The 113,244-nt window shown below is 58.4% G+C and carries 100 protein-coding genes and 5 tRNA genes (2 of these 105 cut by a window edge); 52 read left to right on the top strand and 53 right to left on the bottom strand.

The window, feature by feature from the left end:
• A protein-coding gene (locus ACFQY0_RS08850) for a coiled-coil domain-containing protein (protein ID WP_379711420.1) crosses the window boundary here: on the top strand, positions 1-669 show its 3' end. The gene continues 1,149 nt to the left of window position 1, outside the view; 669 of the gene's 1,818 nt are visible here — the last part of the coding sequence; its start codon lies off the left edge, out of view; it ends in the stop codon at positions 667-669.
• Between the two features lie 381 nt (positions 670-1,050).
• Here ACFQY0_RS08850 and ACFQY0_RS08845 read toward each other — a convergent pair.
• Together ACFQY0_RS08845 and ACFQY0_RS08840 are read right to left on the bottom strand one after the other, a co-directional pair.
• Positions 1,051-1,123: transfer RNA gene (locus tag ACFQY0_RS08845), tRNA-Lys, on the bottom strand.
• Between the two features lie 62 nt (positions 1,124-1,185).
• On the bottom strand, positions 1,186-1,857 hold the full coding sequence (locus tag ACFQY0_RS08840; protein WP_379711418.1) for an HAD-IA family hydrolase: 672 nt from the start codon (positions 1,855-1,857) through the stop codon (positions 1,186-1,188).
• Positions 1,858-2,109: 252 nt separating this feature from the next.
• Between ACFQY0_RS08840 and nusA the strand changes: the two genes are divergently transcribed.
• The 6 genes from nusA to ACFQY0_RS08810 all read left to right on the top strand — a co-directional run bounded on the left by nusA (position 2,110) and on the right by ACFQY0_RS08810 (position 8,506).
• On the top strand, positions 2,110-3,462 hold the full coding sequence (nusA, locus tag ACFQY0_RS08835) for a transcription termination factor NusA (protein WP_379711416.1): 1,353 nt from the start codon (positions 2,110-2,112) through the stop codon (positions 3,460-3,462).
• A gap of 54 nt (positions 3,463-3,516) precedes the next feature.
• Complete coding sequence (infB, locus tag ACFQY0_RS08830) at positions 3,517-5,625, top strand: translation initiation factor IF-2 (protein WP_379711414.1); 2,109 nt, start codon at positions 3,517-3,519, stop codon at positions 5,623-5,625.
• Positions 5,626-5,736: 111 nt separating this feature from the next.
• On the top strand, positions 5,737-6,105 hold the full coding sequence (rbfA, locus tag ACFQY0_RS08825; RefSeq protein ID WP_379711412.1) for a 30S ribosome-binding factor RbfA: 369 nt from the start codon (positions 5,737-5,739) through the stop codon (positions 6,103-6,105).
• A gap of 54 nt (positions 6,106-6,159) precedes the next feature.
• Complete coding sequence (locus ACFQY0_RS08820) at positions 6,160-6,561, top strand: hypothetical protein (protein ID WP_379711411.1); 402 nt, start codon at positions 6,160-6,162, stop codon at positions 6,559-6,561.
• On the top strand, positions 6,561-7,553 hold the full coding sequence (locus tag ACFQY0_RS08815; RefSeq protein ID WP_379711500.1) for a chorismate-binding protein: 993 nt from the start codon (positions 6,561-6,563) through the stop codon (positions 7,551-7,553). Before ACFQY0_RS08820 ends, ACFQY0_RS08815 begins: the two co-directional genes overlap by 1 nt.
• Before the next feature lie 53 nt (positions 7,554-7,606).
• Positions 7,607-8,506 carry a DUF808 domain-containing protein gene (locus ACFQY0_RS08810; protein WP_379711409.1) on the top strand — a complete coding sequence of 300 codons (900 nt, stop codon included), beginning with the start codon at positions 7,607-7,609 and terminating at the stop codon, positions 8,504-8,506.
• Positions 8,507-8,525: 19 nt separating this feature from the next.
• Here ACFQY0_RS08810 and ACFQY0_RS08805 read toward each other — a convergent pair whose 3' ends face one another.
• Entirely contained in the window at positions 8,526-8,942 is a 417-nt protein-coding gene (locus ACFQY0_RS08805; protein ID WP_379711408.1) for a SufE family protein, read from the bottom strand.
• A gap of 127 nt (positions 8,943-9,069) precedes the next feature.
• Positions 9,070-9,843 carry a 3-keto-disaccharide hydrolase gene (locus ACFQY0_RS08800; protein WP_379711406.1) on the bottom strand — a complete coding sequence of 258 codons (774 nt, stop codon included), beginning with the start codon at positions 9,841-9,843 and terminating at the stop codon, positions 9,070-9,072.
• Between the two features lie 120 nt (positions 9,844-9,963).
• Here ACFQY0_RS08800 and ACFQY0_RS08795 point away from each other — a divergent pair, with 120 nt between their 5' ends.
• A complete protein-coding gene (locus ACFQY0_RS08795; RefSeq protein WP_379711405.1) occupies positions 9,964-12,435 on the top strand; it encodes a c-type cytochrome in 2,472 nt (823 codons plus the stop codon).
• Between the two features lie 106 nt (positions 12,436-12,541).
• Positions 12,542-13,795 (top strand): Gfo/Idh/MocA family protein, encoded by a 1,254-nt coding sequence (locus ACFQY0_RS08790; protein WP_379711403.1) that lies wholly within the window; start codon positions 12,542-12,544, stop codon positions 13,793-13,795.
• A gap of 120 nt (positions 13,796-13,915) precedes the next feature.
• Here ACFQY0_RS08790 and ACFQY0_RS08785 read toward each other — a convergent pair.
• Positions 13,916-13,989 (bottom strand) — tRNA-Arg (locus ACFQY0_RS08785).
• An 86-nt stretch (positions 13,990-14,075) separates the two neighbouring features.
• On the opposite strand from ACFQY0_RS08785, the gene ACFQY0_RS08780 reads away from it, so the two are divergent.
• Positions 14,076-14,573 (top strand): hypothetical protein, encoded by a 498-nt coding sequence (locus ACFQY0_RS08780; RefSeq protein WP_379711401.1) that lies wholly within the window; start codon positions 14,076-14,078, stop codon positions 14,571-14,573.
• Here the strand turns inward: ACFQY0_RS08780 and ACFQY0_RS08775 are convergent.
• Together ACFQY0_RS08775 and ACFQY0_RS08770 are read right to left on the bottom strand one after the other, a co-directional pair.
• Positions 14,558-15,316: a L,D-transpeptidase family protein gene (locus tag ACFQY0_RS08775; RefSeq protein ID WP_379711400.1), complete on the bottom strand. Its 759-nt coding sequence runs from the start codon at positions 15,314-15,316 to the stop codon at positions 14,558-14,560. The genes ACFQY0_RS08780 and ACFQY0_RS08775 overlap by 16 nt on opposite strands.
• A 227-nt stretch (positions 15,317-15,543) precedes the next feature.
• Positions 15,544-17,361, bottom strand: coding sequence for a VanW family protein (locus ACFQY0_RS08770; protein WP_379711398.1), 1,818 nt, complete (start codon positions 17,359-17,361; stop codon positions 15,544-15,546).
• Between the two features lie 112 nt (positions 17,362-17,473).
• Between ACFQY0_RS08770 and mtnP the strand changes: the two genes are divergently transcribed.
• The 3 genes from mtnP (at position 17,474) to ACFQY0_RS08755 (ending at position 21,013) form a co-directional block, all read left to right on the top strand.
• Entirely contained in the window at positions 17,474-18,334 is an 861-nt protein-coding gene (gene mtnP, locus ACFQY0_RS08765) for an S-methyl-5'-thioadenosine phosphorylase (protein WP_379711396.1), read from the top strand.
• Between the two features lie 64 nt (positions 18,335-18,398).
• On the top strand, positions 18,399-19,277 hold the full coding sequence (locus ACFQY0_RS08760; RefSeq protein ID WP_379711394.1) for a polysaccharide deacetylase family protein: 879 nt from the start codon (positions 18,399-18,401) through the stop codon (positions 19,275-19,277).
• Between the two features lie 26 nt (positions 19,278-19,303).
• Positions 19,304-21,013, top strand: a complete 1,710-nt coding sequence (locus tag ACFQY0_RS08755; protein WP_379711392.1) for a dynamin family protein — start codon at positions 19,304-19,306, stop codon at positions 21,011-21,013.
• A 63-nt stretch (positions 21,014-21,076) separates the two neighbouring features.
• Here the strand turns inward: ACFQY0_RS08755 and ACFQY0_RS08750 are convergent, their stop codons facing one another.
• The 3 genes from ACFQY0_RS08750 to ACFQY0_RS08740 all read right to left on the bottom strand — a co-directional run bounded on the left by ACFQY0_RS08750 (position 21,077) and on the right by ACFQY0_RS08740 (position 22,944).
• Positions 21,077-21,592, bottom strand: a complete 516-nt coding sequence (locus tag ACFQY0_RS08750) for an EF-hand domain-containing protein (RefSeq protein ID WP_379711390.1) — start codon at positions 21,590-21,592, stop codon at positions 21,077-21,079.
• A 369-nt stretch (positions 21,593-21,961) separates the two neighbouring features.
• On the bottom strand, positions 21,962-22,783 hold the full coding sequence (locus ACFQY0_RS08745) for an LOG family protein (RefSeq protein WP_379711389.1): 822 nt from the start codon (positions 22,781-22,783) through the stop codon (positions 21,962-21,964).
• 86 nt (positions 22,784-22,869) lie between these two features.
• Positions 22,870-22,944, bottom strand: a tRNA-Val gene (locus ACFQY0_RS08740).
• A gap of 164 nt (positions 22,945-23,108) precedes the next feature.
• Between ACFQY0_RS08740 and ACFQY0_RS08735 the strand changes: the two genes are divergently transcribed.
• Positions 23,109-23,573 (top strand): hypothetical protein, encoded by a 465-nt coding sequence (locus tag ACFQY0_RS08735; RefSeq protein ID WP_379711387.1) that lies wholly within the window; start codon positions 23,109-23,111, stop codon positions 23,571-23,573.
• An 85-nt stretch (positions 23,574-23,658) separates the two neighbouring features.
• On the opposite strand, the gene ACFQY0_RS08730 is transcribed toward ACFQY0_RS08735, so the two are convergent.
• A complete protein-coding gene (locus ACFQY0_RS08730; RefSeq protein ID WP_379711386.1) occupies positions 23,659-25,356 on the bottom strand; it encodes an MFS transporter in 1,698 nt (565 codons plus the stop codon).
• Positions 25,357-25,648: 292 nt separating this feature from the next.
• Entirely contained in the window at positions 25,649-26,695 is a 1,047-nt protein-coding gene (ilvC, locus tag ACFQY0_RS08725; RefSeq protein ID WP_379711384.1) for a ketol-acid reductoisomerase, read from the bottom strand.
• Between the two features lie 115 nt (positions 26,696-26,810).
• Here ilvC and mnmM point away from each other — a divergent pair, with 115 nt between their 5' ends.
• On the top strand, positions 26,811-27,401 hold the full coding sequence (gene mnmM / locus ACFQY0_RS08720) for a tRNA 5-(aminomethyl)-2-thiouridylate-methyltransferase MnmM (RefSeq protein WP_379711383.1): 591 nt from the start codon (positions 26,811-26,813) through the stop codon (positions 27,399-27,401).
• Between the two features lie 59 nt (positions 27,402-27,460).
• Here the strand turns inward: mnmM and ndk are convergent, their stop codons facing one another.
• The 5 genes from ndk to ACFQY0_RS08695 form a co-directional block, all read right to left on the bottom strand.
• Positions 27,461-27,892, bottom strand: a complete 432-nt coding sequence (gene ndk, locus ACFQY0_RS08715) for a nucleoside-diphosphate kinase (RefSeq protein ID WP_379711381.1) — start codon at positions 27,890-27,892, stop codon at positions 27,461-27,463.
• Positions 27,893-27,960: 68 nt separating this feature from the next.
• On the bottom strand, positions 27,961-28,533 hold the full coding sequence (locus ACFQY0_RS08710; RefSeq protein WP_379711380.1) for a PqiC family protein: 573 nt from the start codon (positions 28,531-28,533) through the stop codon (positions 27,961-27,963).
• 15 nt (positions 28,534-28,548) lie between these two features.
• A complete protein-coding gene (pqiB, locus tag ACFQY0_RS08705) occupies positions 28,549-30,195 on the bottom strand; it encodes an intermembrane transport protein PqiB (protein WP_379711378.1) in 1,647 nt (548 codons plus the stop codon).
• Positions 30,192-30,839 carry a paraquat-inducible protein A gene (locus ACFQY0_RS08700; protein WP_379711376.1) on the bottom strand — a complete coding sequence of 216 codons (648 nt, stop codon included), beginning with the start codon at positions 30,837-30,839 and terminating at the stop codon, positions 30,192-30,194. The genes pqiB and ACFQY0_RS08700 overlap by 4 nt, the downstream gene beginning before the upstream one ends.
• Complete coding sequence (locus tag ACFQY0_RS08695; RefSeq protein WP_379711374.1) at positions 30,836-31,537, bottom strand: paraquat-inducible protein A; 702 nt, start codon at positions 31,535-31,537, stop codon at positions 30,836-30,838. Before ACFQY0_RS08695 ends, ACFQY0_RS08700 begins: the two co-directional genes overlap by 4 nt.
• 224 nt (positions 31,538-31,761) lie before the next feature.
• Here ACFQY0_RS08695 and mgtE point away from each other — a divergent pair, with 224 nt between their 5' ends.
• Positions 31,762-33,150, top strand: coding sequence for a magnesium transporter (gene mgtE, locus ACFQY0_RS08690; protein ID WP_379711372.1), 1,389 nt, complete (start codon positions 31,762-31,764; stop codon positions 33,148-33,150).
• A gap of 103 nt (positions 33,151-33,253) precedes the next feature.
• Here the strand turns inward: mgtE and ACFQY0_RS08685 are convergent, their stop codons facing one another.
• A complete protein-coding gene (locus ACFQY0_RS08685) occupies positions 33,254-34,072 on the bottom strand; it encodes a hypothetical protein (RefSeq protein ID WP_379711370.1) in 819 nt (272 codons plus the stop codon).
• Between ACFQY0_RS08685 and ACFQY0_RS08680 the strand changes: the two genes are divergently transcribed.
• The 3 genes from ACFQY0_RS08680 (at position 34,071) to smpB (ending at position 35,370) form a co-directional block, all read left to right on the top strand.
• A complete protein-coding gene (locus ACFQY0_RS08680; protein WP_379711369.1) occupies positions 34,071-34,511 on the top strand; it encodes a DUF3147 family protein in 441 nt (146 codons plus the stop codon). The two genes, ACFQY0_RS08685 and ACFQY0_RS08680, sit on opposite strands and share 2 nt — an antisense overlap.
• An 85-nt stretch (positions 34,512-34,596) precedes the next feature.
• A complete protein-coding gene (locus ACFQY0_RS08675; protein ID WP_379711367.1) occupies positions 34,597-34,869 on the top strand; it encodes a DNA-directed RNA polymerase subunit omega in 273 nt (90 codons plus the stop codon).
• 42 nt (positions 34,870-34,911) lie between these two features.
• The gene (gene smpB / locus ACFQY0_RS08670) at positions 34,912-35,370 is read left to right on the top strand and encodes an SsrA-binding protein SmpB (RefSeq protein ID WP_379711365.1); all 459 of its coding nucleotides are present in this window, start codon (positions 34,912-34,914) and stop codon (positions 35,368-35,370) included.
• 15 nt (positions 35,371-35,385) lie between these two features.
• Here the strand turns inward: smpB and ACFQY0_RS08665 are convergent, their stop codons facing one another.
• Positions 35,386-36,618, bottom strand: a complete 1,233-nt coding sequence (locus ACFQY0_RS08665) for a zinc-dependent metalloprotease family protein (protein ID WP_379711364.1) — start codon at positions 36,616-36,618, stop codon at positions 35,386-35,388.
• A 637-nt stretch (positions 36,619-37,255) separates the two neighbouring features.
• Here ACFQY0_RS08665 and rpsO point away from each other — a divergent pair.
• Positions 37,256-37,513, top strand: a complete 258-nt coding sequence (gene rpsO, locus ACFQY0_RS08660) for a 30S ribosomal protein S15 (RefSeq protein WP_379711362.1) — start codon at positions 37,256-37,258, stop codon at positions 37,511-37,513.
• A gap of 177 nt (positions 37,514-37,690) precedes the next feature.
• Complete coding sequence (locus ACFQY0_RS08655) at positions 37,691-39,847, top strand: polyribonucleotide nucleotidyltransferase (RefSeq protein WP_379711360.1); 2,157 nt, start codon at positions 37,691-37,693, stop codon at positions 39,845-39,847.
• Between the two features lie 373 nt (positions 39,848-40,220).
• Here ACFQY0_RS08655 and ACFQY0_RS08650 read toward each other — a convergent pair whose 3' ends face one another.
• The 8 genes from ACFQY0_RS08650 to ACFQY0_RS08615 form a co-directional block, all read right to left on the bottom strand.
• Positions 40,221-40,937 carry a hypothetical protein gene (locus tag ACFQY0_RS08650; RefSeq protein ID WP_379711358.1) on the bottom strand — a complete coding sequence of 239 codons (717 nt, stop codon included), beginning with the start codon at positions 40,935-40,937 and terminating at the stop codon, positions 40,221-40,223.
• A gap of 46 nt (positions 40,938-40,983) precedes the next feature.
• The gene (locus tag ACFQY0_RS08645) at positions 40,984-44,442 is read right to left on the bottom strand and encodes a hypothetical protein (RefSeq protein ID WP_379711356.1); all 3,459 of its coding nucleotides are present in this window, start codon (positions 44,440-44,442) and stop codon (positions 40,984-40,986) included.
• Positions 44,443-44,928: 486 nt separating this feature from the next.
• Entirely contained in the window at positions 44,929-45,054 is a 126-nt protein-coding gene (locus tag ACFQY0_RS08640; RefSeq protein ID WP_379711354.1) for a hypothetical protein, read from the bottom strand.
• A gap of 19 nt (positions 45,055-45,073) precedes the next feature.
• Positions 45,074-46,303, bottom strand: a complete 1,230-nt coding sequence (locus ACFQY0_RS08635) for an RsmB/NOP family class I SAM-dependent RNA methyltransferase (protein ID WP_379711353.1) — start codon at positions 46,301-46,303, stop codon at positions 45,074-45,076.
• 74 nt (positions 46,304-46,377) lie between these two features.
• A complete protein-coding gene (locus tag ACFQY0_RS08630) occupies positions 46,378-46,530 on the bottom strand; it encodes an entericidin A/B family lipoprotein (RefSeq protein WP_379711351.1) in 153 nt (50 codons plus the stop codon).
• A gap of 109 nt (positions 46,531-46,639) precedes the next feature.
• On the bottom strand, positions 46,640-47,965 hold the full coding sequence (locus ACFQY0_RS08625; protein WP_379711350.1) for a UDP-glucose dehydrogenase family protein: 1,326 nt from the start codon (positions 47,963-47,965) through the stop codon (positions 46,640-46,642).
• A gap of 118 nt (positions 47,966-48,083) precedes the next feature.
• Entirely contained in the window at positions 48,084-48,473 is a 390-nt protein-coding gene (locus tag ACFQY0_RS08620) for a hypothetical protein (RefSeq protein WP_379711348.1), read from the bottom strand.
• 69 nt (positions 48,474-48,542) lie between these two features.
• The gene (locus ACFQY0_RS08615; RefSeq protein ID WP_379711347.1) at positions 48,543-49,295 is read right to left on the bottom strand and encodes a 7-carboxy-7-deazaguanine synthase QueE; all 753 of its coding nucleotides are present in this window, start codon (positions 49,293-49,295) and stop codon (positions 48,543-48,545) included.
• Between the two features lie 113 nt (positions 49,296-49,408).
• On the opposite strand from ACFQY0_RS08615, the gene ACFQY0_RS08610 reads away from it, so the two are divergent.
• Positions 49,409-49,942: a cob(I)yrinic acid a,c-diamide adenosyltransferase gene (locus ACFQY0_RS08610; RefSeq protein ID WP_379711345.1), complete on the top strand. Its 534-nt coding sequence runs from the start codon at positions 49,409-49,411 to the stop codon at positions 49,940-49,942.
• Here the strand turns inward: ACFQY0_RS08610 and ACFQY0_RS08605 are convergent.
• Positions 49,887-50,228, bottom strand: coding sequence for a Smr/MutS family protein (locus ACFQY0_RS08605; protein WP_379711499.1), 342 nt, complete (start codon positions 50,226-50,228; stop codon positions 49,887-49,889). The genes ACFQY0_RS08610 and ACFQY0_RS08605 overlap by 56 nt on opposite strands.
• A gap of 57 nt (positions 50,229-50,285) precedes the next feature.
• On the opposite strand from ACFQY0_RS08605, the gene ACFQY0_RS08600 reads away from it, so the two are divergent.
• Both ACFQY0_RS08600 and rnc read left to right on the top strand, forming a co-directional pair.
• Positions 50,286-50,361 (top strand) — tRNA-His (locus ACFQY0_RS08600).
• Positions 50,362-50,425: 64 nt separating this feature from the next.
• Positions 50,426-51,133, top strand: a complete 708-nt coding sequence (rnc, locus tag ACFQY0_RS08595; protein ID WP_379711343.1) for a ribonuclease III — start codon at positions 50,426-50,428, stop codon at positions 51,131-51,133.
• A gap of 406 nt (positions 51,134-51,539) precedes the next feature.
• Here the strand turns inward: rnc and ACFQY0_RS08590 are convergent.
• Positions 51,540-51,630 (bottom strand) — tRNA-Ser (locus ACFQY0_RS08590).
• Between the two features lie 126 nt (positions 51,631-51,756).
• Between ACFQY0_RS08590 and ACFQY0_RS08585 the strand changes: the two genes are divergently transcribed.
• From ACFQY0_RS08585 to ACFQY0_RS08575, 3 genes are all read left to right on the top strand, one after another.
• Entirely contained in the window at positions 51,757-52,197 is a 441-nt protein-coding gene (locus ACFQY0_RS08585; RefSeq protein ID WP_379711341.1) for a hypothetical protein, read from the top strand.
• Between the two features lie 148 nt (positions 52,198-52,345).
• Positions 52,346-52,807 (top strand): MarR family winged helix-turn-helix transcriptional regulator, encoded by a 462-nt coding sequence (locus tag ACFQY0_RS08580; RefSeq protein WP_379711339.1) that lies wholly within the window; start codon positions 52,346-52,348, stop codon positions 52,805-52,807.
• Between the two features lie 94 nt (positions 52,808-52,901).
• Entirely contained in the window at positions 52,902-53,525 is a 624-nt protein-coding gene (locus ACFQY0_RS08575) for a laccase domain-containing protein (RefSeq protein ID WP_379711338.1), read from the top strand.
• A gap of 9 nt (positions 53,526-53,534) precedes the next feature.
• On the opposite strand, the gene ACFQY0_RS08570 is transcribed toward ACFQY0_RS08575, so the two are convergent.
• A complete protein-coding gene (locus ACFQY0_RS08570; protein WP_379711337.1) occupies positions 53,535-55,229 on the bottom strand; it encodes a maltoporin in 1,695 nt (564 codons plus the stop codon).
• Positions 55,230-55,360: 131 nt separating this feature from the next.
• Between ACFQY0_RS08570 and ispE the strand changes: the two genes are divergently transcribed.
• Positions 55,361-56,203 carry a 4-(cytidine 5'-diphospho)-2-C-methyl-D-erythritol kinase gene (gene ispE / locus ACFQY0_RS08565; RefSeq protein WP_379711335.1) on the top strand — a complete coding sequence of 281 codons (843 nt, stop codon included), beginning with the start codon at positions 55,361-55,363 and terminating at the stop codon, positions 56,201-56,203.
• Positions 56,204-56,234: 31 nt separating this feature from the next.
• Complete coding sequence (locus tag ACFQY0_RS08560; protein WP_379711333.1) at positions 56,235-57,905, top strand: hypothetical protein; 1,671 nt, start codon at positions 56,235-56,237, stop codon at positions 57,903-57,905.
• Between the two features lie 64 nt (positions 57,906-57,969).
• On the opposite strand, the gene pyk is transcribed toward ACFQY0_RS08560, so the two are convergent.
• From pyk to rpoN, 3 genes are read right to left on the bottom strand one after another with little or no spacing between them, the layout of a single operon-like run.
• Complete coding sequence (gene pyk, locus ACFQY0_RS08555; RefSeq protein WP_379711331.1) at positions 57,970-59,373, bottom strand: pyruvate kinase; 1,404 nt, start codon at positions 59,371-59,373, stop codon at positions 57,970-57,972.
• Positions 59,374-59,431: 58 nt separating this feature from the next.
• Positions 59,432-60,472, bottom strand: coding sequence for an Mrp/NBP35 family ATP-binding protein (locus tag ACFQY0_RS08550; RefSeq protein ID WP_379711330.1), 1,041 nt, complete (start codon positions 60,470-60,472; stop codon positions 59,432-59,434).
• A 54-nt stretch (positions 60,473-60,526) separates the two neighbouring features.
• Positions 60,527-61,927, bottom strand: a complete 1,401-nt coding sequence (rpoN, locus tag ACFQY0_RS08545) for an RNA polymerase factor sigma-54 (RefSeq protein ID WP_379711329.1) — start codon at positions 61,925-61,927, stop codon at positions 60,527-60,529.
• 181 nt (positions 61,928-62,108) lie between these two features.
• Here rpoN and ACFQY0_RS08540 point away from each other — a divergent pair, with 181 nt between their 5' ends.
• From ACFQY0_RS08540 to ybeY, 4 genes are all read left to right on the top strand, one after another.
• Positions 62,109-63,476, top strand: a complete 1,368-nt coding sequence (locus tag ACFQY0_RS08540) for a UTP--glucose-1-phosphate uridylyltransferase (protein WP_379711327.1) — start codon at positions 62,109-62,111, stop codon at positions 63,474-63,476.
• Between the two features lie 90 nt (positions 63,477-63,566).
• The gene (locus ACFQY0_RS08535) at positions 63,567-64,184 is read left to right on the top strand and encodes an HAD family hydrolase (RefSeq protein ID WP_379711325.1); all 618 of its coding nucleotides are present in this window, start codon (positions 63,567-63,569) and stop codon (positions 64,182-64,184) included.
• A gap of 288 nt (positions 64,185-64,472) precedes the next feature.
• Complete coding sequence (locus ACFQY0_RS08530) at positions 64,473-66,134, top strand: HD family phosphohydrolase (RefSeq protein ID WP_379711324.1); 1,662 nt, start codon at positions 64,473-64,475, stop codon at positions 66,132-66,134.
• Complete coding sequence (ybeY, locus tag ACFQY0_RS08525; protein ID WP_379711322.1) at positions 66,134-66,589, top strand: rRNA maturation RNase YbeY; 456 nt, start codon at positions 66,134-66,136, stop codon at positions 66,587-66,589. Before ACFQY0_RS08530 ends, ybeY begins: the two co-directional genes overlap by 1 nt.
• Before the next feature lie 22 nt (positions 66,590-66,611).
• Here the strand turns inward: ybeY and ACFQY0_RS08520 are convergent, their stop codons facing one another.
• The 4 genes from ACFQY0_RS08520 to ACFQY0_RS08505 all read right to left on the bottom strand — a co-directional run bounded on the left by ACFQY0_RS08520 (position 66,612) and on the right by ACFQY0_RS08505 (position 71,852).
• On the bottom strand, positions 66,612-68,480 hold the full coding sequence (locus ACFQY0_RS08520; protein WP_379711320.1) for a SulP family inorganic anion transporter: 1,869 nt from the start codon (positions 68,478-68,480) through the stop codon (positions 66,612-66,614).
• Positions 68,481-68,490: 10 nt separating this feature from the next.
• The gene (locus ACFQY0_RS08515) at positions 68,491-69,642 is read right to left on the bottom strand and encodes an LptF/LptG family permease (protein ID WP_379711318.1); all 1,152 of its coding nucleotides are present in this window, start codon (positions 69,640-69,642) and stop codon (positions 68,491-68,493) included.
• Positions 69,643-69,689: 47 nt separating this feature from the next.
• Positions 69,690-71,180, bottom strand: a complete 1,491-nt coding sequence (locus ACFQY0_RS08510) for a Na+/H+ antiporter NhaC family protein (protein ID WP_379711317.1) — start codon at positions 71,178-71,180, stop codon at positions 69,690-69,692.
• Between the two features lie 177 nt (positions 71,181-71,357).
• Positions 71,358-71,852 (bottom strand): hypothetical protein, encoded by a 495-nt coding sequence (locus tag ACFQY0_RS08505; protein WP_379711315.1) that lies wholly within the window; start codon positions 71,850-71,852, stop codon positions 71,358-71,360.
• Between the two features lie 120 nt (positions 71,853-71,972).
• On the opposite strand from ACFQY0_RS08505, the gene ACFQY0_RS08500 reads away from it, so the two are divergent.
• Positions 71,973-73,175, top strand: coding sequence for an FtsW/RodA/SpoVE family cell cycle protein (locus ACFQY0_RS08500; RefSeq protein WP_379711314.1), 1,203 nt, complete (start codon positions 71,973-71,975; stop codon positions 73,173-73,175).
• Here ACFQY0_RS08500 and ACFQY0_RS08495 read toward each other — a convergent pair.
• From ACFQY0_RS08495 to ACFQY0_RS08455, 9 genes are all read right to left on the bottom strand, one after another.
• Entirely contained in the window at positions 73,136-73,399 is a 264-nt protein-coding gene (locus ACFQY0_RS08495) for a hypothetical protein (protein WP_379711312.1), read from the bottom strand. The genes ACFQY0_RS08500 and ACFQY0_RS08495 overlap by 40 nt on opposite strands.
• Before the next feature lie 237 nt (positions 73,400-73,636).
• Positions 73,637-74,590: a D-2-hydroxyacid dehydrogenase gene (locus ACFQY0_RS08490; protein WP_379711310.1), complete on the bottom strand. Its 954-nt coding sequence runs from the start codon at positions 74,588-74,590 to the stop codon at positions 73,637-73,639.
• The gene (locus ACFQY0_RS08485; RefSeq protein ID WP_379711309.1) at positions 74,587-75,510 is read right to left on the bottom strand and encodes an RluA family pseudouridine synthase; all 924 of its coding nucleotides are present in this window, start codon (positions 75,508-75,510) and stop codon (positions 74,587-74,589) included. Before ACFQY0_RS08485 ends, ACFQY0_RS08490 begins: the two co-directional genes overlap by 4 nt.
• 174 nt (positions 75,511-75,684) lie before the next feature.
• Entirely contained in the window at positions 75,685-76,122 is a 438-nt protein-coding gene (locus ACFQY0_RS08480; RefSeq protein ID WP_379711307.1) for a tetratricopeptide repeat protein, read from the bottom strand.
• Positions 76,092-76,436 carry an SEL1-like repeat protein gene (locus ACFQY0_RS08475; protein ID WP_379711305.1) on the bottom strand — a complete coding sequence of 115 codons (345 nt, stop codon included), beginning with the start codon at positions 76,434-76,436 and terminating at the stop codon, positions 76,092-76,094. The genes ACFQY0_RS08480 and ACFQY0_RS08475 overlap by 31 nt, the downstream gene beginning before the upstream one ends.
• Before the next feature lie 59 nt (positions 76,437-76,495).
• A complete protein-coding gene (locus tag ACFQY0_RS08470) occupies positions 76,496-76,768 on the bottom strand; it encodes a hypothetical protein (RefSeq protein WP_379711303.1) in 273 nt (90 codons plus the stop codon).
• A gap of 75 nt (positions 76,769-76,843) precedes the next feature.
• Positions 76,844-77,956 (bottom strand): hypothetical protein, encoded by a 1,113-nt coding sequence (locus tag ACFQY0_RS08465; RefSeq protein WP_379711302.1) that lies wholly within the window; start codon positions 77,954-77,956, stop codon positions 76,844-76,846.
• A gap of 302 nt (positions 77,957-78,258) precedes the next feature.
• The gene (locus ACFQY0_RS08460) at positions 78,259-78,954 is read right to left on the bottom strand and encodes a hypothetical protein (RefSeq protein ID WP_379711300.1); all 696 of its coding nucleotides are present in this window, start codon (positions 78,952-78,954) and stop codon (positions 78,259-78,261) included.
• Positions 78,955-78,959: 5 nt separating this feature from the next.
• Positions 78,960-82,499, bottom strand: a complete 3,540-nt coding sequence (locus ACFQY0_RS08455) for a hypothetical protein (protein ID WP_379711298.1) — start codon at positions 82,497-82,499, stop codon at positions 78,960-78,962.
• A gap of 426 nt (positions 82,500-82,925) precedes the next feature.
• Between ACFQY0_RS08455 and ACFQY0_RS08450 the strand changes: the two genes are divergently transcribed.
• From ACFQY0_RS08450 to ACFQY0_RS08415, 8 genes are all read left to right on the top strand, one after another.
• Positions 82,926-85,175 carry a serine/threonine protein kinase gene (locus ACFQY0_RS08450; protein ID WP_379711297.1) on the top strand — a complete coding sequence of 750 codons (2,250 nt, stop codon included), beginning with the start codon at positions 82,926-82,928 and terminating at the stop codon, positions 85,173-85,175.
• A gap of 80 nt (positions 85,176-85,255) precedes the next feature.
• Entirely contained in the window at positions 85,256-87,112 is a 1,857-nt protein-coding gene (locus tag ACFQY0_RS08445) for a DNA topoisomerase IV subunit B (protein WP_379711295.1), read from the top strand.
• Positions 87,113-87,179: 67 nt separating this feature from the next.
• Positions 87,180-87,647: a GNAT family N-acetyltransferase gene (locus ACFQY0_RS08440; RefSeq protein WP_379711293.1), complete on the top strand. Its 468-nt coding sequence runs from the start codon at positions 87,180-87,182 to the stop codon at positions 87,645-87,647.
• A gap of 237 nt (positions 87,648-87,884) precedes the next feature.
• The gene (gene thrS / locus ACFQY0_RS08435; RefSeq protein WP_379711292.1) at positions 87,885-89,759 is read left to right on the top strand and encodes a threonine--tRNA ligase; all 1,875 of its coding nucleotides are present in this window, start codon (positions 87,885-87,887) and stop codon (positions 89,757-89,759) included.
• A gap of 110 nt (positions 89,760-89,869) precedes the next feature.
• Complete coding sequence (infC, locus tag ACFQY0_RS08430; protein ID WP_379711290.1) at positions 89,870-90,592, top strand: translation initiation factor IF-3; 723 nt, start codon at positions 89,870-89,872, stop codon at positions 90,590-90,592.
• Positions 90,592-91,257 (top strand): HAD family hydrolase, encoded by a 666-nt coding sequence (locus ACFQY0_RS08425; RefSeq protein WP_379711497.1) that lies wholly within the window; start codon positions 90,592-90,594, stop codon positions 91,255-91,257. Before infC ends, ACFQY0_RS08425 begins: the two co-directional genes overlap by 1 nt.
• Before the next feature lie 103 nt (positions 91,258-91,360).
• The gene (locus tag ACFQY0_RS08420; protein WP_379711288.1) at positions 91,361-92,899 is read left to right on the top strand and encodes a sulfatase family protein; all 1,539 of its coding nucleotides are present in this window, start codon (positions 91,361-91,363) and stop codon (positions 92,897-92,899) included.
• Positions 92,900-93,049: 150 nt separating this feature from the next.
• A complete protein-coding gene (locus ACFQY0_RS08415; RefSeq protein ID WP_379711286.1) occupies positions 93,050-93,661 on the top strand; it encodes a trimeric intracellular cation channel family protein in 612 nt (203 codons plus the stop codon).
• Positions 93,662-93,747: 86 nt separating this feature from the next.
• Here the strand turns inward: ACFQY0_RS08415 and ACFQY0_RS08410 are convergent, their stop codons facing one another.
• The 4 genes from ACFQY0_RS08410 to dnaG form a co-directional block, all read right to left on the bottom strand.
• Entirely contained in the window at positions 93,748-94,962 is a 1,215-nt protein-coding gene (locus ACFQY0_RS08410; protein WP_379711284.1) for an aminotransferase class V-fold PLP-dependent enzyme, read from the bottom strand.
• Between the two features lie 45 nt (positions 94,963-95,007).
• Entirely contained in the window at positions 95,008-96,198 is a 1,191-nt protein-coding gene (locus tag ACFQY0_RS08405) for an AraC family transcriptional regulator (protein WP_379711282.1), read from the bottom strand.
• 496 nt (positions 96,199-96,694) lie between these two features.
• The gene (gene rpoD, locus ACFQY0_RS08400; protein ID WP_379711280.1) at positions 96,695-98,572 is read right to left on the bottom strand and encodes an RNA polymerase sigma factor RpoD; all 1,878 of its coding nucleotides are present in this window, start codon (positions 98,570-98,572) and stop codon (positions 96,695-96,697) included.
• A 133-nt stretch (positions 98,573-98,705) separates the two neighbouring features.
• The gene (gene dnaG, locus ACFQY0_RS08395; RefSeq protein ID WP_379711496.1) at positions 98,706-100,544 is read right to left on the bottom strand and encodes a DNA primase; all 1,839 of its coding nucleotides are present in this window, start codon (positions 100,542-100,544) and stop codon (positions 98,706-98,708) included.
• A 202-nt stretch (positions 100,545-100,746) separates the two neighbouring features.
• Between dnaG and ACFQY0_RS08390 the strand changes: the two genes are divergently transcribed.
• From ACFQY0_RS08390 to ACFQY0_RS08380, 3 genes are all read left to right on the top strand, one after another.
• The gene (locus ACFQY0_RS08390; RefSeq protein ID WP_379711278.1) at positions 100,747-100,932 is read left to right on the top strand and encodes a hypothetical protein; all 186 of its coding nucleotides are present in this window, start codon (positions 100,747-100,749) and stop codon (positions 100,930-100,932) included.
• 54 nt (positions 100,933-100,986) lie between these two features.
• Positions 100,987-101,445 carry a tetratricopeptide repeat protein gene (locus tag ACFQY0_RS08385; protein ID WP_379711277.1) on the top strand — a complete coding sequence of 153 codons (459 nt, stop codon included), beginning with the start codon at positions 100,987-100,989 and terminating at the stop codon, positions 101,443-101,445.
• A 214-nt stretch (positions 101,446-101,659) separates the two neighbouring features.
• Complete coding sequence (locus ACFQY0_RS08380; protein ID WP_379711275.1) at positions 101,660-103,537, top strand: alpha-amylase family glycosyl hydrolase; 1,878 nt, start codon at positions 101,660-101,662, stop codon at positions 103,535-103,537.
• Positions 103,538-103,761: 224 nt separating this feature from the next.
• On the opposite strand, the gene ACFQY0_RS08375 is transcribed toward ACFQY0_RS08380, so the two are convergent.
• Positions 103,762-105,039, bottom strand: a complete 1,278-nt coding sequence (locus tag ACFQY0_RS08375) for an O-acetylhomoserine aminocarboxypropyltransferase/cysteine synthase family protein (protein ID WP_379711274.1) — start codon at positions 105,037-105,039, stop codon at positions 103,762-103,764.
• A gap of 78 nt (positions 105,040-105,117) precedes the next feature.
• On the opposite strand from ACFQY0_RS08375, the gene ACFQY0_RS08370 reads away from it, so the two are divergent.
• From ACFQY0_RS08370 to folP, 4 genes are read left to right on the top strand one after another with little or no spacing between them, the layout of a single operon-like run.
• The gene (locus tag ACFQY0_RS08370; protein ID WP_379711494.1) at positions 105,118-106,008 is read left to right on the top strand and encodes an NAD(P)-dependent oxidoreductase; all 891 of its coding nucleotides are present in this window, start codon (positions 105,118-105,120) and stop codon (positions 106,006-106,008) included.
• Positions 106,009-106,011: 3 nt separating this feature from the next.
• Positions 106,012-106,752, top strand: coding sequence for an alpha/beta hydrolase (locus tag ACFQY0_RS08365; protein ID WP_379711272.1), 741 nt, complete (start codon positions 106,012-106,014; stop codon positions 106,750-106,752).
• Between the two features lie 30 nt (positions 106,753-106,782).
• Entirely contained in the window at positions 106,783-107,766 is a 984-nt protein-coding gene (locus ACFQY0_RS08360; protein ID WP_379711271.1) for a ThuA domain-containing protein, read from the top strand.
• Positions 107,763-108,632 (top strand): dihydropteroate synthase, encoded by an 870-nt coding sequence (folP, locus tag ACFQY0_RS08355; RefSeq protein ID WP_379711269.1) that lies wholly within the window; start codon positions 107,763-107,765, stop codon positions 108,630-108,632. The genes ACFQY0_RS08360 and folP overlap by 4 nt, the downstream gene beginning before the upstream one ends.
• Before the next feature lie 289 nt (positions 108,633-108,921).
• Here folP and ACFQY0_RS08350 read toward each other — a convergent pair whose 3' ends face one another.
• Positions 108,922-110,478, bottom strand: a complete 1,557-nt coding sequence (locus ACFQY0_RS08350; RefSeq protein WP_379711267.1) for a xylulokinase — start codon at positions 110,476-110,478, stop codon at positions 108,922-108,924.
• A 79-nt stretch (positions 110,479-110,557) separates the two neighbouring features.
• Positions 110,558-111,139 (bottom strand): DUF4136 domain-containing protein, encoded by a 582-nt coding sequence (locus ACFQY0_RS08345; RefSeq protein ID WP_379711266.1) that lies wholly within the window; start codon positions 111,137-111,139, stop codon positions 110,558-110,560.
• 215 nt (positions 111,140-111,354) lie between these two features.
• On the opposite strand from ACFQY0_RS08345, the gene ACFQY0_RS08340 reads away from it, so the two are divergent.
• The 3 genes in view from ACFQY0_RS08340 to ACFQY0_RS08330 are tightly spaced (at most 57 nt apart) and all read left to right on the top strand, a layout consistent with a single transcriptional unit that may run on beyond the window.
• Positions 111,355-112,338, top strand: coding sequence for a DHH family phosphoesterase (locus ACFQY0_RS08340; protein ID WP_379711265.1), 984 nt, complete (start codon positions 111,355-111,357; stop codon positions 112,336-112,338).
• 14 nt (positions 112,339-112,352) lie between these two features.
• The gene (gene truB, locus ACFQY0_RS08335; protein WP_379711264.1) at positions 112,353-113,087 is read left to right on the top strand and encodes a tRNA pseudouridine(55) synthase TruB; all 735 of its coding nucleotides are present in this window, start codon (positions 112,353-112,355) and stop codon (positions 113,085-113,087) included.
• A 57-nt stretch (positions 113,088-113,144) separates the two neighbouring features.
• Positions 113,145-113,244: the 5' portion of a hypothetical protein gene (locus tag ACFQY0_RS08330; protein ID WP_379711263.1), read on the top strand. It continues 467 nt past the right edge of the window; only the first 100 of its 567 coding nucleotides appear in the window; it begins with the start codon at positions 113,145-113,147; its stop codon lies beyond the right edge, outside the window.

The raw sequence follows: 113,244 nt of genomic DNA, 5'->3' as shown, positions 1-113,244 counted from the left end.
ATGCGGCTGCTCGATGAGGAACTGAGCAACCTTTACCGATCGACGGACGAGAAACGCCGGGCTCTTAAACTCGAAACAGCAGCCCTCGAAGTGCTCCGTGAACGGGAAGCCCTGGCAGCGAAGCTGGCATCCAAAGATGAAAAAGCGCGAGCGGCTGCGGAGGAAATCCGCGAAGCCGAGGAGGCGCGCCAGAAAGCGAAGGAAGAGTCTGAACGGCGGATGGCTCGTGATCAACGCCGGGGAGATTTCGCTGGTGAAATGCGCGTTTCAGAACTCGAGCATCAAGGCCGAACCGAGGAGGCGAATGCCCTCCGGGAGGAGTTGCGATTGCGGCGGGATGCTGTGCGCCTGGCCAAGGATCTGGAGATCAGTGAGGACAAAGCCCTGGAGATGCTCCGCCGGAAGCTCAGGCTTGAGCATGAGGGCAATGCCGCAAGGAATGAAGGCGGCAGCAAGATCCGCCAATACGCCGGAAGCGTCGGCCTGCGGAGTGGTGCCACTCTGAACTCAGGTGGTGCCTACCTTCGAAGCGAACTCCAGCGCCGTGGGCGGGAACGAAGTCAACGTCCCCGCGATGCCGCTCCAGGGAAAGAAGAGGACTACCTCGCGAAGATGACGGATCTTCAGGAGCGGCAGCTTGCAGTCTGGGAACGGCTCCAGGCGCGATGAAAATTTGACACCACCGCAGGAGCGGATATCTCGTAATACACACCCAAAAACAGGTCGGTAACGACCATCTCGTGTTCTCCCGGCGTAGTTCATCGAGCTACGCCGGGTTTTTTCTGACTATGAGGCTGCTTTGACACTAGCCCAAAGTTAGGTTCGAAAGAGCTTCACACGAAACCGATTGTCTGCGGTTCCAAGAGCCCTCGGGATACGTCCTGAGGGCTTTATCGTATCCCGAGCCCGGCCACGCCGTCGTAAAAATATTGAGGAGATCTGTCCGAAGGGGGACTGGGTCCCATAAAAAGCCGTTCCAAACGCAGGGTTTTGTCCAAAAACCTTGTCCAAGACGAAGGTGAGGAGTTTGTAACTCCTTAAGCGAGAAAGTACGCGGACTGGGATTCGAACCCAGGACCGATCGGTTAAAAGCCGAGTGCTCTACCAACTGAGCTATCCGCGCGTCTTTCGCCGTGGGGCGGGGAGGGGGTAGGGGGGGGCTGAACTTTTGGCAAGATAAAATTCCTATCCTTTTGGAAGAGATTGTCGGACCCACTCAAGAAAGTCTCGAAGATCCGTCCTGGGCCGCTCGATCAGGAAGGCACGAATTCCGGCTTCCTGTGCCCCGATGAGGTCGGCCCCTTTGGAGTCACCCACATGAAGCACTTCTTCAGGGCGGAGCCGCATCAGCTGCAGGGCATGCTCAAAGATGACGGGCGAGGGCTTGCGCGCCCGGGCATCCGCGGAGCTCACCACCTGTTCGAATTCCAGGCCGAAACTTTTCAGGAGGGGATGGAGTCGGAGATCGAAGTTGGAGACCACGGCCGCGCGCAGACCAAGTTGCCGAATTTCCGATAGGCATTCAGCGACTTCGGGAAAAATCCTCCAGGCCTGAGGCTGGGCGTAGTGCTCGAAAAGATGGTGAAAGACGGGGTCGGCGACGGGCTTCCCGACGGTGAGCTCGACGATGTCGCGCCACCACTGGCGCTCGGCCTGGTCGCCATCCGGGTGGCCATCCGGGTGGCCTTCGTATTGCGGAATTCCTGCGGATCTGATGGCTGATCGGAACGAGTGGGCCAGTTCGGCGGGCGTGAGGGTGCCTAAATGAGGGGAAAGCAGCTGGGCGTAGGTTTCGGCGACGGGTTCGGCAGGCTCGATCAGAGTGCCGGCAGCATCAAGGAAGAGGGCTTGGATCACGGAAGGAGCTTGAAGAAGAACAAGTCGCGGGTCGAGTCGGGCGAGGTCAAATCATGGGCTCGTGCTGGTGGGACCTTTCAGGCCGCTGAGAAAAGCGTCTCCTTGCCCCTTGGTATCAGGAGATTGGGCTTGCAACTCAAGGCGTTCCGCAATAGAGCCTCCGGCGATCAAACTTCCGGCGCAAAAGCGGAGTGGGCGAAAACCCACTCTTTTGCGTCTCTAGACATCTCCTTTTCTGCCTCAAGCCAAGCTATGACCAACGACATCGTCGCTCTCATCGATTATTACGAGAAAGAGAAAGGCATCGACCGTGACAAGGTCGTTGCCGCGCTCGAGTACGCCTTCATTTCCGCCTACCGCAAGATGGTTCCAGGCGCTGATGCGATCGAAGTGTTGCGCGCTGAGGTGGATACGAAGCGAGGCGAAACCCGGATTCACGCCACGCTGCGGGTGGTGGCGGACGACGACTATGTCGACAAGTTCAACGAGGTGCCGATGAAGCTGGCTTCAAAGCGTGACCCGGAGGCTCAGCTCGATGGTGAGATGGAGTTCGACGTGACACCGAAGGACTTCGGCCGCATCGCCGTTCAGACCGCCAAGCAGACGATGATGCAGCGTTTGCGTCAGGCTGAGAAGGAAATGATTTACGAGGAGTTCAAGGATCGCGCCGGTGACGTCGTATCCGGAACTGTCCGCCGCTTTGACCGCAGTGATGTGATGCTCGACCTCGGCAAGTTCGAGGGCGTGATGCCATCCCGTGAGCGCGTTCAGACGGAAGAGTACAACATCGGTGACCGCATCCGTGCCTACGTCGTCGCAGTTGAAAACGAAGGCCGCGGACCTGAGATCATTCTTTCCCGCAGTCACCCGAACTTTGTGCGTCGCTTGTTCGAAGCCGAAGTGAATGAGATTTCCGATCACACCGTGGAAATCCGCGGCATCGCCCGTGAGGCCGGCTACCGGACGAAGGTAGCGGTGTGGAGCAACGACCCCAAGGTTGACCCCGTCGGTGCCTGTGTCGGCATGAAGGGCGCGCGGGTGAAGAACATCGTCCGCGAGCTCAACAACGAGAAGGTCGACATCATTCGCTGGAGTGAGGACCCTGAGGAATTCGTTCGCGAAGCCCTCAAGCCTGCGACTCTGCGCAGCATCACCGTTGATGAAGACAAGCGAGTGGTGCTTGTTACCGTCGACGAAGAAGACCTGAGCAAGGCGATTGGTCGTCGTGGTCAGAATGCCCGACTTTCCTCCCGCCTGATGGGCTGGGATGTGCAGGTTCGCAAAGACGAAAGCAAGAAGGAGCAGTTTGAAGCAAAGATTGCCGATGCCGCCCATTCAGTGGCCGAGCAGCTCGGAATCGACGACGAACTGGCTGCCAAACTTTTCGCGGCAGGTGGGATGAGCCCCGAAATGGTGGTCGACATGCCCGTCGAATACATTTGCACCGTTCTGGAAGTTCCAGAAGAGCGCTCGAAAGACATCCTGACACGAGCGCACGGAGTGGTCGGCCGCGAACTGCCTGATTACCTCACTGGTGACGCTCCAGCGGCAACGGAGGAAACTGCCGAAGCCGATGAGCCAGCTGCCGAAAGCAAGGAGGGCTAAAGCCTCTTTGAAATTCTCAAGAAATCCCTTAGTAAGAACGCAATAATACGCCTGATGCCCGAAGATAGCGACAAGAAGCCCGTAAAACGCAAAGCTCTCGATTTGATCGGAGAGAAGAAAGCGCCGTCACGTCGTGAACGGCAGCGTCAGGAGGCATCTCAGGTAAAAACGGTAGAAGATGCCAAGAAGGCCGCCTACGACCCCTTCGCTGAGGAGAAGAAGCCCAAGGTCAGGAAAACCGGCCAGTCGGGTAAGAAGGTTCTTCCCTCAATTTCAAAGTTGCTGGAACCCGACGAGCCCGTCGTGGAGCCGGCACCGGTAGCGGCAAGCCCGGCACCAAGCGCTCCGAAAGCGGATGAAGCGAGCAGCGGAGTCAGCGATGGCAATGTCATCAGCATCAAGCCTCCCATCATTGTCGCCGATCTGGCGGGACTGATGAATCTGAAGCCATTCCAGCTCCTTGCGGATCTGATCAAGCTGCAGGTTTTCGTGGCCCCTCATCAAGCGATCGAGCCGGATATTGCCGCTCAGGTTTGTGAGATTCACGGCTTCGTCTTTGAGCGCGAAAAACGCGAAAAGGGTGGCGGTGTCCACAAGCAGGAGGAGGTCGTCGCCGAGCCGGAAGCTCCGGAAGACGAACCGGAAGAAGTCCTTCATCTCCGTCCGCCCATCATCACCATCATGGGTCACGTCGATCACGGCAAGACGACCCTGCTCGACCGCATTCGTGACTCGCGGATCACTGCGGGTGAAGCCGGCGGCATCACGCAGCACATCGGTGCCTACAAGGTGGAGTATGACGGCAAGCCGATTACTTTCATTGATACGCCAGGCCACGCCATTTTCTCCGGGATGCGTGCCCGCGGTGCCGATATCACGGACATCGTGGTGCTGGTGGTTGCTGCGGACGATGGATTGATGCCCCAGACGATCGAGGCCATCGAGCACGCCAAGCGTGCGAAGAAGACCATCATCGTTGCGATCAACAAGATCGATGTGCCGGGTGCCAATCCGATGAACGTCAAGTCGCAGCTTGCCGAGAAAGGTCTGCAAACGGTCGACTTCGGTGGAGACACCGAGTGCCTGGAAATCTCCGCCCTCAAGGGAACAGGCGTGAACGACCTGCTCGAGCTGCTGGCCCTCCAGGCGGAAGTCCTCGAACTGAAGGCCAATCCGAAGGGCAATGCCCGCGCGGCCATCATCGAAGCCAAGCTTCAGCAAGGTCGTGGTGCGGTGGCATCCGCGATCGTCGAAACCGGCACGCTCAAGACGGGCAAGCCATTCATTTGCGGTCCCTACAGCGGCAAGGTCAAAGCGCTGATCAACGACCGTGGCGAATCGATCAAGTCGGCAACCCCGGGAACTCCAGTCGAGATCATCGGTTTCGAAGAATTGCCACGTGTGGGCGACGAGCTTGTCGAAATGGACTCGGATCGCGCTGCCAAAAAGCTTTCGGCCGAGCGTCAGGAGGAGCATCGCTCCGAACGACTCACGATTCCGAAGAAGAGCCGCATGGAGGACCTCTTCAGCCACGTCACCGACGGTGGTTCGAAGGCTCAGCTCAAGCTGATTCTCAAGACCGACGTGCAGGGTTCGATCGAAGCGATCAAGAACGCCATTCTCGACATCAAGTCCGACAAGGTCACCGCGAACTTCCTCACGGGAGCCGCCGGTCCGATCAGCGAAGGCGATGTGCAGATGGCCAGCTCGTCCGATGCGATCGTCATCGGATTCAACACCAAGGTGGAAGCGAAGGCTGCCCGCCTCGCCAAATCCGAAGGCGTGCAGATCAAACTTTACTCGGTCGTTTACGAACTGATCGATCAGGTTCGTGAAGCGATGCTCGGCTTGCTCGAGCCTCTCACCCGCGAGAAGATTCTCGGACACGCCGAGGTCAAGCAGGTCTTCAAGGTGCTCAAGGGCAAGGCTGGTGGCTGCTACATCAAGGACGGCAAGGTTCAGCGCAAGGCGCACGCCCGCGTCATCCGCGATGGCGTTCCGGTCTACGATGGCAAGATGTCGACCCTGCGTCGCTTCACCGAAGAGGTCGAGGAGGTCAAGGTGGGTATCGAATGCGGTATCCGACTTGGTGACTTCAACGACTATCAGGAAGGTGACATCATCGAGTGCTACGCCCTCGAGAAAATCCCGCAGACGCTTTAAGAGACGGAAGACTGCGAGACATAAGACGGAAGACTAGACCTAGCCTTCCGTGTTGATTCGCAGAACTTCCAGCCTTGCTTCTTTTGTCTTCAAGTCTTTTGTCCTTTTCCCATGTCACTCCGCCTTACCCGAGTCAACGAACTGCTGAAGCGTGAAATCGGCACCGTGGTCCAACGTGACTATGAGTGGAATGGTGCGCTGGTGACGGTAAATGCCGTCGAGACGACCCAGGACCTGAAGGAGGCTGCGGTCTGGGTGGGCGTGCTCGCCGGGGATGTGAAGAAGGTGGTCGAGAAATTGAATCGTGAGCACGGTTCGATTCAGACGAAAGTGATGAAGCGGGTTGTCTTGAAGTCGACGCCGGTTCTGAGATTTCGCCATGACGGATCGGCCGAGCGCGGTGTCGAGATCGTCAACCTCCTCGACGAAGTGGAGAAGATCCCCAAGGCTCTCGATTCCGAGGAAGAGGAAGGAAGCTGAGCCTCTGGAGGCTTCCGTTGACCCCTCGAAATCCTGTGGGTAGGGTTTTCCCGAATGAGTTCGATGTTTGACGCCGGATTTGGGTTTCTGTTTGCCTTGCCGGTTTTGATCGCGCAATGGGTTGGTGTCGTTGCTTTGGCAAAAGGTGGCCGCAATCCCGCATGGTGGTGCATGGCGGCGGGAACGGCTCTAACAACGATTGGATCGGTTCTCAGCTTGCTGATCATGGTGATGATGATCACCAACCTGAGCGAGGTGGGGGGAATGACATCGATCATCTCCATCTATCAGATCGTGGCGGGTTTCTCTGGTCTGGGCTCGCTTGTGTTTGTGATTGGGTTTGCGATGCATGGGATCAGGTCCAAAAAGATTCTGGATCGGGTTGAGGAGTTGGAGAGTTTGATCGCCGCCCAGGGAGAGCAGCTGAATCGACAAAACCCAGGAGAGCCGTCTTGATGGATTCACAGGCGGCATATCTTGGCTGGTCGGATGGCCGGGTGCTGGTGGGTGAGGGACCGTTTGAGGCATTTCCTGCTCCGCCGGAAAGTGGCGTGGCTTTCTATCGGAATGGCTATGGTCTGAGTAATCCAAAGCCATGGTTGGTCCCTTCAAATTGGAAATGGGTTTCGCGTGAAGAGTTTTTCACGGAGCACTCGACGACGATCGATTGGCAATCGCTGGAAGCTTCCGATTTCGCCGGAGTGTTTCAGGAAATTTCGGATTCGATTCGTCGCGGGACCTTTGAAAAGACGGTGCCAGTTGTGGTCGAGAAGGGAAGGGTGCTGGAAGGTGACTCAGGTTCTCTCTTCGGAGCGGGTGATTGTCCTGAGCCCCTGGTTTCCTACGGTTTCAAGGACGGAGCCAATGGCTTTGCAGGTCAGTCTCCGGAGTATTTACTGCGCGTATCAGGCACCCGCGTGCTGACCATGGCCCTTGCCGGAACGGCGCGTGCTGAAGAGCGCGAGGTGCTGGAAGTGGATGAAAAGGAGATCCGTGAGCACGAAATTGTCGCTCAGGCGCTGGTTTCAAAGCTCGGCGACCTCGGCGAACTGCATCGGGGACCACGAGGTATCATGGGGCTGGGATCCATCGTCCATTTTCACACGCCGATCGAAGTGGAGCTGGAGCAGGCCGTCAGCATTCCTTCGCTGGTTCGGCGGCTTCACCCGACACCGGCACTGGGTCCCTTGCCCCGAACCGAGGAAACCATGTCACGCTTGATCGAGTGGCGGAATCGTCTGGGAGCCCCGGATGAGTTTGGTGCGCCCTTCGGTGCTGTGGTCGATGGAGACTTCCAGGCAATCGTCGCGATCCGGGGTGTCTGGTGGAATGACAACGACCTGCGCCTTCCCGCGGGATGCGGGGTGATCGAAGCGAGCCGTCTGGTCAACGAGTGGCGGGAACTCCGGCTGAAACGTGAAGCAGTCAAGGCCCGCTTCGGACTGTGAATTAGCCAAGATCATCCTTGCCTGAGTGCCGGGACATCGGTGCATGATCCCGCATGGCCGGTGCTAGTTTGTTCGCCCTTCTCGATGACATTGCGACGATCCTTGATGACGTCGCGCTGATGACCAAGAAGGCGGCTTCAAAGACTGCGGGGGTCCTCGGTGACGACCTTGCCCTCAATGCCCAGCAGGTGAGCGGGGTGGTGGCAAATCGGGAGCTGCCGGTGGTCTGGTCGGTGGCGAAGGGTTCTTTCGTCAACAAGTTGATTCTGGTGCCGGCGGCACTGGCCCTGAACAAGTTTGCCCCGGTCGCGGTGACTCCATTGCTGATGCTGGGAGGCGCGTATCTATGCTACGAAGGTGTCGAAAAACTGGTGCACCACTTTCTCCACCGCTCGAAAAAAAGCGTCGAGGAAGCGGAGCAAAAGATCGAGAAACTGGCGGCTGGAGAGCTTGATGAAAAAGCCAAAGTCAAAGGTGCGATCCGCACGGACTTTGTGCTTTCCGCTGAAATCATTGTGATCTCACTCGGTGTGGTGGCGGCGAAGCCCTTCGCAACTCAAGCCATGGTCCTTTCCGCGATCGCCCTGATCATGACGCTCGGCGTGTATGGTCTGGTGGCCTGCATTGTGAAACTCGATGACCTCGGACTTTTCCTGAGTCAGAAGACAGGAGCGGTGCAGAAACTCGGGCGTGGGATTCTCTGGGCGGCACCGTTCCTGATGAAGACACTTTCGATCCTCGGAACGATCGCGATGTTTCTCGTTGGTGGGCAGATCCTCGTTCACGGGATTCCGGTGCTTCACCATTGGATCGAACATCTCACTCACGGGATGGAACCGCTGTTAGGAACGCTCCTGCCAATGCTCTTCAACGGAGGATTCGGCATCCTGGCGGGAGCCGTCGTGCTGGCGGTGGTCCACCCGATCACCAAGCTCATGGGCAAGGCCCACTGAAACGGCAAAGCCCGGTGCCTCAGGATTGGGCGAACTCGAGCGCGCGCTGCTTCATCTGAGTAGCCATCAGATTGAGGGCGTTGGCGCGGGTCGGAGCGAGATGCTCCTTGAGACCGGTCTTGTCGATGAAGGAGAGGTCGGCCGTGAGCACCTCATCGACCGGTTCGCCATCAAGCACTCGGACGAAAAGGGCGATCATGCCTTTGGTGATGACCGAGTCGGAATCCGCGAGGAAGTGGATGTTTCCCTCCGAGCTGCTCGCTTCGAGCCAAACCTGGGACTGGCAGCCCTTAATGAGCCGATCCGGAGTGTGGAGGCTTTCGTCCATCGGCGGGAGCTGTTTGCCCAGTCCGATGACGTATTCGTAGCGTTCCTGCCAGTCTTGGAAGAGATCGAGCTCTTCGAGAACCTGCTGCTGTTTGTCCGCAATGCTCATGCCGGGGGGATGGGAAGGCCGGATGGCGGAAAATGCACGCGGAAACTGAAAATTGGCGATCTGTCCGAGGTCGATGCTTTGAGGAGAGTCAGGCTTTCGCGGAACATCGAGCCGATGCCTCGAGCCCTTACTCTGTGAGGGGCAGCAACTCGATGCTCTTGAACTCACAGGGCGCGGTTTCCGCCTGGATGGAGATGTAGCCACCGCTCAGCGGGGTGCCGTCGTCGAGTTGGGGTCTGGCATACTCGCAGACGATCGTATCTCCCGCGATGTGTTTGATCGATCGGTCACCATGAACCTCGATTTCGACGCTGACCCATTGGTCGCCATCAAACGTGGGTCCACCCGTTTCAATCACGTGCTTTTTGGTGAGCTCGCCATCCCAGAATAGCTGGGTGCCGGGTGTGCAGATGTTGAGGGTGCCGCGATCGCCTTTGCCCAGACCACCGAGGAGTTGGACTTCAATGCTGTTAGGAAATTCCTGATCCCTGGCGATCGTTTTGGGATCCTGGCAATGGATCATGAAGCCATTGTTGCGGATCGCCCACGCCGGGCCTCCTTCGACCTGATCGCCGACGAATCGATAGGTCGCGCGGAGGCGGTAGTTCGAATAGGGGGTCTTGTAGAACAGATGGCCGAACTCGCCGTCGAACTTGTCCCATTTGGAGTAATCGATTTTCAGCAGGCCATCTTCCACCTTGAAGGTGTCGCGGAAATTGACGCCGAGATCATGCTTGGTGAATTTCGGGGTCCAGCCTTCGAGATCCTTGCCGTTGAACAACTGAATCCACTCGGATTTGTCCGCCGTGGGATGGCTCGGCTCGTCCGCAGCAGAGATCTGGCAGCCGAAGGCGAAAAGAATGGGTAAAAGGCGGAACAGAATCGGGGAATGAATCGACATGGGCTTTGAATTTCAAAAGAAGCTACTGTCGTTTGCGCGAGCCAACAGGGAAATTTTCGTAAAGTAACGTTTCTTGTGAGATTGCCAATTTCTGCAGAGTAGGTAGGGAAACACCAAGCCATGCGACACGTTTCACGATTGACCCTTTCGTCCCTTCTTTTGATTGGAACCGTCTTTTCAGCGGATCCGGAGGCTCCCTCGACTGCTCAGAAAACTCTTGAGAAAACCGACCAGTTCGAAGTTCCGGAGGGATTCATCGTCGAGCAGATGTATCAGGTTCCTGAGGAATTCGGGAGCTGGGTGGCACTTACGAAGATGGCCAACGGTGACCTGGCCGCAGCGGATCAGTATGGAGGGATTTACCGGGTGATTCACGAGGAGGGGGCGACGCGTGCCGAGCGGCTTGAAATCGCCTTGGAGGGAGCTCATGCGATTCTTTGGCATGGCGATTCGCTCTACGTCACGGTTTCCGAAGGGGATCGCGACAAGAAAGGCATCTATCGGGCCCGCGATCTGGATGGAAACGGTAGCTTTGAAAAAATCGACAAGCTGCGGGCTCACCAAGGCGGTGGCGAGCATAGTGCGCACTCGCTTGTGCCTTCTCCGGATGGGAAGTGGATCTACCTGATCGCAGGAAACATGACCCCTCTTCTGGAGTTTGATCAATCCCTGATGCCTCGCGTGTGGGCTGAGGATCAATTGCTCCCGCGCAATCCCGATGGAAGGGGGCACGCCCGGAACATCATGGCCCCGGGTGGCTGGATCGCGCGTTTCCAGCCTGATGGGTCCCAATGGGAACTGGTCGCCGCAGGCTTCCGCAATCCCTTCGATATGGCTTTCAATGAGGATGGTGAGCTATTCGCTTACGATGCGGATATGGAGTGGGATCTCGGGATGCCCTGGTATCGGCCGACGCGCCTCAATCATGTGATTCCCGGCGCCGAATTCGGCTGGCGGAATGGCACAGGCAAGTGGCCGAAGTACTATGAAGATAGTTTGGGCGCGGTTGTCGAGTTTGGTCCGGGATCGCCGACCGGAGTGGTCAGTGGCAAGGGAACCGCCTTTCCTGCGAAATACCAGCGCGCGATCTTTTGCTTCGATTGGACCTTCGCGACGATTTACGCCGCCCATTTGACGCCAGATGGAGCCAGCTATCGAGGGGAACGCGAGGAGTTCTTCACCGCCAGTGGATTTCCTCTAACGGATGCCGTGGTTGGCGACGATGGGGCCATGTATTTCGCGACGGGAGGCCGGAGGACCGCATCTGCCCTGTGGCGGATCCGCTACGCTGGTGCGGAAGATGTTTCACCCGTCGCACCACCGACACGAAAGCACGTGATTGCGAGTGATTCGGAAAAGCTGGGCTCGAAGGATCGGGTAGAGCGCTTTGCATCGAGAACCGCATTGGAGAATGCAGGGGCCGATGCGGTACGCGCGGCGAAGGCCGGGACGGCAATGGCTAAGATCAATCGGGCCATCGCGCTGAGCCGGGTGGGAGGAAAGGAAGATCGAAGTGAAATCTTCCATGCCCTGATAGATCTCAATTGGGCACAACTCAATGTCGTCGAGAAGCTCGCATGGCTGCGCGCCTGCGACCTCATGTTCATCCGTCTCGGCGAGCCCAGTGCGGAGGAGCGAAGCAGGATCCTGACGAAAATTGACGCATCCTTTCCTACGGAGGAATCAAGGGTGAATGCCGAGCTTTGCCGGCTTCTATGTTATCTGCAGGCACCGAAGATCGTCGAGCGAACGCTTCAACAGATGGCGGAACCGGATTCGACTCAGCTGCCTGACTGGGCACGTCTGGTAACCCGCAACAAAGGGTATGGGTCGACATTGGCCAAAACCCTGCGTGATGCCCCGCCGGTCGAAGATCTTCATTTTGCCTACTGCCTGAGGGTGGTGAAGGGACCATGGACGAAGGGGCAGCGCCGTCAGTTGATGGAGTGGTATGCGATGGTCGAAGGGAAGGAAGGCGGCAAAAGTTATGCCCTGTTTCTCGAGCGCATGAGAACGGACACACTGGATAATGCCACGGAAGATGAAAGGAAGATGATCGAATCGTGGGGACTGAAGGTGGTTCGGAGCCCTTTCGCCAATCTGCCGGTGGCCCAGGGGCCGGGACGGGACTGGACAATCGAAGAAGTGGTCGAGGTCGCGGACAATCTGGAGGGGGCCGACAAGAAGAATGGCAAAAAGATGTTTCAGGCGGCGCTCTGCATGGCCTGTCACCGGGTTGGTTCCGAAGGCGGATCCGCTGGTCCGGATCTGACAACGGTTTCAGGAAGGTTTTCCGCGGAAGACCTCGCCACCGCAATCATCGAACCGAGCAAGGAGGTTTCTGACCAGTATGAGTTTTCGCTGATCACCAGGAAGGATGGATCGACGGTCTACGGACAGGTTCTCGATGAAAAGGATCTGGTTCTCATTGTGGCGACCAGCGCCCTGGATCTGACTCAAACGATCGAGATCGAGCGTGGCGAGGTCGCAAAGATCGAGCCTTCGGCCATTTCGCCCATGCCACCCGGCTTGATCACATCGCTGAACAAAAAGGAACTGCGGGACATGCTCGCGTGGCTGCTCCAGAAATGAGTCCCCTCACCAGCCTGCGTCTGATGAGGGCGCTTTAGTCGTGCTTTAGTCGTGCTGACACTGCGGGTGGCGGACCTGCGATGGATCGCCTGATAGATTTTTCATCATGTCCAAGCTCAATGCACTCATTATTGGAACTGGTGAATACAGCACCGGCTACGTTCACGGCTCCGCGTCGACTTCGGATAAGGGCGCGGGGGTGATTGCCCTTTCACTTTTCGAGCTGAGGAGGCAGGGGATGCTCGATGTGATTTCGATGGCGGGAACGAATGGCACCAAGTTTCCGGGAATTCGCGAGCACTTGGAGAACGGTATCGGAAAGAGGTATCAGGGTTTTGATACGACGCTCGTGACTTATCCGAGCGATGAAACGTCGCGTGATACCGAGGCTTATCTGGTAGCCCTGGATGCCACAAAGCCGGGAGATATGGTTTTCGTCTTCACTCCGGACGACACGCATTTCACCATCGCGATGGAAGCGGTCCAGCGTGGCTGCCACGTGCTGATCGCCAAGCCGATCGTCAAGACGATTGAGGAGCACATCGCACTGAGGGAGGCTGCCAGGGAAAACGGTGTGCTGGTGGCGATGGAGGTGCACAAGCGCTGGGACCCGATCTATGCCGACGCTCGCGATCGGATCAGCCAACTTGGTGATTTCAGCTATTTCAGCGCCTACATGAGTCAGCCGAAGTCGCAATTGAAGACCTTTGCGGCCTGGGCTGGCAAGGCGAGTGACATCAGCTACTACCTCAACGCCCACCACGTGGATTTCAATGTCTGGGCAGCAGGTGCCTTCGCACGACCCGTAGGCGTGCACGCGATGGCTTCCACAGGCGTGGCAAAGGCCCAGGGTATCCCGACCGAGGATACGATCACCCTATCGGTAACCTGGGAAAACATGGCCAGCGGCAACAAGGGCACGGCGATCTACACTTCATCCTGGATCGCGGCAAAGTCGGACGTGCATTCGCAGCAGCGCTTTTTCTACATGGGCCACGACGGTGAGGTGACGGTCGACCAGGCGCACCGCGGTTTTACGACGGCGACGGATGAGGCCGGCTTTGCGTCGCCGAATCCCTTGTTCATGAAGTATGCGCCCGATGGGCATGGCCGCTTCGCCGGGCAGGGAGGCTACGGATTCAAGTCGATCGAAGAGTTTGCGAAAGCGGTTGAAAAAATCGTCGCCGGCCAGGCGGAGCCCGCAGACTTCGATGGGCAACTCGCGACGATTGATGATACCTTGCTCACCACGGCAGTCCTTCACGCCGGCCGCAAAAGTCTCGACGAAGGAGGTGCGATTCAAACGCTGATCTATGATGCTGGCGGTGGATTTGCCGGCTTGGAATCCAGACCAAAGTAGGCGGTGCGCTTGGACCGGGGTTCTAAGAGCTAAGCTTTGTGCGAAGGATGCCCGAGAGGATCGACTCCGACGTCCATCCTGGCTTGCGTCTTGCGGAGCGCTTTGTAATGGCTGCGTAAGCATGCCCGAGTGGATTCGAACCACTGACCGTCCGCTTAGAAGGCGGATGCTCTATCCAGCTGAGCTACGGGCACTTTGTGACGCGGGCGAAGAAATAGCCGGGTCTGAAGCCGGAGACAAGGCTGGATGATGACGGATTGTGATGATTGGATCCGATCAGATGCAAGGATTGCCCCAGCCGCCGGCTTTGGTGCCGCAATACAGCCAGCAAGCGCAGGATGCGGAGCACATCAAGCTTCTGGTCATTTTTCACTATGTGATGGCGGGACTGACCGCGCTCGGGGGCTGTTTTCCGCTGATTTACCTGGCGATGGGGATGTTCTTCGTCAGCGGGTCGATTCTCATGCCGCCGCCAAGTGCCGGTTCGGGACCGACTCCTCCGGACATGGCTTTCATAGGCTGGATGTTCATCGGCTTCGGTGCGCTGTTCAGCCTCCTGATCTGGACCTGTGCGGTGCTTTTTTTCATGGCGGGCAAACGACTTTCCGAGCGTCGCTCGTGGACCTTCGTTTTCGTGGTGGCCTGCATTCTGTGTCTTGCCGCGCCCCTGGGGACGGCCTTGGGGATCTTTACGATCATCGTGCTGCAGCGACCGAGTGTCAGGGCCCTCTTCGGCGGCATGGAGCGACAGGGGATCTCCCTTTATTCGAATACGTAGCGCCCATTTTTGACGCTGACGTCGGGCGGAACCCGCTTTTCTTCGAAGTAGTCGTAACCTTCCTTGAGGTTCGACCAGAAGTCGTGCCACTCGCTGTCGCTGGTGCGGGCGAGGCGTTCGTCGCTCATGCGAAAGGGGAAGAAGTGGACACGGAAATATTTCTGGCCGTTTGTTAGAGCGGCATCGCAGAGGGTGTAGATTTCTTCGATCTTGCTGTCGGTCATGGCCAGGCAGCCGATGGAAACCCGGTTGCCGTGGATCATGATGAAGCTGCCGTCCCGGCCATGATGGCGGTCGTAGGCATTCGGGTAGCCGATGTTGAAGGCGAGATGAAAGGTGGAGTCAGGCTTCATGCCGTCGCGCGGGACGAAATAGAAACCTTCGGGGACCTGAAGGTCGCCTTCGGCCAGTTTCGGGCCGAGCTTTCCGGAGCTGGCGGCGACGGGGTAGCTGCGAAAGAGGACGAATTTGCCGGACTTTCGGTGCTGGATCCAAAGCTCTAACAGTTTCTCCTCCTTGAAGGCTCGGAGGTAGACGGGGTCGCCAAAGTGGAGATCTTTGGCGGTGAGATCGCGTTCGAGATCGGGGCGGACGCGCTTGGCGGCATCGGCGGCGCGGGCGGGTCCGGGGAGTTTCGCTCTGGCGGACTGTGGGGCTTCGGGTTCCACGTTGTTAGAGGGTTCCCCGTCCTGGCCGCGACAGGAGACAAGGGTGAGGCAGGCGATGACGAGGATGCGGCGCATGAGTAGGTTTATGAAACGCCAAGACGCCAATGACGCAAAGTTTTGAATCCTAATAGATGGGAGTCCAACCACCCTCCTTCGCTAAAGCTACGGAAGGGCAGGCGGAATACAGGAATACACGGAGAACGAAGAGCTTGGGAACTTGTTTTTAGGCCGCGAATGGATGCGAGCAGAGAAAGGAATTTGGAGGTTCTGAATTTGGAGAGAGGCACTCTTTCCCTGCTTTTTCATTCCGTGTATGCTGTGTGTTCCGTGGTTCTCGATTGTTTCAACAGGGAGTCGATGGCTTTTAAGATTTCACTCGGGTTGGGGTTTGGGATTTGGGTGAGGAGGGGGTGATTGGGGAGGCCGCAGGCTTTGGTGGCGATGACGGGGATGTTCATGGCGAGGGCGCGCAGGGCAAGGCGTGGTTGGTGCTCGATCCAGGCGGGGAGAATGAGAGCGGTGGCGCGGCTGAGGTCGGCGAGGGTGGCGGGTTGGTGGTCGGTGTCGGCGAGCGGGTCGTGGTCGCCACCTTCGCGGGCGCAGCCAAGAACAAGAAGTTGGATGTCCTTTCCTGTTAGGGCGGCAGCGAGTTCGTGGATGCCCTTGCGGCCGAGTGCGGAGCAGGGGAGAAAGAGTTGTGGGCGACGGCCTGGGGGTGTTTTGCGGGCTTCGACTTCCGGAATTTTCCAATCAAGGAGCCAGGCGCGATCACCAAAGTGGGCGGCGATGGCCTGGTGCGGGGTGATGAGTCGCGCGGCGGCGGCGAGAGCGGCACGTTCCTCGCGGAGGAGTTGAGGGTCGGCGCGGAAGTCACCAAGGGTGGGAGACCTCGGGTTGGCGGCTGCGGCTCGGTCAAGGATGCCCTGGAGTTCGGCGAGCGGCCAACGGTCGGCGAGGACGTCGAAGGTTCTGCCACCAAGGACGCCAAGTCGCCAGAGGTGGGGGAGCAGGTTCATCGAGACAACGAGGTGCCGGCATTCGGGCGAAATACGCCGGGCATAGTAGTTGGCGAGTTGGGCGTCGGCATTGAGGAGGGCTTTCTGGCGGATGGCTCCCTGGGCGGGGAGGCTGCGTTGGCGGAGGGATCGCAGCAGGGTGACGGAGGTCGCGTGGTGAAGTTTGGTTGCCTGCGGTGGCGACCAGGCGTAGTTGGCTTTCTTCCAGCGGGCGGCGTCGAGGGGAAGGAACCAGTGGTCATTTTCCCGCGAGTGTCCGGCGCACCATTCGTCGAACTCCGGCCAGCGCGTATCGAGAAGAAAGGCGGAGTGACCGAGACCGGGTGCGTGGGAGGCGGTGGCACCGGGGTGACGGAAGCAGGAGGTCTGGTTGCAGGTCAGGCAGTCGCCGGTGGTGTGAAGGCGGGGAGATGCGGGTGATTGAAGCCGTTGGTCCTTGGGAGGAAGGGTTGATGCTAGCGACTGAAGTCGCGGCTCCTCGCGGTGGGCGCGAATGCGGACGATGAGGTCGGTGGCGTCGAGCTGGACTTCGAGTCGCCAATCGAATGAGCCTCGGAAGCGGAGGTCGACGTAGTTCCAGAAGACGGTGGCATCGAGGTCTTGCTCGGCGGTGGAGCCGGGGACGATGCGGGAGTGGGCATGTCGTTCGACGATCTCGAGCTGGGCTTTCAGGGCCGTCTGATAGAGCAGCCCGGAGATTTGGCAGAGTCCGCCGCCGATGCTGGGAACGAGGCAGCCTTCTCGGAGTTCGCGGCCGGTGGTGAATCCTTTGGCGCGGCTAGTGCGGCCGAGCTGTCGCCAGAAGCTGAAAGTGGCATCGGCGGGGACTTCGAGTCCGTGGAGGGCGCGTGCGGCGAGACGGAGATTCTCCACTTTTCCGGCGGTGAGGGGGAATTCTGCGGGGCTGAGCTGCGACCACAGCGGCATGCGGAGCTCGGCGGCGATCGGAGCATCGAGGAGTTTGCTGTCGCGTGGATGGAGCGCGGGCCGGGCCTGGAGCTCGATGAGATGGCGCCGGGCCTGGAGAGCGTGGGTTTTCAGAAAGAACGAAAGGGCCTGCCAGCGGCTGGGAAGGTGACGTTCAGCTGGTGGTGCGCTCGGCATTGGTTCAGGAGCTTAGCGGTGCCCGCATGAAGTTGTTTTCAAGTGATGGTGAAAAAGGTGTGAATCGAGTGATGGCTGGACGATCGGGGGCGTGGCGCGTAGTTCCATGACCATGTCAGCAGCGATCGGAATCATCGGCGGGAGTGGTCTTTATGAGATCGAGGGCTTTGAGAAGGCAGAGGAGCGGAAAATCGAGACGCCGTTTGGTGAGCCATCGGATGTGCTGGTAGGAGGGACGCTGGCGGGGCGTCAGGTGTGGTTCTTGCCGCGCCATGGTCGCGGGCACCGGATCATGCCGCATGAGATCAATCACCGTGCGAACCTGTGGGCGCTGCGGAGTCTGGATGTGAGGTTCCTCATCTGCGTGACGGCCGTAGGCAGCTTGCGCGAGCAGTATGCGCCGCGCGACGTGGTATTGCCCGACCAGTATTTCGATCGCACCAGCCGCCGTGAGCACCACACCTTTTTCGGGAAGGGGATCGTAGGGCATGTTTCCTTTGGTGATCCGGTGAGTGCCGGGATGCGGGCGATTTTGAAGGACGCGGCGACGGCGGAAGGGGCGAAGGTTCACGATGGGGGGACCTATGTGAACATGGACGGGCCGGCCTTTTCGACGCGGGCGGAGAGCGAGGCAAACCGTCAGCTGGGCTTTGATGTGATCGGCATGACCAACCTGCCGGAGGCGAAACTGGCCCGCGAGGCGGAGATCGCCTCGGCGACGCTGGCAATGATCACTGACTATGATTGCTGGAAGGTCGAGGAGGAGGCAGTGACGGCGGAGGCAGTGATGGAACACCTGACGGCAAATGTTTCCCTTGCGAAACGGGTGCTGGCGCGGGCGGTGGCTGAGATTCCAGAGGACGCGAAGTGGCCGGAACATCGCTCGCTGGACGGAGCGATCATGACCTCCAAGGAATTCTGGCCGGAAGAGACCGTGGCGGCCCTGAAGCCAATACTTTCCCGCTTTTTGTGAGCTCGTCGGCGCAAATGCGGGCGTGACAATCCCGCCCGCGCCCGCATAGTGCCGGGACCACATCATGCGCACCATTACGGGTTTCCTAATGAAAATTGCTCCTCATATCTTCGTCTTCACGCTTCTCAGCGCTTCTCTAGGAAGCTGCTCGAATGCCGACAAGACGGCCGACGCTGGCATTCCTGAGGGAGCTGCGCCGGTCAAAACCGAGGCGAATACGGCCTACCGGACACCATCGATCAAGGGTCCGGTTCCGCGGAACCCCGACATGAAGCTTTCGGCGAACTTTTCGCCCAATGCCGGCGTCACGATCTCCCGCGTCGCGGTCAGTCAGAACTACGTGGCGATGACCTTTGACGATGGTCCCCACCCGCAGAATACACCGAAGCTTCTCGACATCCTGCGTGAGCGGAACATCAAGGCCACCTTCTACGTGATCGGTCGCAATGTGGATCTCTACCCGGCGATCACCCGCCGGATCGTGGCGGAGGGCCATGAGATTGGAAATCACACTTACACTCATGGCAACATGACCAAAATGAGTGATTCGAAGGTGCGCGAGGAACTCGACAAGTGCCGTGAAGCGATTGCTCGTGCTGCTGGTGTGAAGCCTCGCACCCTGCGCCCTCCCTACGGTGCGCTTCTTCAAAACCAACGTTCATGGATCCACAGTGAATACGGGTATCCGACGATCATGTGGGCCGTCGATCCGAGGGACTGGCAGCGCCCGGGGCCATCGGTGGTGACCTCGAGAATCCTTTCCGCAACCACTCCGGGTGCGATCGTTCTGGCGCACGACCTCCACGCTCCCACGGTGACGGCGATGCCGGCGACGCTCGATGGTCTTCTCAGGAAGGGCTACAAATTCGTGACGGTCTCCCAGCTTTTGGCGATGAAGCCTAAAGAAACGCCTGCGCAAGCGGCGTCCACTCCGGCACCCTGATCTTATAGACACACGGTTTTTTCCCGATGCCAGGTGACCGGTATTTTTCGGGACGGGACAGGCTGCTGGACTGCTTCAAGCGGATCGAGCAACTTGCTGCGGCAAGCGGCATTGACCCTCGAGCTGACCCTGATGATGCGCGGAGACGACTGGCTTCGCCATTACGCATCGTTGCGCTCGGTGAGGTCAATGCGGGGAAGTCGACATTGCTGAATGCCCTGGCGGGTGTGGGGATCTGCCCGGCGGCGCCGTTGCCAACGACTCGCAAATCGATCTTCTATGTGTATGGAGAGCGAGAGCGTGATCTTGAGATCGAGGACGGCTGGGTCCGAGCGGAGAGGCCCTTGGAATACCTGAAGCGTTTCGAGATGATCGATACGCCCGGGTCGAATTCGGGCTGGCGGGATGCCGTGGTGGCTTCGATGCCAAAGTATGAGGAAGCCGATCTGATTTTGATCGTGTTTCCTGCGGCGAATACCTGGACGGCAGCGACCTGGGATCTCGTCTCGATGATGAGTGATGAGGCGTTGCCGAGAGTGGCGCTGATCGTTCAGCAGGCGGACACCAAATCCATTGAGGACCTTCGGGTGATCAAGGGGCACATGCGTGACTTGTGTCTGAAAAAGGTCGGCCGCGAACTTCCGATCCATGCCGTAGCGGCGCAGCTGGCTTACGATGCGAAGGTGTCCTCTCAGACGGCGCGCAAGGGATGGTCGGCGAGTGGCTTTTCGGTCTTCGAGGAATTTGTTTCAGAAGACGTCTGCAACTCGGATCTCCGCAATTTCCTTCTTCAGAGGACCAGTCAGGAGGCGGCTCGACGTCTGCGCGAAGTTGAGGATGGCCTGGACAAGCAGCGGCGGGGGATGGACGACGACGGATGGTTTCTTGCCGGCCTGGAGCGCGAGGCGGATCAGCTCCGCGAAATGGTGCTCGATGCTTCTGGTGAGACGCTTGGTGGTGCCCGTGGCCGATATGAGGCAGAAGTCGGACACCTGGCAAAGCAGCTCGGCCGCACGCTTGGGGTGTTGCCCACCGTGTTTCGATTGTTTTTTGGCGATGCCACGCCAGCAAAGATCGAGGCGAAATTCGCGGCTCGCCTGCAGTCGGCGATTCGTGATTTTGCCCAACTTGATGTTGCCCGTCTCCTCGACGAGTGCGAGGGCCACTGGAATGAAGTGAGACCGCGGGTGATGGACCGGATGGGCATGGACCCCGGAAGTTCGGCGGTGTCCGGAGAGGCACGGGAAGCGGTCATAGAGAAATTCACCGAACGAGTCGGACAGGGCGTGACGGGAGTGCTGGGTCAACTGCGGGTGCGCGCACTGCTCGACAGCTTGGTCCGCAGCCGGAGTGGCCGTCTTCGATTTCTGATGATCCTTGTGCTGCTTTCGCTGACAGGTGCCGGGACATGTGGTGCGCTTGGCATGACGCAGGTGGCGTGGTTCGTGTTGGGAGTGGCGGGAGTGATCGCTCTGCTGGGTGCACTAATCAGTTGGATCAGTGCGCGCGGTGTGGTGAGGGATACGCGACGTCGCTTGCTTGATTCCGTGGGGCGCTTTGAATCGGCGATGCGCGAGGATTATTCCGATGCCGTGCGTGGATTGTTTCTGGAATACTCGAATGGCCTAACGGGAGTGCGGCGCTTGCTGGCAGATCGCAAGGCGACCCTCGAGCCTCGGGCGAAATACTGGGATGCCTTGTATCTCGAATTGAAGTCGATCGAGCAGGATCTTTAAAACGAAAAACGGCCCGGGAATCCCGGGCCGTTTGGTTTGAGTTATATCTAACGGAATACCATATTATTCCTCAGCTCCGCCTTTGCCGGCAGGAGCGCCTTTGCCACCTGGTCCCCGCCTTCCTTCAGGACCGGGCCGACCTTCACGGTCACCGCGGCCTTGGGGGCGCATCGCTGGGAATTCTTCGCCGGCGGCAACTGCAGCCTTGCGTTCTTCCGGGCTGAGCTTGCCGTCCTTGTCGGCGTCGTATTTGGCGAGCAGTGCTTCGTGACGTGCTTTCATGGCTTCACGAGCTGCATTGCGTTCATCTTCGCTGAGCTTGCCATCGCCGTCCTTGTCGAACTTGGCGAGCACGGCCTTGCGCTGTTCTTCCATTTTGGCCCTGCGGTCGTCCATGGCAGCCTTGCGCTCATCTGCGTCGAGCTTGCCGTCGCCATCGGTATCGAATTTTTTGAGCACTTCAGGTGGAAGTTCGCGCTGAGGGCGTTCACCTCGTGGACGTTCGGCGTCCTGGGCGGAGGCGCTGAAGGAGCTCACGGCGAAAGCGGCGAGGGCGGTGTAGAGAATGCGTGTTTTCATGATTTGTCGTTGTTTGGGTAGTTGTTGATTGGATCAACGGGCGGCCGTCCGTGTCTGATTCATGAAACAGGGGATTTGAAGAAAGGTTGCGCGGCGAAATCAATTCCTGTGTGGAGAGGTCGATATTTTCCACCCAGCTGAGAGCCTGATGAATCGACCGTCCGCTGAAAATGCCGGATTGGCGGATTGGCGGGCGCGCTGTCCTGATATGACAATCGCTAACCTGTTAGATTAGACCGGGGTGCGGAGCGACTTTGTTCCCGGTTTGGGTAATCTGGAATATGAAAGATAGAAGTTAGAAGATCGAGGGGCGACTTTACCAAATCTTAACATTTCCCGTTCGGCACGGTGTTGAGATGCGAAATGCAGTCAGGAGGCCGAAGGCATGGACTTCTCGCCGAGGATGCTATTCGCGGTGGGAAGGTTGCGCTTCTTGAGTCCAAACTGACGAACGGCGTGGCGTTGCAGGTGGGCGATGGCTTCCTTGGGGTCGTCGGTAAAAAAGATCAACTCGGGGTCCTCCGGGCTGATCGTGCCGGCTTCGGCCATTTTGTAAACGAAGTCCATCAGGGGCTGCCAGTAATCCTTACCCATGAGAATGATGGGGAAGTTGCGGAGTTTCCCGCACTGGATGAGGGTCATGGTCTCGAACATCTCATCCATGGTGCCGGCACCACCGGGCAGGACGATGAATGCGTAGGAATACTTCACGAGGATGGTCTTGCGCGTGAAGAAGTAGTGCATGTCGACGGAGCGGTCGACGTAGGGATTGATATGCTGTTCGAAAGGGAGCTCGATATTAACTCCGATGGAACGTCCGCCCGCTTCGTGGGCACCACGATTTCCGGCCTCCATGATGCCGGGTCCGCCGCCCGTGATGACGGTGAAGCCGAGCTTGGCGCATTCCGAGCCCATGGTGCGCGCGAGTTCGTAGTAGGTGGTGCCGGGTTTGGTGCGGGCGGATCCGAAGATGGTGACGGCGGGACCGGCGAAATGAAGGGTGCGGAAGGCTTTTACGAAATCCCAGGAGACGCGAAAAATGGTGGTGAGTTCTTTGAATCGTGACTTGGGCCCGGAGAGCAGGGAGCGGTCAGGAGATTCGAGCTCGAATTCAAGCTGCTCGCGGATCGCGGCTTCGTCGATGTCGTGTGGGGTGGTTTCTGGGAAATCCGGGCAGTCGGGAACGGTCATTTCCTATATTCCTAACACAAGTTGAAGATGCTGCCAGTGCGAGTGTGTGGCTTCGTGCGGACTCTCCAAGTGAGAGCTTTGGCACCTGGTACACGAGGACGGGATCGAACCGCCGACCGCCCCGGTGTAAACGGGATGCTCTACCGCTGAGCTACTCGTGCTTTCAGTCAGGCTGCGGGGGGAAATGAGCCGGATCAGGAGGCTTGGTGCAAGCGCGAAAGTGAGCGTTTTTTAGGAGAACCGGGAGGAAAGGCATGGTGAGCCTCGCTTCCCGGGGTGAGTCGAGCTTGCGGCGGCGGGCGGTCGATGCTTGTTTCCGGGTCTCATGCATTTGCGCTTCACCGATAAGGAACTCACCACTTTGGTGGAAATGGTCAGCCTCGCGGCGAGTGTGGCGATGTGGAACCGCAAGCCAGGTTCCGAAGAGGGAATGGCAGCTTTCGAGTCGCTGGAGCAGAAGATCCTCGGCAAGGTGAAACATTCGGGCCAGGGCGAGATGATCGAGTTTGATGAAAGCAAGCAGATGCACCAGATCACGCTCGAGTACCAGGAAGGTTCGTATTTCCAGGAGTGCTACGATGAGTTCCGGAATGAGCTCTTCTGGGAGGAAATGGTGATCCGACTGGCGGACCGGGATCTCGCAAGGGTGATCGGGAAGGTCGCGTGGGAAAAGCTGAGCGAAGAGCAACGTCGGGAGCGCACTCAGGACATCGAGAAGCGCTATTGGGAGGAGTTCACGAAAAATGGCATCGAACGAGTGGCGGTAATCTTTCCTCCGGAGGAAGGGTAGCACGCGCCGACCGCCACGGCATGGGAATGAAAAAAGCGCGCTCCTGTTAGGGAACGCGCTTTTTTGAATGGAATCCGACTGGTTGTTAGAACTCGGAGGGCCCTGCGGTGCCGCCTGAGGCTTTCTCCGGGGTGATCGTCAGCGGTTTGTAACCGCCGATGGCACGGAAGTAGAGCATCAGCAGGAGGTAGATGACGGCCATGACGGCTGGAATGAACGAGTCAAACTTGAGCACCTTGCGGTTGCCCTGGATGTCGGACTTGGCGATCAGTTCCTGTTCGGCGGTGATGGTTTGTGCTTTGGCGACGACGTCTTCGGCCGCATTTCCGCGTTCCACGGCGACCTTGGCGGCGAAGGCGTCCTTGGCGGGATTGAGAACCTTCGGATCGATCGGCTGGACAGGCTCGAATCCAAGGAACTCGCTCGCAGGTCCGGCGCTCTTTACTTCGGCGTAAAGGGCGGCGTCCGCTTCGCTGAGTTCGCCTGCGGAGAAGCGGTCACGCGCGTAGCCGAGGCCCGGGCCGCCGAGGAGGCCAACGGAGAGCATCCCGATGCCACCCATGAGGCTCATCGCCACAGCGCCGGTTTGCGGGAAGCGGTCACCGATGACGGCAAGCATGGTGGGCCAGAAGAAGGTCTTGCCCAGGGCGTAGACGAGGAGGGCACCAAATGCCGCACCGAAGGAGTCGACCGCGCTGACGAGATTGAGTCCGGCGACGGCGAGAACCGAGCAAATGAAGAGCAGGCCGATGGGTTTCACGCCGGCTTTCTCCTCGATGAAGTGGGCACAGAAGCGCAGTGCAAACATCACCAGTGAGGTGAAGACGAAGAGGATCTTGCCCTGTTCCGGATTGAGGATCGTTCCGGTGATGTTCTGAATCCATCCGTCGGTGCCAAGTTCAACGCTGCCGACGAGCGCGTGGGTGATGAAGAGAACGAAGATCAGCCAGTGGCCGATGGCGAACTTGGTCAAGGTCGCGACCCATGCGAGCAGTGCAAAGGAGACAATCGCAGAGAGGATGTTAGACGGCATGGCCTCCATGCCGATGAGGCCGCCGAAGAAGTCACGACGGAGGAAGAAGAAGAGTAGGACGGAGACGATGAGGGTTCCGAGGATCCCGACGTCCTTGAACATTTCTCCGAGCTTGAGACCTTTCTCGGAAGCTTCCGATTTGGGGTATTTCTGGCCGAAGAACATGATTCCGTAAATGACCGTCGGGACGAGGTAGAGGGCGAGTTGCCACTTCCAGTCCCACGCGTTTTCGCCGGAACCGAGTGTCCATCCGATGAGTCCACCGAACACCATCCCGAGTGGCCAGGAAGCGTGCAGGATGTTCAGGTAGTGGGTGCGGTTCTTCGGATAGAGGGTCGCGACCAGTGGGTTGGCGACGGCTTCAAGGGTGCCGTTGGCCAGACCGAAGAGGAAGGTGCCCCAGTAGAGGAAAAGGTAGGCTGTCTCACTGGACATCCCCGGCTTGGCGGCAAAGGTGACGAAGGCGGAAAGGACGTGGAGGAGGAAGGCGGTGAAGACCAGTTTGCCATAACCGATTTTGTCGACGATCACCCCGCCGATGATGATGCCGAAACAGAAGCTGATGAATCCGGCTCCGAGGCTGATCGCTCCAAGCTGAGCGCCATTGAGATTGAAGGCGGTTTCCCAAGTTCCGAAGAGGCCTCCGCGGACCCCGAACCCGACCCCTGCGGCTAGAATGGCGGTGAAGCCTGCCCAAAGGAGTCGGTTCGCGTTGGGCGCGATGGATTCGTTGCTGAGTTTTTCTGTCATGGATTTGTATGTTGAGAGGGGAGTATCTAGAGTGCTGATCGAATGGTGGCAAGCATCCGTCTTGGCAGTGACGATTTGCGACTTGGGGGCTGACTACGGGAAAGGGACGGGGGATCTAGCAGAGAATTTCCTGGGAATTCACGGGGGTGGACGGCTTGGGCGTTGGGGAGGAAACGGTGGTGGGGGAGGAATGACCCGAAACAAGTCTGTCCCTGCTCACAAAAAAAAGCCCGGGCCTCTGAAGAGGTCCGGGCTTTGGAGATGATAGAGGACAGGGCAATCGCCTTCTTCCTTACTTGGAAGCGGAGACGTAGCTGGCCTGGGCTGCACCCTTGGCGAGCTTCTTCTGCTTGATCCAGCTCATCGTCGAGCGGAGACGCTCACCGACTTTTTCGATCTGGTGCTTGGCTTCCTCCTTACGGATCTGATTGAAGTTTTTGCAACCGCTGTCGGCTTCGGCGATCCACTGCTTGGCGAACTTGCCGGATTCGATTTCCTTGAGTTGCTTGCGCATGCGGTTCTTGACCGACTCGTTGATGATCTTCGGTCCGACGGAGACGTCGCCCCACTCAGCGGTCTCGGAGATCGAGAAGCGCATGCCGGCGATGCCGGACTCGTTCATCAGGTCGACGATGAGCTTCAGTTCGTGAAGGCACTCGAAGTAGGCCATCTCAGGCTGATAGCCGGCTTCGACGAGGGTTTCGAAGCCTGCCTTGACGAGGGCGGATGCACCACCGCAGAGCACGACTTGCTCACCGAAGAGGTCGGTGACGGTCTCTTCCCTGAAGTCGGTTTCGAACACACCGGCACGGGTGCAGCCGACGCCGCGGGCCCATGCGAGGGCGATTTTCTTGGCTTTGCCATCGGCGTCGTTGTGCACGGCGATGAGGCCGGGAACACCCTTGCCATCGACAAACTGCGAACGAACGGTGTGACCAGGGCCTTTCGGTGCGACCATGATGACGTTGACGTCTTCAGGAGTCTCGATGGTCTTGAAGTGAACGGCGAAGCCGTGGGAGAAGAGGAGGGTCTTGCCTTTGACAAGGTGAGGCGCGATGTCCTTGTTGTAGACTTCAGCGATCTTGGTGTCGGGAACGGCGACGAAGATGACGTCGGCAGCCTGAACGGCTTCAGCCGTGTCCATGACCTTGAAGCCGAGCTTCTTGGCGACTTCGCGTGATTTGGATTTGGCGTAGAGGCCAATGATGACATTCATGCCGCTATCCTTCAGGTTGAGGGCGTGGGCGTGTCCTTGGGAACCAAAGCCGATGACGGCGAGGGTTTTTTTCTTAAGCGTCACAAGAGAGGCATCCTTGTTGGTGTAGATCTTCGCGGCCATGATGGTCTTGATATTTGATTCGTTTTTCCCCCGCATTTCGGCGCGGCGGGGCGGCAAACTGGAGAAATTGGGCGGAGTTTCAAGTGTCAAGTTTAAGGTTCCCTGATTGGGCCTGATGCGAGAGTTTGTGGAAGTGATGATTGAGAGACCGACAGCGGCGGCTCACCGGATGGTGGCGGAGGTGGTGAAGGAGGGGGATTTGGCGGTGGATGCGACCGCTGGAAACGGGCACGACACCTTGTTTTTAGCGGGTTTGGTTGGTGAGTCCGGGCGGGTTCTGGCATTCGATGTGCAGGAGGCGGCGATCCTTTCCACGCGGAAAAGAGTGAGCGATGCGGGGGTCGAATCGCGAGTCGAGTTGCGCCATGAGTCGCATGGGAAATTGCTGGAACGGGTGGGACGCGGGGGGGCGTCGGCCGTGATGTTCAATCTCGGATACCTACCCGGTGGCGATCACGCGGTGACCACGGAGGTGGGCGAGAGCAGCAAGGCAGTGGTGCAAGGATTGTTTGCGCTGAAGCCGGGTGGGGTGATGACGATTGTTTGCTACACCGGGCATCCGGGTGGGGCGGAAGAGGCGGCCGTGGTGGTCATGGGACTGGAAAGGATTCTGGAGGAGGGAACCGCCGGAGCGTTTGCGCTAGTGGTGGGGGAGCCGTCGAGGGACAAGGCTCCCTTCCTGGTGGTGGTGAGGAAGGAAGGCTGAAACGAAAAACGGCCGCTTCCGGATGGAAGAGGCCGTTGGAAAAATGAGGGAGCGATCCGTTAGATGATCTCGCCTTCGTTGAAGAAGCGCTTGAGTTCGGCTTCAGCGGCTTCGGGTCCGTCGGAGGCGTGGCAGATGTTGCGCATCTTGGAGTCTTCTCCCTTGTCACCGAAGTCACCACGGATGGTGCCGGCGGCCGCTTCTTTCGAGTCGGTCGGGCCGAGGAGGTCGCGGACGCGGGAAATGACGTTTTCACCTTCGAGGGCGAGGGCGACGACGGGGCTTTCCTGCATGAATCCACGAACGGATGGGAAGAACGGCTTGTCGGCGATGTGCGAGTAGTGATCAGCGAGGATTTCGTCGCTGAGGGCCATGACCTTGAGGCCGCGGACCTTGAAGCCTTCCTTTTCGTAGCGGGCAAGAACGGTGCCGACGAGGCCTTGGGTGACGGCGTCGGGCTTGAAGAGAATCAGTGTGGTCTCGGTTGACATGGACGCTGAGGTAGGCGGGAGAAACGGGTTAGGCAAGTATTTCCGAGGATTTGCGGGGTGGATCGGAATCAGAGCGATCTCGCGATTTCGGCGGCGAGCCGGGAGAGCAGGCGGGATTCCGCGGCGGCGAGTTCGTCGTAGCCATCGACCGTCATCGGCTCGGTGCCCGTCCAGGATTTCGAGGCGATCATGCGGCGGTCGGGCAGCGAGTAGACGCGCCAGGCGGCTTCGATGAAGGCATCGCCATCGGCCGTGCCGTGGAGCTGGCGGACGTCGATGCTGATCTGATAGCGCAGATCGCCATCGTCGGCCCACGGATAGGTGCGGACGTTTCCGGTTTTGAGCTGGCGGCCGAGGTTGGTGGCGAGGACCGATGAGATGTTGTCTTCGAGGTCGCCGGCCCAGCGGTGGGATTCGGCGACGGCGAGCCGGTTGCCGGATTCCTGGAAGACGAGGTTTTCGCGATCGAGGTAGGCGGCGATGCTGACCGGGCCGACGCCGATGCCGCTTCCTCCGCCGGATGGCGCGGGACCTTCCGGGGTGAGGATGTAGTAGGAAAGGCCGCTCGAGCAGGAGGACAGGGTCCAGGCTGCAAGCGCGAGGACCAGAAGGGAGAGGACTTTGGAAAGGAAATGGTGCATGAAGGTAGGGGTCTGTTAGCGGCGAGCCTTGGGGGTGGGGTTGCCTGATGAATCGCGACCGAAGAGCAGCGAGTTGGGTTTCTCGTCGAGGCTTCGGGAGAGGGAGTCAAACGAGCGCAGGGCGGAACGAAGTTCGTCCAGGGTGCGGCGGAGGTCACCTTGCATGGCTCCGGCAGGTCCCAGGGACTCGACGGATGTGCGAAGCTCGGCGAGGGTGGCGTTGAGTTCCTTGGTGACGTTCTGGGTCTCGTCTGAGCCAAGGAGCTTGGTCATTTCATCGAGGGCGGATTCGATGGAGCCCATGGTGTCGCGGGCATCGGCGACGGTCTTGGCGGTCTCGTCGGCGGCGTTGCCGAATTTGGCGAGCGTGTCGTCGAGTGGCAGGGCCTGAAGCTTGGCGAGGAGGGCGTTGATCTTGGCTTCCAGCTGGGCAATCCCGGACGACTCGGTCGGAATGACGTCGAACTCTCCAAGTTTACCCAGAGTCGCAGGAAAGGCATCGGGAACGAAATCGATGTCCACGAACATGGCGCCTGTTAGAAGCGATCCCGTGCCGAGTTTGGCTCTCAGTCCTTTTCTAACAGCTTCTGAAAGGAGCAGGGTGCCGTCGCTTTCATCCTCGGTGGCACGGCGCAGGGTATTGGTGTCGAATTCGATGAGCACCGGGACGCGCGAGTCACCGGGAGGAGAGTATTTGAAGGTGACATCGACCACGCGGCCGATGGGGATGCCCCGGAACTCGACCGGTGCCCCGCGATTGAGTCCACGCACGGAGTGGTCGAAGAAAAGCAGTGCCTTCCGGTCGACGTCGAACGAGGCGTCGCGCGCGGCGGATTCATCTTCATAAAGCGTGAAGACGGAGCCGTCTTCGGCAGGCTCGCCGGAGACAACACCCTTGGGCACGGCGAAGGAAGCGCCGCCCACGACCATTGCCTGGAAGGATGGGGTGCGGAACTTGAAGCCATCGGCACCGGCGCTGACATCGATGCCGCTGGTGTTCCAGAAGCGGGTGCCGGAATTCACGAGATCGGCGTATTCGTCCTTGATGAAGACTTCGTAGCGGATGCGGCGGGCCTCGATGTCGAGAGTGCGACGCTCGACTTTTCCGACTTCGAAACCGCGGTAGTAGATGGGCGCTCCGGTTCCAAGCGATCCGGCATCGTCGGCGATGAGTGTCAGGCGCAGACCGGGAACATTGGCGGAGGTGACGGGGGGCTCCTCGAGTCCGATGAAGTGGCTTGCCGGCTTCTTATCAGATCCGGGTTCCAACTCGATGTAGGCCCCCGTGATCAGGGTGCCGAGTCCGGAGATGTCGCTGGCTGTCACGCGGGGGCGAACGACCCAGAGCCGCGAGTTGCTGCGCAGCAGATCTTCAGCTGTCGGAGCAATGCGCAGGTCGACGGTAACGGATCCAATATCATCTGCGAGCGATACTTTCTCGACCACGCCGATGCGCACGGAGCGGCAGCGCACTTCGGTCTCGCCGGCTTTGATGCCGTCGGCCGTTTCGAATTTCACGGAGACGAGCGGACCTTTGTCGGAGTAGTTTTTCCAAATCAGCCAGCCGGCGAGCAGGAAGGCGACGATCGGAATGATCCACACGTTGCTGATGCGACGACGGTGGCGGACGGTGGCTTGAAATTCAGCGGGGTCTTCGCTCATGGGGTGGGGAAATTTTTGCCACGGCGGTGGTCCCAGATGAGTCTGGGGTCGAATGACATGGCCGAGATCATAGTGAGAATGACGACCAAGGCAAAGGCTAGTGCGGCGGGGCCCGGGGTGATGGTCATGAGGGCGCCGAGGCGCACGAGGCAGGCGAGGATGGCGACGACGAACACGTCAACCATCGACCAGCGGCCGAGGAGTTCGGTGATGTGATAGGTGACGGCGAGGCTGCGCGGCGGGGCGGTGTGTTTGCCGGAGGCGGCAAGGCAAAGCCAGATCAGGGCAATGACCTTGAGGATCGGAATCAGGACGCTGGCAGTGAAGATGATGATGGCCACGGGATAGGACCCCATGTTCCAAAAGGTGATGACCCCTCCGAGGATGGTGCTGCCGCCGGCACCGCCGGAGGCAGAGGTGCCGAGCCCGCTGACATTCATGACCGGCAGAGACATGGCCGGCACATAGAAGGCAATCGCGGCGATCAGGAATGCCCAGGTGCGCGCGAGGCTGTGGGGCTTGCGCAGATGAAGATGGCTGTGGCAGCGGGAGCAGTAATGTTCGGCAAGAGGCGTGACTTTCCCACAGGTGTGGCATGAGGCGAGGCCTTGATCGGCAGCAAATGTTCCCGTGGCTTTGTTCATTCCTGCTGGGCGGCTTCGCTGTTAGGGACTTCCTGTTCGTGCTTGTTGTGAACCGCGAGCTCGAGGCGATCCCAGAGTTCGCGGCGGTCGATGCCACCCATCGCGCCGGCGATGCACAGCACAAGTGCGACGAGCGCCCACAGGCCGATGCCGAAGTGGAGCTCAGCAACGTGTCCGAGCTTGAGAAGCGAGACGAGGAATCCAAGCAGGAAAACCTCGAGCATCGACCATGGCTCGGAGTGTTGGATCAGGCGGGCCAGCTGGATCGAACCCGGAAGGACTTTGCCATAGCTCAGGGGAGCGGCAAGGTAGAGCAGCCCGCCGGTCAGGATGATCGGGGCGAGGATGGTGAAAAAAACGGTCAGAGCGGAGAGGATGAGGTAACCGTCTTTGACGAGCACGCGGGAGGCTTGCATCAGGCCAAGCTCGGTGTGGTTGCCGGCTGCTTCCATGGTCAGGAAGGGAAAGCTGTGGACCAGACACATGAAGATCAGCGCGGCGGTGCAGAAACCGGTGGCCCGGGAGAGCGAGCGGGGACGGTTTTGAAAAAGGACTTCGCCGCAATTGCCACAGAGGGCCGCATCGCCTTCGGGAAGGCTGGGTGCGGTCTGCAGGGCGTCGCATAGATGGCAGGCAACCCGGTCATTCGGGTCGAGCCGTGGCCATGCGAGACCGGGATGGTGACGTTTACGCTGCATGAGGCCGAGATGCTCAGAGGGTTGACTCTTTTAGGCTGGAGGCAAGCTGAAGTTTCGGGCGTGGCTCTGGATCCGAGTCTTTTTTGTCCGGGGGGGGAGTCTGTTTCGGCTGGGTGTTGTCATTGTTCGGGATCACTGCCAGCTTCGCCTCAGGGAATCAGTGGCAAGGCTGGCATGCATCCGGCTGCCACGGGATCGCAGGGATTCGGAACGAGACGTTTGGCATGATTGAAGCAAAGGAAGATGAGGAGTTGATGGAAGCGGCGCTTGAGTCGCTCGAGCAGGCAATCGAATCAAAGGATGGAGCGGCGGCGCTGGCTGTCCTGAAAACGATCGACTGGGAAGATCAGCGGTGGGTGGTTTCACAATTGTCGGAGGATGAACTCGGGGTTCTGGTCGGAATTCTCGGCGCGGAAGATGCGGCGAAGTTGCTGAGTCACCTGGCCGAAGCCCAAGCCGTCGAGATCCTCGAGGAACTGGACAGTGCGGATGCCGCGGAGGTTCTCGCTTTCCTGCCTCTGGAGATGAGCAGCAATCTGCTGCGCGAGCTCCACGAGGAAGATGCCGAGGAAATCCTCGCAGTCATTGCCGACGAGGAAGACCGCAGTGAACTGGAACGCAAGATGGCGTATCCGGAAGGCTGCGCTGGAAGCCTCATGCATGGCGGTGCGGTGACTTTCCCGGTGGCGGCGACGGTTGGGGAAGTGCTCGCGGATCTCGGTGAGCATGCCGAGGACTACTCGGATCGTGATGTGCAGTATTTGTATGTCGTCGAGAAGGACGAGCGTCTCGTCGGTGTGCTTCGCTTGCGTGACCTGGTGCTTTCAGTTCGGGCGAAGCCGGTGAGGGATCTGATGATTCCGGATCCTCTAACAGTTCGGGATACGATGGAGCTGGAGGAGCTTGCGGAAATTTTCCAACAGAAGAAATATTTCGGTCTCCCGGTCGTGGACGAGGCCGGGATTCTGTTAGGGGTGCTGCCGCGGGACGCGGTGAGGCGGGAGGCGGCTGAGGAACAGGCCGACATGTTCCTGCAGGCGAGTGGCATCGTGAATGGTGAGGAGATCCGCAGCATGCCTCTGATGGAGCGCTGCTGGAAGCGGCTCGCCTGGCTGGGACCGAATATCGGGCTGAACCTGGTGGCGGCGAGTGTGATTGCGGCCAATGAGTCGACCCTGCGCGAGGTGATCGCGCTGGCGGTGTTCCTGCCGATTGTTTCCGATATGAGCGGTTGCTCGGGAAATCAGGCGGTGGCGGTGAGCATCCGCGAGCTGACGCTCGGCATCCTCCGTCCGACGGATTACCTGCGGGTGATTCTGAAGGAAGGCGCGGTGGGGATGATCAATGGCTTCGTGCTGGGTTGCGTGCTCGGCTCGATCGCCGCCTTGTGGAAGGGAAATCTCGTTCTCGGGCTGGTGGTGGCCGCTGCCTTGATGATGAATACCATCCTCTCGGTGCTTCTCGGAGGACTGGTGCCCTTGTTCCTCAAACGGATGAAGGTCGATCCTGCGCTGGCAAGCGGTCCCATTCTAACAACCTGCACCGACATGTGCGGCTTCTTCCTCGTGCTCACCTTTGCTTCGGCGATGCTGAGTCATCTGGTGGGAGTGTAGGAAGTGCCGGGTGAGGTGTGCCGGGTGAAGTGTGCCGGGTGAAGTGTGCCGGGTGAGAAGTGAAAGGCCGTTTTTCGAGGCGAACGATGCGGCGGAAATCTGATTACAGCGGTCTCGCGTAGGTGTTGCAGCGGTTGAACCAGCCTTCGCGCCAGCGGGATTCGCCACGGTCGGGCGGGGAGTTGTCGATGCGGCGGCCGAGCATGCGCTTGGCGCTGGCGGCGAATTCGGCGGCAGCGGGTTGACCGGATGGCACCTCCTTCATGCTGCCGAGCACCTGCAAGAGACCCCAGCCCTTGCCGTTGTAGCGTTCGGAAGCCTGGGTGCCGTCGCCTTTGAAATTCACGTAGTCGATGAGCGCGTAGGTGCCGTTCGGGGTAGAGGCGACCTTGTTGTAGTTGTTTTGCAGGCGGGCACGGTCGGAGGCGGGGGCGGCAGCGAGGATTTTCGGCAGGGCACCTCGGGAGCGGGCGATGATGAAGTCGGTTTGAAGCGAGACCGTGTTAGAAAGCCAGCTGCGCAAGCTGTTCATTTCCGCGCTGCGGAAGGCGGACTGGAATTGCGCCTTGCTGGTCCATGGCGAGTGGCGTTGGAGGGCGACGGTCGGTGGGTTTGATCCCTGCTGGCGAGCGAAGGCGATGAATTGCGGGAAGCTTTCCTCGAAGCGGCCATTGAAGCCGGCGGGATACCAGATGAAGTGACCGATGCCCATCGAGGGGAATTCCTCGCCAGCATTCCAAGTGGTGAGCCCGTCCACCGTGCCGCCACATTCGTTCTGCCAGATCTTTTTGCCGATGGCCGACTTCTGAGCAGGGGTGAGATTGGTGGCGGCGACCAGTGAGCCGGAATTCCCTCCGGAGGCGGAGGGTCCGCAGGAGGCGATGGAGAACACGAGGAGGGCGGCGAGACAGCGGGCTTGCATGAATGAGCTTTATCCGCTCAGTAGTGGGCTCGCAAGCAGGACCATGAGTAAGATTCCTTGGAAAGAGATTCTCAGTTTTTCACCTCAGGATGTCGTGAAGCTGGTCGTGACGGCGCTGATCATCGTGGTGGTGACGAAGGTGCAGGTCTTCAGCGACAAGCTTTCGGCACTGCTGATCGCGCTGCCTTTCACCTCGCTGATCGCGATGATCTGGATGAACCGCGAGCGGCCGGACGAACCGGAAAGGATTGCGGGTCATGCGGAGGGGACATTCTGGTTCGTGCTGCCGACGCTGCCGATGTTTTTGATCCTACCCTGGATGCTGCGACATGGCTGGAGCTTCTGGGCAGCGCTCGGCGCCAACTGCGTGATCACTGTCGTCTGCTTCTGGCTGACGGTGGTGATATTGCGTCATTTTGGCACAAATCTGATGCCATAAAGCGTCGCGAGGCACATTTGGCTTGTCAAAGATCGAGATCCCTGTTTTCTCCCGCCCTCCGGTCGTATAGGCCGGGCGGCACGGCATGTCTGAAGATAATATTATCCCCTTCGAGCAGCCGAAGCCTCATTCCCGGTTTGCAGGCACACCCATGAAAAGCGATCTTGTTGAAAAAGCAGCGGAAATTGTGACCGATCCCTTGGTCCTGGTAAATATGGTTTCCAAGAGGGTTCGTCAGTTGAACAGCGGCCGTGCGCCGCTTATCCCTACCGTCCCTAGCATGGGCGCCGCAGACATCGCTCTGCAGGAAATCATCGAGGGCAAGATCAAGCTCGTCGGTGAGCAGGTGAATAACTAAGCTGCCTTTCGGCGCCGCATTTCTTGTGGCGTCAGTGCCGCCATGAGTTCGGAGATCGCCAATAATCGGAAGGCCCGCCGGGACTACCATATCGGCGATACCTATGAAGCCGGGCTGGAGTTGCGCGGCACCGAGGTGAAGTCGATCCGTGCCGGAAAGATGAACATCGCCGATGCGTTTGCACGCGTCGAGAACGGTCAGGTTTTCCTCTATGGCTGCGATATTCAGCCATGGCAGACGGCGGGAGTCTGGTTCCAGCATGAGTCGAAGCGGCCACGGCGGCTGCTCCTCAACAAGAAGGAGATTCTCAAGCTCGAACATGAGTCGGCCGTCAAAGGCTGCACGCTTCCCTGCCTGCGGATGTATTGGAAGGATCGCCGTGTGAAAGTTGAAATCGGCGTCGGCAAAGGGAAAACCCATTCCGACCAGCGGCACGACTTGAAGAAAAAGGTCGAGCTGCGGGAAGCGCAGCGCGAGGTGTCTCGATTCAATCGGCAGTGAGTTGGCGGCGCGGGTTCACTCGGCGACTGCTGTTCTTTGATGGCCGTCGGAGATGACGGCTTCCTGAGCTCCGTTTTCCGCGGCGATACTGACAGGTGTTTCACGTTCCTCGAGGCCAGCGGGAATGATGACATCGAAGCGGATGAAGGCTTGCGGGTATCCGGCATTCAAGCGGACGCTGAACGTGCTGGTGTTGTCTGTTAGAATGCTGCTGCCGCTATTGGCGCTGCCGGCAGGTCGCCAGCTTTCCAGAGTCAGGCTGCTTTCTGCGATGTAGGAGAAACCATCGGCAAGCGCGTCGGCTGACTTGGCGAGATTCCAGGTCAGTCCCTGGGCGTTGATGCTTGCGGCGGGATGGGGGGTGAAGGCGGTGGGAGAACTGCCGTAGAGGAATTCGAACGCGTTGCTGAGCGTGTCGAGGTCATCATCATCCTCGGGTCCTCCGCTCAGGTCATGGAGATCTGCCCAGGTCAGGTAATGGGATTGCGGAGGGAGGGGTTGGAGGAAGTCGTAGCCGTCGGTGCCGTAATGATTGGTGAAGATGGTGGTCGACTGGGAGGCGACGAGCATTTCGCCATACGGCGTTCCGGAAGGCTCACTGCCGGTGCGCGAATACATCAGGTTGGTGGTGCCGTTGGAAAAGTGATCAAGACCGAGGTTGTGGCCGATTTCGTGAGCGATCACGCTGGCCACGACGTCGCGTCCGCTGGTGAAGGTCAGCAGGCTGGAACCGACGTAGATGGTGGAGCCGTTCCTGTCGATGTAAGCGAGGCCGGCCGAGGTATTGCTGTTCAGTTGGCTGAAGCCTGCCGGAATGCGGACGAAGAAGAGGTTGAGAACTTTCGGATCCGAGCTGCGGGGTGGAGTGCCGCTGTTGTTGACGATCGTGTTGAGGTGGCTGGTCGGCCGGGATCGGGTGGTGTAGTTCGCCGGGGATCCGTCGTAGGCAAAGTCGCTGGTGTAGTCGACCGGGGCCAGCCAGTCGATTCGGACGCCGACCTGAGCCCAGATGCGGTTGATCTCGTTTTTGATGTAAGCCTCTGAAGACGCAGTGCCCATGAAATCGGCGATCGAGCCATCGCTTTTTTTCACGCGGATCGGCTGAACCACGACTTGGTGGGTGATGGTTTGAGGAGGGTCCACGGAGACGGCCGCCGGAGCGATCGAAGCCAGGAAAATGGAGGTCAGAACTGGGAAGATGCGGAGAATGAGCAGCCTGTTCCGACTGGCGTGGTGATCTTTCAGCATGGGTTTGATCGTCTTGGAGGACACGGCTGAGAAGAGACTCCAGCTTTCAATGGTGCGAGCGGTGAAAGTAAGCAACCCATCGGACTTCGCAACGGGGGATTCTGCAGCAGGAGATGAACGGGCGGGGAGATCTCATGGCATGGCGGGTAATCAGGAATCGCAGAAAAATAGGTGCGGGATGCGGAAATGATTCGGGAGCTCGAAATATCCAGCGATTGGGCAAGAGCGATCAAGTTAGGGAGAGAATCGGCTCCCGCTGAAATTTTTCGGACCAAGATGGATAGGATCCTCCGTCGCCAAGGCTATGGCGGGACAGGTGGGTAGGATATTGAAATCATGGTCCTCAGTTCAGGCTAGAATCGAGGTTCAACCAAGACGATCATCACCAGGATAATTGGATCTCGTTGCCTTCATCCTATTTTTCCCATCCATCCTGGTCCAATTCCTTCCCTAGCTTGATCGCCCTGAGCGATTGGGAATGAAAATTTTGTGTTATCGGTGCCCTGAACTTGTCGGCAGGGGATTCACGGAGCGGATCGGCCGGATTCTCCTTGCAAATCCCCGGATTTCCGCTTTCCTCCGCCGTCCCGACCAAGGGCAGACCGGCTAAGGTGGCTGGACTGAACAAAACAAATACATGAGCGAAAGCACCATCAATCCGGCAGACTTCAAGATGCACCCAACCGACACCGGTAGTTCCGACTATCAGGTTGCCCTCTTGAGCCAACGCATTCTGCATCTCACTGAACACCTCGGCACGCACAAGAAGGACGTTTCGTCCCGCCGCGGTCTCCTCAAGCTGGTTGCCCAGCGCCGTAAGCTTCTCGACTACACCCGTGGCGAGTCTGAAGAGCGCTACCAGAAGCTGATCAAGGGACTCAACCTTCGTCGCTAACAACTTTCCCTCGATGCGGCCACGGATCAATCCGTGGCCGTTTCGTTTGAATGCGGTGGGCTGGATTTCTGATTGCCAGCCTTCCGTGGACAGACCCTCAACCTATTTTCGGGCTGTCTGAATCCACTGAGCTTCCGCCGAGTTGGCGGGGGCATTTGAAGAACGTAACATACGACAATGAACATCCATACCGTAACGAGTCAGGTCGGCTCAAACCCCATCACCTTCGAAACCGGCAAGCTGGCAAAGCTGGCTGACGGCGCCGTGGTGATGAGCTCCGGCGAAACCGTCATTCTGGTGACCGCCGTTTCCCAAACCAAAGTCCGCGAGGGCCAGACATGGTTCCCGCTCTCCGTTGAATACAAGGAAAAGGCATCCGCTGCCGGTCAATTCCCTGGTGGCTACTTCAAACGCGAAGGACGCCCTACCGAAAAGGAAATCCTGACCTGCCGCATGACGGACCGCCCGCTGCGTCCGCTTTTCCCGAAAGGTTATCTTTATGAAACTCAGATCGTCGCACTGCTGCTTTCCGCAGACCAGGTGAACGATTCCGACATCCTTGCAATGAACGGCGCTTCCGCCGCTCTTGCGATTTCCGACATTCCATTCGCGGGCCCCATCGGTGCCGTGCGTGTGGGTCGTGTGAACGGCGAGTTCGTCGTCAACCCGACCTTCGATGAGCGTGAAGAAAGCGATCTCGACCTTGTTTACGTCGGCAACAAGCAGGACGTGATCATGATTGAAGGAGCAGCCGATCAGCTCCCTGAAGACGAATTCATCAAGGCTCTCCACTTCGCCCAAGGTGAAGTGGCCAAGCTCGTCGAAACTCAGGAAGAGCTCGTCCGCCTCGCCGGCAAGCCGAAGCGTGAATACAAGGTGACCGTGGCCAAGGAAGACCTCCTTGAAGTCGGTTACCAGATCGCCGGCGACCGCATCGAGGACGCGATCTACGCGCCTTCGAAAGTCGAGCGAGGTAAGAAGGTTGGTGCCCTGCGCGACGAAGTCGAAGCCGCGATCAAGGAAAAGTATCCTGAGACGACCGACTTCGAAATCGAGCAGGTCTTCGAATACATTCAGAAGAAGGCATTCCGCGTCGCAATCATGGAAAAAGGCGTGCGTGCCGACGGTCGTTCGATCGAAGAGCTCCGTCCGCTGTTCGCCGAAAGGGACTCCCTGCCACGCGTTCACGGTTCCGCGATTTTCGCCCGTGGCGAAACTCAGGCGATGGGCATCTGCACCCTGGCTCCTGCTGACGAGAAGCAATTCTTCGACAACTACGCCGGTGGTGAGGACAGCAAGCGCTTCATCCTCCACTACAACTTCCCTCCATTCTCGGTGGGTGAGTGTGGTCGCATGGGTGGCATCAACCGCCGCGAAATCGGTCACGGTGCCCTCGCCGAGCGTTCGATCGCTCCGGTGATCCCTGACGAAGAGGACTTCCCCTACGCAATGCGTGTTTCCTCCGAAGTGTTTGAGTCGAATGGCTCGACCTCGATGGCAACCGTCTGCGCCGGAACGCTCTCGCTGCTTTGCGCTGGTGTGCCCCTCAAGGCACCTGTCGGCGGGATTTCGACCGGTCTGGTGACCGAGTGGAACGAAGACGGCACGATGAAGGCGCACAAGGTGCTCCTCGACATCATCGGTTCGGAAGACTTCTACGGTGACATGGACTTCAAGCTCTGCGGCACCGACGAAGGGGTCACAGGCTTCCAGCTCGACCTCAAGCTTCCCGGCCTGCCGCTTTCGATCCTGGAAGAAGGCATCCGCCTCGCCAAGACCGGCCGCACCGCTGTCATCGCCAAGATGAATGAGTGTGTGAGCGAAGCTCAGAACATGAGCGAGCACGCCCCACGCATTGTTTCCGTCAAGATCCCAGCGGATCGCATCGGTGAACTCATCGGACCTGGTGGTAAGAACATCAAGGGCATCCAGGCGGAGTCCGGAGCTGAACTCAACATTGAGGACGACGGCACCGTTCACATCTACGCTTCCAAGGAAGAAGGCCTCAACCGCGCCAAGGAACTCATCGACCGGATGTTCCAGGAGATCGAGGTTGGCAAGGTTTACACCGGCAAGGTGGTTTCGATCACCAACTTCGGTGCCTTCATGGAAGTGCTGCCCGGTAAGGACGGCCTCGTTCACGTCTCGGAGTTGGCCGAAGGCCGCACTGAGCATCCTGAGGATGTCGTCAAGAAGGGTGAGATGATCACCGCCAAGTGCGTCGGCGTCGACGAGAAAGGCCGCGTCAAGATGAGCCGTCGTGCATGGCTCCGTGACCAGAAGGCTGAAGCCGCTGAAGCCGAAAACGCTGCTGAGCCGGCCAACGCCGAGTAAGCAGCTCATAGCTATTCCAAAGCCCGCCACTCTGAAAAAGGGTGGCGGGCTTTTTCATGCCCGGGCCCACCGGCTTCAGAGGGGGGAATACCCGCTCATTTAGTCAGCAAGTCAGCGGTCCTCGTGCCTGGGCGGGGAGCGGACGCAGGAGAGGTCGATGAGGAGATCCAGAGATCCAATTGAAATTGTTCACGGTCTCAGCGGTCTCAGCGGTATCCGGCGGGGATCCTGCCAATCGCTCGCAAGTGCCAGATGTTCGACGGCTGCAGCCTCAATCCGGGTTTCAACAGACCCGGGTTTATCGGAAACAGGGGGCGAGACGCTCGATAGCGTGGCGCCCGTCTGGTTTCTGAAGTCTGGTTTCTGAATCGCCTTAATTCTCTACGGGTTTGGGGGCCCTGTCCTGGAATACCTTGAATTGAGGATACTTTACCCCAGTCGGCTTGGTAATCAGAACCACTTGTCGTGATAGCGGATTGTGCTGCCAGTTCGTGCGGGCAAGCGGCTGAGGCTTTGGATCGCCCTTCATCATGAAGTCGACCATTACCGGATAGGCTCCGATGTCCTTCATCTGGGGCTTCAGATTCTCGATCTTTCCAGGAGGAATTGTGATGATGTCTTCCCCGAACTTCCCTTTCACCATGGCGAGGGAAAGGTTGACGATGCGCGAGTGCCCGACAGGAAAATTGTTGAGCGAGCCGTCGATGGGAATGGCCTTGAGTGGAAACACCTTGTTCTTCGTGTCGACGGTGAAGAGAAGGTAGCAACGCGACCAGCCCTCAGGAATCCTCACCGTGGGAGCACCCTTCGGGACGGCTTCTCCTTCTGCCAAGGGCCGAGGGAGAATTGCGAGGACGAGATCGCCCTTAGGAAGTGCCAGATCTGCGGAAAATGCCCGGGATTGCAGGGGCACTTCGACAGCGTCCTCCTCTGGTGCGACCAGGAAGACCTTCTCAGGAGCTCCCTTCGGTGGATCAATGAAGACAGCTTTGGCAATCCGGTCGGCTCCGAATGACTGACTTGAAACACTCACTAGCATGAGCGCGAAGAATAGTGCCGTGTACTTTAGCCCGGAGAATACGTTCATCATGTCGATAGAATGCTAGGACAGTGAATTGGAATGCGAAAGCCCATTATTAGACCTCACTCTCATTCAGCCAACGGAACGACACGAGTTGATAACGACGGCCGAAGAGGCGGTTCACCTCGGAACTCATGTCCGACGATTGTGGGATGACGACGGCGTCGTCGGTCTCATCGACGTAATTGGGAGTCCGTTGGACCACCACCTCACACCACGCACGGGCCTGGATGGTTCCCGAGGGATCTCTCGAGTCGCCGTAAGTCCGAATGGTGAAGGTGTCGTCGCGAGCCGACATGATCGGAGCAAGTGGTCGCAGAATGTCAGCCTGACGCACCCAGCCTGGAACACCGAAGTTGGTCGACCCAAAGGCGGCTTCGGGGAATTTGTAATCGGTAGCGCCTGGGGGCACGTTGGTCACGAACTCACCTGCCTGCATGAGCGCTTGGAAAGGATTCTTCGCGGAGCTGGAGCTCTCCGAGAGAATATCGAGGGCTCGTTGAATCGTGCCGGCGAGGGCCTTATCCGTGTCGCTTGAAAGCTGGCGGTTGACGAATTCTCCCAAGGAGAGAAACGGTCCCCGTGAGCGGATCTGTGAAACGATTTCTTCGGCCAGAGCATCGATCTGAGTATCCGTAAGGGCTGGATAGCCTCCAACGGCAGCCGAGTGCGGGTTTCCTCCGGTGACGGTATTCCCAGTCGTGCTGACATCGCTGGCCACCGTTGTCCGTGGGAACGCTGGATCCTTCGAGGGTTCGGTGCTGACCGATCCGGAACCGGAGAAATAAGGAACTTCGAGATCTCGGTTGCGGCGAAGAATGGCTCTCCAGGCATCGACCGAGACGGAGTTGATGTTGAACATTCCTTCCACCTCCATGAGAGAGGCGACCGTTTGGAATGGATAGAGACCATTATCCCGGTTGACCCGGCCACTCATGTAGGCTCTTGCGATCGTATCGGGATCGTCGTCGTTGGCCAGGATGCTGGGAAGGTAGAATCGGTTGGGCAGGTCCCGGGTCCCCTCGAGGAACTCAGTCATGACCTCTTGATCCGAGCGCTCTTCCCGGGCTGAGAAGTTCTGGGTGTCCGGCGCGATCGAAGAGATGAACCAGTCATCAAACAGAACATGGTTGAGGAGGTAGGAATCGTCATTGGACAGACCGGCGAAGGGACCCGCTGTCGAAATGGATACCTGGTCTGGTCCGAAGATTGGGTGGGCAGATGAGTTGCCGATCAGGTTGAACTGGAACGGAGGCATCTGGTTGTTGTTGCGAACATCGAAATGCTGCAAGTCAGCCAAGCTCTGCAGGGGTCTGGTCGGAAGCTCTGCAATGACGCAGCGGTTGACTCCATCGATCGAGCGAGTTCCGGAGACGATGTAGCCACGGCGAGTCGAGGCATCGAAATCAACGGTGACCGCCGAGTCGTTCCAGTCCTGAGCTTCCTGGATGATGAAGTCGTAGGGAGCGTTGATGGTATGATAGGCACCGGAACCGGCGAGGTTGACGATGGCGTTGCCATCATTTCCTGCGCCCACTTCCGCATAGTGCTGGAGGGGGTTGGCTTGCAGGATTCCCTTCGTGCGGAGGTTCTGGAAACGGGTATCCGGCGGCGGAGGGCTGATCATGCGAAGTCCAAGGGTCGCAGTCGTGAAGGGAACATTCCGCGAACCGGTGATATCGCCAACCGTGACAGGCAAGGGAGCCGTGATCGGAGGATAGAGTTTGCTGATCACATCGTCGCCTCCCATGTCGTTCTTATCGTAGCTCATCACGATGATCTCCATCGAGTTGGCGACCTGGCTGTTGACTTGGAATCGCACACCGATGCCTTCGCTGGCGCCCACGCCTTCGAGGCCGTTGGCCGCAAATTCCACATTGGTGACCTTGAACGAGTCGGTGGCGGTCGCGGAGATGGCAATCGGAGCCGTGCTGGGATTATTGTCGTGATCGTTGAGGCGTGTGAAGATCGCACCGCCGTTTGGTCGATAACCCTCGGCGAGTTGCATCACCTGGCTACCGGTGTTGGTGACCGGGGTGGTGTTGTTCATCCCGTAAACTTTGTTTTCTCCGGGATCTAGGGAGATGGTGGGGAAGTTCGCACGGATGTTGTTGTTAACGATGCTGTTCATCGGCCGGTCCACATAGGCCTTGCCAGCGACTTCAAAGTCCATGCGGAGAGGGAAGACCTCGTCAAAGTTGATCTGGAAACCCTGAACGGTCAGCGCAATGTTGTAGGGGTTCCACAGGGTGATGATCGGGGTCACCACGATCCCAGGATTGTACTGCTGGCCCACCTGAACGGCTCCCAGAGAGAAGACCCACTGGATTCGAGCTACCTGGGGGTGGATTCTGATTTTTTCCTGAAAGTTATAACGTCCTTGAGTGCCACTTGCCGACACCGAGCCACCGTCCGGGCTCATGACGATGCTGCTCGTCGATCGCGTCCTCAATGACTTGTACTGCGTCATGTAGTTCGCAAGAGCCGTCCATGAGCAGACCGGCGGGGTCTGTTTCCAGGCAGGGTTGCCGGAGGCGCCGAGATAATCCGCCCAATGATACATCAAGGCATTGCTCGGGCGTGAGCCGGTAGATGCCCGGCTAAATTCGAGGTCTTGGCCAGGAGCCTGCGCGAAAAGTGGAAGACGCGAACTCGAAAGCTGGTTGTAGTATTCAGAGAAAATGGACAGGTCCTTTCTCCAGCCGCCGGTGGCGACATTTGTCAGGAGACCTCGGCTGTAGGTCGTAATATCATAGAATTCATCGCCGGTCAGTGCGGCGCTGGAAACGAGTTCCAAGCTGCGGCGAGTAGGGATATAAACATCCTCGGTGGTCAGTCCGTCGAGCTCTGGAAGCCCGAAGATGTCGGGGTCGGGGAGCAGGTTGCCACGCAGGCGCTTCTGCCAGTCGGACTCCGAGCTGGCGGTTTCTTCCGAACCGACATTCACGAGCGCTTTGGTATTGTCACCTGTCGTCCACCACGAAAAGGCTCCGGACTCCTTTCCGTCGGCCGACTTGATGATGGTTGGTTCGATGTAGACCTCGTCCGCGGTGTCGAGGGTTCCGGTCGAGACCATCTTGATCATCTCGCCACTTCCGGTGGTTGCGGTCCCCGGGACCTCACTGGTGCTTCCCGTCTTTCCAAACGCTGTCGAAGTGAGCCAGCCCAGGAAGCGTCCGGAGCCACTGCTTCCGACCGGATCAGAGGGATCGCCTGCCTGAGTCTTCGTGCCATAATCTGGCGGAATCGGCATGCCATCGGAGCCATGATTGGTTCCTTCCCAGCTACGCCAGGCACCGGCAACCTCGACATTGCTTTCGTCGAGAAGTTTCGCGCTGGCAGTCACCCGGGTGTCGAGTCCCGTCAAACCCTGAAGCTGGCCAATGGCCATCATCGCCGCCATCTTCGCGTTGCTTCTCGCTTCCACCAGTGCCTGCCCTTGATTGCTTGCACGGAGAGAGACGCTCGATAAAGTGAGCAGGCCGACAGCTAGCAAGGCTAGGAGGATCATCATGCTGATGGTAATGATCAGTGCAAATCCTCGATTTTTGATAGACTGCTTCCTGGGCCTTACATGCATTCTTGGGTTCTTTTTCACGGTGATGATTGGGTTAGTGGATGGACGGATTCTTCACGCGGCCGCATCCAAATTTGAGATAAAATGAATGCACAGAGTGAATACGCAACTTGTAAGGTTGGTTTCTCTGTAAAGCAAAGAATGAATGGGAGGAGGCTTGATCGTCTATCCTCATTTCTTGTGATTATGGCGCAAAATTATGCTTGGTAGGTCGCAAATCGTCAGTCCGGCGTACGGGAATGCGAGGGGATGTGGCCTCCCGAGGGTGTGCGGTGAATCGATCGAATTTGATGGAATTCCGCGACTGGTCAGGCCGGGAGGATAGGCCCAATCTGTTCAACCAGCCCCAAAGGAGAGAGGGAGCCGGGGATGCCGCCTGAGAATGGGGAACCAAAGGGCGCTAATGGGCGCCGAATGTCGAGGCTATCTCGCCGGAGCTTCGACTCGTTCGAACTCTGCGGTATCGCTGAGATACCAGATGCCGACGGCTGCACCGATAACGGCGATCAGGATGATCAAGGAGATCAGCATGCCAAAGCAGGACTTCATGGCGGGGAGTGTTTCGATTTCAGGCGTTTGTGACAAGCAAAGCTGCATAGGCACCGTCAGTGCCGTCAGTGTGTGGGAGTGCTTGGTGCTGCTTCTCAAGTTTCAGCTGAGGATGTCTGGCCAGAAATGAGGCTACCAGATCCTGATTCTCTTCAGCTTCGATGGAACAGGTGGAATAAACAAGGCGACCGCCGGGTTTGAGACAAGGAAGAGCGTTTTCGAGGATCGCCGTCTGAGTTCTGGTCAAACGGGTGATGTCTTCGGGCTGCAAACGCCAGCGGACGTCCACGCGTCGACGGAAGACGCCGGTATTTGAGCAGGGGACATCAAGGAGGATGGCGTCGAAGTGACCGTGCCACTTTTCAGGGGCGGGTTTCGTCCAATCGTGGGCTTCGATGCCGGCGGGAATGATATGCAGGCGATCGAGATTCTGTTCCAGTCGCGGGAGGCGTTTCTCGTTTGAGTCGGTGCAGGTGAGGTTCTTGCCGGAACCTTGAGCGGCAGCGATGAGGAAGGCTTTGCCGCCAGGAGCGGCGCAGGCATCGAGGATTTTCTCACCGGTTTGGGGGGCGAGGAGGTCGACGCAGTGACGGGTGGCGGGATCGGTGATGTAAATCTGGCCCTTGGCCAGAAGTTCGGCAGGGACCTTTCCTTCGACTTCAAAGTAGCCGGTTGGAAGCTCAAGTTCGGAGTCTGATTCTGGAACTTCCGGTCGTTCGGTAAGGGGATTGAGGCAGGCGATCGTTGGCGCGGGGGCGTTGTTGAAGGCCATCAGGCTGATGACTTCATCCTTACCGAACGCTTTCTTCCACCGATTGTAGAGCCAGTCGGGATGGGAGAAGGCCACGGCAGGCGGTAGCTCAGCGGTGTCGAGCAGCTTTTGTCGCGAGCTCGCAGCCCGGCGCATCACGGCGTTGATCAGTCCTCGGCCTCTGGATTTGCCGAGTTCGACGGTTTCGAAAACGGCGGCGTGGTCGGGCAGGTTGAGGATGAGAAGTTGGCAAAGTCCGACCCGGAGGATGTCCCGAGTTTCGTGGTCGAGTTTCCCTTTGCGCAGTTTGCCGATCCAATGATCGAGGAGTCGGCGGTGGCGCAGGACGCCGAGAACGATGGCATTGAGCAGTCCGCGATCAGCGGAAGAAAGATCGTTGCGTGATGCGTGACGTTCGATCAGGCCATCGGCATAGACATGGCCCTTCTCCCAGGCACGAAGGATGGAGACGGCGGCGCGGCGTGGGGATTTAGACATGGGTTCTTACGCAAAAGGCCGGGTGCGGAGAATATCCGGCCCGGCCTGTGATTGATGGTCGAATCGAGGGCGGTTTAATCCGTGCCCCCGGTTTCGTCGGCCTGTTTCTCGATTTTACCTCCAACCTTCTGAAGGTCTTCACCGAAGCCCTTGGTCGTGTTGCAGGAGGAAATGATGCAGCTACCAGCGAAAGCAAGCAATGCAAGTCGGATGAAGTTCTTTTTCATGTCGCAAGGATTATCGAATGGCCCGATCAGAGTTCAACCTCGAATCTTCAAGGAATGCGAGCTTGGAGCAAGCGGTCCTCAGCCCTGCGGCAAGGCCAGGGAGGACGGGTCAGTTAGAGTCGATCGCTGGTCGACCGATGGAGTAGTACTCGAGTTTGGCGGCTTTGACATCTTCAGGGTCGAGGAGGTTCCGGCCGTCGAAGACGAGCGGGGTGCGCAAGCGTTTGGCGACTTCGCAAAGATCCGCTGCGGCGAACTGAGGCCACTCGGTGGCGATGATCAGGGCGTCAGCACCATCAAGCGCGGCATACATGTCCTCGGTAAAGGTGATGTCGCCGGTGAGATTCGAGAACTTCTTGGCGGTAGGGATGCCTTGAGGATCGGTGGCGATCACGCTGGCGCCTTCATCGAGCATCTTCTGCGCAAGGGTAACGGCGACCGATTCACGGACGTCGTCGGTGTTCTGTTTGAAGGCGAGTCCCCAGAGAGCGATTTTCTTTTCCCGGAACACCCACAGCTTTTCGCGGATCTTGTTGAGGAAGCGATCGGCCTGATCGAAGTTGATGCGCTCGACTTCCTTGAGCAGTCCGAATGGTTGGCCGAGGGTCTCGGAAATGTTGATGAAGGCCTTGATGTCCTTCGGGAAGCAGGAGCCACCGTAGCCGAGACCGGCATTGAGGAACTGGCGGCCGATGCGCTTGTCCATGCCGATACCTTCGGCAACCTTTTCAACGTCGGCGCCAGCGGCTTCGCAAATGTTGGCGACGGCGTTGATGTAGGAAATTTTGAGCGCCAGGAAAGAGTTCGCGGCGTGCTTGATCAGCTCGGCCGAGTTGATGTCGGTGACCAGCACCGGCGCTACGAATGGCTCGTAGAGCTTGTGCATGTAGGTGAGAGCCTTTTCGTCGTTCGAGCCGATGACGATACGGTCGGGATTGAGAAGATCGTCAACGGCGCAGCCTTCACGCAGGAATTCCGGATTGGAAACCACGCCGAACTGAACTCCCTCGGGGGCGTAGCGACGCACCGTTTGTTCGACCTTGTCACCTGTTTTGACGGGGACGGTGGATTTGTCGACGATCACGCGATAGCCGTGCTCGGGGGTGAGGCACTGGGCGATTTCGCGAGCGACTTTCTCGATGAAGGACAGGTCGACCGAGCCATCGGCTTGCGGTGGGGTCGGGACTGCGATGAAGATGATATCGCCGTTTTTAACGCCTTCCTCGGTGGAGGTGGTGAACTTCAGGCGACCTGCAGCGACGTTCTGTTTGACGAGGTCGGCAAGGCCGGGTTCGTAAATAGGGATCTCGCCCTTGAGCAGGGTTTCGATTTTCTCAGGATTGTTGTCGACGCAGGTGACGTTGTGGCCCACTTCGGCGAAGCAGGTGCCGCTGGTGAGACCGACATAGCCGGTTCCGATGATCGTGATATTCATTGAGCTAAGGATTCCCTATTCGGAATAGGCGCTGCGTGTAGCAGGTCGTTTCCGGGCAGGCAAGTCCCGGTCTGCCATGCGTCGAATTCGTCAACAAGGAGCTCGAAAGCGACCTTGCTTAGTAAGCGATCAGCGAAACCAATTCGGCATCGGTGAAATCGGCAGGATGGTCAGCCGCGACGAGCAGAGCCTCAGTGCGCAGGGCTTCATCAAGGGCTGCGAGCGGAGAATCGGCGGGCGTGGTCTCAACGATGCTGGACTCAACGGCAGGCTGCTGAACGATCAGCACGATGGCGATGACGGCGCTCGCTGCCGTGCTCAGTCCGCCAACGGCGATCGGCAAGGCGAAGCGTTTCCACCAAGCTTGTGGAGCGGGCTCCAGGCGGGCGGCACGAACGACATTGTCGGCGAAAGAAGGACGTGCCTCGACGCATGGGCTCTGCCGGAGCAGGTCCCAGACTGGATCCTTTTCCCATGCTTCGGGGTTGGATTCGTGATCGCGTTTCATGGTCGGCTTGGACTGTTCGCTGGAAGGAACCCGAGGGCGAGAGGAAAGTTGCGTAAGATTTATCGACGGTTAGACGCCCCGTTTGTCTCCCCAGAGTCGGACGTGGAGCCGGTCGCAGAATCTCCAGCCACGGGCGAGGGCTTCCGCAGCGAACCCGGCGCTGTGACGGTCGAGTTCGGTGGCGGTGCGACCCTCCGGCATGAGCAGGATCCGCTGGGAAGGGATCTTGAAGCGTGCGGCGATGGATTCGATCTCCGCGACATCGGCGTCTGAGCTGGCGACAAATTTGAACCAGGCCTTGGGATTGTCCGCAAGGTGAGTGAGGACTTCGGGGATGAGCCGGGTGGATTCCTCCATTCCGGAGTTGGCGAGTTTGGGAGAGATGTTGAGCTGGTCGATGGCGGCTTCGAAGTCCGGGGTCGGCATGCGGGTGCCATTGGTTTCGACCTCGAATAGGTAGGCTGGGTCGGCTTTTCGGAGGAGGGTGATGAGTTCCAGCCATGCGCTTTGCTGAAGCAGGGGTTCTCCTCCGGTTAGAACAACGCGCCGTGTCGGGAAGCGGAGAACGTGCTCAGCGATCTCCGCGGGGCTGAGCTCGATGGTGACATCTGATTTACGATGTTTGTGGTAATTGGGATCGGCGTCGAAGTCGTGAGGCCACGGAGTGCCTTCGAAGTTCCAGGTGTAGTCGGTGTCGCACCAGCGGCAGTGGAGGTTGCAGCGGGAGGCGCGAATGAAAATGGCGGGAAGCCCGGCGGACACGCCTTCCCCCTGGATGGTGTGGAAGATTTCCGGTCCGTCATTGAGTTTGGCGAGCTTCATGGGGCTAGGAAGTCTGAAGGCTCGTAGGTCGGGAAGCCTAAAAGTCGGAACTGGAGAGCCCTGCTTTGAAGCCGACCTTGGACCATTGGGCGTTCGACGTTATGACCTCTCGCATGAGCATCATTACGGGACGTGGGGATTCAGGAGAGACCGATCTGCTTTTCGGCAGGCGAATCGCAAAAACGAGCACCAGGGTCGAATCGCTGGGGGCGGTGGATGAGCTGAATGCGGCGCTTGGTATGGCGCGCGCCTCGGGGTTGACGGAGGAGATTGAGGCGATTGTCGATCAGGTTCAGGAAAAACTCGTAGGGCTGATGGGGCAGCTTGCGTGCCTGTCAGAGGACGTGGCACGCTATGATGCGAAAGGCTACGCGAAGGTGCAGGAGAAGGATGTGAGCTGGTTGGAGGAAAAGGCCCGCGAGTTCGAAGAGCGCGGCATTCGCTTTACGGGCTGGGCTCGCCCGGGAGTCGAGCATTCGGTGGCAAGGGCCGGATTGGACGTGGCGCGCTCGGTGGCGCGTCGGGCAGAGCGACAAATTTGGAGGCTTCACGAGGCGGGCGATGAGGTGCCGGAATCGGTGCGTCTTTATTTCAATCGCCTCTCGGACCTGCTTTGGATTCTGGCGCGTGCAGACGCACCCAAGTAGCGCCCCATCCTCCCGAACCTTCACCGGCGGGGTAATGGAAGTCGGCGACCTGCGGCAGGCGCCGGAGCAGCGCATGGACTCCTTCGCGCAAGCTGCCCGTGCCTTTTCCGTGAATGACTCTGACGCTCGAAATGCCGTTGGTCAGGCATTCGGTGAAATATTCGGGCAGCAGATCGCCGATCTCCGACGGGCGGAAAGTGTGCAGATCCAGCTCCGAAGTGATCGGGATGCGGTGCGGTTCATCGTCCACGAGGGGACCTTGGAAAAATTCATGACCATCGAACATCATTTTTCGCTTTGCAAAACGGCTCGGGGGGCTTAGGTCTCCCCGCCTCCGGTAACGGTGGCCGTAGCTCAGTTGGTAGAGCCCCGGATTGTGATTCCGGTTGTCGCGGGTTCGAGCCCCGTCGGTCACCCCACCTTTTTCATCGGGGAGTGACGTACTCCTGGTTATAAGAGATGGGTTCCGGACTGCTAGTCGCCATGGAAAGTCTCGAAAGTCGCTTGGATTACAAGTTCCGCAATTCGCTTCTATTGGCAGAGGCGATGACCCATCCGAGCCTGGCATACGAGTCCCAGCGACCGCACTTCGACAACCAACGACTGGAATTTTTAGGTGATGCGGTGCTTCAGTTGATTCTAACAGAAGACCTCTTCAAGATGTTCCCGGACTTTCCGGAAGGCAAGCTGACGAAGCTGCGATCACGTCTGGTATCGCGGCGGGCACTGGCGCGGTTCGCGTTGGCGATTGATCTGGGGTCCTATGTGCTTCTTGGAAAGGGCGAGGAGGCCACGGGTGGCAGGCGTCGCGTCTCGACCTTGGCGGATGCTTTTGAGGCCCTGATCGGCGCCGTCTATCTCGACATCGGCTTCAATGGGGCTCGCGAGCTGGTGTTGCGACTCTTTCAATCGGAGATCGAGGCTCTTTCCGGAAGTCCCGAAGAACGGAATCCCAAGGGGGAGTTGCAGGAGTGCCTGCAAGCCATCCAACCGGAGCCGCCCGAATATCAAATTCTCAGTGAGACCGGTCCGGATCATCGCAAGGTGTTTCAGGCACAAGTCGTTTGGCGAGGCATGGTCCTCGCTCTCGGACGGGGGAAAAGCAAGAAGGAGGCAGAAGCGCGGGCGGCGGGAGAAGCCTTGAGAGCGCGTGTTTGGGAGCGGGAGTCCGAGATCAAAGGCGGCGGGTAACCCGACCGGACGAAACCATTCATGGGTCGATTTGGACCTGAGTTACGAGGCTCCTATTGACCTGTGATGGGCTTTTTCCCTGAGGCGCCACGGCGAAAGCGCGATTGAATTCATGGCTCCACGAAATGGCGGTCCCGCTCGACGGTGCCTCACACCAGTCGCGCGCTCTAACAGTGCCTCAGGAATCCACCGATTCGCCTTGCATGATTGATCTCCCACCCACCAAGCAATCCGACTGGAATCGCCCTCATTCGGTCAGATGGGCGACGTGAAGGTGACGGCGCGCCTCAAGTGCCGGGGCTCTCCCTGGCACAAACCACAGCGTGAGATGAAGGTTTTCGATCGGAAGCTGATCTGTAGCCCTAAATAGCAATCACCCCTGACCAGAAAAGCTGGGCAGGGGTGATGGCGGACCGGGAGGGATTCGAACCCTCGGTACCCTTTTGAGGTACGCACCTTTAGCAAAGGTGTGCTTTCGACCACTCAGCCACCGATCCGTTGGAGACTCGCGTCGGGCGCAGGTTGAACCAGAATCCTCGGAAGTCGTCAATGACTCCGATATAAAAAAGTGAAGTAAAAGCGAGACTTGCACGGAGTGGCCCGGGAGTGTCGCTTGGGTTGGTATGAATTGGTATCGAGTTGCGCTGCTCGCCTGGCTCCTGACTCTGGTCTCGTGCGGGCTTGGTGATGGAGAAGGGGAAGAAGAAAAGGAAGTCTCAGCGACGGCACCAAGACTGGTGGGTCAGATCGCATCGATCAATGAAGGTCAGCGCTTCGTGCTGGTTGAAGGATACGGCGAATGGAAGCTCGGCGAAGGACTGCTGCTCTCCAGTTTCGGAGGGCAGAACGAACGTTCGGCGACCTTGATCGTCAGTGGGGAAAGAATGGGAAGATACACGGCCGCTGATTGGAAGTCAGGAGAGCTGAAGCTTGGAGATCAGGTCTACGCGAGACCGCTCAAATCGGAGGCACCCGAAAGCAGCGAGTTCGTCTCCACGGAAAGCGAGCCCGTCGTGGAAGCTTCGGGCGAAAATTTCGAGAAAAGCGACGTCGAGGGTGATTGAATTCCGCTTTTTTCAAAATTAGCCGACCGCCATCAGGGGTTCTTTTTGTAATTTAGGTCTTGTTAAATGTCTGGTCTCCTTGCTAGCTTGGTCCCCGCAATGGCTGTGCTCCCTTACATGTCCCGAAAGATGAACACTACAACCAGCCATGAAATTAACAACCCCAGGTCCTAACGGACCAAACCTGCATGCAGATGCAGACCGCCTCGCTGACTTCGTCCTGTTTACGCAACGTAGTTGCATCCTAAACCTCTCGACGGAACTCAATAAAGGCAATGTGTCGTTCCCTCAGTTCTTCCTACTGGCCTATCTTTCCAGCGAAGAATATCTGACCATGTCGGATATCGCGAAGAAGATGGGTCATTCGACCGCCGCGGCCACGGGTCTCGTCGATCGATTGGAAAAGTTGGGTTACGTCGAAAGAGTTCACGCCGCCGAAGACCGTCGCAAGATCATGGTTCGCATTACCCAGAAGGGGATCGAACTGGTATCGAAAATGCGCTCGGAAATCGCGTCGGATCTCGCTGGCATCTTGTCCGAAATGGATGAGGACCAGGCGGAAACCGTTGAGCACACGAAGCGGGCCCTCAAGAGCCGCGCCATCGCGTGAGCATCGAATCCGCTGACATAGCCCCCGATTGCTGATTCGCTTGCGCCCCCGTTACCTTAGTGCCGTGACGGGGGCGCTCTCATTTTTAGACCCATTGAACCGGATTCCGGGTTTGCGGGCGGACTTCGTGCATCGTGTCGATGGAGTCGACGTGGATGCGGAGCGTGACGTGGTGCTGGAGCGCCTGTTGCCGCATCACCATTCCACGCTGCGTGAGAAATTTGGAAAAGCGGACTGGTGGCGTGCGGAGCAGGTGCACGGAAATGCCGTCGCGGAAGTGAAGGGCGAAGTACCCGGTGAGATGCCGGAGGTGGACGGTTTGGTGACGATCGAGACCGGTCAGGTGCTGGGCATTTATGTGGCTGACTGCGGACCGATCTATCTGGCCGATCAGCGGAGCGGGGCGATCGGCTTACTGCACTCCGGAAAGAAGGGGACCGAACTCGGAATTTTGGGAGAGGGTCTGAAACGCATGGCAGAGCTTTACGGAACCCGGCCGGAAGAGGTGGTGGGGGTTCTGGGGCCGTGCATCCGTCCGCCGGACTACGACATCGATTTTGCTGCCGATATCGTGCGTCAGGCGAAGGCTGCGGGGGTTGGTGAATTCATCGACTGCGGAATAAACACGGCATCCGACCTGACGAAGTACTACAGTTATCGGGTCGAGAAGGGACGGACGGGGCGGCTGCTGGCATTGCTGATGCGCGAGGCTCCTTGATCCGGTAATTTACCACCAGGACTCCATCTGAACACCCCAGCTGAGGCCTGAGGTTTCATTCAGGTAGTCGGGGCCGCCGACGGTGCCTTGCATGCCGTCATTCCAGAACGCGTAGGTGATAAAGGCGCGGAGCACGGGGCGCGAGAAGAACTGGTCACCCAGAGCAACCTGCGGGGCGATGGTGATTTTTCCGAGTGACCCGGAGTTGCCGTTAGGTGAGTTGGAGATCCAGTCGAAACCACCTTCAAAGGCGAGCGATGCCCACTCATTGAAATGCCAGATGGGGCGGACTCCACCGGAAAGCCAGTGCTGCTCCGGCAGGTCCGAGCCGAAATCGGTGTACTGATAGACGAAGGCGGTGCCAAGCGAGACGCATTCCCAGGGTTTGACGACCCAGTGGTCGGTGGCACGAAAACGCCAGGATTCGTTCGGGTCGGGGCGGATGTAGGTGCCGGTCGCATCGGTGAAGGTATCAAAACCCGAGGTGAAGGTCTTGGCGGGACCCGTGGCCACTTGAAGCGAGGTCTTGTGGATGCTCTCGGGGTCGTAGAAGCCTTCCTTGGTGCGAACCAGGCTCAAGGCGAAGCCTTCGGAATTCTCGGCCTTGACCCCGGCGGAATCGACCCCCGAATCGGCGATCGAGTAGGTCAGGCCGACCTCTCCCTTCCCGCCTAACAGCGCCCAGTCGTAGTAGCGCAGATCGAAGTTCGTTTTGCTGAATCCAGCGATGTTGAGTGGATCGGGAGTGCCGACCCGATCGTAAATCGCGCTTTCCGCACCGTCTCCGATCCATGCAAAGGCGAGTTTTCCTGCTCCGAGTTCAAAATCCTCGATGCCGGCACCGCCGCCGCTCATGTCCCAGAAATAGTAGTCGTTGATATGAATGTCGTGACGCCGGTAGAAGCGGCTACCTGCCCAGAACTTGGCGTCGGGCCGCCCGGGGATGACGTTGCCCACAGATGCCCAGAGTTCGGGGAGGGCGATCTCGGTGTCGTTGGCGGAGCCGTAGTTGTCGTAGGGATTGAAGAACGACATCCGGGCATTCATTTGTGCAACGGGTCCACTGATGCCGCCTGAGGGGTTGCTCAGCGAGAAGGCTCCGGGTTGGAAGAAGGTCTTGGAGAAAGCAAGCTCTCCATAGTTCTCGGTTTCGTTACCGAGTCGGTATTTGGAAACACCGGGGAGTCCGAAGGCTCGTTGAGGGCCTCCGTTGTCGCCACGTCCGTAGCCTGCCCGGAAGTATCCGGTGATATCGATGTAGTTGTTCAGGACGTCCTCGATTCGCTCGTTGAGGGCTTTCTCGACATCCGGTCGACGGCTGAGTTCGCGCGTTTCGGTGTTGCTGCGGAACGATTCGCGAGTTTGTTGGGCGAGTTCGTGCGAGAGATCTTCATCGGTTGGATCGTCTCGCTCATCGTCGACGTTGGACGAGGCGGCTGCCTGCATCGACGGGCTTGTCGATCGATTTGGTTTCGCCGGGGCCTGTTTGGGGGCGGGCGCGGGTGTTGCGGCAGATTCGGTGGATTTTGTCTCGAGTTCCTTAATGCGGGCTTCCAGCTGATCAATGCGTGTTTCGTAGGCATTGCGAATCTCATCGAGTTCCATTCTGAGTTCCTTTGCGAGATCTTCGTCCTGAGCGAAGCCCTGGGTTTGAAGGAGTAGGAAAGAAAGGATGGCTAACAGGGTTCCCGAGACGAGTTTCACAGTAATAAGGTCGCGATTCCGTGGCTCGATGGTCAAGGGGCATCTCGGATGGTGAGGGGAGTTGCGTGTCAGCGCACGTCGATGAAGGGTTGCTCAATGGGTGAAGAGTCCGGATGATCGACAGAACTTCCATGAATGCCTCCATCGACGTCACGGCTCCGGCCAAGCTGAATCTATCACTGCGGGTGCTGAAACGCCGCGATGATGGTTTTCATGAAATTGAATCACTCATGGTGAGGCTGCCTGGTCTGCATGACCGGCTGAGCTTCCGGCGCGCGGAAGAGGATGGGTTTACATGCAACCGGGAAGGCCTGCCGCTGGACGAAAGCAATCTGGTGATCAAGGCGCTGTCGGTTTTCCGTCGCGAAACCCGCATGTCGACGCCTCTTGCCATCCACCTTGAAAAAGTCGTGCCGCATGGGGCGGGGCTTGGGGGAGGGAGCAGTGATGCGGCTGCAACCCTGAGTGCCCTCGATCGCATCCATGGCACGGGTCTGGGTCACGATCGCTTGTGCCGGATGGCGGCGGAAATTGGATCAGACGTCCCATTTTTTCTGGGCTCGTCCGTAGCTCGGGTTGGTGGTCGGGGTGAGCGTGTGGAGCAGGCTGCGGATTTGCCCAGGATTCCGGTGCTGCTGTTGAAGCCAGATTTTGGTGTGTCGACTCCGGATGCCTACAAAGGCTGGAAGGACTCAAAGGAGTTGCCCGGCGTGAGTTACGGGGCTCAGCATTTTGAATGGGGTGAACTGGTCAATGATCTCGAGCGTCCGGTCTTCCAGAAGCATCTCTTTCTGGCGGAAATGAAGATGTGGCTGTTGGGGCGGGAGGGGGTCGAGGGCGCATTGATGAGCGGATCCGGATCCACGATGTTTGCCCTAGTCGACCGTCCGGAGCGGGCGGATGAAGTCGTTGAAGCGGCTCGAAACGAGCTGGATCCGAAGCTCTGGGCGTGGATGGGTGAGCTGGGGGGTTGAGTCCTGACGGATTGTGGCTAGGATTGTTCTAATGAAGCGTTCTCTGGTTCTGGCTCTCTTGTGGTGGGTATTGCTTCCGCATGCATCTGCGCAGATCGAGTCGATGCCAACGGCACCTGTCGCGGCGGAGCGGGGAAAGGAGATCGAGCGTTTGCGCATCCTGGTTCCCGCCCTGGTCGCTGCGGAAGAGGATTTGGCGGAGGCGAAGGCTCGGCTTGCGGCTGCAAGTACCGAGGAGGAAAAAGCCGAATTGGGCGAGGAACTGGATGCACAACGGGAACGTTATCTTCAGCTGCGTGGAAACTTCCGAACGCTCGCTTCAGGAATCGAGGAGAGCAGTTATCAGTCGACGGCAAAAGAGAACATCTCCTGGCAGGAAAATTTGGAGGACATCATTGCGCCGATTAGTAATGGCGTTCGCGAGCTCACGTCAGGACCTCGAGAGATGGAGGCCCTGAGGAATGATCTCAGGCTCTGGAGCGAGCGAAAAAAGATGAGTGACGCGGCGCTCGAGCGGATCGGGAAACTGCAGGCGGTAGCAACTCAGTCGTCGATTGAAGAAGAGCTGAATTCAACGCAGAAGATCTGGGAGGATCGGGCTGATGAGGCAGCGAGCCGGGTTCAAGTACTCACCCAGCAGATCGAAGAGCGCGAGAAGAACAGCCCCACCACCTGGAATGCGATTTCCAGTGGAATCAAGGGCTTCTGGAAGAGCAAGGGGCTGAACCTGGTGATTGCCCTGGTCGTCTCCTTGCTGGTGTTCTTCGGCGTCAAGGGGCTCTACCGCCAGCTCATCCGGGTTAGTCCGATGCATCGAAAGAAGAAGAACGGTCTGGCGGCCAGAGGTGCTGATCTGATGGTGGAAGCTGCTTCGGTGCTTTTGGCGATCCTCGCCGCCGTGCTGGTGTTCTATCTTCGCGGAGACTGGCTGCTGTTGGCAATTTCGATCATCTTCATGGTGGGAATCGGATGGACATCGAAAAGAGCGATCCCGCCTTACGTTGAGCAGATCAAGATGATCTTGAATATCGGATCTGTCAGGCAGGGAGAGCGCCTGGTCTACGATGGGATTCCCTGGAAGGTCGATCGATTGAACTTCTACTGTGACTTTAGTAATCCCGAACTTGCAGGAGGTAACCTGAGGTTGCCGGTCCGGGATGTGATGCCGCTGCATTCCCGAGAGGCGGATCCGAAAGAGCCGTGGTTTCCAACCCGTTGCGATGATTGGGTGAATCTCAGCGATGGGGTCTACGGTAAAGTCGTCAACCAAACTCCAGAGCAGGTCGTGGTCTTGATTCTGGGGGGCAGTCGGAAAACCTACGAAACTTCGGCATTCCTCGAACTTTCTCCTGAAAATCTATCACGGGGCTTCCGGGTGAGTACGGTATTTGGAATCGATTACAGCCATCAGAAGATCGCTACCACGGAGGTTCCGGAGTTATTCCAATCGCGTATCGAGGAGGCTCTTTATGAGCTGATGGACCGTGAGGTCGTGAAGTCGGTGAAGGTGGAGTTTTCAAGTGCGGGCGCCTCTTCGCTCGACTATCAGGTCATGGCGGATTTCACCGGCGAAATGGCGTCGCGACTGAATCTCCTGCGTCGATTGATCCAGAAAACCTGCGTGGATGTGTGCAATGAGCAGAGCTGGGGAATTCCATTTACTCAAATCACGGTGCATCAGGCTCCGGCGGTGAGCGGGTGAACTCACGGAGGATGGGGGGCGACCTGTTAGGACTCCCTGAATGGATCAGAAAAAAAGCCGCGGCTCACGCGTGGTGCAGCAGGATCGAATTCGCGGTGAATTGATCAGAAAAGATGTCGGAGACAATGACCAGTGGAGTTCCGGGGCGAACGAGGCCTTGTTCGCGGAGGTACTCTGCGGCTCGTTGAATCGTTTCCTTGATGGTGGAGGCAAAAGGAAGGTGGAAGGCTTCAATGCTACGGCTCAAGGCCAGCTGGCGGCAGACCCTCTCGTTCGGAGCAAAGGCGTAGAACTGCGAAGTGCGGGGGCGGAGCATGGCGGTATGGTTGGCCATGATGCCCCGACGGGTAAGCACGACCAGGCGTCCATCCGGGAGCGAGTCGACCAAGGTGATGGCGGCTTTGGCGGCCTTCTGTCTCTCATCGCGCAGCATGACGTGCTGACCGTAGCCGAGACCGCCGGAGCGTTCGATCCGTGTGCTGATTTTCACCAGTGCCTCAAGGCAACGGTGCGGGTGAGCGCCGATGCTGGTCTCACCGGAAAGCATGAGCGCGTCCGCTTCTTCGTAGGCGGCATTGGAGACGTCGGTGACCTCGGCACGGGTGGGTGTCGGGTTCTGGATCATCGATTCCAGAAGTTGCGTGGCGACGATCACGCGCTTGCCGAGTTCGTGACAGCGCTTGATCAGGCGGCGCTGAAGGATCGGGAGTTCCCAGTATTCGACCTCGATGCCGAGGTCGCCGCGGGCAATCATGATGGCATCTGAGGCCTGAATGATGGCGTCGATGTTCTTGATCGCCTCCTGATCTTCAATTTTCGCGACGATTTGGGCGTGGCCTTCAAGGGCCTCGATCGCATCGCGGAGCTCGCGGACGTGCGCACCATCGCGGACGAATGAACCGGCGACATAATCGGCATCGCACTCCACGGCGAGGGCGAGATCCTTGTGGTCTTTCTCTGTTAGGGCGGGAAGATTCAGTCGGGTTCCGGGGAGATTGATGTGACGGCGGGAGCCGAGGATGCCGTTGTTCTTCACTTCGCAGACGATGCGGTCGTCCTGACGCGATCGGATCTCCATGAGGAGTGTGCCGTTGTCGACGACCAGCGTGTTGCCTTCGGAAACATCGTCCATCAGGCCGTCGTAATTGACGGTCGTGGAGATGTCGGTGCCGGGCTGGGCCGTGCTTTTACGGAACTCGACGAGGTCACCAATCTTGAGCTCATGAGGCTTGTCGACATCGCCGGTGCGGATCGATGGACCGGTGAGGTCGAAGAGCACGGCGGCATGGATGCCACGGTCAGCGGAAAGCTTGCGGACGCGTTTCGCGGCGAGCTTGGCGACGTCATGGGGCGCATGACTCATGTTCAGACGGAAGACATTGGCACCTCCATCAAGAAGTTTGCCGATGGATTCTTCGGACTCGGTGGCGGGACCGAGGGTGACAATGAGCTTGGTCTTGCGAGGCATGGCGATGGGAGAGTGGAGGTTTTCGCGAGAAGGGAGGAGTTGGAGTAGGAGGCCGGTTTCAGGTGGAAACGGCCGCGATGACGGACTGTGCGGCCTGGTGAAATGCGAGAGAGGCCTTGCTCTGGTCGCGGGGAGTAAGAGCAATTGGCGTGCCGCCGTCGCCGCCTTCTCGGACGGGGACTTCGATGGGGATCTGGGCGAGGACGGGGACCTTGAGTCGCGCGGCTTCGCGGATGCCACCTCCGTCTCCAAAGAGCGGATAGCGGGTGCCATGATCGCATTCGAACCAGGCCATGTTCTCAATGAGGCCGATGATCGGCACGTTGACCTTGGCAAACATCGAGACGGCTTTGCGGGCGTCTGTGAGGGCGACTTCCTGGGGAGTGGTGACGATGACGACGCCATCGACGGCGACCGTTTGAACGATGGTGAGCTGGATGTCGCCAGTGCCGGGCGGGAGGTCGAGGATGAGGTAGTCGAGTTCGCCCCATTCGACCTGGCGGAGGAATTGCTGGGTGTAGCGGGTGGCCATCGGGCCGCGGACGATGACGGGGGAGCGGTCTTCTAACAGGAAGCCCATCGACATGAGTTTGATGCCGTGGGCTTCGATGGGAATGATTTCCTCACGTTCGTTGGCGGACGGTCTTTCGCTGCTGCCAAACATCATGGCAACGGAGGGACCGTAAAGGTCGCAGTCGCATAGTCCGACCTTGGCGCCGGTGGCAGCGAGGGCGATGGCGAGGTTCGAGGCGACGGTGGATTTGCCGACGCCACCCTTTCCCGAGGCGACGGCGATGATCTTTTTCACGCCGGGAATGGACGACTTGCCGGTATTGGCCTCAGCGGCACCGGTGGGAGCGTCCTTGATTTCGATGTTGATTTTGACTTCGCCGACATCGGGGAGCGCGTCGAGAGCGGCGTGGCAGTCTTTGAAGATCTGCTCGGGGACTTTGGGGTCCTTGGTTTGGATTTCAATGTCGACCTGGGTCACGCCGGGCTCGCAGCGGACATTCTTAACGAGTCCGAAGGAGATGATGTCGCGGGAGAATCCGGGGTATTTGACCGTGCGGAGAGCTTGCTTGATGAAGTCGGGTGTCATGCTGGCGCGCCGATGATCGACGGGAACGGGCGAATGGCAAGAGTCGTCGAGTCTTTAAGAAAAGCTGCGGCGGAGGTGGGAGGGGAGAATGTCGAGTTGTTCTCGGTACTTGGCGACGGTGCGGCGGGCGACGGGGATTCCTTGGGCTTTGAGGGCCTTGGCGATGGCGTCGTCGGAAAGCGGTTTCGACGGATCCTCTTTGGAAATCAGATCCTGCATGGCTTCGCGGACACCGGCGTTCGAGACCTGAGTGCCGTCGGCGGTTTCGTAACCCGCGGCGAAGAAGGCGCGCATCTCCATCAGGCCGTGGGGCGTGAAGACGTATTTTCCGGCGACCGCACGCGAAATGGTGGTGGCGTGCAGATTGAGCTGATCGGCGATGTCATTCATCGTCAGTGGCCGGAGAAACCGCGGGCCTTTTTCGAAGAAGGCGGGTTGGTGTTCGATGAGCTTCTGGGCGATGGCGAAGATCGTTTCCTGACGAAGTGAAAGCGAGCGAATCAGGGTTCGACCTTCACGGATGTTGTCCTGAAGGAAGTTCCTGGCCTTCTTGTCATTGGCCGTGGTGCCCAGCATATCCTTGTAAAAGTCGCTGATCTTGAGCTTCGGCAGGTACTCGTTGGTGAGGCGGGCAGTCCAGCCTTCGTCGGTTTTTTCAATGACAACGTCGGGCTGGATGTAGGGATTGCCCGTAGGGTTGTACTCGCCGCCGGGATTGAGGGTAAGGCGTCCGATGCGGGCGGCACCTTCCGAGATGCGGTCGACGTTGGTGCCGAGTGCCTTGGCAATCTGAGGATAGCGCTTGCGGGCAAGGTCGGCGAGGTGGTCCCTGACGATCTTGTATTCGAGGCTGTCCTTTTCTCCCGCGTGTTCGAGCTGGAGAAGAAGGGAGTCGGTGATGTCGATGGCGCCGATGCCTGGGGGATCAAAAGATCGGATCAGCTCGAAGGCGGCATCCATGTCGGCCTTCTTGATTTCGAGTCGTGTCGCAAGTTCGCGCGGCTCCATGTCGAAGAACCCACGGCTGTCGAGGTTTCCTAACAGGGCGTTGGCGGCGACCCGCACTGAGGGGTCGATCAGCGAGAGTTCGAGCTGATTGGCGAGGTGCTGCTGGAGGGTCTCGGGGGCGACGATTGAGTTGTACAGGTGCTCGCGGCGCTCTTCATCGTCGGCGCTCCAGTTTTGAGAGCGGCGTTCGAGAATTTGCAACTCGCGCCAATCATCGTCGGTCTCATTGAGGGATTCGAGCGAGTCCGCCTCATTGGGGTCAGGACCCAATTCGTCGAGCGAGATGACTTCCGTAATGTCCTCCAGGACCGGATTGGTCTCGAGGGCGGTTCTCACCATTTGCGTGAGTTCCATCGAATTGGCTTGGAGGATTTCCAAGCTTCGCCGCATCTGAGGGGCGAGGGATTGCTGTTGGGACAGCGATTGATGGAGGGATGCGTCTGCCATGGCGTCGCGGAGTTCGCCGCGAAAGTGGTCCCTTCTGAAAAAAAAGCGAGTTTATTTAGCAAAAATCGTGCCAAATGACAGTCTTTTTTATCGCTAGCCCTTGATCCTGATTGATTAACGATTGCGCGTGACCTTGGGATGGCTGTGGATACAGCTTCTCACAGTCCAATTCAAGCAATCGATGAGCCAAGGAAACTTTACCCCATTTGAAGAGAAGATGTCGGAAGCTGGTGTCATGGACGCCGCAATTCAGGCATTTCGTCGGAACTACGAGGCACTCTGTCGCAATGAAAGCGGGCTGATTCCCGAAGAGGAGATCGATCCGGCAAAGGATCTGCCTGTTTATGAGGACAAGGGGGCGGACTTTGATCCGGAACTGCTGGCGAAGACCGTGGTGATCAAGCTGAACGGGGGGCTTGGAACGAGCATGGGCTTGGAGAAGGTGAAGAGCTTGTTGGAAGTTCGACCGGGCGTGAATTTCCTGGATTTGATCGTTCGTCAGATCAGCTCGTTGCGGGAGTCGACGGGGGCGCCGGTCAGGCTCTTGTTGATGAATAGCTTCAGTTCCAGTGATGATACGCTGGGGCATCTGGCAAAGAGCGCGCCAGAAGGTTTGCGGGAAGCTTCCGAAGTGGAGTTGATGCAAAATCAGGTGCCGAAGATCGATGCCGCCACCCTGGCTCCGGCCGAGTGCCCGTCTCACCCTGAGCATGAGTGGTGTCCTCCGGGTCACGGCGATCTTTACCCGGCGTTGATCGGAAGTGGCTGGCTGGACCGCTTGCTGGCTGAGGGGGTGAAGTATGCATTTGTTTCCAACTCGGACAATCTGGGTGCGGTGCTTTCTCCCGAGCTCCTGTCATGGTTCGCGGAATCAGAAGCGCCCTTCCTGATGGAGGTGACCCGCCGGACGCCGGCGGATCGGAAAGGCGGGCATCTCGCTTTGAGGAAATCCGACGGTCAGTTGCTGCTTCGCGAAGTGGCCCAGTGTCCTGAGGGAGATCTGGAAGCCTTTCAGGACATCGATCGACACCAGTATTTCAACACCAACTCGATCTGGCTGCGTCTCGACGTGCTGAAGAAGCGCCTCGAAGAAGGTGGCGGTGTCTTGCCGCTGCCGATGATCCGCAACCGGAAAACGGTGGATCCGCGGGATAAGGAATCGACCCCCGTGACTCAGCTCGAGACCGCAATGGGGGCTGCCATCGAGTGCTTCGAGGGAGCTCAGGCGATCGAGGTGTCGCGAGCACGCTTCGCTCCGGTGAAGACAAGTGGTGACTTGTTTGCGCTCAGGTCGGATGCCTACGAGGTGGGCGACGACGGCAGGGTCTCGCTGATTGCTTCGAGAAAGGGGCAGCCGCCGGTGGTGGCGCTCGATGAACGCTATAAATTTGTCGATGCGCTCGATGACCTTGGAGTGCCTTCCCTCGCGAAATGCGATAAGTTGGAGGTGTTAGGTGAAGTTATCTTTGAAGATGGAGTGGTGATCGATGGGGTCGCTTCATTTGGCGGGGAGGGCAAGACGGTCGTCAGTGCAGGAGTCTATCCATGAGTGAGTTCTGTCATCTGAGGATGAAGGTGACAAAAAAACCTCAAGATGTGTCCTTGTTTTCCTCGTGCGTGCTGATACTTCCGCCGCGAAATGGCAACAGTCGGACCCCTTGAACTTCCTTTGGACGGCATCGAAGCCGTGATTTTTGACTGCGACGGAACTTTGGTGAATTCCATGCCGGCTCACTTTGAAGCCTGGTGTGAGGCCCTGTCCTATTACGGAGCGGCGAACGTCTTTCAGGAAGACGTGTTCTACGCGATGGGTGGTCGTCCAACCAAAGACATCGTCGTGGATCTGAATTCAGACTACGGTCTGAAGCTGGATCCCGATGCCGTGGCGATGAAGAAGCGCGAAGCTTACCTTCAGCACCTCGGGGGCATTGAGCTGATCGAAGAAGTCGTCGAATACGCTCGGAAGCTTCGCGGGAAGCTTCCGATGGCGATCGCAACCGGCGGAACTCGCATGGTGATCGAGAAAACACTTCAAGCGGTGGGTGTGTCCGATCTGTTCGATGAAGTGGTGACCGCAGAGGACGTGGCCCATGGAAAGCCAGCACCGGACATCTTTCTCCACGCCGCCAAATTGCTGGGCGTCGCTCCCGAGAAGTGCCTGGTGTTAGAAGATGCTCCCGCCGGAATCATGGCCGCTCAAAAGGCCGGCATGACCGTGGTGGCCATTCCTGCTCCGCTCGATTTGGCGACCTCCTGAAGAAGTCGCGTCGGGTGCTGACGCCGCCGGGTGGCCTCATCGCCAGTGATGTCGCTGCTTGTCGAAGGGATCCGGCTCGAGAGCGCACATGTTAGCCTGAGGTGTGTCAAATTGACGCGCATGAATGATTTGCCGATTGCCAAGGTCGGAGTGATTGGGTAGCAAGGCCGCGTTGAGGGGGCGTGACGATCACGCCCCTTCATAGTCTCCGGACTCCGCCTTAGAAACACCCTTCAGCCTGTGGGATTTTTCGATGCTTTCAAACGCTGGCGACTAGCCCGGAAGGGGATGTCGTCAGGAAAAAAACGCCGTGTCCAAGCCGACGACAGCGTCGCGAGTTCTTTGGACCGCTCACCGTGGGTGCGTTATGCCCTCTACCTTTGCTTCTGTGCGGCAGCTGCCGTGCTGGTCATGCGTGGCGTCGCGCAGGCCGAGGGGCTTGAGGAGTTCACGATCGAGACCAAGCGCCTGAATTTTGCGCTCTATGCATTCTTTATCGCGATGAGTGGGGCGGCTGTGCTGGAGCTCAATCTCGAGCTGGCAGCGCGGAGAAATGGGCGGGTGATTTTGATTCTCGGAGGGGTGCTGGTTCATCTCGCCTTGATGCGGGGCATCGAGCTCTTTTCTGAGCTAATTCGCATGCCGGTGGAGTTGGGCTTCCTTCTGATCCCCTTTGTTCTGGCACCGATGGTTCATACCGTCTTGCTCGGACGGGCGCTTGGAATCTTTTCCACGATTTACGTCTCCTTGCTTGGTGTGCTGCTCATGCCGGATAATGAAATGGGGATGTACCAGGCGGTCAGTTTGCTCTGTGGACTGGTCGCGGTCCAGGCGCTCCATCAGACGCGTCGTCGGGTGCAGCTCTTGCGGGCGGGCTTTTATGCCGGATTGATGGCCCTGGTGCTTTCAGTGATTTTCGGTGCGATCGATCTTGGCTCGGTCATGCAAGCCGATGCATTGGATGAGTGGAAAATGGTCGGGATGGCATCGGCGACAGCCCTTGGAATGGGGATCGTCATCGCGCTCCTCGTGAGTGGATTGCTACCGGTGCTTGAGGGCTTGTTCAAATTGACGACGGATATCAGTTGGCTGGAGCTCAGCGATTTGAATCACCGCTTGCTGCGTCGTTTGCAGCTCGAAGCACCGGGCACCTTCCATCACAGCCTGGTGGTGGCATCGCTCTCGGAAGCGGCGGCGGAAGCTGTCGGAGCGAATGCGGCGATGTGTCGGGTCGGGGCCTATTACCACGACATCGGGAAGCTCAAGAAGCCGGAGTATTTCATCGAGAACCAGAATGATGGTGCCGAAAATCCTCACGACGCGCTGACTCCGACGATGAGTGCCTTGATCATCACAGCCCACGTCAAGGATGGGGTGGATCTGGCGCTGAAGCATAAGCTCAATCCGCGGGTCATCGATGTGATCCGCGAGCACCACGGCGATTCGCTAGTGAGCTTCTTCTACCGCCGTGCGCAGGAACAGAAGCGTGCGGAAATGGAGAAGATCGAGAAGAAGCTCGAGAATCCCGAGGACCTGCCGAAGATCGACGAGAAAAACTTCCGTTATCCGGGTCCGACACCGAGGAGTCGCGAGAGCGGCATCATCAGTCTGGCAGACGCGATTGAGAGTGCTTCCCGAACGATCAAGAAGCCGACGCCGGCAAAAATTCGTTCGCTGGTCGATGACATCGTGGCCTCGCGGATCAATGACGGGCAACTCGACGAGTGTTTGCTGACGGTTAGAGACCTTTCCCGCGTGAAGGATGTGTTCTGCAAGACCTTGAGAAGCATGCTGCACAGCCGGATCGATTATCCGAAGGACGACGACAAGAGCCGCAGCAAATCGGATCTTGAGAAGCGGGCTGCGGCGGAGAAGAGGAACAATGGAGCGACGGCTCCAGCCGCTCCCGAGCCAACGCCGACGGCGGAGCTCAAACCTGCGAAGCGATAATGAAAACGGAACTTATCGTTGGCGACCATCAGACAAAAATTCAGTTGTCTGAGCGCATTTTGACCATGCTTGAAGAAGCCGGAGCTGAAGCGGCCCGGCTGATTGTGGCGGGCGATATGGCCCATCATGAAGCTCCTCTGGCATCGTTGGAGTGCGTGGAAGTCGCGCTGGTGGATGATGAGACGAGCTCGCGAGTGCACGCGCAGTTCATGGGCATCGAAGGCGAAACGGACGTCATCACATTCGAGCACGGCGAGATCGTCATCGGCGTGGAAGTGGCACGGCGCCAGGCGGTCGAATACGGCGAACCAGAGCAACGGGAGCTGCTACGCTATCTCGTCCACGGACTGCTCCATCTGGCTGGCCACGAAGATGAGAAGGATGAGGACCGCAAGGTGATGGAAGAGGCGCAGGAGCGACTGGTAGGCGAGCTCTGGAAGACCATCGAACCCTGAGTCCGCAGGCTCGTTCGTCACCCTACTTTTTGTTGGGATCGTAGAAGATCCGAATGTCGGCCTTTTCTCCGCCGAGAAGTTGCTGGGCGCGCTTCAGGGCATCGCGGGTGGCGATGTTTGGATTGCTGGCCCGGTAGAGGAAAATGTTGCTTTCACCCTTCGATCGATCGGCCCCCTCCTGAACGATTTCCAACACGCCGGAGTTCTTGAGGACCTTGTAGACCTCTCGTGGTGCGCCGGAGATGAGCACATGACGACCGTCGGAGCGCATGAATTTGATCAGTTCTTCGAGCGCCAGCACGGAAGTGGCATCGAGGTGGCGGGCGTTCTTAAGACGCAGAATCAGAATGTGCAGCGAGGGGTCCGCTGCCGTTCGCTGAAGCTGGTTGCGAAACAGCTCAGCAGCTCCGAAGAACAGGTCGCCTTCGACGTGGACGATCGAGATCGCAGGATTGGGACGCTTGCGCTTTTCACCCAACTCACGGAGCTCGCCTTCATCGCTGAATTCGTACTCCACGAGGTGAGGACGACTGGCACGGCGGAGGAAGAGGGTGATGGAGAGGGCGACGCCGATGAAGATGGCAACGTGGAGGGGGGCGATCAACGTGGAAATGAAGGTGGTGACAAGCACGACGGCGTCGTCGGGCGTGGAGCGCAGGCAAATTCGGATGTTGGCGGGATTGATGATGCCGATGGCAATGGCCACGATTAAGGCAGCGAGCGCGGATTTCGGGACGTAGTCGATGAGGGCGATGCCGAAATTGGGCAGCCAGGCAATGATCAGGGCTGCAACGAGCACCATGAGCCCGGAATAAATTGATGCGAAGCGGGTGATGGCTCCAGAGGTGTAGTTGAGGACCGAGCGGGTGAGCGAGCCGGAGGCGGGCATGCCTCCGGTGAAGGCAGAGGCCAGGTTGGCGGCTCCAACGGCGAACATGTCCTGATTGACCTCAGCTCGGTCGCCGGTCCGCGAGGCGATGGATTTGGCCATCACGGTGTTCTCAAGGCAGGCAAGGAAAGCGATGGCGAAGGCGACGGCCATCAATGAGGAGACGTCCTCGAAGAGATGACCGCTTCCGAAATTCGGAATCCTTGGAGCAAGGTCAGCGAGCGAGAAGGTGCGGAACGTCGCGGTGTCGGCAAACACTCCGCCTGCGTGAATCAGGTAGCCAAAGCTTGCCGAAATGACGACAAGGGCGATTGAGAAATTCGGCCACTTGGGACGGAATTTCTGAAGCGAAAAATAGAGAAGGAGGCTCACGAGACCCACCAGCAAGGACTGCCACTGGGTAGCGGTAATGCTTTGGGCCAGCGCTCCGACCAGACTCACGAAGTTTTTCGGTTCAAACACCGCCACTTCCGCGGAGATCCCGAAAATGTGTTTTAACTGGTTTGCGATGATGAGCACCGCGGCTCCTGTTAGGTAGCCGACGAGGACGGAGCGCGAGACGTATTGAAGCAGGTCGGCGACCTTGAAAACGGCGCCGATCAGGCAGAAGATCCCGACGAGCATGACAAGCAGCGGGATCAGCTCGGTTTCGCGTGCGGCGAGTTCGGGCTGGGCCGCGAAGAAGCTGAACAGCATGAAGGCCGTTGCATTGGTCGGGCCGAGGATGGTGTGGCGGGAGCCCGCAAATACCGGTGCCACGATTGACGCAATGGCAGAGCAGATGATGCCGAAGGCAATCGGAAGTTCGGCGATGGCGGCGTAGGCGATCCCCTGGGGGATGGAGAGCAAGGCGACATTCGGCGCAGCTCCCATGTCGGCGCGAAACTTCTCGCGAGTGTAGCGCTTGATCGGCCCGACGACGGCGAATAGATCGATGCTATCTCCCTCGAAGTACTTCCGGATCGGCCGGAAAATTTTTGATGGGGAGAATAATTTGCTCATCGAGCTCAGATTAGCGGAAACGCGCGCGGCGGAAAAGGATGATGCCGAGTAAGACGCAGGCGATATTCGGGATCCATGCCATCCAGGGAGCGAGCCCCGAGTCACTGATCATGTTGCCACCGACGAAATAGCAGGCACCAATGACAAGGCTTAGCACCAGGCCGGTGGAAGTATCCCGACGTCTTGCCTTGATGCCGAGTGGCACTCCGATGAAAGCGAAGGCGAGGCACGCGAAGGAGCTTGCGTAGCGGCGGGCCGGTTCTGCTAGAGCGCGGGCCCTGGCTCGCCGCATGGCCTCGACTTTCGCCGGGCGGGCATCTGCCGCAGGCTCCGGCCAGCTATTGACGAACTCCTTGATCTCCCCGTTGCTCATTTCACCGAGCTTCGGTTTCTCGAGTCCATCATCGGAGTAGTCGATGACCATCCACTCGAGGTCGTCGGAGAGCATGATGAATTCGTCTTCTTCGTCACTCTGAGCTTCGGCTGCCCCATCCTTTTTCCCCCGTTGCCCTTCGATGTAGGCATTGGTCAACCGGAGATGGATCTGTTGCTTTTCCTCGTAGACGACGGCTTCCGCACGATCGGCGTGAATGTAGGCGCCGCCCATCCCCGGGCTCTGGTTGAGGAAGACATGGAAGTTCTTGAATCCTTCTCCTTCGGTGAAATCGGTATCGACCTTCACGTCCTTGAGGTAGGTCTGATTAACGCCCGCCATGAGGAGCTTTTGAGGCTCCTTGATCATCGAGCGCGCGACGTGAACCGGGATGTTGTTCACCTTCCCTTTCGCTCGTGGGGCGACACTGACGTTCAGCCAGACGCAGAGGATGGAAAATAAGAGGCCAAGAAAAAAGACCGGAGCCGCAATTCTAACCAGACTCATGCCCGCGACGCGGAAAGCGTTGAGCTCGTTGTCTGATGAGAGCCTTCCAAAGACGAGCAGCACCGCGGAGAGAAAGGCCCATGGAACGGTGAAGATCAGCGAGACGGGTAGCACGTTGATCGCAAACTCGATCAGGATCGAGATGGGAGCCTGCAATTCGACCAGCAGACTGCGGATCTTCTGGAAGATATTCCCCAGAACCAACAACAGACTCAGCAACACGATGGCGAAGAGCGTGCCGGACAGAATTTGCCGTCCGATGTATCGGTCCGAGATCCACATGGAATGATGGGTTCAGCTTGGCGCGGTGGCGGCTGGCTGTCGAGCGATCATCTAGAAGATGATCGCCTGCCATGGATGACAACAAACACCGTTAGGGCCGTCGCTGCCGTGAGGGTCGATACGCCAGCAGGGAGACCGATGGCCATGAGAAGGTAGGCCAGGGAAGCCGCCGAGGCGGCGGTGAGAGCGTAGGGAAGTTGGCTGACGACGTGGTCGATCGGTCGGCAACCCGAGGCGAGGGCGCTGACCACGGTGGTGTCGGAAAAAGGGCTGCAGTGATCGCCGAACACCGCCCCACCGAAGACGGCTCCGATGATTCCAGGGGCAAGGGAAAGCGCTGTTTCCGAAGCTTCCGAAGCTTCCGAATTGCTTAGGACATTGAGGGCGAGGGGCATGAGCAGGGCCATCGTCCCCCATGAGGATCCGGTGGCGAAAGCGGTAAGAGAGGTGACAGCAAAGACGGCGAGTGGCAGCCAGTGCGGCGTAATCTGATCTCCGAGAAGAAGCTGGATCTGCTGGGCCGCACCGGATTCCTGAAAAACACTGCCGAGACACCAGGCAAGAATCAGGATCAGGACAGCGGGGAGCAGTCCGGCGGCTCCCTGAAACATCGCGGGGCCGAACTCGCGACGACGATCAGGGGGGTAGCAGGTCCACGCGACGAGTAGCCCTCCGAGGGCTCCGCCGACGAGCGCGAATGGCGTTCCGCTACCGCTTGCGGCCACTCGCCATGCTTCAAGGGAGAGCAGGTCAATCGGCTCGCCCGACCAGATTTGCAGGGAGATCATGATGGAAACGCCGAGCCCGCCGAGGGGAACCAGCACACGCCATGGGGCGGTGGTGGCTCCGGTGGAGTCGTCGCTGTTTTCGGTGCTTCTCGTGAAGCGTTTCATGGCTCCGGGCTCCCAGTTCCGGAAAATGGCGAGCGGCACGAGAAAAAGCGTGAGCAGACAGTAGGGGTTGGCCGGGATGGACTGCAAATAGAGGGCATAGGCCTCGCCGCCGGGGAGATTGTCACCGATGAGAGTGAGCTGAAAGGCGATCCAGGTGGAAATGAAGGCGATGCAGGCGACCGGTGAACTTGTTGAATCGACCACCCAGGCAAGCTTCTCGCGTGACACTCCGATGCGATCCACGGCGGAGCGGGAGATGCGACCCATGAGCATGCTGTTGGCGAGTCCGTCGAAAAAACAGAGCAAACCGAGCCCATAGACGGAACCTAACACCCGACGTTCGGGCTTTCTGCTGCCCGCGAGCATCGTCTTGAGGAGCGCGGTAAATCCGCCGGAGGTCTCCAGAGTGCCGGCAAAAGCCCCTAACAGCAGGGTGAATATCAACGCGCTAACGTGCCAAGTGCCGTCGAGAGCAGGGAAAAGATGCTCGGCAATGGCGATGCGAACGGCTTCCACGGGCGACCCGCCAGCTAGGACCAGGCACCCGGCGATCACGCCCGCACCGAGTCCGGCTGCGGCATTTCGAGTGAGGAGAATGGTCGCGAGAGCAACGACAACCGGCCAGAAAGGAAGGAGTTCGGTCAAAGCTGGGACGAAAAGAACCAGCCAGCTTCCAGCGATAAGCCCGAGTCCAAGCAACCATTGCCGCATGAGAAAGGGTTCCCGACCCTAGCCGTTCTTGCAAGCATTGGGCGAGCTCGGGCGCTGGGAGACTCTCTCCAACTCTCGGGTAGGGAATCACCGCACCGACCCGCCTTGGCTTCAGCGACCCGTCTCGGTCCAGCTGATACTGGAAAGCTGCCAGTGGTTCTCGGGCTTCTCCCAGGTCATGTCCATGACTTGGATGCCGTCGACCGGGCGGCGGTCGGAAAATTCGACGATGATGTCGACCCTCAAGCGGACACGGGCGGTGTTGCCGTCGATTTCAATGCTTTCGAATGTGGGTGCCTCGATGGAGATCTGGCTGCAGCGTCGGGCGACGGCGGAGTAGATGCCAGCGAGGTCGTCGTGGTGATAGGAGTCGCGAAGTCGGCTATCGACCTGGTCTGGAGCACCGACGTCGATTCTTTCCGAAAGGTACTCGGCGACGTTCGGCCCGCGGCTGCTTCGCGATAGCTCGCTCATGGTGATGGGGACCTCGGCGGTGTCAAAGAGGCTGGCGATGCGCCGTTTGAGGACATTCTCCGGTTGGAACCACCAGCCGAGGAAGAGCCCTGCGAGAATGAGAACGGCAAGCGGCGGGAGGAACTTTTTCATGATGGAAAGCATGGCGAGCAATGGGTTCTGGGCAAGACTCATTCAGACGGCTTGTCAGCAGGCGGTCGGGGACTATGGTCGGCGGGCCGGATGACACCGCTACTGAGAAAACTGCTGGGAATGAACTGGGCGCTCGTGCTGACGATGTACGGGTTGCTGATTTTCGGTGTGTTTTCGATCGAGAGCGCGGCCCGGCATTTGTCGGAAGGTGGCGAGGCTTTTGCGAACAAGCAGAAGATGTGGATCATGATCGGCTCGGCGGTCTATCTCGTGACCTCACTGCTGGATTATCGCTGGTTCCGCTGGCTGGGACTGCCGATGTATGTGATCGGGCTGGCCCTTTGCGCCAAGATCATGAATTCGGATGCCGACGTTCACCAGATCGAGCTGGCCGGAGGATTGAGCTTCCAGCCGGCGCAGCTGGCGATTGCTTCGGGGGTGCTGATGCTGGCGTGGCTTCTTCAGGATTTGCCGAGATTGGGAAGCCTGATTCCGAAAGTCGGTTGGCTGCTGAAGGAACCGATCGTCAAGGTCGGTTTGGTCGGGATCATTACAGGCGTGCCGTTTTTACTGGTGGTGAAAATGGGCGACATGGGTTCCGCGCTGGTCTGGATCCCGGTCGCGGCGGTGGCGCTGATCGTGAGCGGCGTGCCATTCCGCTATCTGACTTTCATGAGCCTGGGCGCGCTGGCGGCCTTGCCGTTGATGTACTTTGTCGTCCTACCAATCGCTTCCGAGCGTGGTGCGGCGCGGATTGATCTGTTCCTCGACATGCTGCAAAATCGCGAAGTCGACATCAGTGGTGATGCCTGGGCGCCGTATCACATTTCGATCGCGGTCGGCCATGCCGGTTGGCGGGGTACGGGATGGATGGCGAATGCGGAAAGCGGATCGATTCACGATCGTAAACTCATTCCCTTCAACACCGCGCACAACGACTTCATTTTTCCGGTAATTGCCGAAGAGCAGGGCTTCCGAGGAAGCATGCTCCTGATTACCGGCTTCGCGCTGCTGCTGGTGCTGTGCCTTTTTGTGGCGACCTATGCGCGAGATCCGATGGGGCGGATGATCGTCGGGGGAGTCGTCGCGCTGTTTTTCGCGCACATTTTCGAGAACATCGGGATGTGCATCAAGCTGATGCCGATCACTGGTATTCCGCTGCCGCTGATCAGCTACTCAGGCACCTTTGTGGTGATGTGCATGTTCCTGCTCGGGCTGGTGCAGAGCGTCTGGGTCCATCGCAAACCGATCAAGGTCGAGGTCGTGCGAACGGAAAAAGAGCATCAACCTTCGGGATTGATGCTGCCGAGTAGCAACCGATAGGACTTCTCGTCGAACTCACGCTTTCCACGGAACATCGCGTCGCTTTCTTCTGCGAGGCATTCGGCGATCATTTCTTTCGCTTCGTCTTCAGAAACGCCGGCCTTGATCAGGCGCTCGTAGGTTTGTTTCACGTAGGGCGTGGCGGGGGAGTTGAGTTGCTGCTCCACGGCGGCGATGAGGTCGCTGAAAAAGGAGTCGGCGGATGAGTCTTCGTCGAGGTTCATGGGGTGGGTGGGAGTTGAGATTTTAACCGCAGATGAACGCGATGGACGCGGATATTCTTTGAGGGGGAAAGGCAGGTGCTTTGAAAATTTTGGACCAGGATGGATGGGATGGATGGGATGGGTAGGATATTGGAGTCAAAGTTTTCTACCCAACGTTCGTGTCAGAAGCCTTTCATTCATCTGATCCATCCTATCCATCCAGGTCCGATTCTCTTCCGTGCTACCAAGAGGGAATTGTTAGACGATTCGGTTGAGGTTTTCTCCGGCTTTGTAGGAGCGGATGTTGGCGATGATGCCCTCGAGCAGACGGCTGCGGGCTTCGCGGGTGCTCCAGGCAGTGTGGGGGGTGATGAGGAGGTTGGGAATGCCTTCCTCTAACAGCGGGTGATCGGCGGGTGGGGGTTCGACGGCGAGGACGTCGAGTCCGGCACCACCGAGCTGGCCGCTGCGGAGGGCGTCGGATAGCGCAGCATCTTCGATGAGCGGTCCGCGGCTGGTGTTGATGAGGAGCGCGCCGGGTTTCATCGCGGAAATGCGGGCGGCGTTCATGAAATGCTGGGTTTCCGGAGTGAGCGGGCAGTGGAGGGAAACGATGTCGGCTTGGGAGAAGAAGTCGCCTTCGCGGATGCGGGGAATCGATTCATCAGCTGATGATCCTTCACGAGCGTAGGCGATGACTTTCATGCCGAATGCGCTGGCGATGCGGGCGACGGCGCGGCCGATGGTTCCGAGACCGACGATCCCGAGAGTCTTGCCGGCGAGCTCGAAGGTGGGATGATCGAGTCGGGTGAAAATCGGGGAGGCGGGCCAGTCCTGGCGGACCTTGGATGAGTAGGTTATGGTCCGGGTGGCGAGTTCGAGGATCAGGGAGAAGGTGTGCTGGGCGACGCTCTCGGTCGAGTAGCCGGCGACGTTGGCGACGCCGATCTTGCGGTCACGGCAGGCATCGAGGTCGATCTGGTTAACGCCGGTGGCAGCGGAAACGACGAGCCGTAGGCGTGGAGCGGCGTCGAGGACTTCGGCGGTGACGGGAACTTTGTTCGAGATGATGACTTCGGCATCGGCAACCCGGCTGCAGGTTTCTGCAGGGGCGGTGGTGGGATGCAAAGTGAGGGTGCCTTCCTTTTCAAGCTGGCTGAAATCGATGTCGCGGCGGTCGAGGGTCGAGGCGTCGAGGAAGACGAGGTTCATGAGATGGGTGTTTCTAACAGTTGGAGCCAGGGGGTGTATTCAGGCGGGATGGGAGCTTCGAAGGCGAGCCTTTTTCGGATCTCGGGGTGGTCGACCTGAAGTCGCCAGGCGTGGAGCATCATGCGGCCGGTGGAGGCGGATTGTCGCGCGGGCTTGGCGTAGATCGGGTCGCCAATGATCGGGCAGCCGAGGTGATGCATGTGGACGCGGATCTGGTGGGTGCGCCCGGTGTGCAGGTGGCAGAGGATGAGCGAGGTGTTGTTGGAGGGATCCGTGACGAGAACCTTGTAGTCGGTGATCGATGGCTTGCCGCCGGGCGGATTGAGGACCGCCATTTTCATGCGGTTGACCGGGTGGCGTCCGATGTTGGTGAAGACGGTGCCGCTTTCCTGCAAGGGTCTGCCTTGGACGACGGCGAGGTAGCGCTTGTCGGTGGTGCGTCCGGCAAATTGCTCGACGAGTGAGCGGTGGGTGGTGTCGGTTTTTGCGACGATCAGGCAGCCGGAGGTGTCCTTGTCGAGACGGTGGACGATGCCGGGGCGTTCGACGCCGCCGATGCCGGAGAGCTGGCCTTTGCAATGGTGGAGCAGCGCGTTGACGAGGGTGCCGTCGGGGTTTCCGGCGGCAGGGTGGACGACCATGCCTTCGTCCTTGTCGATGACGATCAGTGAGTCGTCTTCGTAAAGGACGCGAAGAGTGATGTCCTCGGGCTGAGCGTCGGCGGGGACGGCCTCGGGGACTTCGACCTGGATGCGGTCGCCGAGCGAGACGGAGTCGCGGGGTTTCGCGGGTTGGTCGTTTTTGCGGATGTGCTGCTCGCGGATGAGTTCCTGAATGCGCGAGCGGGAAAGCTCTGAGAGACGAGAGGCCAGCCAGGCGTCGAGCCGGGTGCCGGCGTCCTTTTCCACGAGAATTTCCATCTGGGGCGGAGGTTCGCGGGCGAGGGATGACGTGTCAATGCGGGGTGCGGCGGTCAGTGAAGCTGAATTGGAGAAATTTCAACCGCAGATGGACGGGATGGACGCAGATTGAAGAGAGGAGAATGGCAATCCAGGGTCTTGCTGTCTGAGCTGGCCTGGGTCTTCCGAGACCCTTTAGTTTGATTCTCGCCGGGCTCTCTCTCGCCACTTCTTCGCTTCCTCGAGGCTTTTGGGGACACTTCTGCCATTTTCGTAAAACCAGACAAGAGATCCTGCCGCGCCCTTGTGACCTGCTTCTGCAGCTTTGAGATACCAGGTAACACCTTCGCTCTGGTTGGCGGGTCCGCAATTACCTCCGACGTAACATTCACCTAGTCGATACATTGCGTCTCTATCACCTGCTTCTGCGGCTTTTCGGAACCACTCCAGGGTCTTCTTGCCGTCGCGCTCAACGCCCGTTCCGTATAGATAAGTGAACCCCAATTGGTTCATCGCAGTAACATTGCCTGAATTCGCTGATTGGAGAAGCCATTCTTCCATGACGCGACCGTCTTCCTCATCGTAATAAAATAGGCCCAAGTTCAGCATTGCATCGGTATCTCCCATGGACATCGCTTTGCTGTACCATCGCAATACCTCCTTTTTTTGCCCATATCGGCCGATCTTTCAAGCTCTCGGGCCACGCGGTTCATTGCTGTGGGGTTTCCTGCTTCCGCAGCTTTTCGGTACCATTTCATCGCTTCCTCGCGATCCTTGGCTCTGTCGAGAATGCCAAGATAGAATTCTCCGGTATCGTAGCTGATTCCCAGAGCTAAAAATGCATTTGCCTTAGCGGTTTGTTTGGCTTTTTGATGAGCTAAGATCGCTTGAGCTACTACCGCACCGATTAAAAGAATGATCGTCAGATAGAGTAATTTAGGATTCATGTTCGGAGATGGTATTTTAGCGGGCGAGAACTGCAGATGATCGAGCTTCGCTGAGTTGGTCAAAGGACTTGAGGGCCCTCGATCTCGACTGCTGTGGCGAGGCGGGTATCGGAGCAGGCGGACGTGAATTCGTTCAAACCAACCTCTCCGAGAGCGAGGGCGGCGGCGAGTTGGAGTGCGTCGACGGCGCGCAGCGGATGGGTGCGGAGCAAGCGCCGGGAGAGTGGGCCCACGGCGACGACGGGTGAAACCTCATGCCAACTGTTAGAGGTCTCGGCCAGACGCTCGCGGGCGAGGCCGGTGCCGGCGTCCTTTTCCACGAGAATTTCCATATGGGGCGGAGGTTCGCGGGCGAGGGATGGCGTGTCAATGCGGGGTGCGGAAAGGAACAGTGCTGTCGCGGGTCATCAGGGCTTCTCTTCGGGAAGATCTGCCTGCAGCTGGCTTCTCAGCAATGGATCGGCGACCAGCTCGGTCCATCCATAGGCGCCTTCTGGATCGCTATGGCTGAGTATCGGTATGAGCTCCTTAAGCACTGTGTCTCGCCGGGGGCCCTGAGGTGATTCCGCAATTCGTTCGGCGATCTCGTTGGATCGGTCCCAAAACCAGGCGGGATCCTGAAACCACTTGGAAACGAGCTTCTCATGATTTCCGCTCCTCCCTTCCTCGGACAGATAAAGACCAAGCGCCTCCTCGCGATAAATTTGGTGTCTTGCGGAAGTTTCCATGACTCCTTGTTGGATCTCCGTTCTTGTTTCCAGAGGCATCCCGTCGACCAGCTCTGCATAGGAATCCTGACCAAGGACAATCATCTCAGGGATGAACTTCATCTTGAACATCGTCCCGCTTTCAGTATCCGGGATTTTTTCGATTCCTGCGATCATATCGATCCCTTGCTGCTTCGCCCTAGAATACAGAACACCTAGAAATAGCTCCTCATGAGTTTCTCCGTATGGAGTGCCAGCTCCTAAGCCTGGCTGGATGCTGGAGTAAATCGTCGCGAGCCAATGGAACGGATCGGGATCGTCTGGGTCGATTTCGGCGAGCTTGTTTTCCAGCATGCCCTCCATCGCCATTTTCTGTAGCCCGTTCATCGAGGCGTGGTCGCTGAGAAACTCTGTAATGATTCGATCGGGTTGATCACTCGCAGCAAGATCAGCCTTTAAACTACTTAGTCTTTGCAACAGGTTGGTCCGCTGCCCCTGTTCTGTCATTTCGGAAAACCTCAGACCACTCCCATCGCTTCTCGCTTGATCAACATTTCCGGAGTCCCGGGTTTCGTCTTTCGTGGAAGCTCTTGAGGCGGGGTTTGAGGATGACTTCCGGGTAACTTCTTTAGAATTCGATCCGAGGTTGTCCTCAGTGATATGGGACTGATAACGCATTCCGAGTAGGAATGAACCGATCAGAAGGAGGCAAAAGGCAGCTCCCTTAATCCATACGTGGGAGATCATCAGTAGTGCCAATTTACTCTTCGTAAGTTTGGAGTTGCTTTCAAAAGCCTGGGAGAAGTGCGCCACATCGGGTCGGGCGCTAGTTCTGCCCCGAGCCACGTGCCGGCGTTACTTTCCACGAGAATCTCCATCGGGGAGAAGGTTCGCGGGCGGGGGATGCTGTGTCAATGCAGGGCGCGCTGATGGCGCCTGAGAAACCGGGCCAGCAGTGGGAGGGCTTCGGAGGCTTCAGAAATGTGACAGGCTTGCCATCATTCTTGTCGATTCCATCATCACCGAAGCTTCTGGTGGGACCGCGACTCGGTGAAGCTGACGATGCGGTATCGTCGTCACGCCAGGTTGTGGGAGAGGATGCCCTTTTGGCTCCTTCAACTCGCCTCAGTGGCCGTGTCGATGATCGTCGTGATCATGGGCTGCGTTCCTCCAGCTGTCGGGGATATGATGAAGATCCGGCGGTAGTCATCGAGGAACTGCAAGCGCCGTTCGGTGAAGGTGACCCACGAATCCTCAAGCTTGTAGTAAAAGTTCGTCTGCGCCATGTTGTAGTCGTCGAGCTTTTCCACCGCTGGAATCCTGCTCACCTTGCCGGGAAGGAGTCGAACCTTATGCTCTCCAGCTTCCACCCCTGCCTCCACAGGGATCAGGCTGAGCACTCGCGATTCGCCCTTTGAAAACTCTTTGGAAGAATCGGGGATCAAAATCGCCTGAAGTGGAGACTTTGACTTTGGCGGTGCGGGTACGAGAATTACGATGGCGCTCTTCAGGTTGTCAGGCACGCGGAGAGTTGCCACCCGACCCGCCAGGGGATCTTCCGGGTCGACGATGTCGTTGCTGAAGAAGTAGAGCTTCCCGTCAATCGATTTGGTCTTGGTGGACTTTGACAGTCCGCCAGTAACCATATTGAGCTTCACTCGACCATCGGTCTGATCGGATACGAAAATATGCCCGACGGGACGCGAGGGGTTATGGAAAACAGCGCGGATACTGATCCGGACCTCTTCGCCCCAGCTTTCGGTGGAACAAACAAGGCAAACCAGTATCGTAAGCAGGGATCGTAATGTCATATGAATCAAATCTCGTTCGAGGTCAGCCAACGGAAGGAAATGATATTCATGCGGCGTCCGAAGGTCTTGTTGACTTCTTTAGCGTCCGTGTCCGCGTAAGGATTGACGAAAGGGGAGTCGCCTGAGTCGACATAGTCAGGCATGCGTTGGACCAGTGCTTCAGCGTATGCTTTTGCCTTCACCTTGCCTGCGCTGTCTCTTGATTCTCCGTAGGTCCGAATAACAAAGGTGTCGGACCGCACGGTAGCGGCAGGTTCCAGAAGTCGCATGATGTCGCCTTGAGAAACCCATCCGGGTGCCCCACTGGCAGGGTTTCCCACCGAAGCCAGGGGGGTATTGAATGGATAGATCGACTTGAGGGACAGGTCGGTCTCCGCAATCGGAACCTGTTCCGTGTACATCTTCTCATTGATCCTGGAGTGGGTGATGGCGGCCTCCAGCGCGCCCATTCGGGTGAGTTCGGAGTCGGGTCCGATCCGGCGGTTGACGAATTCTGACATGGACAGGAAGGGTCCGCGCTTTCTGACCTCGTCCACAATTCTGGTTGCCAGCAATTCCAACTCTTCATCAGTGAGTTCCTGATGGCCGTTCCAGTCATTGGTCCTGGTGTTGTCGATCTTTGCCGCATCGACGATGGCCGACCCGGCAACGCCGCCATTTGTCAGAGACATGGGGAGAATCGGAGTGTTTTCAGCGGTCACGATCTCAAGTCCGCCATTCTTGGCCCAGAGGGTGGCGATTTCAGAGTGGTTCATCGAGGCCAGCTTGGCCTTCCAGGCTCGAATGCTGGTGGAATTTACGTTAAAGGCGCCTCGAACCATTTGGTAACCTGCGGCCTCCTGATAGGTATGGTTCATCGGCACCCCCTGTTTGAAGAGTTTCTCCGAGGCGCTGGCACTCGTTTCGCCGGGAGGTAGATAGGGCTGGAAGGCCTGGGAAAGCAGTCGTGACTCTCCGCTCATGAAGCCATCGAAAGCCTCACCAGGATCCCGGTCTCCATCGCTTGCGAAGGTCGAGAAATAGAATCGATCATACAAGGCATGGTTCGAGAGTGTCGAGTGATCGAGGAGCTCGTAGGAGGCGATCGTGGGGTCGCTCATCGTCACCTTGTCCGTGGACATCAGCGGGGAAATGCGAGAATTTGAAACCGGCTGGACGTAATTCGGCAGATAGGATGATGTGAGCGCATTCGATCGACGGAAGTCCGCGATGGTCTGCATGGGCCCGGTGGGAAGTTCGAAGTAGCTTCCCGACTTAATGCCCCGTTGAGTTGAATTGCCGGTGATGGCTGCGGTGCGATTGGTGACGTCCAGGTTGAAGTAGTCTTCCGCCTGACCATTGGAAGTGAAGCCCTGGAAATTCAGTTCGTGAGATTGTGCGGCAGGCGCGACATTTCCCAGGTCGATGTTGACGACCTTTTGTGCGGGATTGTGAAAGAGATAGGGCATTCCGGCAAGGCGTCCATCACGTTGGAAGTTCAGGGCACCTTTGGTAGGCGTACGCGTCCCATTGTCATATACTCCGCCGCTGGTTGTGCGGGCATAGGCTGAAAATACCCCGAAGGTGAGGGCTTTCGCATGATTGGAAAGCGCCTCGGTGTTCGGGACATACGCGGACATCGCCTCGAAAGATCCATCCTCAGGGTAGCTGAAGATTTCCGGATAAAGCTTCTCGAGGTTGGCGTCGTCGTTGTAGGTGAATACCAGACCGCCATAGCTCTTCGAGGTGCCTTCTGTCGTCACTTTGGCGGACACCTGGAACGAGTCCTTAACCCCGATGCTGGGCTGCCTGATTGCGTATTCGATTTTAACCGAATCGGTGTCCCTCAGTCCCAGCACTCCAAGCTTCCCGTCATTTTGAGTGGCAGCGCTCAGGCCATTGTGGATCGGAGTCAGCCAGTCCACATCATAACCCATGCTTCGACCGGAGTATCCGGGCTTCGACTTGATGGTCGACGTCAGGTTGTTCGTATAATTGAAGAAGCCCGAGCGGTTGTTGAAGGTGGCGTCCGGATCAAGATATGGTGAACATACCAGGGTCTGCCCTGGTTTCAGTGTGATCGGTTCGGACGTCGATCCGCTTCCAGGTGATTCCCAATTTGCGATTTGGATATTGAAAACGACTTCTTTCCGGAACTGGCTTTGGAAAAACAAGTCGTTCATGGAAACGAGCTCCTTGTTCTGAGGGGAGTCATTCACGCTGAATCTGAAGGCGACCGGTAGATTGGCCATTGATATGTCCAGCTTATCGAACGAAATGCTGATGTTGTAAGGGTTGTGAAGCGTGACCAATGGAGAGAATACCAGGTGCCCCATGTAGGCCAGGCGTGGATTGACCGCCGCCAGATCGCGGGTCCAGCTGGCGTGTGAATCCCGGGTCACATACGTGAAGAGCATTTCGACCTTCTGAATGACGGGACCGGGGGTGAAGGTTTTTTGGGGACCGAGGTCGGTGAGGGAAACGGCCTGGGGCAGTTGCGCGGCGAAGGACGGATCGGTGTCCGGCTGGGTGACCCCACGAAAGATATTGTAGTAACTCGCTAGGGCATCCCAGTAGGGATCCGAAACTCCGGAGACGCCGTGGGTCGAGTCGTACAGTTTCCTGTCTGCGAACTCGGATGGTAGCGACGTGGAGGTCGCCGAGTTGCTCATTTCAAAAATCGATGACAGGTCCTGTTTGAGCCCCCCGTTTCGGGCGTCCGTGAGGAGGCCGAGAGAGTAAGGCGTCACATCGTCCCGGTATGCCTTGATCTTTTCCGGGGAGTTGCCATTTCCCGGGAGAAGTCCGACCTGATTGAGGCTGATCACCTTGCTGGTCGTGGCTTCCGAGTCCAGGTAGTCGGCAGCGGTCAAATCATTGGGCAGGAAATCCAGCTTGCCACCATCGACCCCTTTGATCACGGAAACATCCGGACGGTGGCCTGCCAGCAAGGCCCGCTTTCTGGATAGCGTATCGTTCAGGTCGGGATCGCGGTAAAGATTGATGCGTGCCTTGGTGGACTCGTCGGATACGTGCCAGGCAAATGCTCCCGACGAGGTTCCGTCAGACACTGGAACCAAACCGGCTACGATCGGCGATTGGCTGGAGCCACCGTAAGAATGGTCTCCGACGAGTTCGACGGTGGGTTCGTTCCAAGCCGCATTGCCAAAGTCCTTGGTTTCTGCGTCGTTGGGGGATGCGGTGGAAACCAACCACTTGCGGAAGCGGCTGGATTTTTCGGAGTCGTAGTCCAAAGACGAACTCGAGATGTCGTAATCCCACGAATCCCAGACGCCGGTGATATGGTTCTTGGCTGGATTTTCTGAGAGGATGCCCGATGTGGCGGTGATCGCCTTGTCGGGGCCGAGGGTTTTCTGCAATTCGCCAATCGCAAGCGTCAGGGCCAAGCGTGCATTCTCCCGCGCCTCGGCCATGGCACTCCCTCGTGACGCGGTGCGCAGAGAGATGCTTGAGAGAGACAGTAGTCCCAGCGCGACGAGCGTCAGGAGCATCATCATGATCAGGGTGGCAACCAGGGCAAACCCCTTGGGTCCACTTTTTTGCATCTTAGGCGTCATAGCACTCAATGTTAAATTGCGGATGCTTCGTGATTAAGAATTTTGCCGTCAGGTCAGAGTCGATGGTGGTCGGCTGATCGCTTGGGCAGCTGCAGGAAACATGATGGTGCAGCACGGATGCTTGTGAGCGCAATTCGTGCCAAGCCGAGTGACGTTATTAGCGTTTTTTTGGCAGGCGGGCGAGTACTTTAGATGGGGGGGCAGGGCGGGGGGCGTCGCCCTACCGAGGCCAGGGCGGCCACTTCATTTAACAAAAGTTTGAAGTATTGGCGGGGATTGTGCGTTATGGTCCCACGAATGCCGGACGGGAAAGCAGAGATCGCCTATTGTCACGCTTGCGGGAGTCCGATGGACGTTTCGGGGGTTGGGCCGTTTACGAATGTGGAGTGCCCGAGCTGCCGAAAGCACACGCGGGTGAAGCGCGAGTTCGGGCCCTACACATTGCTGCGTCGGCACGCGATTGGTGGGATGAGCATGGTGTTCGTGGCGCAGGACAACACCTTGCATCGTGAGGTGGTCCTGAAGATTCTCAGCGAGGAATTTTCGGCAGATGAGAAACGCATTGCGGCCTTCGAGGAAGAGGCTCGGATCACGGCGGCGATCGGTCACCCGCATGTGGTCCGCGTGTTCACCACAGGGCGGGCTTTTGGACGGTTTTTCATCGCCATGGAATTTGTCCAGGGCGGGCACTACGAGCATCACATCAAGGAAAAGGGATCGATCCCTGAGGAAGAGGCGCTGCCACTGATGATTGAGGTGGCGGAGGGGCTGAATGCGGCCCACGCCGCGGGTCTGATCCACCGCGATATCAAGCCGGGGAACATTCTGTTGGATAGCCACGGCAAGGCAAAGATCGTGGACTTCGGATTGGCGCTGCTGACCCAGGGTGGCATGGCGCAGGCTGAGGAAATTTGGGCAACGCCGTATTATGTGCCGCCGGAGACGATCGAGGGGCTCCCCGAGGATTTTCGCTCCGATGTGTATGCCTTTGGAGCGACCTTTCATCATGCCCTCGCGGGCAAGCCGCCCTGCGGCGAGGAGTCGATGGACACCAATCGTCTGCGCAAGGCGAAGCAGAACATCCCGCCTTTGGCGAGTGTCGCGCCGTGGTTGAGCGCGGCGACCTGCGCGGTGATCGATCGCTGCATGGCCTACAGCGCGGCGGATCGATTCGATTCCTATGAAGAATTGATTGCGGCCTTGCGTGGGGCTCAGTCGCAGCTCGGTTCCGAACCGCCGGCCCCCAAAGGGGAGGATCGGCGGAAGAGAAGTGGCTCGAGTCTCGGCGAGAAGGCAGCGCTGGCCTTCGCGGGTTTGTTGATTTTACTGGCTGCTGGCTTTGCCTGGAAGTGGATCAATGAGGAGGACGATGAGTTGGTGGAAGAGCTGGATGAAAGCTCGGAAGTCGTAACTTCTCCCGACCCGGTGCCCTCGACCGATGGCGGAGGAGGATTGCGGGTGGCGAGTGCCTACCGCGAAGCCAGCGAGGCGCTTGGAAGTGGCGATTATGAGAGGGCTCGAGTGCTCTTCGGAGAAGTGCGCGACGATCCTGATGTTTTGGAGCCCACGGGTTCCTGGGCCGCATGCGAAGTCGTGGTGGCGAGTTATTTGGATGGCCGCTCCGAGCAGGCCCGCGAGGATGCGAGGCGGGCACTGGATCATGTGCGATCGGCGAAGGATCTGCCTTCAGGAATTGGCAACATTCTGGGAAAGGTCCTCGAGCGACTTCCTCAAATGGAGCCCATCAAGCCCCCAATGAACTTTGATAGCGGTGCCGGTCCGAGATATCTGGGCTGGTTGATGGTGGGGCTGAAGAGCTGGGAACAGGGCATGCCGGAGCTGGCAATTCCGTATTTCAAGGCGGTGGCGGAAGCTCCTGGAAAAGGAAACCATGCCTGGTTGGCTCCCTATTCGAAGATCGCAGGGGATTACCTGACAGATTACAGTCGGCTGAAAAAAGCCGAGCCGAAGAGCTTCAATGTCGGCAAGGCTGAGTCCGCGAATCTTCTCGATGACCTCCGGGCGCTGGATGCCACCTTGCGGACGAAAGGACGGGCCCGCTTCAACGTCCGCGTTTGGCAGGCGGAACTGGAGAAGTCCTTGGTGGCTCCAAAAGAAACTCCGGGTCTGGCGGCGAAAATTGACGATGCGACGGCATTTCCCGACAGCGCGATGGTGGATCTGTCGTCCTGCCGTTTCCCGACCGCCATCAGCAAGCTGAAGGCGTGGCGGCCGAGCGATGAGGATGGCGAAAAAAGGCGCGAGGCATTGCTGACCCTTGCTGAGGCGGCGACGACGTTTTTGGCAGAGTTGGGCGAGCGCACGGCGGGGAGGAGCGACCTCGAGTTGCTCAGTCGGGATGGACGGAAGTTCGAGGGAATTTTGAAAGGAGATGTCTCGCGCCCGCTGCTGAAGTCTTCGCATGGCGAGGTTTCACTTTCCTGGAGCGAGATTGACCCGAGCAGCCTGATCGAGCTGCACCGCGAGCTGTCACAGGACGAGGATCGTGAAATCGACAAGCTGCGCCGTCACGAGGAGGCGATCGCCTTCGACCTGCTCGCGGGCGATCGCGAGCGGGGAAAGGACGCCGGGGCTCGGTTGGCGGAGGTTTCGGAGCCCTTCGGACGGCGTTGGATGGTGGTCCTGCCGGCTCTGGATCACTGATTTTGAAAAGAATCCGCCGGATTTCAGGTGCGGGCTTGCCAGTCCGGGGCGGCATTTCTTAAGAGACCTGAAGCATCCTCATGGCCGCGAACTACACCGAAGCAGACATCAAGTCCCTCGATTGGCGTGAACACATCCGGCTCCGGCCTGGCATGTATATCGGCAAGCTGGGCGACGGATCCTCTCAGGACGACGGGCTCTACATCCTGCTCAAGGAAGTGATCGATAATGCGATCGACGAGCACATCATGGGCTACGGCAAGGAGATTCGGATCGACATCGATGAGGCGAGCCGGGTCGAGGTGCGCGACTACGGACGCGGGATTCCGCTCGGGAAACTTTTTGACTGCGCGGCGCAGATCAATACCGGGGCGAAATACGACAGCGAGGCCTTCAAGAAATCGGTCGGCCTGAATGGTGTCGGCATCAAAGCGGTCAATGCGCTTTCTGGATTCTTCGAAATCCAGGCTTGGCGCGATGGTCAGACGAAGGCGATTGAGTTTTCGAAGGGCGAAGTCGTCGAGGAGATGAAGAAGCCCCGCAAGGAAGAGCAGGCTTCGGGAACCCGTCTGGCCTACGACATCGATCGCACGATTTTCCCGGCAAAGGCAAGGTATAAGGACGCCCTCGTCGAACGGATGTGCCGCTATTACAGCTACCTGAACCCGGGGCTGACGCTGGTTTTCAACGGCAAGAAATTCAAATCGAAGAATGGTTTGCTGGATCTCCTTCAGGAGGAAGTCGAAGGTGAGATGCTCTACGAACCGATCCACTTGGTGGGTAAGGACATCGAGATTGCCTTCACGCACACGCCGGAAAGTGGCGAGGAATACTACACCTTCGTCAACGGTCAGAACACGACGCAGGGAGGCACGCATTTGGCGGCATTCCGCGAGGCTCTGGTCAATGTGGTGCGAACTTTCTATAAAAAGCAGTATGATCCGAGCGACATCCGCGCAGGAGTTGAAGCGGCGATTTGTGTGAGGATCGAGGAGCCGGTATTCGAATCGCAGACGAAGACGAAGCTGGGGTCGACGACGGTTTCGCCGGATGGCGAGACCTTGCGGACTTTCATCGGAAATTTCCTCAAGCAGCATCTCGACAACTACCTGCACAAATATCCGCAAGTGGCGGAGGCCTTGCAAAAGAGGATCTTGACCGCCGAACGCGAGCGCAAGGACCTGAAAGGCATTAAGAAAATCGCTCGCGATCGGGCGCGCCAGGCAAAGGTGCACAACAAGAAGCTGCGCGACTGCCGGGCCCATCTGGGGACCAAGCACAAGCAGGCGAAAGACAGCACGCTTTTCATCACTGAGGGTGACTCGGCATCGGGATCGATCACCAAAAGCCGCGACGTGGAAACGCAGGCGGTCTTCTCGCTGCGGGGCAAGCCGCTCAATACCTTCGGGCTCGCAAAAAAAGTCGTTTACGAAAATGAAGAGTTCGCGCTTTTGCAGGCGGCTCTGGGAATTGAGGACGGCATCGAAGGCCTGCGCTACAACCGTGTGGTGGTGGCGACCGATGCCGACGTCGACGGCATGCACATCCGCCTGCTCTTGCTGACCTTCTTCCTGCAGTTCTTCCCGGAAGTGATTCGTGAAGGTCACCTGCACATTCTCCAAACGCCGCTTTTCCGCGTGCGGAACAAGAAGGAGACAATCTACTGCTACGATGAGCAGGCGAAGGAGCTTGCCCTGAAGAAGCTGGGCAAGACCTCAGAGATTACTCGATTCAAGGGTCTGGGTGAGATCTCACCCGACGAATTCAAGTTCATGATCGGAGCCGACATGCGGCTTGATCCTGTGGAGTTCGAGGAAGGGAAGGGCGTCAAGGAACTGCTCGCCTTCTACATGGGTAAGAACACGCCGGATCGTCAGGAATACATCATCGAGAATCTTCGCGAAGACGTCGATCGGCAGATTGGCGACGCTGCTTGATTCTCCAAGCGATCAGCCCAAGGTCCGATCCTTCCGGGATGGGTGCTCCATTGATGATCGATTAGGGATGATCCGCATCTATCAACACGGGGATCATCATTCGATTGCTCGGATTTTTTCCCGGGCAGTCCACGAGATCGCCAGCGAAGTCTACTCGCCCGAGCAGTGTCTTGCATGGTCTCAAGTCGAGCCGCAGCCCGAGCACTGGGAAAAGCGATGCGAACTCAAGCGACCTTTCGTCGCGGTGAAGCAATCACAGATCGCAGGTTTTCTTGAACTGGATCCGGATGGTCACATCGACTATGCCTACGTGAACCCTGACTTCAAACGACAAGGAATCATGACAAGACTCGTCACCCACGCGGTCGACGTGGCCTTCTCCATGAATCTGCCTCGAGTTTATGTGGAGGCGTCGATTTGCGCAAAGCCGCTGTTCGAGCGTGCTGGATTTTGCGTGATCGCGGATCGCGGCGTTGATCTCTCGGGGATTCACCTGCAGAACTATGAGATGGAACTCAAGAACGCCCATGCCTAGGGGCGCGCGGGCGCGATGCCGGACTTTCAGGATTCGCTGCCCGGAAGTGCCAATGGCAGGGAGGAGCGATCGCGCTTTCCGTCGCTTTGCCCCTCGATCTCCATCGCCTCGGTGCCGGAAGTCTGGGCTTCACATCCGCTCGTTTGGCTTCATGGCCCCTCTCATCCACGATTCTGTCCGCTTCCGACCCTTTTCGCGGTTGTAAGAATCGCTCGGCTCTGCTTTCTCCGTGGCCGCATGTCCGAACGTAAGACTCTCGATGAACGCCAGCAGATGACTGACTTGGAACGGCTCCGCCATTCCACCGCCCACGTCATGGCCACCGCGATCCTCAGAATCTGGCCGGATGCCCAGTTCGCCTACGGTCCGCCGGTGGAAAATGGTTTCTATTACGACTTCGACATGAAGCACCGGATCACGCCGGATGATTTCGAGAAAATCGAGGCGGAGATGCGCAAGGTGGCGAAGGAGAACCAACGCTTCGAGCGGGTGGTGATTTCCCGCGATGAAGCGAAGGCGATGGCGGAGAGCGGTCGTCTTGGGGGCCTCTCCGAGCGCCCGGAGAATCCGAGTCGCTTCAAGCTCGACCTGATCGACAAGATCCCGGAAGGCGAAGAGATTTCCTGTTTCCAGAATGGTGAGTTCATCGACCTCTGCGCGGGTCCGCACGTGGGATCGACGGCGAAAACGAAGCACTGCAAGCTGATGAGCGTGTCGTCGTCGTTCTACATGGGTGATGAGAAGAAAGGTCAGCTTCAGCGCGTGTATGGCACGGCTTTCCCGACCAAGGACGAACTCATGGCCCACCTCGAGCGACTTGAGGAAGCAAAGAAGCGCGACCACCGCAAGCTGGGTCGCGAGTTGCAGCTTTTCCACATCGATGAAGCGGTGGGCCAGGGGCTGATCCTCTGGAAGCCGAAGGGGGCTTTGGTGCGCCGCGCGCTGCAGGACTTCATTACCTCGGAGCTCGACAAGCAGGGCTACTCGCAGGTTTTCACCCCGCACATCGGCAAGCTCGATCTGTATCGCACGAGCGGACACTTTCCCTACTATCAGGACAGCCAGTATGCGCCGATTCCTGAGCGCGATACGCTGGAGAAGCTGGCGGATGAGAACGCGACTTGCGATCAGCTCATCAACGGATTGGAGAGTGGTGCCTACGAAGGCTACATGCTCAAGCCGATGAACTGCCCGCATCACATCAAGATTTATGCGAGCGATCACCATTCGTATCGCGACCTGCCGGTGCGCCTGGCCGAGTTCGGCACGGTGTATCGCTGGGAGCAGAGTGGTGAGCTCGGGGGGATGACCCGCGTGCGCGGATTCACTCAGGATGACGCCCACCTATTCTGCACGCCGGATCAGGTCGCTGCGGAAGTCCAGGGCTGTCTTGGCTTGGTGAAAATCGTGCTCAAGACGCTCGGCATGAACGACTACAAGGTGCGCCTTTCGCTGCGTGATCCGGATAGCGACAAGTATGTCGGTTCGCCGGAAAACTGGGACAAGGCCGAGGCCGCGCTGCGCGAAGCGGTGCAGGTGCTGGGAGTCGACTACACCGAGGAGCTTGGGGAAGCGGCCTTCTACGGTCCGAAAATCGACTTCGTGGTCAAGGACGTGATCGGCCGCGAGTGGCAGCTTGGAACCGTGCAAGTGGACTACAATTTGCCCGAGCGCTTCGATCTGGAATACATCGGTGCCGACAACAAAGCGCATCGCCCCGTGATGATTCACCGCGCGCCCTTTGGTTCGCTGGAGCGCTTCACCGGACTGCTCATCGAGCACTTTGAGGGCAAGTTCCCGACCTGGCTGGCGCCGGAGCAGGTGCGGGTGCTGCCGATTTCGGACAAATTCATGGAGGCGGCGGAGGAAGCCACGGCCAAGCTCGCGAATGCGGGCGTAAGGGTCTCGCTGGACCGGAGTTCCGACAAAGTGGGTGCCAAGATTCGTCTTGCTCGATTGGATCGGGTGCCTTATATGCTCGTCATCGGCGCGCGCGAAGTGGAAGAAGGCACTGTCTCCATCCGCCACCGCGACCGCGACGACCTCGGCTCCAAGCCCATTGATGATTTTGTTGAAACGATACGTGAGGAAATTGCAAACCGGTCCCTTTGAGATGACCGGTCCTCTCGCTGCTGTGTCCGTATGATTGAGAATCCGGATCATCGTTTCCTGACCCCCTTCGCGGATTGGCCTGTGGACCTTCCACAGGCATCCGTGTCGCATTGAACACCACGCCACCTACTGCTATCGCTAAGAAAAAGAAACGCTACAATCGCGCCCCGCGTGACACGACCCGAATCAATGAACGGATCCGCGCTCCGCGTGTCCGCGTCGTTCTTCCGGACGGTCGCCAGCTCGGCATCATGACTCCGATGGAGGCATTGGCTAAAGCCAAACTGGTCGGGCTCGATCTCGTGGAAATTGCGGAAAAAGCGGACCCGCCGGTTTGCCGCATCATCGACTACGGCAAATACAAGTACGAGCAGGCGAAACTTCAGAAGCAGCAGAAGACTTCGAAGAATGCGACCCGGATGAAGGAAATCAAATTCCGCGTCCGTACCGAGCAGCACGATTACAACATCAAGCTCGGACGCATCGAAAGCTTCCTCGACGAAGGTCACAAGGTGCGCGTCGTCCTCCAGTATCGTGGCCGTGAGAACGCCCACAAGGAGCTCGGTTTCGACAAGCTCAACCGGATCATCGGCGACCTCAAGACCATGGCCAACGTGGACCAGGAGCCTCGCCTCAGTGGTCGTGCTGTTGGCATGCTGCTCTCGCCACTTCCAAAGGCCCAGCGCCAGCGGAAATTCCACCTCTATCATGGTGAGCTCATCGATGAAGATGAATTCGCTGCTGAGGAGGAAGAGGATGACGAGGAAGTCGACTTTGATTCCGATGCCGATGAGGCCCAAGCCGACGGCGAGGAAGATCGCGCTGAGGCGTGATGGAGGGAATCCGATTGTGGCTCTTCGATATCGACGGCACGCTCGTTGATACCGGAGGAGCTGGTCTGCTGGCTCTCAAGGAGGCGGCAACCGAGTGCTTTGGTGGCGAAGGTCCTGAGTTGGACCTCGCGGGCAGCACCGACTCGGGGATCGTCCTCAACATGTTTTCGCACTTCGGTCTGCCCCACTCGGACGATCAGGTGGAGCGCTTTTATGAGTTCTATCTGGGGCGCCTTGAGTGGAACCTGGCCCACGCGGGATTCGAAGGGAGGGTTCTGCCCGGAGCCGTGGATTTGCTTGACCAGCTTGCGGCCGATGAGGACGCGACGGTTGGGCTTCTCACGGGAAACATTGCCGGTGGAGCGGCGCTCAAGATGCGACACTACGGGCTGGATCATCACTTCGCCTTTGGTGCCTACGGATGCGATTTTGCAGATCGAAACCTGCTTGGCCCCATCGCATTGGACCGGGCGGCGAAGCACTCAGGTCGCTCGTTTTCTCCCGAGGAGACTTTGGTCATCGGCGATACGCCGAAGGACATCGCCTGCGCCCATGCCATGGGCTCGAAGTGCCTGGCCGTGGCGACGGGGAAATTCAGCGTCGATGAGCTCCTCGAAGCGGGCGCTGACTTTGCGCTGCCGGGCTTGAGTGAGTTTGGGATCTGATTTTTTTCAGCCAGTGAGGTTTGCAGATCGGGCGGAGGGCTTTCTCGAAAGAACCACCGGGTGGGGTGGGTAGTCGGTCTAGCCTGATTTGTCTCACCTTGAAATGACTCACTGGATCGCCACGAAACAATGCCGCCTTCAGCTGATCGTCTCTGCTGCCATCTGGGTTTTTGCAGTGGCTGCGGGTTCACTTCAGGCGAAGGGACGCCCTAATATCCTGTGGATCTTTTCTGAAGACCTATCGCCCTTCATGGGCTGCTATGATGATCCGATCAACAGGGGCCACACGCCTGCAATCGACGAAATGGCGGCGAGTGGTGTGTTGTTCAAAAGGGCTTTTGTTACCGCACCCGTATGTTCCGCCTCACGTTCGGCAATCATTACCGGAAAGATGCAAACGAGCACCGGCACTCACCATCATCGGTCGAGTCGGGCCCCTGAAGGTGAACAGGTTCCCGAAGAGCTAAGGATTCATCTGCCGGATGGGATGATGACCATTCCCGAACTGATGCGAAAGGCAGGCTACTTCACCTTCAACATCGGGAAGGACGACTACAACTTCCACTATGATCGCCGCGCGCTTTACTCGGTTGGCACCAAGGAGAGCTACCTTGCCGGGATGAATGGCTGGCAGGGGAACTCGGCTGAAAAGATCAATTTATTCCGATCTAACAACTGGAACGCCCGCGAGGACAAAGCTCAGCCATGGTTCGGACAAATCATGATCTGGGGTGGCAAGGCTGAGGCAAAGCACGTCCGCAAGGGCGAGGTGCTGAAGGCCCATGAGCTGCCTTTGCCGCCTTACTTCCCTGATACGCCTGCGCATCGCAAGGCATGGACGGCTCATTACAATGCCGTTCGTGGAGCCGATGCTCAAGTGGCGGAAATTTTAGCGATCCTTGAGGCGGACGGAGAGCGGAACAACACGCTGGTGTTCTTCTTTTCCGATCATGGCAGCAACCAGTCGCTTCGGCATAAGCAGTTTTGCTATGAGGGAGGAGTTCATGTTCCGCTGGTGATGATGGGAAATCATCCGGCTCTGAAAGCGGGTACCATTCGGAACGAACTGGTCTCAAGCCTGGATATCTCCGCGACCACGCTAGCCTTTGCCGGTGCAAGATTGCCGGACTATCTCGATGGTCGGGATCTTTTTGCGGCGGACTACGAGCTTCGGGATCATGTGATCTCGGCGCGCGACCGCTGTGATTACACGATCGACCGTATCCGCAGCGTGCGGACAGAGAAGCTTCGATACATCCGAAATTACTATCCGGACCGTCCTCTGCTCCAGGCACAGTATCGAGATAACCAGGCGACAGTAAAGGACCTGAAGCGTCTGCATGAAGAAGAAAAACTGACCGCCTATCAGGACTCACACTGGTTTGGCCTTCGGCCGAGTGAGGAACTCTACGACATCGGAGCGGATCCGCATCAGGTTCACAACCTGGCAGATGATCCGAAGTTTGCTGGCGAGTTGAAGCGGCATCGGAGAATCCTCGAGAACTGGATCAGGGAGACCGATGATAGAGGTCAGTATCCCGAGTCCGCCGTCCAGCTCAAGGGCACCTATGAACTCTGGAAGGAAAGGCCAGTCTTCAGAGATGCGAAGGTGAATCCTGAGTATGATCAATTCCGGAACTGATCCCGACTGAAAGGGCCGGATCTGAAATGGCGGATGCTCGCCTTCGCCGTTCTGCGCGGTATGATGCGTCGTTCAGGTTGCGCGGGACGGTCGGGGAGTTTCGCAGGTGGCTTGCTTGACCTGCCTTGGCCGAAGGAGTGAAGTCAGGGCATGACGGTCGTCACAATTATCGAGTATTTGGCGGTCATCGCTGCGGCGATCTATGGAATGCTTCTGGCATCGCGCACCGGAATGGACTTCGTGGGTTCGTTCGCGGTGGCGTTTTTGGCGGCCTTCGGAGGTGGCACCCTGCGCGATCTCTTTTTGAACCGGGATGAGCTATTCTGGATCGTCAATCCGCATTACCCGATCACGGTCTTCGTGATTTGTATCATTGGTGCCTTCACCATCGATCATTTGCCCCGCATCAAACCATTGCTGCTTCTTCCCGATTCACTTGGCATGGCGTTCTTCACGGTTGTTGGAACCGTGATTGCGCTTGAAGCGCAGGATTCGTGGTTCATCGCTGCGTTGATGGGCGCCATCACCGGCACCTTTGGCGGGGTGCTGGCAGACGTTGTCTGCAACGAGGTCCCAAGTCTCTTCACTCCGGCACCCTTGTGTGCCACCTGTTCATTCACCGGAGCGTGGGTTTACATCATCGGTGACTACTTCCGGATGGAACAAGTGAGCTTGATGATCGCAAGTGCCGCGGTGGTCGTGGTGTTCCGGCTGTTAGCAGTGCGCTTCAACTGGCGTTTTCCACCTCTGAGAAGTGCCTAGGGGAGGCGGAGAAAAACCTCGGGGCCGTCGTCAGGGAAGGTCTAACAGAGAAGCGCATGCTGTTGGAAGTTCCGTCAGCCTTGTCATTACCGGAGCATCATGGCGGCTCGCTTCACGGATTCGATGAGTCTTTCGACGTCGGACGAGGTGTTGTAAGCGGCAAACGAGGCGCGGGTGGTGCCGGTGATGCCGAAGCGGGCCATCAGCGGCTGGCAGCAGTGGTGGCCGGTGCGGACGGCGACACCCATCTGGTCGATGAGGGTGCCGAGGTCGTAGTGGTGGATCCCCTTGATGGCAAAGGAAAGCGCGCCGGCTCGGTCGTCGGGGCCGTAGAAGTGGATGCCGTCGATGACGGAGAGGCCTTCGGCAGCCTGGTGGATCAAGCGATCTTCGTGGGTGTGGATATTCTCGATGCCGAGTTCGTTGACGAAATCGAGTGCGGCAGCGAGGGCGATGGCGCCTTCGATGTTGGGGGTGCCGGCTTCGTATTTGAAGGGAAGCTCGTTGTAGGTCGTTTTTTCAAAGGTGACTTCCTTGATCATTTCACCACCGCCGCGCCAGGGGGGGAGGGATTCCAGGAGAGCGCGACGTCCCCAAAGTACGCCGATTCCCGTAGGTCCGTAAACCTTGTGACCCGAGAAGGCGAGGAAGTCGGCTCCGAGCTTTCGGACGTCGATGGCGAGATGCGGGACGGCCTGGGCGGCATCGATAACCACGATGGCTCCAGCGGCTTTGGCAGCGGCCGTCATTTCGGCGACGGGATTGACGGTGCCGAAGGCATTCGAAACCCAGGTCAGGGAAAGGACTCGAGTTCTGTGGGTGAGCAGCGATTTGAAGGCTTCCTGATCGAGGACGCCGTGTTCGTCGCAGGGGATGACTTTCAAGGTGGCCCCGCTGCGTTCGCAGAGCATCTGCCAGGGAACGATGTTCGAGTGGTGCTCAAGGGTGGAAATGAGGATTTCGTCCCCGGGGCCGACCTTCGCAGCGAGGATGTTGGCGACGAGGTTGACGCCGTCGGTGGTGCCCGAGGTGAAGATGACTTCATCCGCCGATTCCGAGTTGAGGTAGGCGGCGATGGTTTGGCGTGCCTTCTCGTGGGCCTCGGTGGCGGCGCGGGCGAGATGGTGGGTGCCGCGATGGATGTTTGAATTGACGGCCTCGTAGTAGTGGCGCGAGGCCTCAAGCACGACCCGGGGGCTGTGGGACGTGGCGGCGTTGTCGAGGTAGACGAGGGCTTTCCCATTCACCTCGGTGGAAAGGATGGGGAACTCGTGGCGGAGCGTTTCCGGGTCAAAGGCCATGTGCAGGGAAGGGAAGGTGGGAGCGGCTTGGATGCACGCGAAAAATCACTTTGTCTCGGATGAGCGGTTCGGTGGAGAGGGGCGACCGCCGAGTCGACGGAAGGCGCCGGGGCTCATGTTTTCCATGCGACGGAACATGGCGTAGAAGCGCTCGACGCTGTGAAAGCCTGCCTCGCCCGCGATGGCGGCAACCTTCAGCCGGGAATTGAGCAGCAGGTCACGGGCGATGGCGAGCTGGCGGGAGGTGATCTCATCTTTCGGGGAGCGCCCGAGGTGTTCGCGGAAAAGCCGTTCGAGGTGTCGGCGTGAGCAGCCGAGCTTCTCGGTGACCTGGGCGACGTTCACGCCGCTTGAGATCTGCTCGCGGATGAGTTCGAGGGCACGGGCAACGAGCGGGTTTTCGACGGCGAGGACGTCGGTGGAAAAGCGCTCACCGATGGTGCCGGGCGAAATGATGCGATGCTCGGCGGGCTCACCGGCAAGCATCTTGTCAAGGATTCCCATCAGCTCGAAGCCGAGCCGTTGCCAGGGGATGCGGACGGAGGAGAGCTGCGGTTGGCTGAGGGAGCAGACGAGCGGGTCGTCATTCACGCCGAGAACCGCGACGTCGCGCGGGACATCGATTCCGGAAGTGGCGCAGGCCTCAATGAGCGCACGGCCGAGCGGGTCGTGGGCGGCGAGGATGCCGCAGGGCTTTGGAATCGCGTTGAGCCAATTCAGCAGCTCGGGCGTGGGAGCGGGCCAGTAGTCGTTGTACCGATCGTGGCCGGGACGACGGTCGATGAAGGTGGTGAGATCGTGCCCCTCGGCGATCAGGGATTCACGCATGCCGGCGAGGCGCTGCTCGGACCACTGCGATTCAATGCCGAAAAAGCCGAAATGCTGGAGCCGTTTGTCGGAAAAGAACTGGGCAGCCTGTTGGCCGACCTGGTGGTCATTGACGTCGACCCAGCCGAGCTCGGGGCGATCCTTGAAATCGTAGTGGACGGTGACTTTCGGCAGGTCGAGATCGAGGAGTTCGTCGGTGATGCCGGGCATGTGCTCGAGGATCATGCCGGCGGGCTCCCACTCGCGGAACATGGCGAGAAGCTGCTGGGTATCGTGTCGCGGATCGAGCTGCCAGACGCTGGTGTTAGGACGACCATAGCGCACAATTCCCGGGACGTAGCGACGCACGCTGACCGCGGAAAGCACGGCGACAATGCGAGTTGGTGGACCGGTGGGATGGCTGGACATCTTGGAGAAACTAGACCGCATATTCGCTGGCCGCACTGTTAAAATACGGCATGGGTGGCAGACTGGCCGAGTGGGGGTTTATGGACCAAGAAGGATAGGATCCCCCGTCGCCAAGGCTATGGCGGGACAGGTGGGTAGGATTTTGGAATCATTGTCCAGGGCATCTACATTTGGATCTGGATCGCTGATTGAAGAAGTAGCAAACCGCAGATGGACGGGATGGACGCAGATTGAAGGAACGGTGGTCTCAGCTGGGCTAGCAAAGCTCTTGGCATTCTTCTAGGAATTCAGAATCTAATCTTCTTCATCTGCGTCCATCCCGTCCATCTGCGGTTGAAAAATTCCTCATGTAGATCCTCTGAATCATCATCCTATCGATCCTATCCATCTTGGTCCGATTCTTCAGTGACTTGAGAAAGGTCGCGCTGGGCGCAAAAAAAAAGGCCGGGCTTGTGGCCCGGCCTTCTTTTGAAAAGCGATCTTCGATCCGCCCCGATTACATGCCGGGGAGTTCGATGAAGCCTTCGAGCTTCCGGATACGGGTGGGGTGACGCATTTTCCGCAGGGCCTTGGCTTCGATCTGACGAATCCGCTCGCGGGTCACCTGGAACTGACGGCCGACTTCTTCAAGCGTGCGGCTGTAGCCGTCCTTGAGACCAAAGCGCTGTTCGAGCACTTCGCGTTCGCGCTCTGTTAGGGTGCAGAGCACGTCGCCGATCTTTTCCTTGAGCATGGCGAAGCCAGCTTCTTCCATCGGGTTTTCGGCGGCCTTGTCTTCGATGAAGTCACCGAAGGAAGTGTCGTCCGAGTCACCCACAGGTGCCTGAAGCGAGATTGGCTGCTGGGCCATCTTGAGGACGGCGCGGACACGCTCGACGGGAAGGTGAATTTCCTCAGCGATTTCTTCCGGCGAAGGCTCACGACCGTATTCCTGAACGAGCTGCTTCTGCACGCGCATCAGCTTGTTGATCGTCTCGATCATGTGAACCGGGATACGGATGGTCCGTGCCTGGTCGGCGATCGAGCGGGTGATCGCCTGACGAATCCACCAGGTGGCGTAGGTCGAGAATTTGTAACCGCGACGGTATTCGAATTTTTCCACCGCCTTCATGAGACCCATGTTTCCTTCCTGAATGAGGTCGAGGAAAGAGAGACCACGGTTGGTGTATTTCTTGGCGATCGAAATGACGAGACGCAGGTTGGCTTCAACCATCTCGGTCTTGGCTTTGAGCGCTTCCTTGAGCCAGTGACGGAGCTGCCGGTTGGTGACATCGAAGTCATCTTCGGTGTGCCAGGCGAGCTGCTGGATTTCGCGGAGCTTGGTCTCGAATTCCTTGTCGTCCGGGTTGCTCTTCACCTTGCGGCCGTACTTCCAGAACTTGCTTTGATAGTCCTCGACCTGTTCGCAGAAGTCTTCCGTGACCTTCTGTTTGAAGTAGAAGCGGATGTACGTGCGGTGAAGGGTCTGGAGGTTCTTCTCGAAATTCTCCTGAAGCTTCTTCTTCCCGCGCGGTGCTTTGGACGAGAGCTGACGGAAGATGTTTTCGTTCTCGGCGTGGAGCTGCTTGAGCTGATCGCAGAGCTTCGGCAGGGTCTTCATGTAGCGTTCGCGTGACTCGATTTTCTTGTCGAGGATCACCCGGTCGAAGCGCTCCTTGCCCTTGGTGAGCTTGTCGGCGAGTTCGAGGTAGCTGTCTGCCACGAAGCCGAAGAGATGAAGCTGCTTGGAGACTTCGATCTCGGCATCTTCGATGCGCTTGGAAATTTCCACTTCCTGCTCACGGGTGAGCAGCGGAACCTGACCCATCTGCTTGAGATACATGCGGACGGGGTCGTCGAGAATGTCGAGCTTCTGATCCTTGGTCTCCTCCGGCTCGTCGTCGCTGTCTTCCTTCTTCTTGTCCTTGAAGCGGTCGACTTCCGAGGCGTCGATGATGTCGAACTCCATGTCACGGAGCTGCTGCATGATGGCCTCGACGTCGGATGGTTCGACGAGATCGTTCGGCAGGATCTCGTTGATGTCGTCGTAAGTGAGGTATTCCTGCTCCTTGGCGAGCTTGATCAGTTCGCGGATCTTTTCCTGGATTTCAGGAGTATCGATGCGGCGCTTCTTTTCGCCCTTTTTGATAGGAGCGTCGGCTTCAGCGGCTTTGCTCTCAGATTTGCCAGGAGCCTTTTTGGCGTCGGACTTATTCGAAACGGCAGCTTTCTTGGCTGGGCTTGCCTTTTTCTCTGGATCGGCCTTGGTCGTGGCTTTGGCGGCTGGTTTTTTCTTTGTCGCAGTCTTCTTCGCAGGGGCCTTGGCCTTTTCTGTAGGAGTGGCCTTGGCCTTTGGGGTTGCCGTCTTTTTGGCGGAAGCTTTCTTGGTGGACATATGAAAAATAGGCGGAGATTGGCGGGGTCGGGACAGACCTCACCCATTAGTGGGCCAAGCGACCTGAGGTCGCGAGGCGGGCGGGACGATTTATGCGTTCCCCTTGGTCGTCAAGGTTTTCTTTATTCCTTTCTTATTCCTTGGAGCCGTAGTTTTTCCATGGCTTCTGCGGCTTTTTGCGGCGGGCATTCGGCGCGAATCGGTCCGTGGTAATCGCGCGGTTGGTAAGTGATCCGAGGAGGTCGGCGATTTCCTTGGCGCGCTGGAGAAGCTGGAGTTGCTTCTCAAATGCGATGTTTGGCTCGGCGAGGGCGGCTTTGATCGAAGCGTCTTCGCGTTCGAGAGCAAGGGCACTGGCTTCCGCAAGTGCCTGATGGCTGGCTTCCAGCGGGTTCTCGGGAAGGGCGATGGAAAAGGTGGCGTCGGAGTGCAGGGCGAGGCGCTCGGATTCCGGAAGGCTGGCAATGAAGCTGTTGACCGAGGCCGGGTTGTCGGACTCGCTGCGCTCGGTGAGGATTTTTTGGAGAATGGGGACGCCCTCAAGTTGGTCAGCGATCTCATGGAGGGTCTCAAACTGCTCAGATAAAAACTGGCGAACTTCAAACGAATGAAGGGATAGGGCGCAAAGATAACCCATGGTGGGGTCGAGTGGAGCAGGTTCTACCGACTGGGTTGATTCTTGTTCGTCGTTGTTCCTTCGTTCGAAGCGTCTAGATTTAGGTCGTTTCGATTCTTTGATTACGGCCTCGAATAGTTCAGGACGCCCAATTCGGAGTCTAGTCGCCACGTGATCAATCATTGAACCGCGAATTACTGAATCGGGAAATAGGGAAATCAATTCAGCACATTCCTTTGCAAATTCTGATCTGCCTTCTGGCGAATTCAAATCACTAGATGACTTTTTCTTGTCGATTATGAAATCAAAGAAAGTGGGAGATTTTTCGATTAGCTCTTTGAATGCATCCACACCGTTTCGTTGCATGAACGAATCGGGATCTTCTCCCGCTGGCATTTGAACCGCTGTAACGGTTATTGAACCGGCAATTAATTCACGGAAAGAACGTTCGACTGCTGTGAAGCCAGCGCTATCAGCGTCAAAGCAAAGAAGTGCGCGTTTGGTGTAACGGCCGATGATTTTTGCGTGATTGGCTGTAAATGCAGTGCCTAGTGGGGCTATAGCATTGCTGATTCCTTGTTCGTGACAGGCAATCGCATCGATCTGGCCTTCGCAAATGAGCACGGACTTGGCGTCGAGAATCCCTTTGCGGGCACGGTCGAGGCCGAAGAGGACGTTCGACTTCTTGAAAAGCGCGGTCTCGGGGGAGTTGATGTATTTCCCCGAACGTGGATCCTCGCGCAGCTGGCGTCCGGAGAAGGCGATGACGTCGCCGTGGTCGTTGCGCACCGGGAACATCAGGCGGTCGCGGAAGCGCAGGTAGAGCCCACCGGTTTCACGTTGGATGGCGAGGCCGGAGTTGCAGAGGTCGCGGCCGCGCAGGCCTTTTTCCCGTGCCCAATCGAGAAAGACCTTCGGGGTGTCCGGGGCCCAACCAACTTCCCAGCGCTCGGCCATTTCCTTGCCGAAGCCACGCGACTTCAAGTAATCGCGCGCGTGAGCGGCGGCCGGGGACCTGAGCAGCAGTTCGTGGAAAAAGCGGGAGGCTTCGCGTTGGAGGTCAAGCAGGCGGCCACGGTCGCGGCGGGCGCGCTCTTCTTTTGGGTCGATGGCTTGCTCGACAATCGTGATCCCAGATTTTCCGGCGAGTCTTTTGACCGCATCGACGAAGGTCAGGCCCTCGTAGTCGCGGACGAAGGTCAGGGCGTCGCCGCTTTTCTTGCAGCCGAAGCAGTGGAAGAACTGTCGGGCGGGATCGATGCTGAACGAGGGGGTCTTCTCGTTGTGGAAAGGGCAGTTGCAAACGTAGCGCGTGCCAGCGCGCTTGACCGGGATGTACGAGCCGATCAGGTCCACGATATCCGTGGCGGCGAGGACCTGTTCGACGGTTTCCCGGGGGATTTGTGACACGCCGAGTGATGTAGGCGGCGAGAGGAAAGATCCAAGGCCAAAGGTGAAAATGCGCGGCTCGACGAAAACTGCTTGCGCCAGAATTTTGCGAGCTGAGGGAATAAGGGTAAGGCTGCGAGGCTCTTATTTACCGCAATCCCGTATCATCATGAAAATCGTCAAAAAGAACACCCGAGGTGAAACCCGCGAACTGTTGCTGAAGGAGTATTTCCTCAACGCTTACCTGATCGCGATGCTGAAGAGGGTGGGCGAAGAAGCCGGGAATTTCCGTCGCCGGGGTCAGGAGGCTCGTCCACAGTCGGAATTGGAGCCTGCGCCGGTCAGGGTGCGGTGACTCGGCGGAAACCAGGAATTGCGTCGATCGGGATTTTCCCATAGCTTGGTCCTAATGGAGTATGTCCGGACCTTGGAGACGGCACTTGGTTGGCTCGAGTTGGGGCTTCCCGAGGATACCCTTCGTGAACTCCAATCGCTGAATGCCCGCGACCGGATGCGGAGGGAGGCTCTGGAAATGAAGCTCTCTGCGGAGATGCAGGCCCAGCGCTGGAATGCCGGAGCCGATACCGGCCGCTTGCTCTGTTTGCGCGAACCGCAGGAGCCCCGGTTTTTCATCAATGCGGCCTTTTGCCTGCACGAAACCGGCGACACCCTTGCCGCCCGAAATTGCCTGATGACGGGACCTTCGGAGCTGATAGAGGATCCTTTGTTTCACTATAATATCGCCTGCTACCACGCGGTGCTTGGTGAGCAAAGCCAGGCGAAAACCCACCTGGATCGGGCCATTTCGATGGATGATTCCTTTCGCGCGATGGCCGACAAGGATCGGGATTTGGCGAGTTTGAAGTAGGAATGGCAAGCGGGGTTGGCTTCTCGGAGATCTTGGCTTAGCCTTATCGAGCGCTTGCGCGGGATCAGCCGAGGTGGCTTTCGCGATGGCATGTTTCCTGCGGTCATCCCGCCAATCCCCCCATTTTTCCTGACGATTATTTTCGATGCATCAACCAGTCCAAACTCCCACTGCCAAAGAAAGCTGTCTGTCGCTGAATCGTATTTTGCCGCGCTTGCGGAACTCCTTTCCTGAAGAAGTGGGATCCGCGGATTGGCAGGCATTCGAGGATCGACTCGATGACCACTTTCCGCAGTTGTTCGATTTGTTGTGGCGAATCTACGGGCCGAGTTACGACTTCTTCTTCCATATCGAGGCGATCCTCCAGACGGCAGTCCAATCGTGGCTCGATCGGCCGGCTGACCTGAAAAGTCTCGATGCGATTCGTGAAGGCCACCCGCACTGGTATCAGTCGAACCGCCTGGTCGGGGCGATGGCCTACGTCGATCTCTTCGCGGACAATCTCGAGGGGATCAAGGAGCGCATCGGATACTTGAAGGAGTTGGGCGTGAGCTACCTTCACCTGATGCCGCTTTTCAAAAGCCCCGAGGGGGACGACGACGGTGGCTACGCGATCAGCAGTTATCGTGAGCTTGATCCGGGCATCGGAACGATGGACGAACTGCGGGATCTGTCATCGGAGCTTCGCCAACAGGGAATGAGCCTGGTGTTAGATTTCGTGTTCAATCACACTTCCGACGAGCACGAGTGGGCCCAGAATGCTTTCCAAGGGGACGAGGAATACATGGCTTACTACCGGATGTTTCCGAATCGCACCGAGCCGGATGAGTATGAGCGGACCTTGCGGCCGATCTTTCCCGATGCTCATCCGGGATCATTCACCTATCGCACCTCGATGGGGAAGTGGATCTGGACGACCTTCAACAACTTCCAGTGGGACCTGAACTATGAGAATCCATCGGTCTTCAATGCGATGGCGGGCGAGATGCTCTTTCTCGCCAATGCGGGTGTCGAAATGCTGCGCATGGATGCGGTGCCGTTCTTGTGGAAGGAGAAGGGGACTTCATGCGAGAATCTGGAAAAAGCGCACTTGTTGATTCAGGCCTTCAATACGGTCGCTCGGATCGCCGCTCCGGCCCTGGTCTTCAAGTCGGAGGCGATCGTGGCACCAGACGAAATCAAGAAGTACGTCTCGGAGAAGGAGTGTCACCTTTCCTACAATCCACCGCTCATGGTGCAGTTGTGGAATTCGATCGCGACACGCGACGCGAGGGTTCTTTCGCACTGTTTGCAGAAGCGTTTCCAGCTGCCGGATGGTTGTTCGTGGGTGAACTACGTTCGATGCCACGACGACATTGGGTGGGGCTTTGAAGATCGGGATTTTCACGAACTCGGAATGAATCCGGCAGACCATCGCTGGTTCCTCAATCGATTCTTTTCGGGTGCCGAAGAAGGGAGTTTTGCTCGGGGATGCCTGTTCCAGCACAATCCCGTGACTGGCGATGCACGGATTTGCGGCACCGCGGCGTCGCTCTGCGGTCTCGAGAAAGCGATCGCGGAGGAAGATGAGCATGGCATCGATTTTGCGATCAAGAGGATCCTTCTTCTGCATAGCATTCTGTTCACGGTCGGGGGCATTCCGCTGATCTATCTGGGCGATGAGATCGGGCAGCTGAACGATCATTCATACCATGCCGATCCCGGTAAGGATGGTGACGATCGATGGATGCATCGTCCGAAGTTTGACTGGGAGCGGGCGGAGAAGAGAAAGGATCCGGAAAGCATCGAAGGACGCATCTTCAATGGCATCCTCAAGCTATCGCAAATCCGGATGAACAATCAGGCATTCCACGAGTGCACGACGGAGTTTGTGGATGCGGAAAATCATCACGTCTTCGGGTATTTCCGGACCTACAACGGTCAGAGCATCCTCTGTCTTGCGAATTTCTCCGAGCATCCGCAGGACCTTTCGGCAAAGCGATTGCGTCAGCTCGGCATGCGGAAGACGTTTACGGACATCATTGCCGGAAAGAGTATCGTGGCGACGGAGAAGCTGTCGCTCGAGCCCTTGCAGTTCGTGGCCTTGTTGTAACGCTCATGGAAGAGACGCCGGAAAAGGAGGATACCCGTTGTTTCCGCTGCGGTGCGCCGACAGATATTCAAATGGGCGAAGTTTGGATTTGCGAAACGTGCTACCAGGTGCGCTCCGCGTGCTGCACGGAGTTTGAGGATGATGATCCGCCGCGAGATTCGGAGGAGCGGCCATGAAAAGGCGATCCCGAAGGACCGCCTTGTGATTGAAATGCCCGACGAGGATCAACCCAGGGCCTGATCGATGTCGGCGAGAATGTCGTCGATGTGCTCGATGCCGATCGAAAGTCGGACGAGTTCCGGAGTGATGCCGCCGGCGAGTTGCTGCTCGGCAGTGAGCTGGCTGTGGGTCGTGCTGGCCGGATGGATGGCGAGGGTTTTGGCGTCGCCGAGGTTGGCGAGGTGGGAAATCATCTTCAGGGAATCGATGAACTTCGCGCCTTCACTTGCACCACCTTTGATGCCGAACACGACGACTGATCCGCCGAGCCCCTTGAGATAGCTTTGGCTCTTGGCGTATTCCGAGTCGCCTTCGAGACCGGGGAAACGCACCCACTCGACTTTCGGATGGGCCTTGAGGTGCTTGGCGACAGCGAGCGAGTTTTCGCAATGACGCTGCATGCGGAGGGGAAGGGTCTCAATGCCTTGGAGGAGGAACCATGAATTGTCAGGGCCGATGCAGGCGCCGAGGTTCCGCAGCGGCACGGTGCGCATGCGCAGGATGTAGGCGAGCGGGGCGAGCATGTCCGGAAGATCATGACCCCAGCGGAGACCGTGGTAGGAGTCGTCCGGATTGTCGAAAAGCGGGTGCTTGCCGCCAGCCCAGTTGAACTTTCCGGAATCGATGACCACACCGCCAAGTCCGGCTCCGTGACCGCCGAGCCACTTTGTTAGAGAGTGGATGACGATGTCCGCGCCGTGGTCGAGAGGGCGGGTGAGGAAAGGGGTCGAACATGTGGCATCAACAATCAGCGGAAGTCCGTTGGCGTGCGCGATGTCGGCGACGGCCTTCAGGTCGGTGATTTCAAGCGCCGGGTTGGAAATGGTTTCGCAGAAATACGCTCGTGTTTTGTCGTCGGTGGCTTTCGCGAAATTTTCCGGTTCATTCGAGTCGACGAAGCGGACTTCGATGCCGAGAGCCGGGAGGATGGAGGCGAACTGGGTGTAGGTGCCGCCGTAGAGGTTCTGGGCTGAGACGATGTTGTCGCCGGCCTGGGCGAGGTTGATGATTGAGTTGAAAATGGCGGCGGTGCCGGAGGAATGGCCGAGTCCACCCATTTCAGGAGCGCCTTCGAGCAGGGCGACACGCTTTTCGAGGACGTCGGTGGTCGGGTTCTGGAGACGGGAGTAGATGTTGCCGAGTTCTTTGAGGGCGAAGAGGTTGGCCGCGTGCTCGGTGCTGTTGAATTGGAACGCGGAAGTGCGGTAAACGGGAACGGCACAGGAATTCGTGGCAGAGTCAGGCTTGTGACCGCCGTGGACGCAGAGGGTTTCGAGTTTCATAACGGCGGTTAGTCAATAGCGGGAAGTCCGGCGATGGAACTTGAAAGTTCGATGGAGGCGACGAAGCTCATCGGCGTGATGAATGTGAAAGAGCTTCGGATTGGCATTGTTGGAGTGGGGCGGATGGGCGCGAATATGGCGCGTCGCTTGAAGGACTGTGGCTATCAGGTGGCGGTCGTGCAGGATGTGGCGACGGATCTGGCGAAAAGCTTGGCAGAGGAGCTTGGTTGCGAGGCGGCCGGCAGTCCTGCAGAGGTGACGGCGGGCGCGGATTTGATTTTGACGGTGGTCACGGACGAGGCCGCGATGCGTGGAATCTTCTCTGAAGACGGATTGCTCAAAGGAGCGGAGGGCCGGATTTTCCTGAACTGTGCAACGGTGAGTCCCTCGGTGCATGAGGACGTGGCGGCAGCATGTGAGGCGGCGGGTGCCAAGGCGCTTGAGGCGTGCATGGCATCAAGCATCACCCAGGCTCGTGAGGGCACGCTCTATCTCATGATTGGCGGAGATAAAGAAGTCTTCGATCAGGTCGAACCGCTGCTCAACGAGCTATCGAGCTCGCTGCGCTACGTTGGTGGCACAGGACAGGCAGCGAAGGTCAAGGCACTGGTCAACATGGTCATGAACATCAACACGGCGGGACTCGCTGAAGGCTTGGGTCTTGGCTCGGCGCTGGGGCTTGACCTGCAAATGCTCAAGGAGGTCTTTTCTCAAACAGGTGCGAATTCGCGAGTATTGGAAACCGATGGCGACGACATGATCATCCGCGATCACGATTGCTTTTTCTCTGCATCCCACGCGGCGAAGGACAGCGGAATTGCCAATGCATTGGCCGCGGAAGCCGGAGTGGCGGTGCCGCTTTCTGATTCCACGGAGAAACAGTACCGGAAGCTCATCGAGTTGGGTCGCGGTGAGTTGGACAAGTCGGCCGTGGCAGAACTGACCTTTCCGGGTCGCAGCGAAGATTGAGTGATGGAACTTCCAAATTTTAAAAACCGCCACGGCGAGAGGATCAACAGCGCGTTTCACCCAGGCAAACGCGAGGACTTGTTAGTGGTTCTCGGCCATGGCGTGACGGGAAACATGGACCGGCCCTTGATGGTCGCCGTGGCCGAGCAGCTTTCGCAAGCGGGCTGGCCATGTTTGAGGATCTCGTTTTCGGGAAATGGCGAGTCCGAGGGCAAGTTCGAGGACTCGACGGTTTCCAAGGAATGCGAGGACCTGAGTGATGTGCTCGATCAGCTGCCGGACGGAGTGCGGGTGGCCTACTGCGGTCACAGCATGGGAGGCGCGGTCGGTTTGAAATCGGCAGCGGATCCCCGAATCGAAGTGCTGGTGTCGCTGGCCGGAATGGTCCGCACGGCATTGTTTTGTGAAACCGAATTCGGTGACCAGACCCCCGGAAGTGGGTTCATGTGGGACGAAAAGGACTGCCCGCTTTCGCAGGCCTTTGTCGATGACATGAAGCAGATCGGTGATCTGCTAGATGAGGCGGGCAAGCTCACGAAGCCGTATTTGCTGATTCACGGCACCGCGGATGACGTGGTGCTCCCCGCGGACAGCATCGATGCCTTTGAAGCAGCTCAGGGTCCGAAGCATCTTTTGGAGATTGATGGAGCCGAGCATTCCTTCGATGATGAGAGCTACCCCGAGTTGGTGAGCGCGATCGACGAATGGCTGTCCGAGCACCTCGAATCGTCTTCACCTCGATAGACCACATTTCCCTGAACGTAATTCCTGATCATGAAAACCAAGCTGTCCCAATTTGTCCGCTTTCTCCCTGTTGCGGTGACACTCCTCTGCGTGAGCGATGCGCAGGCTGCCGAGAAACTCAAAGCCCTGATCGTCGATGGTCAGAACAACCACGAGGTTTGGCCGAAGTCGACCATCATGATGAAGCGCTATCTCGAAGAGACCGGGCTTTTCGAGGTCGACGTCGAGCGGACGAAGTTCCTGTGGAAGGCGGGTCGCGAGAAGGATTTCCTGCCGCTGGCAGGTGCCGGGGAAGGGGAGGACAAGAAGAAGCCACAGGCCGATCCGGATTTCTCTCCGGAGTTCGACAAGTATGACGTGGTGGTCAGCAACTTCGGCTACAACGCCGCCGATTGGCCTGAGGAAACGCGGAGGAATCTCGAGAAATTCATGAAAGAGGGCGGCGGGCTGGTGGTGGTCCACGCGGCTAACAACTCGTGGGCGAAGTGGCCGGAGTTCAACAAGATGATCGGCCTTGGCGGATGGGGCGGACGCAACGAGAAGAGCGGCCCGTATGTTTACATCAATGACAAGGGCGAGGAGGTCCGGGATCCGGCACCGGGGCCATGCGGCAAGCACGGTCCGCAGAGCGAGTTCGTGGTGACGATGCGGGTGAAGGATCACCCGATCACCAAGGGCATGCCGGATTTCTGGATGCACGGTCGGGACGAGTGCTACTCGATGCTCCGCGGTCCTGCGGAAAACATGACCATTCTGGCCACCGCTGCCGACACTCCAAAGCTGAAGAATGCCGGCCGGAACGAACCGATGCTGATGGTGATCGACTACCACAAGGGTCGCGTCTTCAACACCACGCTGGGCCATGATACGCCGGCTTTCGAGAGCGTCGGTTTCATCAATACCTTCACGCGCGGCACGGAGTGGGCGGCGACCGGAAAAGTGACCATCCCGGTGGCCGACAACTTCCCGGGGCCTGATAAGCCGGTGCTCGAGAAGTTCGAGGTGAAGAAGTGAAGGTGATCTGGAAGCTGCCGCATCGCGAGATCCGCTTTCCCCGCCGCCCGCTGGTGATGGGAATTGTCAATGTGAATGACGATTCCTTCTCGGGCGACGGCACGCTTGAAATTGATGCCGCGCTGAAACTGGCGCGGCGGCAGGCGGAGCAGGGCGCGGACGTGATCGATGTCGGCGCGGAAAGCGCACGGACGAATCGTCCGGCGGTGGCGATCGAGGAGGAGGTCCGGCGGTTTTCGGAGTTTTTGGAATGTTGGGTCGAGACGATGGCGGAGGCCTTGCCGATCGATGACCAGCAGGTCTGGCCGCCGGTGCTTTCGGCGAATACCTGGCGACCTGAGGTGGTTGAACAGGTGCTGCCAATGGGCGTCGAGCTGCTCAATGACATGAGCGGTTTGCCGGATGATCGGAATGCGAAGCTGTGTGCGAAGCATGGAGCATCCCTGCTGATCATGCACTCGGTGGGTGAACCGAAGGTCCCGCATTTTCATCAGCAGTGGGCGGATGTGATGGGCTCAATGGAGCGCTTCTTCGAGGAGAAGATCGATATGGCGGTGAAGGCGGGCGTTTCGCGGGATGGCATCCTCCTCGATCCGGGAATCGATTTCGCGAAGCAGCGGGATGACAACCTGCAGGTGTATCACGAGCTGGAACGGCTCCAGAAATTCGGGCGGCCGTTGCTGGTGCCGGTGAGCCGGAAGACGGTGATTGGGGAGGTGTTAGAACTGCCCGAGCCGAGGGATCGTGATGCGGGGAGCGTGGCGTGCATCAGCGTGGCAGTGAGGCGTGGCGCGCAGATGCTGCGGGTGCACGATGTGCGCGCGGCGTGGCAAGCGGTGAAGGTGCTGGATGCGGTGGCGGGTTAGGTGGGGAGTTGGGGAGTTGGGTTTTCATCCCGGTAGGGATGTTAGATCGTAGCCCCGGGTTGAGGAGCTTGGCGACGATCACCCGGGGAATGAGTGATGAGGGGATTCGACTCCGGTAGTGGGTCGCAGAACGTGCAGGCATCTGTGGCGGGTTGAGCATGTAGCACGCCTTTCAGGGTGCGGAATATCGGAGCGGCTAACCCGGGGTATCGTCGCTTGGGCTCCTCGACCCCGGGCTGTTACCTGTAGTCCCTTTCGGGACAAAGACGTGGGAGTCGGCGATCCGGGATTAGGCTGTTAGGAGCTGCTTGTAGGTTTCCAGCGACTCGGCGTAGGTCTCCTTTTTAGAGGTGTCGGGCTCGATGCGGGAATCGGCGGCGGGTTGGCAGAACTGGGTGTTGAGGTCGGCGAGGTTCTGGCCGCAGGCGTGGGCGGCGCGGAGGGCGGCTCCGAGGGCGGCGCCGTTGGCGACGGCGAAGCGTTCCACGGGGGCTTGGAAGATGTCGGCGATGAGTTGGGCAATGCCGTTGTTTTGCGAAGCTCCACCGGTGAGACGGATCAGGGTCGGTTGCTCGCCGAGCCAGGCGGAATGCAGACGCATGTTGAGGAACTGGCCTTCCAGCAAGGCGCGGACCTGGACTTCGGCAGGGGCGTCGACAGGGAAATTGCGGACGGGGGCGCTGAAGTCGCGCCGCGGGGTGATCTCCGGGCCGTAGAAGGGAAGCATCACGCGGCCTTCATTGCCGGCGGGTGTTTTGGCGAGACCGGCGACATCGAAGTCGTCCCAGCCCAGGCCGAGTTCATCGCGCAGGGCTTCGCGGGAGAGCGAGCCGTTGCGGAAGCAGATCAGCGACATGAAGCCACCGGCGGGATTTCCAAAGACATGACCGAATCCCTGAGGGTCGGTGACGGCATTCGACATCGCGGCGAAGAAGGTGTCGCTGGTGCCGAGCGAGATGACGAAGGTTCCGGGCTCGGTCGCGCCCATGCCGACGAGCGATGATGGGTTGTCGCCAGTGGAGAGAGCGACATCGCAATTACTAGAGAAGCCGTACTTGTCGACGAAGTAGTTCGAGATCTTTCCGGTGATCGATGCGGAAGGTTTGGCGCGGGGGAGTTTGTCGCGCAGGTTGGGCGCGGTGGCTTCGAGGAGATCGGGATCCCAGCTGAGGGTGTGGACGTTGAGCAGGTTCATGCCGGCGCCGTCGCCGTGGTCGATGTCGATCGACTTGCCGGCCATGATCGATCCGATCAACGAGGAGACGAGGTGGATGGTGCCGGTGTTCTCGTAGGCTTCGGGGTCCTGCTTGAAGAAGCGGCGGATCTGCGGGCCGGTGAAGCGCTCGATGGCGATCGAGCCGGAGAGCTTGCAGACCTCCTCATTTCCGCCGACGGCGGCAGCGATCTCGGCGCACTCCGGGCCGCTGGCGGTGTCCATCCAAATCGGCGCGGTGGCGCGGGTCAGGGCGGGGGCGAGTTGTTCCTTGAGCGACTTTTCGGGGGCAAGGGTGCTGAGCCGCTGGACGAGGGTATTGTCGAAGTAGACCGAGCCGTGCTGCTGGCCGGAGGCGGCGAGCGCGGTGATCTGCGACAGGTCGAAGCTTTCCGCAACGCGGGAAAAAAGCAGGTCGATGGCCTCGATCCACATCAGGGGATCGGCGTGGACTTCCCCATCGGCACCGCCGGGAATGAATCCGCTGGGTGACTGGTAAGCGGGGAGGTCGGCGCCGAAATTGATCGAGGTTTCGTGAACGACGGAGCCACTCGCGGGATCAATGACGAGGGCGGAAAGGGACTGGGTGGACGAGTCGAGACCGAGGAACATGCCGGGAGACTCCCGCTTCACGAATGATGAGGCCAGACGGAAGCTTGGCAGCTTGGCCCATTAGCAGGCCAAACTGCTGTCGAAATGCGGTGAAGGCCTCTTATTTCGATGGGTAGCCCTTCGTGAGCTTTCCTGCGAGCAGTCTTGCGTCGTGCTCTGCGAGGGGTTGGGGGCGTTTGTCGTCGATGACAATGACGGCACTCGATTGCCAGACGACCTTGTCGGTCTTGGCCTCAGAGATGAGGAAACGGACGCTGGTTTTGGTGTTGTCGGTCAGGTATCCGGTGCCGCCGAGCCACTGGGAGGCGGAATCATCGGGCTCATAATAGGGAGGATAGATGGCGGCGCTATCAACGGTCGGCGAGGTGCCGATCGGGCTCACTCCTGCCATTCTCAGACCACTGGCGTAGACGATCAGATCGGACTTTCCTTGGCCGACCAATGTCAGGCCACGGCGCTTCAAAATGCTGTCGACTTCACTCTTGAAGGCGTCGCGAAGGGCGGCTTCATCGTCGGTCAGATCGCCGGCAGTCTTGCGGTCGAGAGGTGCCCACTCGTAGGTGTTGTAGGCGGCGTAGTTGACTCCTGCGACGGGTTTGACGTCGACCTGCATCGAGGTGTCGCTGCAGGAATTCAACGCAAGGGCGGTGGCGGCGGCGAGAAAGAGGAATGTTGTTTTCATGAACAAACCGAAGCTATGAACGACATCTGGGAATGGCCAATACAAAGTGGGTGTCCTCACCGGTCATTCAGAGCGCTGGGGGACCGTCGTTGCGGGAGGCTCGCGCGCTCGCCGTGTCGATCGGTCGGGCGGGGTGATGGTCGGCTTGTGGCGTTTGTCCTTGCCCCCTAGGGGATCATCGGGAGAATCCGCGCCCCCGCAGGCGGGTCCGCTCTATGAATCCATCATCCACTTTCCAGGAAATCGGCGCTTGGCTCGATCAATACGAGTCCTTCGCCCTGCTCAGTCATGTCCGTCCGGATGGTGATGCGATCGGTTCGCAAATTGCGCTCGGCTTTGCGCTGGAGGCGGCGGGGAAGAAGGTCCGTCTGATCAATGAAGACGGACTCCCTGACAACTTGGCATTCATGGCCGGGGCGGATCGGATCGAAACACCACCGGCCGAGCCGCTCGAGGTCGACGTGGTGATCGCGCTCGATACTGCGACCAAGCCACGACTTGGAGCGAAGGTGCTCGACGCCGTGGGCCACTGCGAGCGCTGGATCAACATCGACCATCACAAATCCAATCCAGGATACGGCAATCTGAATCACATCGATGACAGCAGTCCGGCGACCGGACAGATTCTCTATAATCTGATCCAAGCTCTCAAGCTGCCGATGCCCGACGAGACCCGCGATGCGATCTACGTGGCGGTCTCGACGGATACCGGATCATTTCAATATCCCGGAACGACGGCGGCGACTTATGAAATGGCTGCCGACCTCACCCGCAAGGGGCTTGATGTGGGGAAAATCAACTCGCTGACCTACGACAATCACCCGATGCGTCGCGTTGAGTTGATGCGTTCGCTTCTCAATACACTCGAAGTGAAGGCGGACGGCCGTCTTGCTCACTGGGAGCTGACATGGGAAACGGTCGAGCGTCTCGATCTCAAGCCTGAGGACAGCGAAGGACTGATTGATATCGTGCGTGCGATCCAGGGGGTGATCGTCGCGGTGTTCTTTGAGGAGCTTCACGACGGGAAGATCCGGGTTTCGATGCGTTCGAAAGATCGCCGGATCGATGCCTGCAAGGTGTGCATGGAATTCGGCGGTGGTGGCCACTCGCTGGCGGCGGGTATCCGCATGGCTGGGCCACTTTCCGATGCGAAAGAAAAAGTTTTGGCCGCGGTTGAACGCGAGCTGGCGACCCTTTGATTTAGATTATTATTATGAGCAGACCCAATCCTGCATCCGGAGTTCCCAGTGGCGTGCTACTGGTGGACAAAGCGCCCGACATGACTTCGCACGACGTCGTCGCCATTGCACGCCGTGCCCTCGGCACCAAAAAGATCGGCCACTGTGGCACGCTGGACCCCATGGCCACCGGCCTGCTGATGCTGGTGGTTGAGCGTGCGACCAAGATCCAGGACCTGCTGATGAGCGAGGATAAGGAGTATGATGGCACTTTGACGCTCGGAGCGACGACTTCGACGCAGGACCGCCAGGGTGAAGTGCTTGAGGAAAGGGAAGTCGCTGCGTTTTCAGCGGAAGACATCGATGCGGCATTCGCTGAGTTCACCGGGAATTTCGAGCAGATCCCGCCGATGGTATCGGCCATCAAGAAGGACGGCGTGCCGCTCTACAAGCTGGCCCGCAAGGGGCAGGAAGTGAAGCGTGACCCGCGTCCGGTGGAAGTGACGAAGTACGAGATCTCTCGTATTGAGCTTCCGGAAGTGGATTTCAAGGTCTTCTGCTCGAAGGGTTTCTACGTCCGGACCTACGCCCACGACATCGGAGCGAAGCTTGGATGCGGTGCTCACCTCAGCGCCCTGCGCCGGGTGAGAAGCGGCCGCTTTGTGCTCGATCGCGCGGTCACCGTCGATGAACTCAAGAACGGTGATCGCGAAGAGCTTTTCAAGGCGATGGTCAGCCTCGCCGAGATCTCGCTGATGCGCGGAGCGTGATTTGAGTCCTTCATCCGTCTTGGCAAGCGGGGCGGATGAAGCCAGCATTCTGGCCGGATGAGTGAGAATCCCTATCAAGCTCCAACGGTCAGTGAAGTGGCAGCCCCAGCGGAGGCACTACCCGAGGTGGTGCAAATTCGGCAGGCCCACCTGAGGC

The sequence above is a fragment of the Haloferula chungangensis genome, assembly GCF_042664875.1.
In the GTDB taxonomy this organism is placed as follows: Bacteria; Verrucomicrobiota; Verrucomicrobiia; order Verrucomicrobiales; family Akkermansiaceae; genus Haloferula; species Haloferula chungangensis.
Note: the sequence above shows the minus strand (reverse complement) of the source record. Positions and strands in the feature narration are given on the sequence as shown.

Excerpts from the sequence above, each read along its gene's own strand:
- nusA (WP_379711416.1), top strand. The coding sequence starts at position 2,110 with ATGACCAACGACATCGTCGCTCTCATCGATTATTACGAGAAAGAGAAA.
- infB (WP_379711414.1), top strand. The coding sequence starts at position 3,517 with ATGCCCGAAGATAGCGACAAGAAGCCCGTAAAACGCAAAGCTCTCGAT.
- rbfA (WP_379711412.1), top strand. The coding sequence starts at position 5,737 with ATGTCACTCCGCCTTACCCGAGTCAACGAACTGCTGAAGCGTGAAATC.
- ACFQY0_RS08820 (WP_379711411.1), top strand. The coding sequence starts at position 6,160 with ATGAGTTCGATGTTTGACGCCGGATTTGGGTTTCTGTTTGCCTTGCCG.
- ACFQY0_RS08815 (WP_379711500.1), top strand. The coding sequence starts at position 6,561 with ATGGATTCACAGGCGGCATATCTTGGCTGGTCGGATGGCCGGGTGCTG.
- ACFQY0_RS08810 (WP_379711409.1), top strand. The coding sequence starts at position 7,607 with ATGGCCGGTGCTAGTTTGTTCGCCCTTCTCGATGACATTGCGACGATC.
- ACFQY0_RS08805 (WP_379711408.1), bottom strand. The coding sequence starts at position 8,942 with ATGAGCATTGCGGACAAACAGCAGCAGGTTCTCGAAGAGCTCGATCTC.
- ACFQY0_RS08800 (WP_379711406.1), bottom strand. The coding sequence starts at position 9,843 with ATGTCGATTCATTCCCCGATTCTGTTCCGCCTTTTACCCATTCTTTTC.
- ACFQY0_RS08795 (WP_379711405.1), top strand. The coding sequence starts at position 9,964 with ATGCGACACGTTTCACGATTGACCCTTTCGTCCCTTCTTTTGATTGGA.
- ACFQY0_RS08790 (WP_379711403.1), top strand. The coding sequence starts at position 12,542 with ATGTCCAAGCTCAATGCACTCATTATTGGAACTGGTGAATACAGCACC.
- ACFQY0_RS08780 (WP_379711401.1), top strand. The coding sequence starts at position 14,076 with ATGCAAGGATTGCCCCAGCCGCCGGCTTTGGTGCCGCAATACAGCCAG.
- ACFQY0_RS08775 (WP_379711400.1), bottom strand. The coding sequence starts at position 15,316 with ATGCGCCGCATCCTCGTCATCGCCTGCCTCACCCTTGTCTCCTGTCGC.
- ACFQY0_RS08770 (WP_379711398.1), bottom strand. The coding sequence starts at position 17,361 with ATGCCGAGCGCACCACCAGCTGAACGTCACCTTCCCAGCCGCTGGCAG.
- mtnP (WP_379711396.1), top strand. The coding sequence starts at position 17,474 with ATGTCAGCAGCGATCGGAATCATCGGCGGGAGTGGTCTTTATGAGATC.
- ACFQY0_RS08760 (WP_379711394.1), top strand. The coding sequence starts at position 18,399 with ATGCGCACCATTACGGGTTTCCTAATGAAAATTGCTCCTCATATCTTC.
- ACFQY0_RS08755 (WP_379711392.1), top strand. The coding sequence starts at position 19,304 with ATGCCAGGTGACCGGTATTTTTCGGGACGGGACAGGCTGCTGGACTGC.
- ACFQY0_RS08750 (WP_379711390.1), bottom strand. The coding sequence starts at position 21,592 with ATGAAAACACGCATTCTCTACACCGCCCTCGCCGCTTTCGCCGTGAGC.
- ACFQY0_RS08745 (WP_379711389.1), bottom strand. The coding sequence starts at position 22,783 with ATGACCGTTCCCGACTGCCCGGATTTCCCAGAAACCACCCCACACGAC.
- ACFQY0_RS08735 (WP_379711387.1), top strand. The coding sequence starts at position 23,109 with ATGCATTTGCGCTTCACCGATAAGGAACTCACCACTTTGGTGGAAATG.
- ACFQY0_RS08730 (WP_379711386.1), bottom strand. The coding sequence starts at position 25,356 with ATGACAGAAAAACTCAGCAACGAATCCATCGCGCCCAACGCGAACCGA.
- ilvC (WP_379711384.1), bottom strand. The coding sequence starts at position 26,695 with ATGGCCGCGAAGATCTACACCAACAAGGATGCCTCTCTTGTGACGCTT.
- mnmM (WP_379711383.1), top strand. The coding sequence starts at position 26,811 with ATGCGAGAGTTTGTGGAAGTGATGATTGAGAGACCGACAGCGGCGGCT.
- ndk (WP_379711381.1), bottom strand. The coding sequence starts at position 27,892 with ATGTCAACCGAGACCACACTGATTCTCTTCAAGCCCGACGCCGTCACC.
- ACFQY0_RS08710 (WP_379711380.1), bottom strand. The coding sequence starts at position 28,533 with ATGCACCATTTCCTTTCCAAAGTCCTCTCCCTTCTGGTCCTCGCGCTT.
- pqiB (WP_379711378.1), bottom strand. The coding sequence starts at position 30,195 with ATGAGCGAAGACCCCGCTGAATTTCAAGCCACCGTCCGCCACCGTCGT.
- ACFQY0_RS08700 (WP_379711376.1), bottom strand. The coding sequence starts at position 30,839 with ATGAACAAAGCCACGGGAACATTTGCTGCCGATCAAGGCCTCGCCTCA.
- ACFQY0_RS08695 (WP_379711374.1), bottom strand. The coding sequence starts at position 31,537 with ATGCAGCGTAAACGTCACCATCCCGGTCTCGCATGGCCACGGCTCGAC.
- mgtE (WP_379711372.1), top strand. The coding sequence starts at position 31,762 with ATGATTGAAGCAAAGGAAGATGAGGAGTTGATGGAAGCGGCGCTTGAG.
- ACFQY0_RS08680 (WP_379711369.1), top strand. The coding sequence starts at position 34,071 with ATGAATGAGCTTTATCCGCTCAGTAGTGGGCTCGCAAGCAGGACCATG.
- ACFQY0_RS08685 (WP_379711370.1), bottom strand. The coding sequence starts at position 34,072 with ATGCAAGCCCGCTGTCTCGCCGCCCTCCTCGTGTTCTCCATCGCCTCC.
- ACFQY0_RS08675 (WP_379711367.1), top strand. The coding sequence starts at position 34,597 with ATGTCTGAAGATAATATTATCCCCTTCGAGCAGCCGAAGCCTCATTCC.
- smpB (WP_379711365.1), top strand. The coding sequence starts at position 34,912 with ATGAGTTCGGAGATCGCCAATAATCGGAAGGCCCGCCGGGACTACCAT.
- ACFQY0_RS08665 (WP_379711364.1), bottom strand. The coding sequence starts at position 36,618 with ATGCTGAAAGATCACCACGCCAGTCGGAACAGGCTGCTCATTCTCCGC.
- rpsO (WP_379711362.1), top strand. The coding sequence starts at position 37,256 with ATGAGCGAAAGCACCATCAATCCGGCAGACTTCAAGATGCACCCAACC.
- ACFQY0_RS08655 (WP_379711360.1), top strand. The coding sequence starts at position 37,691 with ATGAACATCCATACCGTAACGAGTCAGGTCGGCTCAAACCCCATCACC.
- ACFQY0_RS08650 (WP_379711358.1), bottom strand. The coding sequence starts at position 40,937 with ATGATGAACGTATTCTCCGGGCTAAAGTACACGGCACTATTCTTCGCG.
- ACFQY0_RS08645 (WP_379711356.1), bottom strand. The coding sequence starts at position 44,442 with ATGATGATCCTCCTAGCCTTGCTAGCTGTCGGCCTGCTCACTTTATCG.
- ACFQY0_RS08640 (WP_379711354.1), bottom strand. The coding sequence starts at position 45,054 with ATGAAGTCCTGCTTTGGCATGCTGATCTCCTTGATCATCCTGATCGCC.
- ACFQY0_RS08635 (WP_379711353.1), bottom strand. The coding sequence starts at position 46,303 with ATGTCTAAATCCCCACGCCGCGCCGCCGTCTCCATCCTTCGTGCCTGG.
- ACFQY0_RS08630 (WP_379711351.1), bottom strand. The coding sequence starts at position 46,530 with ATGAAAAAGAACTTCATCCGACTTGCATTGCTTGCTTTCGCTGGTAGC.
- ACFQY0_RS08625 (WP_379711350.1), bottom strand. The coding sequence starts at position 47,965 with ATGAATATCACGATCATCGGAACCGGCTATGTCGGTCTCACCAGCGGC.
- ACFQY0_RS08620 (WP_379711348.1), bottom strand. The coding sequence starts at position 48,473 with ATGAAACGCGATCACGAATCCAACCCCGAAGCATGGGAAAAGGATCCA.
- ACFQY0_RS08615 (WP_379711347.1), bottom strand. The coding sequence starts at position 49,295 with ATGAAGCTCGCCAAACTCAATGACGGACCGGAAATCTTCCACACCATC.
- ACFQY0_RS08610 (WP_379711345.1), top strand. The coding sequence starts at position 49,409 with ATGAGCATCATTACGGGACGTGGGGATTCAGGAGAGACCGATCTGCTT.
- ACFQY0_RS08605 (WP_379711499.1), bottom strand. The coding sequence starts at position 50,228 with ATGTTCGATGGTCATGAATTTTTCCAAGGTCCCCTCGTGGACGATGAA.
- rnc (WP_379711343.1), top strand. The coding sequence starts at position 50,426 with ATGGAAAGTCTCGAAAGTCGCTTGGATTACAAGTTCCGCAATTCGCTT.
- ACFQY0_RS08585 (WP_379711341.1), top strand. The coding sequence starts at position 51,757 with ATGAATTGGTATCGAGTTGCGCTGCTCGCCTGGCTCCTGACTCTGGTC.
- ACFQY0_RS08580 (WP_379711339.1), top strand. The coding sequence starts at position 52,346 with ATGAAATTAACAACCCCAGGTCCTAACGGACCAAACCTGCATGCAGAT.
- ispE (WP_379711335.1), top strand. The coding sequence starts at position 55,361 with ATGAATGCCTCCATCGACGTCACGGCTCCGGCCAAGCTGAATCTATCA.
- ACFQY0_RS08560 (WP_379711333.1), top strand. The coding sequence starts at position 56,235 with ATGAAGCGTTCTCTGGTTCTGGCTCTCTTGTGGTGGGTATTGCTTCCG.
- pyk (WP_379711331.1), bottom strand. The coding sequence starts at position 59,373 with ATGCCTCGCAAGACCAAGCTCATTGTCACCCTCGGTCCCGCCACCGAG.
- ACFQY0_RS08550 (WP_379711330.1), bottom strand. The coding sequence starts at position 60,472 with ATGACACCCGACTTCATCAAGCAAGCTCTCCGCACGGTCAAATACCCC.
- rpoN (WP_379711329.1), bottom strand. The coding sequence starts at position 61,927 with ATGGCAGACGCATCCCTCCATCAATCGCTGTCCCAACAGCAATCCCTC.
- ACFQY0_RS08540 (WP_379711327.1), top strand. The coding sequence starts at position 62,109 with ATGAGCCAAGGAAACTTTACCCCATTTGAAGAGAAGATGTCGGAAGCT.
- ACFQY0_RS08535 (WP_379711325.1), top strand. The coding sequence starts at position 63,567 with ATGGCAACAGTCGGACCCCTTGAACTTCCTTTGGACGGCATCGAAGCC.
- ACFQY0_RS08530 (WP_379711324.1), top strand. The coding sequence starts at position 64,473 with ATGTCGTCAGGAAAAAAACGCCGTGTCCAAGCCGACGACAGCGTCGCG.
- ybeY (WP_379711322.1), top strand. The coding sequence starts at position 66,134 with ATGAAAACGGAACTTATCGTTGGCGACCATCAGACAAAAATTCAGTTG.
- ACFQY0_RS08520 (WP_379711320.1), bottom strand. The coding sequence starts at position 68,480 with ATGAGCAAATTATTCTCCCCATCAAAAATTTTCCGGCCGATCCGGAAG.
- ACFQY0_RS08515 (WP_379711318.1), bottom strand. The coding sequence starts at position 69,642 with ATGTGGATCTCGGACCGATACATCGGACGGCAAATTCTGTCCGGCACG.
- ACFQY0_RS08505 (WP_379711315.1), bottom strand. The coding sequence starts at position 71,852 with ATGAAAAAGTTCCTCCCGCCGCTTGCCGTTCTCATTCTCGCAGGGCTC.
- ACFQY0_RS08500 (WP_379711314.1), top strand. The coding sequence starts at position 71,973 with ATGAACTGGGCGCTCGTGCTGACGATGTACGGGTTGCTGATTTTCGGT.
- ACFQY0_RS08495 (WP_379711312.1), bottom strand. The coding sequence starts at position 73,399 with ATGAACCTCGACGAAGACTCATCCGCCGACTCCTTTTTCAGCGACCTC.
- ACFQY0_RS08490 (WP_379711310.1), bottom strand. The coding sequence starts at position 74,590 with ATGAACCTCGTCTTCCTCGACGCCTCGACCCTCGACCGCCGCGACATC.
- ACFQY0_RS08485 (WP_379711309.1), bottom strand. The coding sequence starts at position 75,510 with ATGGAAATTCTCGTGGAAAAGGACGCCGGCACCCGGCTCGACGCCTGG.
- ACFQY0_RS08480 (WP_379711307.1), bottom strand. The coding sequence starts at position 76,122 with ATGTCCATGGGAGATACCGATGCAATGCTGAACTTGGGCCTATTTTAT.
- ACFQY0_RS08475 (WP_379711305.1), bottom strand. The coding sequence starts at position 76,436 with ATGAATCCTAAATTACTCTATCTGACGATCATTCTTTTAATCGGTGCG.
- ACFQY0_RS08470 (WP_379711303.1), bottom strand. The coding sequence starts at position 76,768 with ATGGAAATTCTCGTGGAAAAGGACGCCGGCACCGGCCTCGCCCGCGAG.
- ACFQY0_RS08460 (WP_379711300.1), bottom strand. The coding sequence starts at position 78,954 with ATGACATTACGATCCCTGCTTACGATACTGGTTTGCCTTGTTTGTTCC.
- ACFQY0_RS08455 (WP_379711298.1), bottom strand. The coding sequence starts at position 82,499 with ATGCAAAAAAGTGGACCCAAGGGGTTTGCCCTGGTTGCCACCCTGATC.
- ACFQY0_RS08445 (WP_379711295.1), top strand. The coding sequence starts at position 85,256 with ATGGCCGCGAACTACACCGAAGCAGACATCAAGTCCCTCGATTGGCGT.
- ACFQY0_RS08440 (WP_379711293.1), top strand. The coding sequence starts at position 87,180 with ATGATCCGCATCTATCAACACGGGGATCATCATTCGATTGCTCGGATT.
- thrS (WP_379711292.1), top strand. The coding sequence starts at position 87,885 with ATGTCCGAACGTAAGACTCTCGATGAACGCCAGCAGATGACTGACTTG.
- ACFQY0_RS08425 (WP_379711497.1), top strand. The coding sequence starts at position 90,592 with ATGGAGGGAATCCGATTGTGGCTCTTCGATATCGACGGCACGCTCGTT.
- ACFQY0_RS08420 (WP_379711288.1), top strand. The coding sequence starts at position 91,361 with ATGACTCACTGGATCGCCACGAAACAATGCCGCCTTCAGCTGATCGTC.
- ACFQY0_RS08415 (WP_379711286.1), top strand. The coding sequence starts at position 93,050 with ATGACGGTCGTCACAATTATCGAGTATTTGGCGGTCATCGCTGCGGCG.
- ACFQY0_RS08410 (WP_379711284.1), bottom strand. The coding sequence starts at position 94,962 with ATGGCCTTTGACCCGGAAACGCTCCGCCACGAGTTCCCCATCCTTTCC.
- ACFQY0_RS08405 (WP_379711282.1), bottom strand. The coding sequence starts at position 96,198 with ATGTCCAGCCATCCCACCGGTCCACCAACTCGCATTGTCGCCGTGCTT.
- rpoD (WP_379711280.1), bottom strand. The coding sequence starts at position 98,572 with ATGTCCACCAAGAAAGCTTCCGCCAAAAAGACGGCAACCCCAAAGGCC.
- ACFQY0_RS08390 (WP_379711278.1), top strand. The coding sequence starts at position 100,747 with ATGAAAATCGTCAAAAAGAACACCCGAGGTGAAACCCGCGAACTGTTG.
- ACFQY0_RS08385 (WP_379711277.1), top strand. The coding sequence starts at position 100,987 with ATGGAGTATGTCCGGACCTTGGAGACGGCACTTGGTTGGCTCGAGTTG.
- ACFQY0_RS08375 (WP_379711274.1), bottom strand. The coding sequence starts at position 105,039 with ATGAAACTCGAAACCCTCTGCGTCCACGGCGGTCACAAGCCTGACTCT.
- ACFQY0_RS08370 (WP_379711494.1), top strand. The coding sequence starts at position 105,118 with ATGAATGTGAAAGAGCTTCGGATTGGCATTGTTGGAGTGGGGCGGATG.
- ACFQY0_RS08365 (WP_379711272.1), top strand. The coding sequence starts at position 106,012 with ATGGAACTTCCAAATTTTAAAAACCGCCACGGCGAGAGGATCAACAGC.
- ACFQY0_RS08360 (WP_379711271.1), top strand. The coding sequence starts at position 106,783 with ATGAAAACCAAGCTGTCCCAATTTGTCCGCTTTCTCCCTGTTGCGGTG.
- ACFQY0_RS08345 (WP_379711266.1), bottom strand. The coding sequence starts at position 111,139 with ATGAAAACAACATTCCTCTTTCTCGCCGCCGCCACCGCCCTTGCGTTG.
- ACFQY0_RS08340 (WP_379711265.1), top strand. The coding sequence starts at position 111,355 with ATGAATCCATCATCCACTTTCCAGGAAATCGGCGCTTGGCTCGATCAA.
- truB (WP_379711264.1), top strand. The coding sequence starts at position 112,353 with ATGAGCAGACCCAATCCTGCATCCGGAGTTCCCAGTGGCGTGCTACTG.